General features: G+C 47.4%; 98 protein-coding genes and 13 pseudogenes (1 of these 111 running past the window's edge). 80 read left to right on the plus strand and 31 right to left on the minus strand.

What is annotated here, in order from left to right; all coding sequences use genetic code 11:
* Positions 1-148 precede the first annotated feature (148 nt).
* The 23 genes and pseudogenes from DWX76_RS04730 to DWX76_RS04840 all read right to left on the minus strand — a co-directional run bounded on the left by DWX76_RS04730 (position 149) and on the right by DWX76_RS04840 (position 19329).
* Positions 149-360: pseudogene (locus DWX76_RS04730) on the minus strand (helix-turn-helix transcriptional regulator).
* A gap of 308 nt (positions 361-668) precedes the next feature.
* Positions 669-809, minus strand: coding sequence for a DUF6442 family protein (locus DWX76_RS14245; RefSeq protein ID WP_243022452.1), 141 nt, complete (start codon positions 807-809; stop codon positions 669-671).
* 144 nt (positions 810-953) lie between these two features.
* Positions 954-1865 carry a conjugal transfer protein gene (locus tag DWX76_RS04740; protein ID WP_003062215.1) on the minus strand — a complete coding sequence of 304 codons (912 nt, stop codon included), beginning with the start codon at positions 1863-1865 and terminating at the stop codon, positions 954-956.
* A gap of 16 nt (positions 1866-1881) precedes the next feature.
* On the minus strand, positions 1882-2889 hold the full coding sequence (locus tag DWX76_RS04745) for a lysozyme family protein (RefSeq protein WP_003059774.1): 1008 nt from the start codon (positions 2887-2889) through the stop codon (positions 1882-1884).
* Positions 2886-5095, minus strand: a pseudogene (locus tag DWX76_RS04750) (YtxH domain-containing protein). The gene DWX76_RS04745 and the pseudogene DWX76_RS04750 overlap by 4 nt, the downstream one beginning before the upstream one ends.
* A complete protein-coding gene (locus DWX76_RS04755) occupies positions 5095-7545 on the minus strand; it encodes an ATP-binding protein (protein ID WP_003060327.1) in 2451 nt (816 codons plus the stop codon). Before DWX76_RS04755 ends, DWX76_RS04750 begins: the two are co-directional and overlap by 1 nt.
* Entirely contained in the window at positions 7523-7921 is a 399-nt protein-coding gene (locus DWX76_RS04760; protein WP_118570210.1) for a conjugal transfer protein, read from the minus strand. Before DWX76_RS04760 ends, DWX76_RS04755 begins: the two co-directional genes overlap by 23 nt.
* Before the next feature lie 107 nt (positions 7922-8028).
* A pseudogene (locus DWX76_RS04765) lies at positions 8029-8531 on the minus strand (antirestriction protein ArdA).
* 17 nt (positions 8532-8548) lie between these two features.
* Entirely contained in the window at positions 8549-9052 is a 504-nt protein-coding gene (locus DWX76_RS04770) for an antirestriction protein ArdA (RefSeq protein ID WP_003062492.1), read from the minus strand.
* Complete coding sequence (locus tag DWX76_RS04775) at positions 8971-9267, minus strand: hypothetical protein (RefSeq protein WP_008687105.1); 297 nt, start codon at positions 9265-9267, stop codon at positions 8971-8973. Before DWX76_RS04775 ends, DWX76_RS04770 begins: the two co-directional genes overlap by 82 nt.
* A gap of 90 nt (positions 9268-9357) precedes the next feature.
* A pseudogene (locus DWX76_RS04780) lies at positions 9358-9778 on the minus strand (nuclear transport factor 2 family protein).
* A gap of 67 nt (positions 9779-9845) precedes the next feature.
* Positions 9846-10067 (minus strand): hypothetical protein, encoded by a 222-nt coding sequence (locus tag DWX76_RS04785; RefSeq protein WP_003060793.1) that lies wholly within the window; start codon positions 10065-10067, stop codon positions 9846-9848.
* Between the two features lies 1 nt (position 10068).
* On the minus strand, positions 10069-10203 hold the full coding sequence (locus DWX76_RS04790) for a DUF3789 domain-containing protein (protein WP_003061156.1): 135 nt from the start codon (positions 10201-10203) through the stop codon (positions 10069-10071).
* A gap of 13 nt (positions 10204-10216) precedes the next feature.
* Complete coding sequence (mobT, locus tag DWX76_RS04795; RefSeq protein ID WP_003062030.1) at positions 10217-11413, minus strand: MobT family relaxase; 1197 nt, start codon at positions 11411-11413, stop codon at positions 10217-10219.
* A gap of 244 nt (positions 11414-11657) precedes the next feature.
* A complete protein-coding gene (locus DWX76_RS04800) occupies positions 11658-12074 on the minus strand; it encodes a hypothetical protein (protein WP_003417609.1) in 417 nt (138 codons plus the stop codon).
* Between the two features lie 3 nt (positions 12075-12077).
* On the minus strand, positions 12078-13460 hold the full coding sequence (locus DWX76_RS04805) for an FtsK/SpoIIIE domain-containing protein (RefSeq protein ID WP_003417607.1): 1383 nt from the start codon (positions 13458-13460) through the stop codon (positions 12078-12080).
* 100 nt (positions 13461-13560) lie between these two features.
* Positions 13561-13887, minus strand: a complete 327-nt coding sequence (locus DWX76_RS04810; RefSeq protein WP_009274548.1) for a hypothetical protein — start codon at positions 13885-13887, stop codon at positions 13561-13563.
* Between the two features lie 15 nt (positions 13888-13902).
* Positions 13903-14310, minus strand: a complete 408-nt coding sequence (locus DWX76_RS04815) for a helix-turn-helix domain-containing protein (protein ID WP_003417606.1) — start codon at positions 14308-14310, stop codon at positions 13903-13905.
* 166 nt (positions 14311-14476) lie between these two features.
* Positions 14477-14860, minus strand: a complete 384-nt coding sequence (locus DWX76_RS04820) for a YdcP family protein (protein WP_003417604.1) — start codon at positions 14858-14860, stop codon at positions 14477-14479.
* A gap of 15 nt (positions 14861-14875) precedes the next feature.
* A complete protein-coding gene (locus DWX76_RS04825; RefSeq protein WP_003417601.1) occupies positions 14876-15202 on the minus strand; it encodes a YdcP family protein in 327 nt (108 codons plus the stop codon).
* Between the two features lie 234 nt (positions 15203-15436).
* Positions 15437-18486: pseudogene (locus DWX76_RS04835) on the minus strand (SrtB-anchored collagen-binding adhesin).
* 256 nt (positions 18487-18742) lie between these two features.
* Positions 18743-18907, minus strand: a complete 165-nt coding sequence (locus tag DWX76_RS13905; protein WP_182429728.1) for a hypothetical protein — start codon at positions 18905-18907, stop codon at positions 18743-18745.
* A 158-nt stretch (positions 18908-19065) separates the two neighbouring features.
* Entirely contained in the window at positions 19066-19329 is a 264-nt protein-coding gene (locus DWX76_RS04840; protein WP_243022453.1) for an AAA family ATPase, read from the minus strand.
* Between the two features lie 206 nt (positions 19330-19535).
* On the opposite strand from DWX76_RS04840, the gene DWX76_RS04845 reads away from it, so the two are divergent.
* The 9 genes from DWX76_RS04845 to DWX76_RS13810 all read left to right on the plus strand — a co-directional run bounded on the left by DWX76_RS04845 (position 19536) and on the right by DWX76_RS13810 (position 28906).
* Positions 19536-20828, plus strand: coding sequence for an IS110 family transposase (locus tag DWX76_RS04845; protein ID WP_118570211.1), 1293 nt, complete (start codon positions 19536-19538; stop codon positions 20826-20828).
* Positions 20829-21358: 530 nt separating this feature from the next.
* Positions 21359-22237: a glycosyltransferase family 2 protein gene (locus DWX76_RS04850; protein WP_412693991.1), complete on the plus strand. Its 879-nt coding sequence runs from the start codon at positions 21359-21361 to the stop codon at positions 22235-22237.
* A gap of 314 nt (positions 22238-22551) precedes the next feature.
* Positions 22552-23058, plus strand: coding sequence for a hypothetical protein (locus DWX76_RS04860; protein ID WP_118570214.1), 507 nt, complete (start codon positions 22552-22554; stop codon positions 23056-23058).
* On the plus strand, positions 22976-24028 hold the full coding sequence (locus tag DWX76_RS04865; RefSeq protein WP_243022454.1) for a DUF6020 family protein: 1053 nt from the start codon (positions 22976-22978) through the stop codon (positions 24026-24028). The genes DWX76_RS04860 and DWX76_RS04865 overlap by 83 nt, the downstream gene beginning before the upstream one ends.
* Before the next feature lie 28 nt (positions 24029-24056).
* Positions 24057-24971 carry a nucleotidyltransferase family protein gene (locus DWX76_RS04870; protein ID WP_107001627.1) on the plus strand — a complete coding sequence of 305 codons (915 nt, stop codon included), beginning with the start codon at positions 24057-24059 and terminating at the stop codon, positions 24969-24971.
* A 37-nt stretch (positions 24972-25008) separates the two neighbouring features.
* The gene (locus tag DWX76_RS04875; protein ID WP_243022455.1) at positions 25009-26220 is read left to right on the plus strand and encodes a hypothetical protein; all 1212 of its coding nucleotides are present in this window, start codon (positions 25009-25011) and stop codon (positions 26218-26220) included.
* A 241-nt stretch (positions 26221-26461) separates the two neighbouring features.
* A complete protein-coding gene (locus DWX76_RS04880; RefSeq protein WP_118467377.1) occupies positions 26462-27367 on the plus strand; it encodes a transposase in 906 nt (301 codons plus the stop codon).
* A 391-nt stretch (positions 27368-27758) separates the two neighbouring features.
* Positions 27759-28655 (plus strand): transposase, encoded by an 897-nt coding sequence (locus tag DWX76_RS04885; RefSeq protein ID WP_118570216.1) that lies wholly within the window; start codon positions 27759-27761, stop codon positions 28653-28655.
* Between the two features lie 56 nt (positions 28656-28711).
* Positions 28712-28906, plus strand: coding sequence for a hypothetical protein (locus DWX76_RS13810; protein WP_146143927.1), 195 nt, complete (start codon positions 28712-28714; stop codon positions 28904-28906).
* Between the two features lie 109 nt (positions 28907-29015).
* Here DWX76_RS13810 and DWX76_RS04890 read toward each other — a convergent pair whose 3' ends face one another.
* Both DWX76_RS04890 and DWX76_RS04895 read right to left on the minus strand, forming a co-directional pair.
* Entirely contained in the window at positions 29016-29531 is a 516-nt protein-coding gene (locus tag DWX76_RS04890) for an MATE family efflux transporter (protein ID WP_118570217.1), read from the minus strand.
* Complete coding sequence (locus tag DWX76_RS04895) at positions 29525-30355, minus strand: MATE family efflux transporter (RefSeq protein ID WP_118570218.1); 831 nt, start codon at positions 30353-30355, stop codon at positions 29525-29527. Before DWX76_RS04895 ends, DWX76_RS04890 begins: the two co-directional genes overlap by 7 nt.
* Before the next feature lie 298 nt (positions 30356-30653).
* Here DWX76_RS04895 and DWX76_RS04900 point away from each other — a divergent pair, with 298 nt between their 5' ends.
* Entirely contained in the window at positions 30654-31379 is a 726-nt protein-coding gene (locus tag DWX76_RS04900; protein WP_243022456.1) for a DUF6198 family protein, read from the plus strand.
* 89 nt (positions 31380-31468) lie between these two features.
* A complete protein-coding gene (locus DWX76_RS04905) occupies positions 31469-32209 on the plus strand; it encodes a L,D-transpeptidase family protein (RefSeq protein WP_118570219.1) in 741 nt (246 codons plus the stop codon).
* A gap of 285 nt (positions 32210-32494) precedes the next feature.
* On the opposite strand, the gene DWX76_RS04910 is transcribed toward DWX76_RS04905, so the two are convergent.
* Entirely contained in the window at positions 32495-32779 is a 285-nt protein-coding gene (locus DWX76_RS04910; RefSeq protein ID WP_147353836.1) for a hypothetical protein, read from the minus strand.
* Entirely contained in the window at positions 32719-33294 is a 576-nt protein-coding gene (locus DWX76_RS04915; protein ID WP_147353837.1) for a hypothetical protein, read from the minus strand. Before DWX76_RS04915 ends, DWX76_RS04910 begins: the two co-directional genes overlap by 61 nt.
* Before the next feature lie 541 nt (positions 33295-33835).
* Between DWX76_RS04915 and DWX76_RS04925 the strand changes: the two genes are divergently transcribed.
* From DWX76_RS04925 to thiI, 29 genes and pseudogenes are all read left to right on the plus strand, one after another.
* Positions 33836-35464 (plus strand): response regulator, encoded by a 1629-nt coding sequence (locus DWX76_RS04925; protein ID WP_107001617.1) that lies wholly within the window; start codon positions 33836-33838, stop codon positions 35462-35464.
* Positions 35464-37263 (plus strand): sensor histidine kinase, encoded by a 1800-nt coding sequence (locus tag DWX76_RS04930; RefSeq protein WP_118570222.1) that lies wholly within the window; start codon positions 35464-35466, stop codon positions 37261-37263. Before DWX76_RS04925 ends, DWX76_RS04930 begins: the two co-directional genes overlap by 1 nt.
* Positions 37264-37332: 69 nt before the next feature.
* Entirely contained in the window at positions 37333-37827 is a 495-nt protein-coding gene (locus DWX76_RS14250; RefSeq protein ID WP_243022457.1) for a hypothetical protein, read from the plus strand.
* The gene (locus DWX76_RS14255) at positions 37824-38054 is read left to right on the plus strand and encodes a hypothetical protein (RefSeq protein ID WP_243022458.1); all 231 of its coding nucleotides are present in this window, start codon (positions 37824-37826) and stop codon (positions 38052-38054) included. The genes DWX76_RS14250 and DWX76_RS14255 overlap by 4 nt, the downstream gene beginning before the upstream one ends.
* Complete coding sequence (locus DWX76_RS14260; protein WP_243021934.1) at positions 38012-38266, plus strand: hypothetical protein; 255 nt, start codon at positions 38012-38014, stop codon at positions 38264-38266. The genes DWX76_RS14255 and DWX76_RS14260 overlap by 43 nt, the downstream gene beginning before the upstream one ends.
* A gap of 24 nt (positions 38267-38290) precedes the next feature.
* The gene (locus DWX76_RS04940) at positions 38291-39319 is read left to right on the plus strand and encodes a galactose ABC transporter substrate-binding protein (protein ID WP_118570223.1); all 1029 of its coding nucleotides are present in this window, start codon (positions 38291-38293) and stop codon (positions 39317-39319) included.
* Between the two features lie 247 nt (positions 39320-39566).
* A complete protein-coding gene (locus DWX76_RS04945; RefSeq protein ID WP_182429729.1) occupies positions 39567-40658 on the plus strand; it encodes a substrate-binding domain-containing protein in 1092 nt (363 codons plus the stop codon).
* 112 nt (positions 40659-40770) lie between these two features.
* A complete protein-coding gene (locus DWX76_RS04950; RefSeq protein ID WP_107001613.1) occupies positions 40771-42279 on the plus strand; it encodes a sugar ABC transporter ATP-binding protein in 1509 nt (502 codons plus the stop codon).
* A gap of 14 nt (positions 42280-42293) precedes the next feature.
* Positions 42294-43286 (plus strand): ABC transporter permease subunit, encoded by a 993-nt coding sequence (locus tag DWX76_RS04955; protein ID WP_118570225.1) that lies wholly within the window; start codon positions 42294-42296, stop codon positions 43284-43286.
* 372 nt (positions 43287-43658) lie between these two features.
* Complete coding sequence (locus tag DWX76_RS04960; protein WP_227589388.1) at positions 43659-43946, plus strand: hypothetical protein; 288 nt, start codon at positions 43659-43661, stop codon at positions 43944-43946.
* A gap of 52 nt (positions 43947-43998) precedes the next feature.
* Positions 43999-44271, plus strand: coding sequence for a hypothetical protein (locus tag DWX76_RS04965; RefSeq protein ID WP_107001611.1), 273 nt, complete (start codon positions 43999-44001; stop codon positions 44269-44271).
* Positions 44255-44533 (plus strand): DUF4160 domain-containing protein, encoded by a 279-nt coding sequence (locus tag DWX76_RS04970; RefSeq protein ID WP_107001610.1) that lies wholly within the window; start codon positions 44255-44257, stop codon positions 44531-44533. The genes DWX76_RS04965 and DWX76_RS04970 overlap by 17 nt, the downstream gene beginning before the upstream one ends.
* Before the next feature lie 36 nt (positions 44534-44569).
* Positions 44570-45042: pseudogene (locus tag DWX76_RS04975) on the plus strand (CYTH domain-containing protein).
* A 47-nt stretch (positions 45043-45089) separates the two neighbouring features.
* Positions 45090-45758, plus strand: coding sequence for a phosphatase PAP2 family protein (locus tag DWX76_RS04980; RefSeq protein ID WP_182429730.1), 669 nt, complete (start codon positions 45090-45092; stop codon positions 45756-45758).
* Positions 45759-45885: 127 nt separating this feature from the next.
* Positions 45886-46440, plus strand: coding sequence for a DJ-1 family glyoxalase III (locus DWX76_RS04985; RefSeq protein WP_118570227.1), 555 nt, complete (start codon positions 45886-45888; stop codon positions 46438-46440).
* A gap of 199 nt (positions 46441-46639) precedes the next feature.
* On the plus strand, positions 46640-47926 hold the full coding sequence (gene tig, locus DWX76_RS04990) for a trigger factor (RefSeq protein WP_022359227.1): 1287 nt from the start codon (positions 46640-46642) through the stop codon (positions 47924-47926).
* A gap of 249 nt (positions 47927-48175) precedes the next feature.
* Complete coding sequence (gene clpP, locus DWX76_RS04995) at positions 48176-48757, plus strand: ATP-dependent Clp endopeptidase proteolytic subunit ClpP (RefSeq protein ID WP_022359226.1); 582 nt, start codon at positions 48176-48178, stop codon at positions 48755-48757.
* 43 nt (positions 48758-48800) lie between these two features.
* Positions 48801-50099, plus strand: a complete 1299-nt coding sequence (gene clpX / locus DWX76_RS05000) for an ATP-dependent Clp protease ATP-binding subunit ClpX (protein WP_117795072.1) — start codon at positions 48801-48803, stop codon at positions 50097-50099.
* A gap of 142 nt (positions 50100-50241) precedes the next feature.
* The gene (gene lon, locus DWX76_RS05005; RefSeq protein ID WP_118522393.1) at positions 50242-52563 is read left to right on the plus strand and encodes an endopeptidase La; all 2322 of its coding nucleotides are present in this window, start codon (positions 50242-50244) and stop codon (positions 52561-52563) included.
* A gap of 21 nt (positions 52564-52584) precedes the next feature.
* Positions 52585-53190: a ribosome biogenesis GTP-binding protein YihA/YsxC gene (yihA, locus tag DWX76_RS05010; RefSeq protein WP_107001606.1), complete on the plus strand. Its 606-nt coding sequence runs from the start codon at positions 52585-52587 to the stop codon at positions 53188-53190.
* A gap of 593 nt (positions 53191-53783) precedes the next feature.
* Complete coding sequence (gene gpr / locus DWX76_RS05015) at positions 53784-54785, plus strand: GPR endopeptidase (RefSeq protein ID WP_118570228.1); 1002 nt, start codon at positions 53784-53786, stop codon at positions 54783-54785.
* An 88-nt stretch (positions 54786-54873) separates the two neighbouring features.
* On the plus strand, positions 54874-56103 hold the full coding sequence (spoIIP, locus tag DWX76_RS05020) for a stage II sporulation protein P (protein WP_118570229.1): 1230 nt from the start codon (positions 54874-54876) through the stop codon (positions 56101-56103).
* Between the two features lie 178 nt (positions 56104-56281).
* Complete coding sequence (gene lepA / locus DWX76_RS05025) at positions 56282-58096, plus strand: translation elongation factor 4 (RefSeq protein ID WP_022359720.1); 1815 nt, start codon at positions 56282-56284, stop codon at positions 58094-58096.
* The gene (gene hemW, locus DWX76_RS05030) at positions 58096-59352 is read left to right on the plus strand and encodes a radical SAM family heme chaperone HemW (protein WP_118570230.1); all 1257 of its coding nucleotides are present in this window, start codon (positions 58096-58098) and stop codon (positions 59350-59352) included. The genes lepA and hemW overlap by 1 nt, the downstream gene beginning before the upstream one ends.
* 92 nt (positions 59353-59444) lie before the next feature.
* The gene (locus tag DWX76_RS05035) at positions 59445-60206 is read left to right on the plus strand and encodes a sulfite exporter TauE/SafE family protein (protein WP_022359721.1); all 762 of its coding nucleotides are present in this window, start codon (positions 59445-59447) and stop codon (positions 60204-60206) included.
* A 273-nt stretch (positions 60207-60479) separates the two neighbouring features.
* Positions 60480-61434, plus strand: a pseudogene (prmA, locus tag DWX76_RS05040) (50S ribosomal protein L11 methyltransferase).
* Positions 61435-61436: 2 nt separating this feature from the next.
* Positions 61437-62171 carry a 16S rRNA (uracil(1498)-N(3))-methyltransferase gene (locus DWX76_RS05045; protein WP_118570231.1) on the plus strand — a complete coding sequence of 245 codons (735 nt, stop codon included), beginning with the start codon at positions 61437-61439 and terminating at the stop codon, positions 62169-62171.
* A 31-nt stretch (positions 62172-62202) separates the two neighbouring features.
* Positions 62203-63357 carry a cysteine desulfurase family protein gene (locus tag DWX76_RS05050; protein ID WP_117795084.1) on the plus strand — a complete coding sequence of 385 codons (1155 nt, stop codon included), beginning with the start codon at positions 62203-62205 and terminating at the stop codon, positions 63355-63357.
* 80 nt (positions 63358-63437) lie between these two features.
* Positions 63438-64616 carry a tRNA uracil 4-sulfurtransferase ThiI gene (thiI, locus tag DWX76_RS05055; protein WP_022359724.1) on the plus strand — a complete coding sequence of 393 codons (1179 nt, stop codon included), beginning with the start codon at positions 63438-63440 and terminating at the stop codon, positions 64614-64616.
* A gap of 212 nt (positions 64617-64828) precedes the next feature.
* Here the strand turns inward: thiI and DWX76_RS05065 are convergent, their stop codons facing one another.
* Entirely contained in the window at positions 64829-65059 is a 231-nt protein-coding gene (locus tag DWX76_RS05065; RefSeq protein WP_022359725.1) for an HPr family phosphocarrier protein, read from the minus strand.
* 91 nt (positions 65060-65150) lie between these two features.
* Here DWX76_RS05065 and mtaB point away from each other — a divergent pair, with 91 nt between their 5' ends.
* The gene (gene mtaB / locus DWX76_RS05070; protein WP_118570233.1) at positions 65151-66467 is read left to right on the plus strand and encodes a tRNA (N(6)-L-threonylcarbamoyladenosine(37)-C(2))-methylthiotransferase MtaB; all 1317 of its coding nucleotides are present in this window, start codon (positions 65151-65153) and stop codon (positions 66465-66467) included.
* A gap of 126 nt (positions 66468-66593) precedes the next feature.
* Here mtaB and DWX76_RS05075 read toward each other — a convergent pair whose 3' ends face one another.
* Complete coding sequence (locus tag DWX76_RS05075) at positions 66594-67352, minus strand: ThiF family adenylyltransferase (RefSeq protein ID WP_107001596.1); 759 nt, start codon at positions 67350-67352, stop codon at positions 66594-66596.
* An 808-nt stretch (positions 67353-68160) separates the two neighbouring features.
* Between DWX76_RS05075 and cysK the strand changes: the two are divergent.
* The 22 genes and pseudogenes from cysK (at position 68161) to DWX76_RS05185 (ending at position 92750) form a co-directional block, all read left to right on the plus strand.
* Positions 68161-69095 (plus strand): annotated as a pseudogene (gene cysK, locus DWX76_RS05080) (cysteine synthase A).
* Between the two features lie 281 nt (positions 69096-69376).
* Positions 69377-70546 (plus strand): ATP-binding protein, encoded by a 1170-nt coding sequence (locus tag DWX76_RS05085; protein WP_107001594.1) that lies wholly within the window; start codon positions 69377-69379, stop codon positions 70544-70546.
* 110 nt (positions 70547-70656) lie between these two features.
* Positions 70657-70920 (plus strand): IreB family regulatory phosphoprotein, encoded by a 264-nt coding sequence (locus DWX76_RS05090; RefSeq protein WP_022359731.1) that lies wholly within the window; start codon positions 70657-70659, stop codon positions 70918-70920.
* Between the two features lie 107 nt (positions 70921-71027).
* Complete coding sequence (ruvX, locus tag DWX76_RS05095; RefSeq protein ID WP_118293431.1) at positions 71028-71465, plus strand: Holliday junction resolvase RuvX; 438 nt, start codon at positions 71028-71030, stop codon at positions 71463-71465.
* Between the two features lie 56 nt (positions 71466-71521).
* Positions 71522-71824, plus strand: coding sequence for a DUF1292 domain-containing protein (locus DWX76_RS05100; RefSeq protein ID WP_107001592.1), 303 nt, complete (start codon positions 71522-71524; stop codon positions 71822-71824).
* A gap of 34 nt (positions 71825-71858) precedes the next feature.
* On the plus strand, positions 71859-73526 hold the full coding sequence (locus tag DWX76_RS05105) for a ribonuclease J (protein ID WP_118570234.1): 1668 nt from the start codon (positions 71859-71861) through the stop codon (positions 73524-73526).
* Between the two features lie 30 nt (positions 73527-73556).
* Complete coding sequence (locus DWX76_RS05110; RefSeq protein WP_118570235.1) at positions 73557-73970, plus strand: aminodeoxychorismate lyase; 414 nt, start codon at positions 73557-73559, stop codon at positions 73968-73970.
* Positions 73957-74597 (plus strand): annotated as a pseudogene (locus DWX76_RS05115) (O-methyltransferase). Before DWX76_RS05110 ends, DWX76_RS05115 begins: the two are co-directional and overlap by 14 nt.
* Before the next feature lie 14 nt (positions 74598-74611).
* Complete coding sequence (locus DWX76_RS05120; RefSeq protein ID WP_022359736.1) at positions 74612-75850, plus strand: peptidase U32 family protein; 1239 nt, start codon at positions 74612-74614, stop codon at positions 75848-75850.
* Positions 75851-75884: 34 nt separating this feature from the next.
* Positions 75885-76697, plus strand: coding sequence for a YdcF family protein (locus DWX76_RS05125; RefSeq protein WP_118570236.1), 813 nt, complete (start codon positions 75885-75887; stop codon positions 76695-76697).
* A gap of 77 nt (positions 76698-76774) precedes the next feature.
* Positions 76775-79691, plus strand: a pseudogene (locus tag DWX76_RS05130) (insulinase family protein).
* Between the two features lie 26 nt (positions 79692-79717).
* Positions 79718-80635 carry a GTPase Era gene (era, locus tag DWX76_RS05135; protein ID WP_022359739.1) on the plus strand — a complete coding sequence of 306 codons (918 nt, stop codon included), beginning with the start codon at positions 79718-79720 and terminating at the stop codon, positions 80633-80635.
* A gap of 20 nt (positions 80636-80655) precedes the next feature.
* On the plus strand, positions 80656-81303 hold the full coding sequence (recO, locus tag DWX76_RS05140; RefSeq protein ID WP_022359740.1) for a DNA repair protein RecO: 648 nt from the start codon (positions 80656-80658) through the stop codon (positions 81301-81303).
* 30 nt (positions 81304-81333) lie between these two features.
* Positions 81334-82359, plus strand: a complete 1026-nt coding sequence (locus DWX76_RS05145; RefSeq protein WP_107001587.1) for an acyltransferase family protein — start codon at positions 81334-81336, stop codon at positions 82357-82359.
* Between the two features lie 155 nt (positions 82360-82514).
* Positions 82515-83174 carry a hypothetical protein gene (locus DWX76_RS05150; protein WP_107001586.1) on the plus strand — a complete coding sequence of 220 codons (660 nt, stop codon included), beginning with the start codon at positions 82515-82517 and terminating at the stop codon, positions 83172-83174.
* Positions 83175-83269: 95 nt separating this feature from the next.
* Positions 83270-84658 carry a glycine--tRNA ligase gene (locus tag DWX76_RS05155; protein WP_107001585.1) on the plus strand — a complete coding sequence of 463 codons (1389 nt, stop codon included), beginning with the start codon at positions 83270-83272 and terminating at the stop codon, positions 84656-84658.
* A gap of 334 nt (positions 84659-84992) precedes the next feature.
* Positions 84993-87624 (plus strand): annotated as a pseudogene (ppdK, locus tag DWX76_RS05160) (pyruvate, phosphate dikinase).
* A gap of 359 nt (positions 87625-87983) precedes the next feature.
* Positions 87984-88667 carry a transporter substrate-binding domain-containing protein gene (locus DWX76_RS05165; protein ID WP_412693992.1) on the plus strand — a complete coding sequence of 228 codons (684 nt, stop codon included), beginning with the start codon at positions 87984-87986 and terminating at the stop codon, positions 88665-88667.
* 119 nt (positions 88668-88786) lie between these two features.
* Positions 88787-90952 carry a hybrid sensor histidine kinase/response regulator gene (locus DWX76_RS05170; RefSeq protein ID WP_333490917.1) on the plus strand — a complete coding sequence of 722 codons (2166 nt, stop codon included), beginning with the start codon at positions 88787-88789 and terminating at the stop codon, positions 90950-90952.
* A 51-nt stretch (positions 90953-91003) separates the two neighbouring features.
* The gene (locus DWX76_RS05175; RefSeq protein ID WP_333490920.1) at positions 91004-91351 is read left to right on the plus strand and encodes a response regulator; all 348 of its coding nucleotides are present in this window, start codon (positions 91004-91006) and stop codon (positions 91349-91351) included.
* A 91-nt stretch (positions 91352-91442) separates the two neighbouring features.
* A complete protein-coding gene (locus DWX76_RS05180) occupies positions 91443-92267 on the plus strand; it encodes a Cof-type HAD-IIB family hydrolase (RefSeq protein ID WP_107001580.1) in 825 nt (274 codons plus the stop codon).
* Between the two features lie 168 nt (positions 92268-92435).
* Positions 92436-92750, plus strand: a complete 315-nt coding sequence (locus DWX76_RS05185; RefSeq protein ID WP_022359748.1) for a YerC/YecD family TrpR-related protein — start codon at positions 92436-92438, stop codon at positions 92748-92750.
* A 280-nt stretch (positions 92751-93030) separates the two neighbouring features.
* On the opposite strand, the gene DWX76_RS05190 is transcribed toward DWX76_RS05185, so the two are convergent.
* A complete protein-coding gene (locus tag DWX76_RS05190) occupies positions 93031-93645 on the minus strand; it encodes a DUF1836 domain-containing protein (RefSeq protein ID WP_022359749.1) in 615 nt (204 codons plus the stop codon).
* A 245-nt stretch (positions 93646-93890) separates the two neighbouring features.
* Here DWX76_RS05190 and DWX76_RS05195 point away from each other — a divergent pair.
* The 4 genes and pseudogenes from DWX76_RS05195 (at position 93891) to DWX76_RS05210 (ending at position 98827) form a co-directional block, all read left to right on the plus strand.
* Positions 93891-96328: pseudogene (locus DWX76_RS05195) on the plus strand (UvrD-helicase domain-containing protein).
* A gap of 161 nt (positions 96329-96489) precedes the next feature.
* On the plus strand, positions 96490-96783 hold the full coding sequence (locus DWX76_RS05200) for a hypothetical protein (protein WP_022359751.1): 294 nt from the start codon (positions 96490-96492) through the stop codon (positions 96781-96783).
* A gap of 262 nt (positions 96784-97045) precedes the next feature.
* Positions 97046-98425 (plus strand): 23S rRNA (uracil(1939)-C(5))-methyltransferase RlmD, encoded by a 1380-nt coding sequence (gene rlmD, locus DWX76_RS05205; RefSeq protein ID WP_022359752.1) that lies wholly within the window; start codon positions 97046-97048, stop codon positions 98423-98425.
* A 24-nt stretch (positions 98426-98449) separates the two neighbouring features.
* The gene (locus DWX76_RS05210) at positions 98450-98827 is read left to right on the plus strand and encodes a hypothetical protein (RefSeq protein ID WP_182429731.1); all 378 of its coding nucleotides are present in this window, start codon (positions 98450-98452) and stop codon (positions 98825-98827) included.
* Here the strand turns inward: DWX76_RS05210 and DWX76_RS05215 are convergent.
* Positions 98805-99614, minus strand: coding sequence for a YihY/virulence factor BrkB family protein (locus tag DWX76_RS05215; RefSeq protein ID WP_107001577.1), 810 nt, complete (start codon positions 99612-99614; stop codon positions 98805-98807). The two genes, DWX76_RS05210 and DWX76_RS05215, sit on opposite strands and share 23 nt — an antisense overlap.
* A gap of 290 nt (positions 99615-99904) precedes the next feature.
* Here DWX76_RS05215 and DWX76_RS05220 point away from each other — a divergent pair, with 290 nt between their 5' ends.
* The 13 genes and pseudogenes from DWX76_RS05220 to DWX76_RS05270 form a co-directional block, all read left to right on the plus strand.
* Entirely contained in the window at positions 99905-100846 is a 942-nt protein-coding gene (locus DWX76_RS05220) for a metallophosphoesterase (RefSeq protein WP_118570250.1), read from the plus strand.
* A gap of 160 nt (positions 100847-101006) precedes the next feature.
* A complete protein-coding gene (locus tag DWX76_RS05225) occupies positions 101007-101825 on the plus strand; it encodes a segregation and condensation protein A (protein WP_117795115.1) in 819 nt (272 codons plus the stop codon).
* Positions 101809-102417, plus strand: coding sequence for an SMC-Scp complex subunit ScpB (scpB, locus tag DWX76_RS05230; protein WP_118467432.1), 609 nt, complete (start codon positions 101809-101811; stop codon positions 102415-102417). Before DWX76_RS05225 ends, scpB begins: the two co-directional genes overlap by 17 nt.
* 181 nt (positions 102418-102598) lie before the next feature.
* Positions 102599-103780, plus strand: coding sequence for a sodium/glutamate symporter (gene gltS, locus DWX76_RS05235; RefSeq protein WP_107001574.1), 1182 nt, complete (start codon positions 102599-102601; stop codon positions 103778-103780).
* A 301-nt stretch (positions 103781-104081) separates the two neighbouring features.
* A complete protein-coding gene (locus DWX76_RS05240; protein ID WP_117795742.1) occupies positions 104082-104513 on the plus strand; it encodes a dUTP diphosphatase in 432 nt (143 codons plus the stop codon).
* A gap of 19 nt (positions 104514-104532) precedes the next feature.
* Positions 104533-105342 (plus strand): tetratricopeptide repeat protein, encoded by an 810-nt coding sequence (locus tag DWX76_RS05245; RefSeq protein ID WP_118570237.1) that lies wholly within the window; start codon positions 104533-104535, stop codon positions 105340-105342.
* Positions 105343-105356: 14 nt separating this feature from the next.
* Positions 105357-106607 (plus strand): GTPase HflX, encoded by a 1251-nt coding sequence (hflX, locus tag DWX76_RS05250; RefSeq protein ID WP_022359760.1) that lies wholly within the window; start codon positions 105357-105359, stop codon positions 106605-106607.
* Between the two features lie 394 nt (positions 106608-107001).
* Positions 107002-108845: pseudogene (locus tag DWX76_RS14265) on the plus strand (acyl-CoA dehydratase activase).
* The gene (locus DWX76_RS14270) at positions 108818-110455 is read left to right on the plus strand and encodes an acyl-CoA dehydratase activase-related protein (RefSeq protein WP_243022460.1); all 1638 of its coding nucleotides are present in this window, start codon (positions 108818-108820) and stop codon (positions 110453-110455) included. Before DWX76_RS14265 ends, DWX76_RS14270 begins: the two are co-directional and overlap by 28 nt.
* Complete coding sequence (locus DWX76_RS14065) at positions 110377-111696, plus strand: hypothetical protein (RefSeq protein WP_243015310.1); 1320 nt, start codon at positions 110377-110379, stop codon at positions 111694-111696. Before DWX76_RS14270 ends, DWX76_RS14065 begins: the two co-directional genes overlap by 79 nt.
* A 58-nt stretch (positions 111697-111754) precedes the next feature.
* Positions 111755-113047: a phosphopyruvate hydratase gene (eno, locus tag DWX76_RS05260; RefSeq protein WP_118492110.1), complete on the plus strand. Its 1293-nt coding sequence runs from the start codon at positions 111755-111757 to the stop codon at positions 113045-113047.
* A 441-nt stretch (positions 113048-113488) separates the two neighbouring features.
* A complete protein-coding gene (locus tag DWX76_RS05265) occupies positions 113489-114595 on the plus strand; it encodes a BMP family lipoprotein (protein ID WP_022359763.1) in 1107 nt (368 codons plus the stop codon).
* Between the two features lie 139 nt (positions 114596-114734).
* A protein-coding gene (locus DWX76_RS05270; protein WP_118570238.1) for an ABC transporter ATP-binding protein crosses the window boundary here: on the plus strand, positions 114735-115343 show its 5' end (the start). The gene runs 930 nt beyond the window's last position; only the first 609 of its 1539 coding nucleotides appear in the window; the start codon lies at positions 114735-114737; the stop codon falls past the right edge of the window.

Raw genomic sequence — 115343 nt, forward strand, 5'->3', positions numbered from 1 at the left:
CAATCAATTCCTCTAATTCCATAATCGTTCTCTCCTTAATCAAAATAAAATAATTCTTCAAATTTTTTTATCTAAAGCTATACAAAGCACTAATGCCAATTTTGCTGTTTCAACAATCAATTCCTCTAATTCCATAATCGTTCTCTCCTTAATCAAAATAAAATAATTCTTCAAATTTTTTTATCTAAAGCTATACAAAGCACTAATGCCAATTTTGCTGTTGGATTAAATTGTCCAGTTTCAATAGAACTAACTGTATTCCGAGAAACCCCGACTAGTTCAGCTAATTCTGTTTGTGATAATTTTTTTTCTTTTCGTACAGTTTTTTAATCTGTTTCGCAAAATTAAATGTTCGTCCATTCTATAAACCTACCATTAAAAATTTATAAAAGTAATACCCCATAAATAGAAAAAAAATTCTATAAACCTACCATTAAAAATTTATAAAAGTAATACCCCATAAATAGAAAAAAAGAATAAAGCAATAACAAATTTGGATTTATTTTTTGAAATATGTGCTTCATAACCCATAGAGCCAAATGCCACAGACCCAATAATTGTCATTATGTCATAGTAAGGTTCTTTACAAACTGCTTTAATGAAAAGAATTAAAAATGCAGATAAATAAAACAAACATTAAGCCAAAAGATTTCCCTTGAAGTTTAATTTTAATGAAAAGAATTAAAAATGCAGATAAATAAAACAAACATTAAGCCAAAAGATTTCCCTTGAAGTTTAATATGTTTTTCGTATTCATCAAGATATAGATTCTCTTTTTTGTTTTGTGATAGTATTTTTTCTTTATCCATTATATAACGCTCCCTTCAAATAATACCAAGTACACTTGTCATTTATATTATAGCATTCGGTCATTACAAGTCAATATTTTTGCACAGTTTTCTTGTCGTTTTGTAAAAGCGTGCAAATCTGATAGGAAATGCACGCTATATCATTTATCCTACAATCTTCCAGTTACTATCCTTATGTAGCACAAGCTCATACTGCGATACCTGCGTCGCTTTTGTCTGATTATCAATGAATTTTACCGCAACCTTGACTTTCACATTGTCGCCGTCCTTTATAAAGATAGGGTTTACCAGTTCAGAATAAAGGTAGTCCCTGCCGATAGGTTCAATCACATTTCCCAATACATAGTAAGCAAGCTCTTTTTCCGTCGCTGTTGGGTACAGCTTAAAGAATGTTTCCAGAAAAGCGGTAGCGTCATTTACCGTATCAGCGTCCACGCTTGCGTCTGCTTCTGGTGTCTTAGGCTCATAGTCTGATTTTTCAACTGCTGGTGCAAGGGTAGGGTTTTGAACGATTACCATATCCCCGTCTGCGTCCACATAGACTTTTACAGTATAGGTTGCTTTCACATTGCTTGTCTGTTCTCCCTCTTTTATCTGCTGATCTACTTCGTAGGTAGCAGAAAAAGTGTCCGCTCCCGATTGCTCGATATGCCATACAATCACATCTGTAACCGTGGAGCTGGTCGGTATATCGGTTCTAATGGTGTCTACATTTAAGTCCTGCAATTCCTTTGTCAGATAACCGCTGATTGCCTGCGTCCTTGCTTCGATAGCTTCTTTGCTGTTATCCCATGTGTAATAGGACTTCGCAAAGTTTTTCACGAAATTTTCTATCCCGTTGGTGTCCTGCAAGCAAAGTTCAATGATTTCTTTTTCATGGGTGGTGTGCTGGTCGATAGCCGTAAAATTCTTATACACCCCAAAGCTCACGCTTGCGACAAGCACCACCCACAACGCAATCACGGTTTTCTTATGTGTGCCTACCTTGACAGTACGCACCTTTTTTTCTTTTGGTTCTTTGATAGTTTCTGTCTGTTTCTTATTCTTCTTAAACATATTTTTCAAGTCCTTTCTATTGTTTTACTCGTCCTGCACCGATTAAGTGCTGTTGCCAGTAACTACTACTTAGGTCTGCATATCCTATCGGGTCGCCTGCGTGGTACATCTGTGTCGGCGAAACAAGAATACCGACGTGTGTTACATACGAACCAGCGTTATAGGTGGAATGGAAAAACACCAAATCGCCTGCTTTTGCCTGCGAGAGTGGCAGATGTTGGGTTGCGTCATACTGTGCTTGTGCTGTTCTCGGTAAGGAGATACCAGCTTTTCCATAGCACCATTGCGTCAATCCCGAACAATCAAAGGAAGTATTCGGGTTACTGCCACCATACACATACTTCCAGCCTTGATATTTCAACGCTTCATTCATTACCTTTTGTGCCAGTTCTCCCGATACCTGCGGAACTGCTAAATACTGATTGACTACTTCCACATAGAACATATTTCCATAGCCATACCGCCAGCCCCCATTCTTAGCAACGGCTATCGGGTTGGTGTAGGTTACTTTCTTTCCACCCGATTTCTCACGGGCGAAGCTCTCTGCAAGATTAAAAGTGTGTTTTTTTCCTTTTCCTGCCACATATCCCACATAGCCACCGCCATAGTTATAAGACTGTATCGCTACATTCAAGTCGTCGATACCTTGATTTTTGCAGGAAGAAAGCAGGGACGCAAAATACTTACACCCCTGCTTGATTGAGCTTTCCGTATCTAAGGAATTAGGCGGTAAACCAAGACTTTCCGAACTCTGCATAACATCTTCTGCCGTACCGCCACTTTCTACTTGAATGATAGCAAGTAACACATTGACATACTCGGAGATACCGTTTTCTCTGGCGTATTTTTCTACCATAGGCTGATGTTTCAAGACTTCTGCGGATAGGTTCATACCCGTAATGCCAGAAGAAAAATTGCTGTTCTCGTCGTCGCTGTCCGCACTAATGAGGACGCCAAAGAAAAGCACCAGAGAAAAGAGGATAGGAAACAGACTGCCAATGATAGCGATATGTTTCAGTTTCATTTTTTCTTCTGTCCTTTCTTCGTTACAAGGTTACGGGTTTTCTCTATGGTCTGCTGGTTCTTCTGGACGCTCTGGGTCTGCTGACCTTTATCCTGCGGTCTTTGGTGTCATTCTGGCGTGTTTCCTGCGATACCACTTTTTCTACATTCTGCCTATGTACTGTCTGTGTAGGCTGGGGTGCTTTCTTATCAGAAGCACCAGAAGATAACGGACGCTCTTTGATAACATTTGTCTTGACTGGCTCACTTGCTTTCGGAGTTGGAGCTGTGGCTGGGCGTTTGACTTCCTGCATTTTTTCAACACTCGGCTTTGGAATGGTTGAAGCTGTGACTGGTCGCTCATGGGGACGGGTAGCTCCCGTTGTCGCTGATCCGTCAGCCTTTCGCTGTACCTGCCTTGCTTCTTGTGCCTTTTGAAGCTCCATACGTTTGTCAGCGATATTTTTCTTACGCTGTTCCTGCTTTTCCAAGCGTCCCGTCTGTCTGGACTGCTGTTCCTGCACCATGCCACGCTTGAAGTCGGACACGCTGGACTTTGCCTTTTCCTTTGCGGAATACACCGCATAAGCGGTCTGTGTCGGCATATCCTTGATATTCTCTTTGACAGCGTTTGCCTTGTCTTTCACTTTATTTTTCGTATCTAAAACAGCACCGACTTTTGAACCTGCACGCTGTCCCATGCTGGAAGTGGTATTGCCCCGATTTTCTTTAGAAGCCGTATTTTTTCTTTCGGCTCTCTTGCCAGCAACGGCACTTCCAGCCACCGCACCAGCTACACCGCCCGAAATACCGCCAGCACTTACCGCCCTTGCAATACGGTGTTCCATACGCCTAGCCCGATGTCGCATAAACAGATACGGTCTGCGGAATATGCGTCGTCCCATGCTTTGACTGTCGCCAGCATTAAGTGAGAACATACTCATTAAGTCGCCCAGCTTCATGTAGATACCAGCGAAACATACTATCTGCAAGAACGCCACCATAAAGAATGGGTAGTCTGTGGAAATGTTGTAAAACATACTGGAAATACTAAATGCCACCGTTACAATGAGCGTTATTCCTGCCCGTGTCATTATGGTATTAAATACTCTCACGATTGCCTGCTTTGCCATGCTTTCATAGCTCGGTATCATGGAAAGTAAAAAACTGATAGGTAAAAACATTGCAAAGATAATAAAAAGTATCTGGCTGAACAACATCATGCCCGTAAGCAAGAATACAAATATCGTGATACCCAAGTTAAAGAACAAGAGGAAGAACACCATACCCAAACGGTTCACGACCTGCGGTATTGTCAGATTGTTATTGTCGTTGTCCTCGATTTCTGTTTTCACGACTTCCTCTCTGGTTTTCCCGTCCTCGTCCTCTGGACTTGCCGATACGAGAGCTTCTACACGGTCTGTCCCGATTTCTTCTGCGTTGCTGTTCCCGAATTGAAGCAAGAGCCACGGCTGTTCCACTTGAATAGAAAATAGGCTGTCCCGTATCAAGTCCACGCTGTCCTTACCCTCGCTGTCGGAGTTAGGGAGCATGATTTTTGTTCCCAAATCCAAAGAAGCGGTACTGATGTCTGATGAAAATTCATTTATCTTCTTGATATAGTCGGGAGCATAAGCAATAAATGAAGCGGACAGCACGAACACCACCACAAAGTTGATAACAGCGTGAAGTGCTTTGCTGGTTTCCCGTTTTATCAGTCCCGTATAAGCAACGTACATTCCCACCACTAAGATAATGAGAAGCAGGAAACCAACATAGAAGCCCGTAGAAGAAAAGCCGTTCTCGGTAACGCCTGCAAGGGTCTGTATGCTCTTTCCGATACTGTCTGCCATATCATTGATGAAGTCCAGCTTATAGGCTTCCTGCACCACATAGCCCGTTGCATTACTCAAATACAAACTGATAGTCCAGACAAAGTTGGTAATGCAGTACAGCCCGTATTGTACCGATTTTCCGATACCGTCGAGCCAGTTCCACGGAAGCCACGACCAGCTATTATCGACGAAAAAATCAAGCTGGTAGTTGGAAAGGGGATATTTTGAATAAAGATTTTCTGCGTTTATGGTATCGTCTACAAGCCCCGTCGCATGAGCCACCGTCCCCAAAAGTGAAAGCAGGATAAGGGAGAGTGCCACCACGAACAGAGCCATTTTGAGAAAGTGGAAAATCTTCTTTTTTGTGAACACACCTTTTATCCTTTCTTTCATCACTCCACCTCATTTCTCTGTACGGGCGGTCTGGTATCAAAGGCGTGTAGCAGTTCTTCAAAGACTGGGTGTATCTGCACCACACCGACACGCCCGTATAAGTCCTGCAATAAGCATTGTCCGTTCTCCAAATCACGCAAGCGTTTCTGGTTGTTCTCATCGTCCTTGTCGATACCGAAAAACTCTAAGGTCTGCTTTATCTCGTTTATATCCGTGCTTCTAAATGCAAACTTTAAGCCGATATTGTTTTTCAGACTTTCCTTTGACACGTCATAGGCAGACTGGGTAACGAAATAAACGCCTGCCTGCATAGCTCGCCCAGCACGAACCAGCTTATTTGATAAGGTTTCTCCTTGTGCCACATTTAAGAACGCCCACGCTTCGTCTAAATCGACAATCTTAAAAATGCTTCTGTCCGAATGGATAAAATCAAGGGCAAAGGTACTAATCACAATCAGCATAGACACAGACAACAATTCAATGGTCGTGTATTCTTCAAAAGTGGTATCTTTATCTGGCAGTACAAGGTCGGCTACTTGAATGATATTGAGCTGATTATCCAGACTGATAGCATTTTCTACCGTACCGTCTGAAAACAGCAGGTGTGCAAAGTCGTAGTCCGTGAAGCTGTCGATATGGTCTGCGATATTTCTTGATATGGGCGTATCTTCACGGCGTAGCTCGTCTATCACATGGAGCAAGCCCCGACTGTCGCTCTGGGTAACGGAGCGTACTGCCTTACGAAGTACGGGGAATTTTTCGCCGTCCCTTGAAGAAATACCCGTAAGGAATGTTAAGATGTCGATTGCCAGACTTTCAGCGTCTTTTACATTCTTCATAATCACAAACGGGTCAAGAAGCCCTGCATTGTCCTTATCGCTGGTAAGATTTACGATATTGATTTCATGTGCAATCTCTGGGAGCGTTTCTTTCCAGTTACCACGCTCACTTTTAGGGTCTAACAGAAGTGCTTGACCGCCAAACAGCACCGCATAATATACCAGAAGATTGTTACAGAACGATTTCCCACCGCCAAGCGAACCGACAAAAGCAGACGCTAAAGCGTTGGTAACTGTACCTTTTACACCTTGACTGGCAAGGGACGGTTGCAGGTACACATTTCTTCCCGTATCAACAGAATAGCCCATATAGATACCCGTAGTTTCTCCTAACTGCTGTGTCGCACCAAAGCCAAGCCCAGCTAAAAAATCTGATTTTACATACTGCACATAGTCATTGATATATCGCTTGCTGGCTGGTAAAAATTCAGAATGAAGCCCCAGCATATCCCCAGCAGGACGCACCAGCTTTACATTGAGGTCGTCGTAAAAGTCCTTGACTTCATCACAACGGCGTTTCAGCTCGTCAAGATCGGGTGCAGACACCCGTATGACGTAGCTTAACTTATACATACTTTCTTTTGTCTGGTCTAAATCAGTTTCCAGCTCGTCCACGCTGTCTAAAGCGTCCACCACATTTGAGCTGGTTTCACTTCCTGCTTGATAGGCGTGATTATCAAGGTCTTTCAGTTCCTTTTTCTTGTTGCGGACGGTCGTTAATGCTTTCCGATTTTCCACGATTTCTACATTCATGCTCGTATCAACGGGGAATGTGAATTGCTGTTGCTGGAAATAGAAGATTTCAGACGACGGAAAATCAAGCTCTCCTACAATCGCATTGACGGTAAAATAGGACACATAGCTTTCCTTGTCCTCATGTTCCAATCGTAAATACCGCTGGCTTTCCTCAATCACACACCTTGTCGGACGGATAAGGTCGTAGTATTTTATCAGCGTCTCTTTGTTCAATTTTTTCTTTGGTAGCTGGTACTCATAATCTTCATAAGCGATACCGTCCCTGCCGTAAAGATGTTCCATGAGATACCCAAAATCATGGATTTCCAAGCGACGCACCTTAAAGCGACGGGAGATTTTATTTTCCAGTAACTTTTCCATTTTTATGTAACGGTTGATTTCATCATTCGGCATGGAAACAAAATCATTCATCAGCGTGTGGTTCACTTCATGGAGAAATTCTGTGAACGTCAGCCACACCGATTTTTTGATGTTCTTCAGATTGAGCTGTTCTTCCGTAACCATGAGCTTAAAGCCAAGAAAAAAGCGGTAGTCCACTTGATTGTCCCCAATCATAGATACTAACGCTTCGGTCTGTTCGTCTATCTTCTGGCAGGCAACTTCCTTTAATTTTCCAGTTACCAGCTTCTTTGACTGTTCCTGCATACTGCGGATTGAGCTTTCTGTGGCAATCTGCAACGCATGAATTTTACCCTCACGGGACTGTGCGATAAGCTGTCGGAAACTGTCATGCACGATAAATTTCTGCTCTGCGGATAGAAAAGAATAGTTGTATGGTATCAGCTCATAGTAGGCGAACACCTCATTGTCCTTGTTCCAGACAAGGTTATTGTCAATATATTTTATCGGGAACATAGTTCACACTCCTTACTGCCGTGATTGTTTCATTCAATATCTGCTTATGCAGTTTTACGGCTTTTCCTGCATAAGTGATTTTTGGTCGCAGGGCATAGGTTATCTGTGATTTCAAAAAGCTGTACGGCTTCTTTCCGTTAAAGGTTTTCTGCGACATGAACCAAGTGAGAGCAACGGGAATACCAAAGTATTTGAGAAATGCTCCCTCAATCATGGAAAGTGGGGGAATATCCCCAAACAGAATGATGATAAATTCCGTAATCACAAACCATGTAATCTGTGTAAAAGTAACGGGAAAGGGTAAGTTAAAGTCATTGATTGCATACAAGACTTTTTCCACGTTCCAGATACCCGTGTAGCTTTTAATCTTTTTCAAGTTCTTTCAGCTCCTTTCAAAATAGAAAAGGACAGCCATTTTCAGACTGTCCCTTAAAGAGAAATACGCTGTCAGTAGCAACAATGCTTGTCGCTGATCTTCCAGCGTTAATATGGTATCTCGCACATACCTCGGCTTGTTTCAATAAAGCAACCGCCCATATCCAAATCTCGCCCGTAGGCTTCATAGTCAATGTAATTCTGTAAGCTGGGTGGAATGTCCCCAAGTGCCTGCAATTCGTCTATGTAGTAGTAGGCAACATCTGTCATGGTTTCACAGTCGGGATAATAGTAAATATCGTCCTTATGTTCCACGACTTCTTCCAGCGTCCCATAGTGCTGATAAATTCGTCCAGACACTCTACAATATAGTCGGGAAGTTCCTCTATCATTTCATACATCTCATTGAGTTCTTCAATGGAAACATACTCGCCAATCGCAATGGGAAAGTTGTCGGTATCATGGATAGCGTATTCCTCATACTGTTCATTCAAGCCGATTTTTTCTTTCACATCTTCCTCGTCAATGGGGAACGTGAACCAAGCACCGACTAAATAGCCCTCATTGTATTTGCCAAGATTAGCAATATAAACCGCCATATCATCAATCATAAGCACCACCTCATTTCCTACTCTGGCAGTTCAAAGATACCGTGTTCTGTTACTAAAAATTTCCCGTGTTCCTGCAAGTGAGAAGCGTAGGCTTCAAAGTCAAAGTAGTATTCTTGACAGTCCTCGGATAAATGCTTGAACATCGGGTCGTTCATCAGCTTTTGCCTTGCAACATCTATCATGCTTTTACAGTCGGGATAAACAATAATCACGTTCCTGCAAATATAAAGTGCTTCTAAATTTTCAAACACCGTAAGTAGTGATACATATTCTTCCTGCATATCACTTGAAAGCTGGCGGTACATAAAATCTAATTCGTTGAGCTGGTACACGCTGGTGTGTTCGTGGACTTCATCAGCATAAGGCAACACCTTTTCGATAATACGATAATCCCCACTTTCTGCACCGATACCTAACTTTTCTTCAAACTCGGCAACATCTATCGGCAGGTCGAACCAGTATGATATTGTTTCTTCGCCAGTTGTTCCTCTCGTTTCCACCAGCACCCTTGTTTCCTGCATTGTTCCTCACGTCCTTTCTGTTGCTTCATCACATCTTTTAAGCTCTGGTACGACATACCAAACACATACTTTGAAAAATCTTCTAACTGTTTTATATCATAATTCGTAAGCGGTAATCGCTTCATTTCATGCCACACTTTACGCTTGTAAGAGGGCAGGTTAGAAATATAATCACAGCCGACGTTTGCCTGCATATCCTTAAAAATATCGCTCATTTCATCACTCCAATCTGATTTTAGGTAAGAAAAAAGCAGTCAATCCTAAGACTAACTGCTTTATGTATATGGATATAATTTGATTAAGTTTTAAAACCAGTTTGTTTTTTCATCTCTAAATTGAGGGTTATCGCTGTGTTGATATGGATTATAGTTATTCAGATTGCAACCATATTCTTTTAATGATTTGATTTTGTTATCTTCTGTCCATTCAATTAAGGAAATACCGTCAAATTCTTCAACGCTTCCCGTATTCATTTCATTTTTAAAATACCATTCTACGACAGTTTGATTTTTCTTTATGAAAGAACTGTTTAATATCCCAAATAATGACTTTACCACGAGTATTCCATTCATTAAACCAATGTTTTACTGTTTTAAGATTTTCATATTTAGGACACCAGCTTTCCGTATAAACAACATCTTCTGTAAAAATTTTATCTATTCCTAAGTCTTGCTGTTTCAACCACATATCAAACCATAAACGAATAATTTTTTCTCTCTCATTCAAAATAGAACACCTCGATTACTTCTTTTTTCACATTATAGCACCCATACATCAGCCCCACAATAAAATTTTATGCACCGATAATCTTATTGAACAGCTCTAACAGTACATCTTTCACACCGCCAGCATTGAATACCAAGCCGACAGCAATCAAGGCAACTACCAAGAAACCGATAAGTTTTGAAAACTCACGCTTGAACCCTAAGTAGATACCGATAACCACAATCGACATAAGCACTAAGCTCTGTGCGTTGCTTAAAAACCATTGATACAAATTTTGCCCGAAATTCATGTTATTTGTCCTCGCTTTCTTTTAATTTCTTCATTTCATAGTCAGCTCCTTTGCCAACACTTAAAATACACATCAAGGCTACGCCGATACCCGTTCCAACAGATACCAGCAGGAAGTCTTTCAATAATTCCCACATTTTTTCATCACTCCTAACTTTCTACTAAATCTTTTGCAGGGGTCGTCTGCTGTTTGATTATCATTTCATGCTTTTCTGTGAGCTTTGCCTGCTGTTCGATAGTTTTCATGTAGTCTGTTCCGTTTCCCTTATCAATCCTTTTCAGCATTTTCAAGGTCGGTGCTACCTGCCGTTGTACCCACCGCAATGTACGGTCTAAGGTGTAAGGCTCTGGCTTTGTCGTCAGCTTCAAGCTCTGTCTGTTATCGCCGATAAACCACGCCCAGCGGTCATTGAGTTTCCAGTCATTTTTTCGCTTGTCTGCTTCTTCATCAACAAACCGCACATACTGGTTGATGATAGAAAAGGCAGTCTGCTCTGCGTCATAATAGGTCAGCAAATCTCGTACTGCATAATAGGCACGTTCATTTCTAAGCCGTATCTCAAAACGGTTGATAATGTCGGCTTCTTCCAGCGGTGTCCCTAACTTGACGTACTGCTCATAGTCCTTTTCATAGATACAGAAATACACATCTGATTTTAGCGAACCAAGATAAAGGGTGCGTCCCATATATTCTCTGTCGTCCTCTCTATGCTTGATAAGCTCGCCCGACTGATAAAACTTATAACTTCTGGACTTTCCGATATATTCCCGTTTCCTGCATTTTTCCGCAAGCTCTGGAATATCCAAAATACCCGTATGGTCGTTGATAGCAAGGTCGATACGCTTCATCACGCCACCGTCTATGAGTGCGTCCATGAGAAAGTCATACCAACTTCTTTGTTGTGCCAGCAGGTAACTTTCAAACTGTCGGCAACCACGCCCCTTTAACTCTAAAAGGACACCTTTTTCTTCGTCAGCCGACGTATAGATAAAGATGTCCCCTAAAGAATAATGCTCCGTATAACTGTAATGTCCGTAATCTTCATGGAGCATATAATTGATATTCAGTTTTAATATATCTTTGATGATGTGCTGTATATCCAGCGTGGGAAAACGAATTTTCACATAATCAAACAGCATGGTAAGCGGTACTTCTGGATTGAACCTTGCCAGTTCCTTATGCAGAGTTTCCAGAAGTTCCTTTGACGGCTTCATTTTTCCACTTTCTATCTTGTTGAAATATTCCCTTGTGATACCAGAAGCCACCGCCAGCCTGCCTTGTGAGATACCGTAAGCAATCCGTTTCTCCCGTAATTCTTTTATCCGTTGTTCTTCATTCAGAACCATACCCCCAATCTGTAAAGTGTGAAGTTTTTTAAGGCGACTTCACAGCCGATTTTTGCTAGAAAACCATGCCAGAAGCCTTATGTTTCCTATGTTTTTTGTCTATTGTCTATTTGCAAACGTACCCCTCTGTTAGATACCGAGGGGTTCATCAGCAGAGCAGGGACAAGCCCTGCTCTGCAAAACGGCTTCCACGGTCGTATTTGCTCCGCCGACCGTTCCTGCCGTTGTGCAGGCAGAACTTATCCTACCTGTTCATACCAATGTAAACCATGATGAATGAAACATCAGCGGATAAACATAAATTTAATGTTTCTTCTGATATTTCACTTTTACGGATAGGGTCTGTTTCCAGAAAAGACTTATCAAGCAATTCAAAAACAAAATCAATCTGGCTGTTGCAAGCCGACTGTTTTCTATTTAAGCGTATCAAGAACAAATCGGGCATGAAGTTTTTTTCGTGAATTGCATTTTCAAGAATAGTATCAGCTTTTTTCTCAAACTGATGTTTTGGATTACATTTAAAATCGTGATAACGTTTCTGCACAAATCCCTCGCAATCGGCTAGAAAATCTCCATAATTGATACAGATACATTTTACGCTCTTAGATTTCTCGTCTTTATCTTCTGATTGTATTATTTTATTGATTTCTTTTATTTCCATGAGTTAGTTCTCCTTTCCTTGTTGTTCTGGCATAACTTGTCTTTCTTGTGCAAGCCTGCCGATAGTCTGCAAAAAATCATGTCCTTTCGGGACTAAAGGCGTGTAAAATTCACTTATCACGCTTGTTCCCACATCACAATAACCACGCCCCTTGATACGCTTCTGGAAAAACTGCTTTTTCACGTCTGAACCAAACAGCATACCGTAACCTAATTCACTGATACGCCCAAGTCCCACACGGAAATTGAAGTTATCTCTGATACCGTCTGAAAAATACTTTGCGTCTGGACGCTGGCAGGCAACGATAAGGAAATATCCTGCTTGTCGTCCCAACATAACGATTTTCTTTAACTGGCTAAGCAGGCTCACGCTTTCTTTCGTCCCAAGCATTTCAAAAAATGCTACATATTCATCAAAGATAAGAAAGCAGGGTGGAAGTCCCAGATAGGCGTAGTTTTCGCCAGTCTTATAGTTCGGGTGTCGCTTCATTTCCTCACTTCGCTGTACCATGCCCTCATAAAAGGCATTGACGCAATCTATCATTTCTTCTTTGGTGTGATACACATTTCCCATAACTGTCCCTAAGTCTGCAAGGTCAGCGTTCTTCGGGTCTAAGATATAAAGGACAGCGTTGGTATGCAGTAAGGCTTCAATGAGCGTCAGCAGGAAATAGGTTTTACCGCCACCCGTTCCACCAGCAATCAGAGCGTGAGGGAGTGCGTCATATTCCCAGACAAGATTGTTCATCAGTTTCAGACTGCCGTTTTCTGCCCGTACTTCATCAATGGTAATGCGGTTCGCTATCATATCATAAAGCAGGGTATATTCGATATAGCCGTCATGCAGGGTCTTGTCGGTCAGCTCGCAATACAAGCCACTTTCCAATTTATCCTCTAACCGTAAAAGCTGGTCTTGATATTTTCCTAATGTGATTTCACAGCGGATATGAAGCAGTCCCTTTTCCATTTGATAATAAATCTTTGGAAACCAGACGATTTTTTCCCTTGATCTGCTTTGCAGGTCAGTAAAAAAACCGCTGTCTTGTACGGTATCGGCTTCATACCACTTATTTTCCAGTATCATTCTTGCCAGCTTTTGACGGTGCAGGAGCTTCTTGAAACTGTCGTAACAGAAGCGGTAATACAGAAAAGCGACCAATACACAAGCACCAGTCGCTATCAGTATGGTTATGAAGTTGTAAGGGGAGAGCGTCAAGTCGTTTTCTAACAAGCTGAAATGCTCCCAATCGGTACACATGAGCTGTTTGATATTCAGTAGCAGAAGAACCGCCACGAACACAAACAGAAGCGTCCCTATGGAAAAGTGGTAGACAAGGTGCTTGTCGCTGGCTCTGATACGATGTCCTTTATTCCAAATCTTACGCATAAATCATTCGCTCCTTTCTGGGTATGAAAAAAGCAGTCAATCGTATAGACTAACTGCTTTGTAAATGTTGCAAGATATAATCATAAATCTGCATTTTTAGTTATATTAAGGTCGCACATATAATGCCAATTACACCAATAGCCAAAAATAACAGTCCAACACCTGCTGATTTTTTACGTTTTTCTAATTCTTTTGAGTTGCTTTCACTCATATTTACAATAGGGTATTTTCTTCTTCCGATTAGATACATAAGCAAACCACTTGAATTATTCCCACTCATTGTAAATACTCCCCAAAATTTAGGGTGCTTTAATCCTCTGGCTGTTGCGTCTATAACAGTCATATGATAAATCTGAAACACAACACAAAACGCTCCTACAAGTGCAACTGCTCCACAAATTACCGCTAAAACTATGTTCAAATCCATAACAAAATATCCTCCTTAAAATTTTTTGATTATCTGGTAAAGTAATGCTGATGAAGTGATAACCATAAGACAAAATATTCCAACTAAGAAATAACGGTTATCTGGTATAAACATATTTAATGTTATCAGCAATGCTACGACAATGATATTTACAATAATTGCCCATATCATTTTTTGGTTGCTTTTTACAACATTTGTACTTTCTTCTAAATGTTCAATCATTTTTTCATCACCCTTTAGCAATACGTCAAGACTTATAGAATATAGGTTGCTCAACTCTATTACACTGATAATGTCTGGGTAAGATTTTTCATTTTCCCAGTTTGAAATTGTCTGCCTTGATACATTGATTTTTTCTGCAACATTTTCTTGTGTCATTCCAGACTGTACTCGTGCATTTTTAAGTTTCTTACCTATTTCCATATTTCGATTGCTCCTTTCGGTGTCATTGTCATATATTAACCCTCAAATGTCTATCCAATATCTTCGACAAAGCCTTTTTTCCTTGTCAAAATTGTTTTACATAGCTTAAATACGGCTCTTTTGGCTCATTATACTGTAATTTCAGAGTAAAATCTATGACCTAGATTTATTTTTTTGACTGTCCTTGCGGTGTATGGTTCTGTGGACTGCCTGCGTTCTGGTTGCCTTTATTCTTCAACACAATATCCTCTGCCTTTACATACCAGTCCACATCTGCACCCGTATAAGTTTTTCGTGATACTGTATCGGCTACTGGATTGACAAGCTCCACGACTGCATTGTACGGAAATTCCCTTAACGGTACTTCTGGCGGTACAGACACGGGGATAATTCCACCATGCAGACTGCACTTCAAATCATAGATACGCTTTTTAAGCTGGGTACTCGGTGTCCCGTCCTCATTCTGTAAGAACACATCACGCACCGCTGTAAATTTTAATTCTCCAAATGTTTTTTCTTTGTCAATAACAAACCCGTTTGATAATCTCATAAATTCTTCACTCCTTTACTTTTCTTCAACTGCTACAATATCATCAGCAACTAATACATAATCGGTATGTCCCATATCCCCGATTGCGTAACCTCTGCCGTATAACTTCGGATTGACAAGTTTTACTTTCTGCTCATACTTGAACTTCTTTTCGCCAGCCTGCACGGGAATTTCCACCACAACATTTTCGCCTTTCTGTACGTCAGAATAAAGGTTATAGCTTCGTCTGGCTAAGACCCTACGGTTATTTTTATCTCTTTCAAAGATAGGCTCGCTTTCGCCTGCAAATTCAAGAGTTCCAAAAGACTGTGCCATATCTGGCACGACATATTTCATTTCCATATTGTTTTACCTCGTTTCTTTCTATTTTTAATAAATTGATTGTGATTTCTTATTCTGGCGGTTTGGGAAGTACCAGCAATCCCACAGATAGTAAAGGGTAAAATCAATGCTTACGCACCCTTGACTATCCGTGTTCTTGCAGGTTGTTGGCAGACAAGCCAGAATAAGCGGAAGTCTGCCGTTTGACAGCTTCGGCGGAGAGCGTGATTTTTCTTTTCTCATACCGTTACCGCCTTATGATTTCTTCATTTTACGACGTTTGCAGAAGAAGATACCTGCCAGTCCAGCACCAGAAGTTAGTAATAATGCAAGCAGTCCGTAAAGGTTCGTGTTATCGCCAGTTTTTGGACTGTCTGTTTTATGCGGTGTATCTGGTGTCTGCGGTGTTTCGGGTTTCTCTGGTTCTTCTGGGACTTTGGGGTTTTCCTTAAAGGTAATTGTCTGTCCCTCGTCCTCAATGTCCTTATGCTCGGTAACTTTCTTCGGCTCGTCTGGATTGCTGAAATCGTACAATTCTTCAAAAGTTACAAGCTGTTTGCCGTCAAGAGAAGTAGCATCAAAGGTAAAGGCAACTTCCACTTTCATAGTTTCGCTGTCAGCAGTAAAAGTATAATCACTTTCCACACGCTTTCCATTGATAAGAAGCTCGGCATTTTCTTCTTTCAACATCTGCCAGCCCACAAGTTTGTACTGTGTACCGATTTCTAAGCCCTCTAAGGTTACGGTATCAATGATTGTTACCTCTTTTCCTGCTTCAAGCTCTTTGTTTCCGTCCTTATCGGTAGCAGTCGTATGTATCTTGATGATACGCTCTGTGATAAGTACCGTCTGCCCGTCGTCCTCAATGTCTTTATGTTCCGCAACTTTTACAGGTTCTTCTGGATTGCTTAAATCATACAATTCTTCAAAGGTAACAAGGTTCTTTCCACCTAAAGCAGACGCATTGAATGTATAGGAAATTTCCGCTTTCATTTCCTCATCATCAGCGACAAAGGTATAGTCATTTTCTACACGCTTTCCATCAATGATAAGCTCGGCATTTTCTTCTTTTAACATCTGCCAGCCTTTGAGCTGATACTTTGTGCCTTTTGTAAGTCCGTCCAATTTTACAGTATCAACGATTGTTACCTCTTTTCCTGCAAGGATAGTCTTTTCGCCGTCTTTGCTGGTCGCTGTGGTATGAATAGAGATTTCTTTTTCGTATTCATCAGTCAGCGTTCCTAAATCAATCACAAGGTTATTTCTTGATACCACGATTTCAAAAGGTGGGATAAGTTCAAAGTCCTTGTTACTATCGCAACGCATTTCTTCAATGATATAGGTATCATAAGGTAATGCCCCCTTGCTGTCGTCTGGTTCAGAAGTCCCAAACCACACACCGTCCTCACTGGTCTTGCCTGCGTTTGTATTGTGCTTATGAGAAGCCCAGTCAGCAGAAGTGGAAAACTGCCCGTTATCATCAGTTACCACAACATGATTTTCGCCCGTTGTCTTGCTTGTGATCCTAAAAGGAACATCAGCAAGACGCTTGTGTGTGCCTGCACCGATTTTTACACCCTCAATATCTCCACGCTTAATTTGATTATAGATAGAATGGGCTTCGTCGGTTAAGTCCACGATTTTTCCATTTTCTGTGATTGTAAAATCAATCGGTTTTGCACCATCAGTTAAGTAACCGTCGGGAGCTTCACTCTCAACGATACGGAATTTTCCATAAGGTAAGAGGTCAGAAGAAGTAGAAGCGACACCCTCAATATCTGTACGAATTGTCTTTACCACTTCATTTTTCTTGTATAACTTGCCCTCAACCAATACTGCATTATCATTTAATGAAATGATGTCAAAAGCAGTATCTTTCAAAGTGGCACTTCCTTGTGGCTTCGTATCGCCCGTTTCTAAATCTCGTTTCTGAATTTTCACACCGCCACGGATAACCTTGTCTGATACGGAAAACTGGTTACTTCCAGATAGTACGGCAAGGTCGCCGTCCTCGGTAATCTGTGTTATATATAAGCCCTTAATCTGTTCGGACTTATCGCCAGCCTGCATATATGCACCGTCAAGCAAGTAGCCGTTTGGAGCTTTTGTTTCCTCAACGGTTAGTGTCCCAAGTGGAAGAACTGCTTTACCGTCCTGCATATAGAAACTGTCGCCAGATACTTTGTATGTGTCCGCTAATTTTGTGATGTAATGGGTTGTCCCGTCGCTGTCTGTTTCAGCGATTGTCTTTGTAACCCATGTACGAGTAGCTTCGGCAGGGAGATTGTCTTTGTTATAGAAGCCAGCATAATACTTCCATGTAAATTCCGCACCTGCTAGAGAAGCGTTCCCCTGCGGATTGTCTTTCTGTGTTTCCATATCAATCTTGAAAAGTTCAATCAAAGTGTCCGTTACCTTTGGTGTATCAGATACTTTCAAAGTTGCTGTCTTTCCAGCTTCAACCTTTAAGGAATATACAGTTTTATCTACTTTATATCCTGCTGGTGCGGATAATTCCTTGATATAGACTGTGCCAGCTTTTACCTCTACAACATCTGTATTTCCGTTTTCATCAGTCGTAAGGGTGGCAAGCTGTTTCGTACAGTCCTTATCAGAAAAGACACCATAGGTCGCACCTGCAATAGAGTAATTCCCGTTACCGTCTGTAATGCTGGTATTACTGGAAACCTTTTGCAGTTTCGCATTTCCAACATTTAATTTCGCCCAGAATTGCCCCAATTCCTGCCCCTCGCCAGATAGATATAACCGCCACATTCATAGCGTCCTTTATTTTCTTTGACAAAGGCTTTTGCACCAACGAAAACTTCGTCCTGCGTTGCCTTTGGTATTTCATCATAAGAAGCTCGCACGTTATCACATTGCCAGCCGAGATGTACGCTCAATCTCTGCCAGACTACAAGCTGTCTTAAAAGGTAAGCGTGATTTTTACTTATTCCGCTGTGGCTGTCTGTGTACTGTTTTACATATTCGATAGATAAGGCAACGTCGCTTATCTGGTCGGCACTCATACGGGTGCTTGCGTCAGCTCTGGTCTTGTAGCCGTTCTTAAAGTCTGTGTTAATGTCGATACAGTAAGCGTCCTCGCCCTCGACGGTCAAATGTCCCTCATTAAAGGTAGAACCAATTGAACCGTCATTCATTACTTTTTCAACGATACCGACACGCTCTTTTGACTCCGTCCAGTATTGCTTACTTTCTGCATGAACGGGTGTAGTCGGCAAAGCAGTAACGACAGTTGCAAGAGCTAAGAAGCCCGTACACAATCGTTTTAACATCTTTTTCATAAATCTAATGCTCCTTTCATTTTGGGTAATAAAATAGCCGTCCAATAAGAACGGCTGGAAATAGAAAAGGAACGTCATGTTAGGCGTTCCATAGTCTATAAAATATTTAATTTTTTCTTGTTTCAATACTGATGTGTTGTACCATAATATCTTTGCATATCTAGGAAAACTTGCGTATCAAGGCTCATTCGTTAGTAGTAAATAAGTAGTAAATTGATGTGTTTGTTTCCTTGAAAATGCTGATAGATACTGTGTTTTAGCGGATAATCAGATTTTTATTGTGTTTTTCAGATAAAAATGCCAGAATCTGTGGATCTCTGGTTAAAGTAAATGCTAAAAATGCCACTCCGATTCCCAGCACAATCGCCATGCCAAAAAGGATTCCCCAGACACTCCAGGTTGTTTTTGTATTAGCTGTCATACTCGATTGCCTCCTTAAAATTGATGGCTTTAGTGTAACGCAAAGATGTGTTCCTTTTGTGAAGAATACATAAAATTTCTGGTTATCTTTGTAAAAAGTATTTTATATACAAAAAGCAGCATACAGAGGCACGATTTTCTTGTTTTCATCAAATACAATTAATGTTGTTTCGCGGACAATCGTCTGACTGGATATATGAGAAAGAATCGGAACCAAGTATTCAGACTAATGTCTTCATCAAATGTCTGCTTAAGCTTTGGATTTGTATCAAAATTAAAGTAAACAGTATTTTCGTAATGGGTACGTCCAAATTCGAGAACAGAATAGGTTTTGCCTACCTGTCTGGCCCCCTGCAATATCAATGGTTTGCGATGTTTACTGTTTTTCCAGTATTCTAAAAATATTGTAATTTTTCGATACATGAAAACACCTCCCGATACTTTTCCATATCCGAAGTATAATGACCTGGTAATGCAGTTAGGATTTCGAGAAAATTATTTCAAAAAGTAAAAGGAGCTTCCTGTATAATAAAAAGCGTAGACGTTGAAAATTGAAAATACCTCAGAGTACAATAAGACTACTGACTGGCAGGTTAGTAAAAATCTTATTATACAGAGAGGTATCTACAATGAAGTCTAACACACAGAACGCAAAAATTGAAGCTATTACAGAAAAAACTTTGGTACTCGGAATTGATGTCGGAAGTGAAATGCACTATGCCAGAGCTTTTGATTACAGAGGAATCGAGTATTCGAAGAAGCCATTTAAGTTTAGCAACACAGAGGCTGGATTTGTGACATTTAAGGAATGGATCCTGGACCTCAAAGAAAGACATGAGAAGGATAAGGTGATTCCAGGTATGGAACCGACCGGGCATTACTGGTTCAATCTTGGAAAGTTTCTACAGGATAATGAAATGAAACCGGTGCTTGTAAATCCTCACCATGTGAAAAAATCAAAAGAACTCGACGACAATAATCCGACTAAAAACGACCGTAAGGATCCGAAAGTTATAGCAGGATTAGTTAGGGAGGGACGTTACATGATCCCATATCTGCCGGATGGTGTTTATGCTGATCTTAGAACAGCATCAAACATAAGATTCCAGTTACAGGCGGAACTTACAAGAATTCAAAACAGGATCAGTCGTTGGTTCAATATATATTTTCCTGAATATAAGACGGTATACGGAAAGCCGGATGCCAAGAGCGGAATGCTAATCCTTAAAGCAGCACCACTCCCTGAAGATATCCTGACGTTAGGTATCGATGGAGTGAACCAAATCTGGCGTGATGAGAAGTTAAGAGCAGTTGGAAAGGCGAGGGCGAAGACCCTGATAGAAGCTGCTGAGCACAGCGTTGGAAGCAAAGAAGGTGCGGTGTCTGCAAGAATGGAAATTCGAATGCTTCTGGAGGACTATGAATCCAGAAATACGCGTCTACAGGAAGTTATAGTTCTAATTGAAGAACTGGTAAGAAAGATTCCGATGGCTGAAAAGCTGTTAGAGATCAAAGGTGTGGGAATCAGGACAGTGTCAGGATTCCTTGCAGAAGTAGGTGATATCAGCCGCTTCAACAATCCGAAGGAATTGCAGAAACTTGCAGGATTGGCATTGGTTGAAAATAGTTCAGGAAAGCACAAGGGCGAGACAACAATAAGCAGACGAGGTCGAAAGAGACTCAGATATCTGCTCTTTGAGGTTGCAATGTCACTTGTGTCGAAGAACCAGGAGTTCAGGGAACTCCATAATTATTACATAACCAGAAGACTAAATCCATTGAAGAAAATGCAGTCACTTATGGCAATTGCAGCCAAGCTGATACGAGTCTTTTATGCCATGCTGACGAAAGGCGTAGATTATGATCCGAAAAAGATGGTCAGTGACATCAAGAGACCAGCAGTTTATCTACAGGCTGCGTAAGAAAGACAAGTAACTGTAATGGAGGCTGTCATGTGGACAGCCACTGAATCAAGCGGAATGTAACAGATAACGTCCACTGATCATAGTGCTGGAACAGGAAGCGAGTCAGTAATCAATAATACAAAGAATGAGCCAATAGTCGGCAGAAATCATCACCAAGGGGCATGACCCGTAAAGGAGCATAGCTGACACCCTGGTTATGGGCAGGCAGAACGAAGGAAGTTAGGACCTCTGGAGACAGAGATGATCCTGGTGGATATAGGAGGTTAGCTGCCATAGAGGGAAGGGTATACGCAAGGCCAGTAAAGCGAAAATCAATGACGTTTTATTTCGTATACAATTCAACCGCTATTTCAGTACCTGATACATCGAAATGCTCATAGCTGTGGCTTATTCACTGAGATATGAAAGGTTGAAAAACCTTGAATTTTCAATAAAAAACACTTGATTATATGAGGAGGAGATATAATAATGGATAAAGTAGCAGTTTTATTCCGTGCTATAACGAAGAAAAAACAATTGGAAAAGTTGTGAAAGATTGGAAAAAAGAATTACCAGATGCAATGGTTTATGTATATGATAATAATTCAACCGATAATACGGTAGAACTGGCAAAAAAAGCTGGGGCAATTGTGCGGTATGAGCATAGTCGAGGTAAAGGTAATGTTATTCGAAGAATGTTCAGAGAAATTAATGCTGAGTGTTATATCATGATAGATGGAGATGATACCTATCCAGCGGAATATGGAAAAAATATGGTGGAGCTAGTACTCCATAAAAATGTAGATATGGTTATAGGGGACAGGCTTTCATCTACATATTTTGAAGAAAATAAAAGACCATTTCATAATTTTGGAAATAGTTTAGTAAGAGGGAGTATTAATCGATTGTTCCATACCAACATTCGAGATATTATGACAGGATATCGTGCATTTAGTTATCTTTTTGTGAAAAGTTTTCCGGTTCTTTCCAAAGGATTCGAAATTGAAACAGAAATGACGATCCACGCAGTTGAGAAAAATATGAGTGTTGAAAATATGATAATTGAATATAGAGATCGCCCGGAAGGAAGTGAGTCAAAGTTAAATACATATTCTGATGGCGTAAAAGTTTTAAAGACTATTGGAAGATTGTATAAAAATTATAGACCGATGAACTTCTTTGGAATAATGTCAGTTTTACTATTTGTTTTGTCTCTGATATTGTTTGTGCCGGTGTTTTTTAAATATTTACAGACAGGATTAGTTCCTAATTTTCCAACGCTAATTGTATCAGGCTTTATTGCATTATCCGCGTTGATTTCATTCTTTTCAGGACTCATTTTATCGGAAATTGTGGAGAAAGAACGTAGAGAATATGAATTTAGATTACAAACGATTGAAATGAGCAAGGAGAGGATTGTTAAATGAATGTATTAAAAGAAAAATATAATGAAGTAAAAATTATATTTTCGATAGTAATGGGATTTATAGGTATAACCGGAATACAGATGCAATATTTGAATTATGCTCAAAATGTTCCGGGGGGGGGGGTATTCTGGCGATTGTATTTTTCGTCACCTCCAAGTTGTATTATCAAATTTCGATAAAGAGAGGTATTAGATTTTATATCCAAGTTGCTTTATCTGCTTTTTATGCAGTGATTTTGAATTTTGGAATTCAATTGGATTTGTTATCCACAATCCAATTGAATGGAATCACACTTTTAAGTCTACTTTTTTTTAATGATTGAAATATTTCCATTTATCGTTTGCATGATGGAGTATTTTGATAAAAAAAAGATTGTTGGTAAAGAAGATAAAAAAAGTTTAAGAAATTGTTTTGTTATAATTCTTTTTGCTTGGATAATGGCATATTTGGCACTGTTTCCAGGGGTTTATGCAACAGATGCACCATATTGGTATCATGAGTTTTTGAGAAAAGATATTCCTATATCATCTCAATGGTCTCCAGTATATTGTGGAATATTTTATTTGTTTGTTAATAGTGGAAAGCTTTTTTTTGATAATTATTCCATAGGATTTGCAGTGTTTACTTTACTGCAAATGAGTATTTCACTTTATGTTATCTGGAATATCTTATCATTTATAAATGATAAGACAAACAAAACGTTGGTGATTCTATCTACACTTTTTTTTTCTGTTGCCTATGCATGTAATTCTTTCCTTAACATCAGCGCAAGATTCAATTTTTACAGCGTCTTTTGCCATGGTGGTCTTATTGCTAATTGAATATTTGCTGGATGAGCAATTTTTGGACAAGAAAAATACTATAAAATTGTTTTTATGGATGTTTTTAATGTGTGTCATTAGAAATAATGGAGTATATGTTCTTGCTTTTGTGCTTCTGACTGCTTTATTGTTGAAAGCCAGAAGAAAATTGTTGATGTTATTGACAAGCGTTATAATATTGGTAGCTGTGTATCAAGGACCGGTATATGCTTTGTGTGGAGTACAGAAGGGAACGGCACTGAGAGAGATGCTGAGCTTACCCTTGCAACAAATGGCGTGGGTATATAATAATGATGATTTGACGGAAAAGCAACGCAAAGAGATGCAAAGCTTTGTCCCTGATGAGGGATGGAAAAATTATACGCCCTTTATTTCGGATCCGGTAAAATCAAATTTAAAAGTAGAAGAGGTACAGAGGGATAAGATTTCTTTTTTGAAATCATATATAAAATTTGCTGCTTTTGATTCAATAGGATATGTACAGGCATTTGGATTACAGACTCTGACTTTATGGTATCCAGACAAAAACTGGCCGGATGCCAGACCATGGCATCCATATATAGATATCCTGTGTTATGATAAGTCGGTGGCATATGATCCTGGATTTGAGATTAATAGAGAAAGTTTGTTTCCGAGTTATCAATTATTGTTAGAGAATTTGTATGGAAAGGGAATTCCAGGTAATGGTTATGGTGGAAGTTTGAAAATGATTTTTTCTAAAATACCGATTTTTTCGATATTATGTCAGGCAGGATTTTATAGTTGCCTTTTGCTTTTTCTCGGTGTGTATACTCTTTTGATTAATAGAAATAAGAAAATAATTTTGCTTTTGAGTATGATATTTGGTATATGGCTTACTGTACTTTTAAGTCCAGTAATTATGTATCGTTACTGTGCACCTTTTATATTTACAGCTCCACTATATATTTCGTCAATGTTCCTTTTGAAAGAAGAGACCAGGAGTAAATAAAAGTTAAATAGTTTACGGAGGAAAAAACATGAACACAACCCTCATCATCATGGCTGCCGGTATCGGTTCTCGTTTTGGAACCGGTATCAAGCAGCTGGCTAAGATGGCTCCGAATGGAGAGATTATTATGGATTTTTCGATTTACGATGCGAAGGAAGCTGGTTTTACAAAAGTTGTATTTGTAATTCGGAAAGCCATTGAGAAAGAATTTAAAGAAGTGATTGGAAATCGCTTATCTAAGGTTATGCCTGTGGAATATGTCTATCAAGAGTTAGAAGACTTGCCTGAAGGCTATCATGTTCCAGAAGGACGAGTAAAACCATGGGGAACCGGGCAGGCAATTCTGGCTTGTAAAGATGTTGTGAAAGAACCATTTGTGATCATCAATGCAGATGATTATTATGGGAAAGAAGCTTTTTCGAAGCTTCATGAGTTCCTGCTTTCTGGAAATACAGATGCGGATAAGATAAATCTGGCAATGGCAGGCTTTTCTTTAAAGAATACGCTGAGTGAAAACGGAGCGGTTACCAGAGGTGTCTGCGTGGCAGATGAGGCGGGATTCTTGAAAGAGGTCGTTGAAACGACGGGAATTCAGTGTGTAGATGGAAAAATCCAGTGTGATAATGCGAAGGTAAGCAAATGGATCACACCGGATACGATGGTATCCATGAATATGTGGGCCGGATATCCGGATTTTTTGCGGTACATAGATGAAGGATTTGCCAGATTCCTTGATGCATTAGGGGAAAATCCGGAGAAGAAGGAGTATCTTCTCCCAAATATTGTGGCGGAATTGCTTGAAAAGAAGTTAGCTTCCGTAAAAGTTTTGAATACGCCGGACAGATGGATTGGAATTACTTATAAAGAAGATATAGAACCGGCGCAGGAGGGATTCCGACAGATGATAGAGAGTGGATTATATCCGGAAAATTTGTGGGATTAGGATAAAGTAAGAACAAATGAAATTAGAGAGAAACAGGATGGTTGAAGTTTTATTTTACACAGCCGTCCTCACCAAACAATTCTACCTTCTCCCCAGCGGCAGCATCGGCATCGCGGATCTGTTTTTCGCCTTGTCCGGTGCCCTGGCGCTTATCATGGCGTGGAGAAGTGGTAAGAAAATCTGGTATCAGGAAGATTTTCCCTGGGTGGTATTCCTGATATTTGCAGCTGTCATTAATGGCATTTATTTTGTTCGGACAGGAAAAGGAAGTTTTCCGTTACATACGCTTTATTGGATTTATTCTGCATTCCTGATCTGGGCGTTCCGGACACTTTATTCGGATTCGTTTATGCGGGGACTTTGCTGGATATGTCGGATCAATCTGGTGTTTCAGACAATTGTTTTGATTTCCGGACGAGGACGCTATTTTCATGAGAGCTGGGGCGGTTCTCGGTTTATGGGAACGTTTAATGATCCGAACCAGTTTGCTTTTTTCATCTTTACGATGATTCTGGTGCTTTTTATGGAATACCGGCGGAAGGCAGAGTATACAGTCAAGACACGGATTGCGTGCTGGGGAATGTTTTTTTGGGGAGTTCTTCTGATTGGAAAAGCAAAATCAACCGGTATGTTTGTGGGACTGCTTGCCTTTTTTGTAATACTGGCATGGCAGTTTTTCTGGGAAAGATGCACGCACTCAAAGTATAAAAAACTCTGGTGGTTCGGCGGGGCAGCTGTTGTAGTGATGCTGGCGCTGGGCGTCTATCGGATCTGGCCAGGGGCAAATTTTGATGTTTCGCAGACGGATTATACGCTTCTTTCCAGAATCCAGCAGAAAATATGGAAGCTGGCAAATGGAAATCTCTATGATCTGCTGTATGACAGAAGTGCGGAGCGGCTGGTATTGACGCTCAGTATTTGTTTTATGGAGCGGGAGAGGGTTTTTTTGAACGTTTTTATTCCGTATGATGGATTTGAGAAGCTTCTGAGTCCGGGCGTGTTTGATGTTTTTCATGTTAATGAGATTCATTCCAGCTTTTTTGATGTCTGGTTTTCGTATGGACTGATTCCTACCACATTTCTGGTGTATTGGATTGTGAAAAATGTGATTCGGTGTGAGAAAGCGCAGAGGGCGGCGGTGCTGGCACTTCTGGCAGAGAGTTTTACGCTGATGAACTGCAGGCAGCCGTTTTTCTGGTTTGTTATTGTGATGGCGGGGATGTCTGGGAAGAAGGGAAGAAGGACATGAATTTGAAACATCAAAAGTTTGTTAAAAAAGGATGTTATTCTGCTTGCATCTCCTGTAAGGATATGCTACATTTAACATAACAAGCATATATTTTTCTTTACCACATTTCATATATTTATCTATATTCTAAAAATAATCTAAGAAAATCTTATGCTTATCCAAGTCAACAACAATTGAAGAGCAGGAGATTTTCAAAGGGTTAAAAGAAAAGTGGAAATTCTCCTGCCAGAAGGGAGAATGAATGAGAAGTAGGAATTCTGTAAAAGTGAAGCGGAATCACAAGGATACGCTGTTTCGGATGATTTTCAGCACGAGGGAGAATCTGCTGAGTCTTTATAATGCGGTGAATCATTCGCATTACACAGATGCATCGGAGCTTGAGATTGTGACGCTGAAAAATGCGGTTTATATGAACATGAAGAATGATCAGGCGTTTCTGCTTGATATGCAGCTGAACCTTTATGAACATCAGTCCACCTGGAATCCGAATATGCCGCTGCGCTTTTTGATGTATGTGGCAAAGGAGTACCAGATGCTGGTGCGGAATCAGACGCTTTATGCATCGGCGCTGGTAAAGGTGCCGACACCGCATTTTGTTGTGTTTTATAATGGGGAGACGGAGCAGGAGGCGGAGACGATTCTGAGGCTGTCGCATTCGTTTCAGCAGAAGACGGATAAACCAGAGCTGGAATTGATGGTAAGGGTGTTGAATATTAACCTTGATAAGAAACAGGAAGTGTTGGAGGCGTGCCAGCTTTTGAAAGAATATATGCTTCTGGTGAATAAGATTCGTAGATATACGGATGAGTATAAAGATATTAATCAGGCAGTCGAACAGGCAGTGACGGAGTGTATCGAGGAAAATATACTGGCTGATTTTTTAAGAAAGAATCGGGCGGAGGCGATTGAAATGTGTATTTTTGAATATGATGATAAGCGGGAGAAGGAGCTGATCCGGAAGGCGGAGTATTCGGAAGGTATGAAAGAGGGAGAAAGGATTGGACGGGAAGCTGGAAAGAAAGAAGAAGCCGAACGGATATTTAAAATTTACCAATTATTTCGCGCGAACTACACGGAAAACCAGATTAAAGAGAAGCTGGGGATGAATGTAGAAGAAGTACGGAAAATTTTGGAACGATTTAAATGATTTTTAGCTTAGACGGGAGTGTCTTTCGGAGGGAGGGCACTCCTTATTTGAATACGAAAGTTATGACAGATGCACCGTTGGATATGGAAATGCGGAAACGGTATCTGGGAATGTTCTGGGGCAGTTACTGTTCACTCATGTGTGAACAGTAATCTGGGGCATAAAATAGGAATATAAAAGAAATAAATTCTTCTTGCATCCTATATGCGGATATGCTACATTTATCTTATCAAGCATATATTTTTCTTTATCAGCAATTTAAGCGGTATCTAATATTCTAATTTTAATCTGAGAAATCTTATGCTTATCCAAGTCAACAATAATTGAAGAGCAGGAGATTTTCAAAGGGTTAAAAGAAAAGTGGAAATTCTCCTGCCAGAAGGGAGAATGAATGAGAAATATGAATTCTGTAAAAGTAAGGCGGGATCACAAGGATACGTTGTTTCGGATGATTTTCAGTACAAGGGAGAACCTGTTGAGTCTGTATAATGCGGTAAATCATTCACATTATACGGATGCAAAAGAGTTGGAGATCGTGACGCTGGAAAATGCAGTTTATATGAATATGAAAAATGACCAGGCATTTTTGCTGGATATGCAGTTGAATTTGTATGAACATCAGTCAACCTGGAATCCGAATATGCCGCTGCGTTTTCTGATTTATGTGACGAAAGAATACCAGATGCTCATTCGGAATCAAACGCTGTATGCGTCAACGCTGGTAGAATTGCCGACCCCACACTTTGTTGTATTTTACAATGGAGAAGAGGAGCGGGAAGCGGAAAGTGTTCTGAAACTGTCACATTCATTCTGCCAGAAGGCGGATGAACCAGAGCTGGAATTGATAGTGAAGGTATTGAATATTAATCTGGATAAAAAACAGAGGATTTTGGAAACTTGCTGCCTGTTGAAAGAGTATATGCTTCTGGTTGACAAGATTCGTAAATATGCGGCAGAGTATAAGGACATAAACCGGGCGGCAGAGCAGGCTGTGACGGAATGTATTGAGGAAAATATACTGGCTGATTTCCTGAGAAAGAATCGAACGGAGGCGATAGAGGTGTGTATTTTCGAATATGATGAGAAACGGGAAAAGGAATTGATTCGGAAGGCAGAGTATGCGGAAGGTAAGAAGGATGGATTAAAGGAAGGGCAGAAGCAGGGTGAAGAACGGGTGTTTGAAATTTATAGATTATATCGAGATAAATATACAGAAAACCAGATTGCAGAACAGATGAAGATAGATGTGGATGAAGTTAGGAATATTTTGGAAAAGTTTAAGGAATAGGTGCGGCGGTTGGTTATACATATGCGGATCAGCTGGATAACTGGACGGATGCGCTTATGATTGGAAATGCCTGTTATCAAAAAGAAGATGTCAGTGCCCTGAACTGCGTTGCTGCAGCCTACCGACCAGATTACCAGAATGAAGATCCAATATTCTTATATCCATATCGTGTTTACATACCGGGCACTGGCAGCAGCGGTGTGCGCGTGGAGTGGAATGTGCATGGTAAAAATGGAGTTTGTGTTTTATAGATAGTAGTGTGCTAAAATTTTAGGAGAGGGTAAAACGCGAAAAAGAGCTCTAAACGAAATAAGGATGGAAGAAATCACCCTCCAAAGTGAATTCTTCCATCCCTTTTCTTTACTCTTTTACAATCCGAAACTCCCTCCATTTTCCACTCCGGTAGCGCATCACAACTACGAAGCAGGCGATCAGCCATGCGGGCGGCATGCTCACATAGTAGCAGCGGAAGCCAACCGGGGTGAGCGCCAGCAGGAAGGAGAGCGCGAGGCGGATGCCCAGGTTGATGAAGCCGGAAGCTGCCGGGATCTTGACATCGCCTGCACCCTGCAGAAAACCGCAGGTGATGTTGGTGATCGTGCTGGTCCAGATGAAGAACATCAGGATGTCGAGATGTTCCTTTGCGCGCCGCAGGGACTCTCCGGTGATGTTGAAGATCTGGAGAAGCGGCCGGTCAAAAAGCAGAACCACGATACTGATGGAGATACTGATCAGGACACCCATCAGGATGGTCGTGCGGTAACCGCGGCGGGCACGGTCCAGCTTTTCGGCGCCGATATTCTGTCCGGCGAAGCTGGAGATGGCGACGTTAAAGCTCTGGGACGGGATGTGTGCGAGCTGTTCGACCTTCAGCATGGCAGCGTAGCCTCAATGCTGGGAGCGCCGAATGAGTTGATGAGACGCTGCAGGATGAGGAAACCAATCGAATTGACGCCCGTCTGCAGCATGATCGGAATACTCAGGCGCATCAGCAGCGCCCCCTGTCCTTTCCAGGCGTAGAGATAACGACGTTTTGGCAGCAAGTCCGGGAAAATATGCCGCAGGTACAGGAAACTGGCGATGGCAGAACCTGCCTGTGCGATCACGGTCGCGGCAGCCGCGCCGGAGACACCCATATGAAAGACGGAGATAAACACACAGTCCAGCACGATGTTCAGGGCGGCGGAGATCATCAGGAAAATGAGTGCGCCGCGCGAATCACCGTGTGCCCGCAGGATGCCATAGGTAACATTGTAGAGCAGCTGGAAAATAATTCCACCGCTGTAGATCAGAAAGTATGCCATACTGTCGAAACGCATTTCTTCCGGTGCCTGCAAAAAACCGAAAATAACTGGACGGGCTGCCAGAAAGCAGGCGGCGGTTAAAAATATACTTACGCCCACGGCAATCAGATAGGAGACGGAGATGGATTCCTGTATGTCTGTCTCTTTTTTGGCACCGAAATACTGGGCAACTGCGATGTTGACACCGGCACCGATGGAGGTGCAGATGGCGGTCAGAAGCCAGATCATGGAGCTGGTTAGTCCGACGGCTCCAAGGGCGGTTGCGCTGATGAGGTTTCCGACGATCACGCTGTCAGCGAGGTTGTACAAAACCTGCAGCAGGTTTGCCCCCATGATAGGCAGGGAAAAGAGCAGGATGGAGGACCATTCCCGCCCTTCGGTCATATCTTTTTTCATATGTATAAAACTCCTTTGATACAGCTAAAATCATGAGTTTAGTGTAGCATAGAGGATGGAAAAAGTAAAGAGAACGGAAAGCGCTTGTCAAGTGGAAAGAGGAGGATCTATAATAGAATAGATTTAATGTAACTGTTCAGCAGGTCTGCGCATTTACTGCGCTGACCGTACGAAAACATGGGCCAGCAGGCAAAAATCCCATTGCCATAGGCAATTTTTAATGGATTTTTGCGCGTGACTGTGAGGGGACTGAACAGTTACGATTTAACGAATATTAAGAAAAAGGGATGAGGAAATCTTGAATCACAACATGGAAATGACGGAGAAACCGACGGGAAGCGGGGCAGCACGGTGGAGCTTCTATCTGATGGGGCTTCTGATTCTGGCGATGGGGCTTACACTCAATACCAAAGCAGGACTCGGAGTGTCGCCGATTATTTCACTTTCGTATGCAGCGTCCGTGATCTGGAACCGGAATTTTGGTGATATGACCTTTGTCCTGTATGGTATCTTTGTCTTGATTCAGGCGGCGATTCATCTGCGGGAGAAAGGAGAAGCAGGACGCAGCTTGCTTATGAAAGATGCTCTGCAGTTTCCATTGAGTATTGCATTTACAAGATTTCTGAATGTATTTTCAGCGTGCATACCGCCGCTGGAAGAATGTGGACCGGCGGCTTCTGGACTTTTAGGACGCATGGGCGTGCTGGTGCTTGCCCTGACTTTTACAGGCGTCGGCGCAGCGATGTCCCTGTCAATGCGGCTGGTGCCAAATCCGGGTGATGGTCTGGTGCAGGTGCTGGCGGACACCTTTGGAATCGACACAGGTCTGATGAAGAACTGTGTCGATGTAACCTGTATCGTTTTGTCACTGCTCATGGGGCTTTTGTTTGCGGGAAAACCGGTGGGAATCGGCATTGGAACGGTCTGTGCTGTCGTGCTGGTGGGGCGCGTGATTGCGCTGTTTCATCATATTTTTGGAAAGGCGATGCTGCAGGCGGCTGGACTGGAAAGTGGCAGGAACTGACAGAGTGTGTGGAAAAAGGTGTGCGAAAGATAAAAGCAGCCGATTTTTGAGTGAAATTCAGATACATAAAATAATAGGAGATAAATAAGATGAAATTGAGAATGAAGCGGAAAGCAATGGTAGTATTGGCAGCAGGCATGTTGATGAGTGCGGCAGCTCCGGCGGCTGCGATGGCGGCGGAGAAAGCGACAGGACCGGCGCTTACGGCAAGCTACAACGGGGATGTAAATACACTGGAGGCGGCGAAGGATGCAACGCAGCTGATTGTGGTGATTGGCAACCGCCAGGATCCGGCGAAGAGCCGTCTGGACTGGTATAAACGCGATGCAGATGGAAAACTGGTGCAGGTGATGTCGAAAGAAGCGGTCAGCGGCATGAACGGCATCACGACGCAGAAGCAGGAGGGCGATAAGAAGACACCGGCGGGTGTGTACCGCTTTACGATGGCATTTGGCCTGAAGGCAAATCCGGGAACGATTCTGCCGTATCACCAGATCGCGGACGGCGATTATTATGTGGATGACGGAAACAGCCAGTATTATAACAAGCTGGCAAATACGAAGCAGGTACAAAAGGACTGGAATTCGGCGGAGGATCTGATGGCGCAGGCACCGCAGTATAATTATGGCCTGGTGCTGGATTATAATCCGGAGTGTACACCGGGAAAGGGATCGGCGATCTTTCTGCATTGCCCGAAGAGCTGGAATAATACGGGAACTTCCGGGTGCATCAGTATTCCGGAGGAAGATATGAAACAGGTTGTGCGCCAGGTGGATACCGGGACGAAGATTGTGGTGGTGCAGGATGAGAGCGATTTAGCAAATTACTAATTAGATAGGCTGTGAGAGTCAGATCTCATTTGGGGATTTTTATCTGGAAGCAGATAGGAACCCCCAGATGAGGTTTTTTTGTTTCATAGGACATAATTTTCTAATGAAAAAACGCCGGACAGTATCCGGCGCTCAGGTGTCTCAAAATATCTGTCTCTATGTTGGCATTATCCAAATCAGGTTTTGGACCGGAACTTGTGGTTCCCTTTCAGCCTGCATCACAAGCCCTCATTATCGAAATGAATTGTAGCATGATTTGGAAAAATAGCAGTGGTAACTCTGGTTTTATGATTTATTTGCCGCGCCCATCTGCTGGGTCAGCATCCGCAGCATTTCCGCCTGCCGTTTCTGCGCCGGGGGCATTCTGTCGGTCAGAATCGAAAAAAGAGTGTCCATTTCCGAGGCTGAGAATTGCGGGGAACCGTTGCTGCCCCGGAGACTCATGAGAAGAGGCAGAAGCTTGTCTTGCGGCATATTTCTTGCCTGATTGGCTAACTGTTCCATCTGTTTTATTTTGTCTGGATCCATGGAGCGGAGTCTCGGATCCTGTTTCCAGTTTTGAAATTCCATAGTGTGTGCCTCCTGTCTGTTTGAAGTGGATGTGCAGATGCACGGTCTGTGGGTTCTTTCTGTCTGCGGGGATAATCGGCTTGCGGGTAAAGAACAGATGCCGGAACTGCATCAGAATTGGGTGAATCATTCCGGATATCTTGCGAAGTCGGAAAGGATGCTGTCTGCGGCATATTTTGCCAGTAGGATTCATAGAGGCGGGAACCTTCGATAAAATTTAAGACCAGATCGATCGAACTTTGCTCTTCCTCTGTGCCATACGGCTTGATCGCTTTCAGCATATCAATCGGCGAATCCTTGTCGCGTTCGCCCACCGAGCAGATTCCGATCTCACCGTCGGCCGGATCAGCAAATAGCTGCATCGTCTTTTCTAGTTCGCGGAATTTCACAAACAGGGAGAAAAAACGCTGTTCCGGGATGTGAATATAGGGAAGCGCCGCCTTGACAAGCTGCATATGTGGGAGTGAGGTCAGGCGGTCTAACTCGGTCATTTTGAGAGAAACATCTTGGTTCACGAAAAAAACCTCCCAAATCTTTGTCTCAATATATGCAGATGAGAGGAAAAAAAGACGTTTTGGTTCACGGGTAGGCACTTTTGGAACCGAAAAAGAACGGGAATGTTTAAAGAAAAAAGCTCCGGGACAGGAAAAACCACATATAGTATATTATAAAAAATAAGAAAGAAAAGGATTCAGAGCTATGAACACCCGGCTGATCATTGATGGAAATGCCGTTTATGAAATAGATGAAGACTGTCTCGCCTGCCGCGGACGGCGGACTGGATGCAGACGCTGTGTGGAACCGGGTTCCCGCACCCGGGGACGAAGCACGCCTTTACAGAAATTGGAACCTGCCAGTGAAAAATCACAAACTCACAAATAAAGAAAGATGTGGTATAATGTAAAGAAAGAAATTCCCCTCATTCCAGCCTGCCCAGCCACTTCCTCATGAGGTGTCAGGGAAAGCTGGAATGGGGATACCGTAGCAGAGCTCCAGAGTCCTAAGACAAACTGGCTCACAACAACATTGCATCAGGAACTGAAAGGACGAATCCATATGAACCCATATAAAATCATGCTGGTAGATGACGAGGAGGAAGTACGGACAAGCATCATACGCAAAATCGACTGGCAGGATGCCGGATTCGAGGTGATCGGGGATGCGGAGAACGGGAAGGAAGCGCTGGAAAAGATCGAGCAGAATGAGCCGGATGTTGTGCTGACAGACATCCGGATGCCATATATGGACGGGCTGGAGATGGCGGAGAATATACGGCAGAGATATCCGTCCATCAAGATCGTGATTTTTTCTGGTTTTGATGAATTTGAGTACGCCAAAAAGGCGATCAAGCTCAATGTGATCGAATATATTTTAAAGCCGGTCAATGTCGAAGAGCTGACGGCGATTTTAAAGAAAATCAAGAAAAATCTCGATGAGGAGATCGAGCAGAAGCGGAATGTTACCCTGCTTCGGGAGAGTTATATCAAGAGCCTTCCGGCGATCCGGGAACATTTTTTGAATGACCTGATTCACGGCGGCATGGAGGAAGCGCAGATTGAGGAAAAACTGAACGAATATGCGATCGACGTTGCGGGTGCGGTCAAATGGGTGATTGCGGCGATCCATCTGGAACCGGATGAGAAGGTGGACAAGGCAGTTTCGCTGCATCAGCAGCGGGAGCTGATTCCGATTTCCGTCCGCAATCTGATTGAGGAAAAACTGGAAGGGCAGTACCGTTTTATTGTGTTCCACTCTTCCTTTGAGACGATCCTTCTGGTGGCGATCGACAAAGACAATACGCAGACCGGACTGATTGCCCTGCTGGGCGATATCTGCAAGGAGACGAAGAAAATTCTGGAGGTATCGGTTACGATCGGCGTGGGTGAGAGCTGCAGTTCGCTGACGGATTTAAGCCGCCCGTGCCACACGGCACTCAATGCGCTCGGTTACCGTGCGATCACAGGTTCCGGCGGTGTGATCTGCATCGGCGATATGGAGCCGTCCGGGCATGAAAAACTCCGGTTCGACAGCCGGATGGAGTCGGAGCTTATAGCGGCAGTCAAGTTTGGACCGAAGGAAAAGATCCGTTCCGTGATAGACGGGATTGTGAGCCGGATGGAGGATGCGCGGGTGCATTACCGCCAGTATCAGGCGTATGTGCTTGCGATCATCAATGTGCTGACACAGCTCTCCCAGCAGTATGATCTGCGGATCAGCGAGATGTTTGGCGTGGAAAATGATTATTTCGAGATTCTGGGGCGCGTCCAGAAGATGGAGAATGTCCGCCCGTACCTGACCGAGGTGGCGCTCAAGATGAATGCCGGAATGGAAGAAGAGCGGAGCAATACGACAAAAAACGTGATCCGCGAGGCGAAGCAGTACATTCAGGACAATTTTCAAGATCCGGATCTGTCGGTGGAGAAGATCTGCCGCCATCTGCATATGAGCCCGGCGTATTTTTCAACGATGTTTAAGAAGGAGACGGGACAGGCGTACATCGCCTATCTGACCGATGTCCGGCTGGGGCGCGCGGTCGAGCTTCTGATGGCAACTGACGACAAGACGTATATCATCGCGGAAAAGGTCGGCTACCCGGAGCAGAACTATTTCAGTTACGTATTTAAGAAAAAATTCGGTGTTTCCCCGACGCGGTACCGCACGGCACACCGGAGTGGGGAGGCATAATGGGTAAAAAAAGGACGATCTGGAAGAAAAAGCTCTTTGACGACGCCAGCATCCGGTCGATGATCTTTATCTATTTTACGATCACGGCGCTGGCGGCGAGCGTGCTGATCTCCCTGTCGCTGTACCAGAGAATGTCACGGCAGGTCACGGAAGTAGTACAGGAGGAGAGCCAGAACCTGATCGCGCAGGTGGGGCGCTCTGTGGAGTCGTATCTCCGCACGATCATGAAGCTGTCCGACTCGCTTTATTATGGCACGATCAAGAATGCCGATCTGTCGAGCCAGTCGCTTGGAAGTGAATTTACGCTTCTCTACGATAATAATAAGGATAATGTGGAGAATATTGCCCTGTTTTCGGAGGATGGGGCGCTTCTGGAGGCAGTCCCGGCGGTGCGTCTGAAAAATGAGGTGGATGTGACGCAGGAAGAATGGTTCCGGAGCGCCTTAAACCGGACGGAAAACCAGCATTTTTCCCTGCCGCACGTACAGTATGTGTTTGACAATGCGGAAAATCAATACCGATGGGTCATTTCGCTATCGCGGGCGGTCGAACTGACACACGGAACCTCGACCTCGCAGGGCGTCCTTCTGGTCGATATCCGCTATTCGAGCCTGGAACAGCTCTTTGGCGGCATCACGACGGGGCGCGGCGGTTATTTCTATATGATCAGCGGAAATGGCGAGATTCTTTACCACCCGCAGATGCAGCTTCTGGATTCCGGCTGGGTGCAGGAGAACAATGGACGGGCAGTCGGCTATTCGGACGGAAATCATGAGGAGATATTTGCCGGAAAAAAGCGGATGGCGACGGTCAAGACGATCGGCTACACAGGCTGGAAGGTGGTCGGGGTGACGCCGGAAAATGCCGTGTCGCTCAACACGATCAAAACCCGGCTTTTTATCGTATTTGTCATTGCCCTCATTTTGTGCATTCTGGCTCTGATTAACTCTTATATTTCATCGAGGATCACGAATCCGATCCGCGAGCTGGAAAAATCGGTCGGCGTCCTGGAGGCGGGCAATTTAAGCGCACCGGTGTACATCGGCGGTTCGTATGAGATCCGCCATCTGGGAAAATCGATCAGTGATATGGCGGGTCAGATCCGCCTCCTGATGCAGGATATTGTGCGTGAGCATGAGGCGAAACGCAAGCAGGAGTTTGATACGCTGCAGTCGCAGATCAATCCGCATTTCCTCTATAATACGCTCGATATCATTGTCTGGATGATTGAAAATGAGCAGAAAACGGAGGCGGTCAAGGTGGTGACGGCGCTGGCGCGGTTCTTCCGTATCAGTTTAAGCCGCGGCAAGAGCTTAATTACTGTGAAGGATGAGCTGGAACACGTCCGGAATTACCTGATGATCCAACAGATGCGGTTTAAAAATAAGTTTACCTATACGATCGAGTCAGATGATGAGGTTTTGGAACTTGCAAGTTTAAAACTGATGCTGCAGCCGCTGGTGGAGAATGCGATCTACCATGGCATGGAATATATGGACGGCGACGGCGAGATCTTCGTGCGCGCCTGGCAGGAGGAAAAAGAGCTGTATCTGGAGGTGCGGGACAATGGGCTTGGCATGACGGAGGAACAGGTCGAGAGCCTCTTTACCGATACGGCGCACGTGGCATCCAAGCGCGGATCCGGCATCGGGGTACGCAATGTCAACGAGCGGATCAAGCTGTATTTCGGCGCGGAATATGGTCTTTCGATCGAGTCGGAGCCGGATGAGGGAACCGCGGTGAAGATTCATCTTCCGGCAGTGCCTTACGAGAAAGTGCTGGAAGAGAAGAAAGTGTAAAAGTGGGGGCGACAGATCAATGCGATATGGAGTGAGAAAAAAAAAGGAGCTGGTGCTCTGGGGAATCCTGTGTGTGGGACTTATTTTGCTGTATCTCCTTTCCTCCACGGATTGGATCATCAAGGAAAAAGAGGTGGAGGTCTACCCGGTGTCCTGATTATCAGCGATACTTCGGATGATGATTACGTCAACTTCCGCAAGGGCGTGGATCAGGCGGCGGTTGAGTATAATGTAGATGTCAGCTTTATTACCCTGTATGAAAAGGATAATCTGGCACAGCAGATGGAGCTGGTGCGCCGGGAAGCGGCAGACGGTGCCGGGGCAGTGATACTGGAGCCGGTTGATGAGCTGGAATGCCGCCAATATCTGGAAGAAAATACATATGGAACGCCGATTATCCTGCTGGGTGAATTATCACCGGATGAGGAGGTCAAGGGGGCGGTTCATATGGACTGGACGGCAGCCGGGAGAAAGCTTGGCGAGGCGATTACGGCGGAACAGAGCCCGATCTTCCTGTCTGGATCTTTGCAGATAACCCATATATCGGCAAGGCGGGGGAGATGAAGCAGGGGCTGACGGAGGTGCTGGAAAAACAGGGCTTTTCCTATACCATTGTGCGCGCGGCACCGATGATACTTACCGTTCCGTCATTGAAAAAACAGTTTATCCGGGCAGCGGCACGGCGGTGGTGGCGGCACTGGATTTCGCCAGCACAGCGGAGGCGGCGGAGATTGTCGGCGGAAGCAGCGTGTACGGAAAATACATTTCCGGGCTATACGGCGTCGGGATGATGCCGTCCCTGCTGGATCAGCTTGACAAGGGGACAATCCGGGGGCTGGTGGTGACAAACCAGTTTGACGCGGGCTATTTTGCGGTCAAAAAAGCAGTGCAGGCGATTGAAAAAGAGCAGGAGAGAAGCCAGCTTTCATTGGAATCCTACTATATAGAGAAAGATGAGCTGCGCTCGAAGAAATATGAGAAGATGCTGTACCCGATTGATTAAAAATCCGGGAGGGAGTATAGAAAGATGAAAAAAAACGGAAAAAGCATTCAGATGGCGCTGGCACTTCTGGCAGTGGGCACACTTCTTTTAAATGGATGCAGCGCGGCAAAACCGGCAGAAAAAAAGAGCATCCGTATCGGTGTAACGCTGTACCGGGGCGAGGATGCCTTTATCAACAATATCCGTTCCAGCCTGGAGGAAAAGGCGAAGGAATATGAGCAGCAGACGGGCATTAAGGTCAATCTGGAAATCATGGATCCGAAGGGAAACCAAAATACGCAGAACAGCCAGGTAGATCGTTTCCTTTCCCTGGAATACGATGCGATCTGCGTCAATATGGTGGATCGCTCAGCAGCATCGTATGTCATCAACAAGGCGATGGATGCCGGGACGCCGGTCGTATTTTTCAACCGCGAACCGGTCGAGGAGGACATGAAACGGTGGGAGCACCTCTATTATGTAGGGGAGGACGCGCGGGAATCGGCGGTTCTGCAGGGAGAGCTTCTGGTGGATGCGTATCAGGAAAATCCGGGCAGTCTTGATTTAAATGGGGATGGAACCGTGGGATATGTGATGTTGGAGGGCGAGCGCAGCCATCAGGATTCGCTGATCCGGACAGAGTGGTCGGTGCAGACGATGCGCGACGGAGATATTCCGCTGGAAAAACTGACCGGTGGTTCGGCAAACTGGGATCGGAGCCAGGCGGCGGCGCTGATGGAACAGTGGATCCGCCAGTTCGGGGATGCGATCGAGGTGGTGATCGGCAACAACGATGAGATGGCGCTCGGAGCTGCCGAGGCGCTTGAACGCGCCGGTGACACAAGGGGCGTCAAGGTGGTCGGCATCGACGGAACCCCGCAGGGAATAGAGGGGCTTAAGAGCGGAAAACTGTATGGAACAGTCCAGTGTGACAGCGACGAGTATGCAGAAGTGATTTTTGAGATAGCTGCCGCTGAGGCACTTGGTCAAAATGTACAGGAAAAGGTCGAATTAGAGGAAGGAACCTATTATCAATGCAGTCAGAAAGCGTTGACTGTTGCTGATTTACCATAAAATCCCACAGTTTCACACCGGAAAAACAAGAATATGTGAATAAAATCACAAAGGATCTAAAAAAATTTTATATAAGAACCAAGAAAATTATATGGAAAAGTGTACAAACGATCCGTATAATAATGGTGTCGATAAGAAAAAATGACGAATCGGCGAAACTGTATAATGTGTGTATGCGGAAAATTTAACTGTTCGGTGGATCCGGACAGCGCAAACGGATACGCAAGTTTAAGGGAGGACAAACATTATGAAACTGAAAAAAGTAGCAGCACTTGGTTTGGCAACTGCAATGGCATTTTCCGTAACTGCTTGCTCCAGCAAACCGGCAGAGACAACTGCAGCGGCAGAAGAGACAACAGCAGCAGCTGACGCAGCAGAGACTGTTAAAGAAGCAATCGAAGGAAAAGATCCGGCAGAAGTTAAAGTTGGTATTTCTATTTACCAGTTCGCTGATAACTTCATGACACTGTATAGAAACGAACTTCAGAAATATTTAGTAGATGAGCTTGGCTTAAAGGCAGAGAACATCTCCATCATGGATGGTAAGAATGACCAGTCCGAGCAGATGAACCAGATCCGTAACTTCGTTACTCAGGGATTTGATGTTATGATCATCAACCTGGTTCAGGCTTCTTCTGAGCCGGATGTAACCAACATCTGCAACGAAGCAGGTATCCCGGTTGTTTACATCAACCGTGAGCCGGATGCTGAGAGAGAGCAGGCTTGGGTTGACGACGGCATCAAAGCTACTTATGTAGGTGCTGATGCTAGACAGTCCGGTACATATCAGGGTGAAGAGATCGCTGAGCTTGAGAACAAGGGTGATGCAGACGGCGACGGCGTTGTTCGTTACATCATGGTTCAGGGAGATCCGGAGAACGTAGATGCTCAGTACAGAACTGAGAAATCCGTTGAGGCTTTAAAGGCAGCTGGCGTAGAGGTTGAAGAGCTGACCAAGCAGCGTGGTGATTGGGATCAGACAAAGGGTCAGGAGATCACTGCTAACGCTCTGTCCCAGTACGGCGACAAGATCGATGTTGTATTCTGCAACAACGATGCTATGGCTCTTGGTGCTCTGCAGGCTATCGAGGCAGCTGGAAGAACTGTAAACAAAGATATCTACCTGGTAGGTGTTGATGCTCTGGTTGAGGTTGTTGAGAACGTTATGAACGACAAGATGACCGGTACCGTATTCAACGATTACTTCGGACAGGCTCATACAGCAGCTGACAAAGCTCTGGATTTCGTAAACGGCAAAGAAGTTGACAACGTATACATGGTAGACTATGTAAAGGTTACAACTGAGAACGCTGGCGATATTCTGGAAATGATTAAATAATTGTAGCTGTTCAGAAAAGGACGGTTATGAACATATCACTCCCCTGCAGGGGAGTGAATAAAGTGTCGGGTGTGCAGATGGCACACCCGATTTTATGAAAGGAGAGAATGGGATGGCAGAGTACAGATTGGAGATGCGCGGGGTATCGAAAAGCTTCCCTGGCGTAAAAGCTCTGGACAAGATAAACCTCAAAGTACGTCCCGGCACCGTCCATGCACTGATGGGAGAAAACGGCGCTGGTAAATCCACCTTGATGAAATGTCTCTTTGGTATTTATCATATGGATGAAGGTGAGGTATATCTGGATGGAGAAAAAGTGGAGATCCACAATCCGGATGAAGCCCTTCACAGAGGACTGGCCATGGTACATCAGGAGCTGCAGCCGATACCTGAGAGAACGGTAGCAGAGAATATGTACACCGGTCGTTATCCAACCAAGAAATTTGGTCCGATTCAGGTCATCGACCATAAAAAGATGTTTGAAGAGACAGCAAAATGGCTGGACGATGTTAAGATGCCGTATAACCCGAAGGCAAAACTGGGAACCATGTCCATCGCCCAGATGCAGTCTGTCGAGATTGCCAAGGCTGTATCCTTAAATGCCAGAGTTGTAATTCTGGACGAGCCGACTTCCTCCTTGACGGATAATGAGGTAGAGGCGCTTTTCCGCATTGTCCGTGACCTGAAATCACGAGGCGTATCCCTCATCTATATTTCCCATAAGATGGCGGAGATTCGTGAGATTTGTGATGATATTACCATCATGCGAGACGGCACCTATGTTGGTTCCTGGCATATGGACGAGATTTCGGATGATGAGATCGTCAAACAGATGGTTGGTCGTGAGCTGACCAATATCTATCCTCCGAAGAATGATACAAAAGCCGGAGAGGTACTGCTGGATGTCAGAGGATATTCCAGTATCCATGATCGTTCTTTCCAGGATTGCTCCTTCACCCTTAGAAGAGGCGAGATTCTTGGATTCGGCGGCCTGGTAGGTGCTCAGAGAACGGAACTGATGGAAGGTATCTTCGGTATGCGTCATATTAAATCCGGAGAAGTTTATATTAAGGGTAAGAAAATGAACATTAAGCGTCCGCAGGATGCAATCCGGGGCGGTATCGGTATGATTACCGAGGACCGACGCGGAACTGGTATTCTGGGATGTCTGTCCATTGCAGATAATGTATCAATTTCCTCCCTGGATCAGTATTTACACTATGGTATCAAACTGAATAAGAAGAAGATTGAGCAGCTTGTCAAGGATAACGTGGCAAAGCTTTCAATCAAGACACCGAGCAGTAAGACACTGATTCAGTCACTTTCAGGCGGTAACCAACAGAAGGTTCTGATTTCCCGCTGGCTGGCCAACAACCCGGATATCCTCATCATGGATGAGCCGACCCGTGGTATCGACGTTGGTGCCAAGTACGAGATCTACCAGATCATGATTGACCTGGCAAAGCAGGGCAAAGGTATCATCATGATTTCATCTGAGATGCCGGAGCTGATTGGTATGTCGAACCGTATCCTTGTCATGTGTAATGGTCACATTACCGGTGAGGTACAGGGTGAGGAAGCAACTCAGGAGCGTATCATGAGCTACGCGACTAAGTTCTAAAGGAGGAAGAGAGAATGGATAAGAAACAACTGAATGTAAAAGATATATTGATCAATAACGGTATCGTTATTCTGATCCTGTTGATGGTTCTCTTTGTTGGTGTAACAAAACAGAACTTCTTCAGCAGCAGCAACTTTAGCAACATTTCCATCAACGTAGCATGCCGTTTCATCATCGCAGTCGGCGTATCCGGCTGTCTGATTACGAAAGGTACCGACCTTTCTGCAGGCCGTCTGGTTGGACTTTCTGCCTGCCTGGCAGGTACTCTGCTCCAGAAGAGTGATTACAGCGGACATTTTGAACTTACCAAAGGATTTGGCGAGCAGAACGTATGGCTGATTCTCCTTATCTGTATCGCTATCTGCTGTGTATTTGGTCTTATCAATGGTATCGTAGTTGCTTACCTGAATGTACCGGCTTTCATCGGTACCCTGGGTATGCAGATGATCGTATACGGTATCAACCTGGTTTACACAAAATCCGTTCCGTTAGGCGGTTATCGTCAGGAGTATACCATCATTGCAAATGGTAACTTCTTCGGTATTCCGTACCTGTTCATCATTGCATTTGTCATCGGCGCGATCATGTGGTTCGTATTTAACTACACCCGCCATGGTAAATATATGTATGCAATCGGCGGCAACGAGGCAGCAGCAGAGGTTGCTGGTGTAAATGTTAAGAAAACCAAGATCATCATCTATGTAACAGCTACTGCACTGTATGCTATCGCAGGTTTCCTTCTGGGAGCTAAATCTGGTGGTGCCGGTGTAAATACCGGTAACGGTTACGAGCTGGAGGCTATTGCAGCTTGTACCATCGGTGGTGTATCTGTAAACGGTGGTATCGGACGTATCTCCGGTGTTATCATCGGTGTACTTGTATTCGAGTTCTTAAAGACCTGCTTACAGTTCCTCGGCATCGACCCGAACTATCAGTATATTGCACAGGGTATCGTTATCGTTGTTGCGATTGCGCTGGATATCCGTAAGTATATTGCGAAGAAGTAATAAGATTAACTGTGTTCTGACGAGAATGTATGTACCATATGAAAAGTCGTCTGAAACCGTACATAAATATAAGTTCGAAAAGAAATCAGAAACTCCCTCTCCATGGATGCATGGCGGGGGAGTTTTTTATAATAGGATAATCCGTTGGAATCTTCTATTATATAAACTGCCGGGCAGGATTTTTCTTGTATAAATCTGAAAAGTTGTAATCGGCAGGGGATGGTGGATGAGATGGCGTGCCAGCTCTTGCTTTGACAGTGACGGAAAAATATTTTTGGATTGCCTGAACTTATTTTTATGGATATAATAAGAGAAGAGGCTGTTTCAGAGTGAGCAGCAGAGAAAACAAGCCATATTCTGAAAGGAACAAGGATGAGCGAAAACGAAATGCTGGAAAAGAATGAGACGATAAAAGAAACAGTGAGCGAAAAACTGGAGACGGCGAAAGAAGCGGCAGAGGAGACGGCAGATAAAACTCTGGAGGAACTGGAAGCGGAAAATGAAAAGCTCCGCCGGGAGCTGGAACTCATGAAAGAAAAGACCATCAAAGAGCGCATCTATGACCATGTGCATGTCTCTGTGCGGACGATGGATATTTTTATCGGCGTGATGGTGGTACTGTTTGTGGTGGTTGTGGTGATGGGGATGCTGAATAAGTAGAAAGCAGCCGTGGTTAAAACTGTTTTGAGGATAAATGAGAGGAGGAAGAAAGATGATGTACCCATTTATGACCTTAAATGATGATACGGAAATTACCCATTCTGAAATGCGGGCAGATGGCAGGGTTAAAGTTTATATAGAAACACCCGATGAAAAAGATGGATTTCACAATGCGATATGCTATTTGCCAGATTACAAGTGGGAGAATATAAATGGTTATTCAGATATGGAAATGAGTTATTTCAAGAAACTGATTCGGGAAAATGCACACTTGATTATGGAGTTTTCACAAGAGGGAGGAATTCTGAGTGCCGCAAATTTTTAGGATTGGACCATATATTGTATATTTTTGGTCGAATGAAAATGAGCCGCTGGAACCGGTGCATGTCCATATTGCAGAGGGAAGAGCAACTTCAAATGCGACAAAAGTGTGGATAACCAGTACGGGCAAGGCATTGCTCAGCCACAATTCTTCCAAAATATCAGCCCAAATTTTGAACAGTATGATTCGGGTGATAGAGGCCAACAGTGAAGAAATTATAGAAAAATGGCTTTCTCATTTTGGAGAAATACGGTACTTTTGTTAAGACTTTTTAAGAAATATAAAAAGGACAACTAATTTTATGGAAATCGAACGCAAATATTTAATTAGTCACATTCCATTTGATATAGCCGGATACCCCTTCCACCAGATCGAGCAGGCATATCTAAGCACTGCCCCGGTTGTGCGTGTCCGTCAGGAGGATGACACCTATTATCTGACCTACAAATCCAAAGGACTGATGGCGCGGGAGGAATACAATCTGCCGCTGACGAAGGAATCCTATGAGCATCTCCGCTCGAAGGCTGACGGCAGGATCTGACGAAAAAGCGTTATCTGATTCCGATGGAAGGAACGGAGTACACGATTGAGCTGGACATTTTTTCAGGCGAATATGAGGGATTGAAGCTGGCGGAGGTTGAATTTCCAAGTGAGGAAGCCGCACTTGCCTTTGTGCCGCCGGAATGGTTCGGGCGCGAGGTGACGTTTACGGGCGAGTACCAGAACAGCCGTCTGGCGCTGGCGGAAAACCTGGTATTAAAAACGAAAGAATAAAAACGAAAGAACAATACAAAGGTATATTATTAATGATAAAACAAGTAATGAATTGGATCAAAACGCACCGCTACTGTTTGGCAGGACTCTATATGCTGGTGTTTCTGTCAGGATTTTTTCTGCTGGAGCTGCACGAACCATCGGATGTTCATATTATACACTGTGCGGTCGATGACCTGATACCGTTTAATGAATGGTTCGTACTGCCGTATTTTCTGTGGTACGCGTGGGTGCCGGTGTTTATGCTTTATTTTATGATTCGGGACCGGGAGGCGTATCTGCGGCTTTGCTTTGTGATGTTTGCAGGAGCAACCTTTTGCTTATTTGTCTACCTGCTGGCACCAAACGGTTTAAATCTGCGGCAGGAGATCACATCACAGAATTTCTGCGCGCAGATTGTGCGGTTTCTGCGGAGGGTGGATCCGCCGAACAATGTCTGCCCGTCGATCCATGTATCGAGCACTGTGGCGGTACATCTGACGATCTGCCACGCGGCAAGTGTGCGGAACAAGAAACCGATCCGTACACTTTCGTGGATTGTCACGATTCTGATTTGTCTTTCAACCATGTTCATCAAACAGCATTCGCTGGTCGATGTGCTCTGTGGCTGGATTTTGAGCCTGATTCTTGACGAGGCGGTGAATGTGTGGGTGCTAGTAAAGGCATTTTCAAAAGGAAAAGCTGGAAAAACAACGAATGCGGTTCACGAAGAATAAAAAAGTGAACGAATTGAACAGTTGCAATGATTTTCTGATATCTAAAAAGAAAAAATGATTGCTTTGTGGAAAATAAAAAAATTAATATAAAAAGTGTTATAAAAACAAAGAACAGGAGGAAATAATCATGGCTGTGGTATACGCATTTTTAGCAGATGGACTGGAAGAAGTGGAATGTCTGGCGACGGCGGACGTGCTGATCCGCGCGGGTGTGAAGGTAAAACTGGTTTCGATTACGGGTAAAAAAGAGGTGAAGGGCGCACATGGATTTGGTATCCATGCAGATGCTCTGCTGCATGAGGTTGACCCGATGAAAGCGGATCTTCTGTTCCTTCCGGGCGGTATGCCGGGAACGAAAAATCTGATGGCGTGCAAACCGCTCTGCGATGCACTGGTGCAGGCAGATGCTGCTGGAAAGCGCCTGGCAGCGATCTGTGCGGCTCCGAGCATTCTGGGGCAGCTGGGGCTTTTGAAGGACAAGAAGGCAACCTGCTATCCGGGCTTTGAGGATGCCCTGACCGGTGCGAAGCTGACGGGTGCGGGCGTTGTGACGGACGGCAATATCACAACGGCGCGTGGACTTGGATATGCGCTGGATCTGGGAATTGAGCTGGCATCGCTCTTAGTCGATCGCCCGGTAGCATTACAGGTCAAAGATTCAATTCAGTATGACCAGGTGTAGTTTCAACTTAGAAACATACAGAAAATGCATCAAAAATGGCATAAAACCCACCTAAAACCACTCATAAACCCGCAAAAAGTGAACGCAAAATTATATTTTCCGCTAGTATTTAGCACGCAGATATGCTATAATGCTATCTTGAAGTGTAACGCCCGGTAGAATGGCGGTTCACATATAGAAGCAAGGAGGACCCCTTAAAATGAGTTTACAGGTAGAAAAATTAGAGAAGAACATGGCAAAGCTGACCATCGAAGTTCCGGCTGAAGAGTTTGATGCAGCAATCAAAAATGCGTACAACAAGAACAAAAACAAATTCAGCATCCCGGGATTCCGTAAAGGTAAAGCACCGTTAGCTATGCTGGAGAAGATGTATGGCGCTGGCATTTTCTATGAGGATGCAGCAAACGAAGTGATCGACGCATCTTATCCGAAGGCAGCAGAGGAGAGCAAGGAAGAGATCGTTTCCACTCCGGAGATCAAAGTAACTCAGATCGAAAAAGGTAAGGCATTCATCTACGAGGCAACCGTAGCTCTGAAACCGGAAGTAACTCTGGGCGAGTACAAAGGCGTAGAAGTTAAGAAGGCAGAAGCTGTTGTGACAGACGAGGATGTAGAGAACGAGCTGACTGCAGCACGTAAGAAAAACGGCAGACTGATCGATGTAGAAGACGGCGCAATCGAGGACGGCGACAACACTATCATCGACTTCACTGGCTACATTGATGACAAGACATTTGACGGCGGCGCTGGTACAGATTATCCGCTGGTAATCGGTTCCCATTCCTTCATCGAGGGCTTTGAGGATCAGTTAATCGGCAAGAAAAAAGGCGAGACCTGTGACGTAAACGTTACTTTCCCGGCTGAGTACCATGCAGATGAGCTGGCTGGCAAACCGGCTAAGTTCGTTGTAACCATCAAAGAAGTTAAGAGAAACGAGCTTCCGGAGCTGAACGATGAGTTCGCAAGCGAAGTATCTGATTTCGATACTCTGGATGAGTACAAAGCAGACATCCGCAAGAAACTGCAGGAGAAGAAAGAGCAGGATGCTAAAGTAGAGAACGAGAACAACGTAATCGAAAAAGTAGTTGAGAACGCTCAGATGGAACTGCCGCAGCCGATGGTTGACACTCAGGCAAGAGAGATGGTAGAGAACTACGCTCGCCGTCTGCAGAGCCAGGGCTTAAACATCAACGATTACATGAAATATACCGGCATGACACCGGAGAAGCTGATGGAGCAGATGCGTCCGGAAGCAGAGAAGAGAATCAAGACCAGACTGGTTCTTGAGAAAGTAGTTGAAGTTGAGAACGTAGAAGTTTCCGATGAGAAGCTTGACGAGCAGATCAACGAGATCGCAGCATCCTACAAACTGGAAGGCGCTAAGCTGAAAGAAATGATGGGTGAGCGCGAGAAAGAGCAGATCCGTGAGGACCTGAAAGTTCAGGCAGCGATCGATTTACTGGTAGAGCAGGCAAAGCTTGCTTAATCAAACCGATAAAAGCGAATACTGAAATACGGCAGAATTCTATGGTGTCCTAAGGCATCATAGAATTTTGTATTACTGTTCACAGGCAGGCACTTTTGGAACCGAAAGTGCCGTGCGATAACATAGTGGCAGCAGATTTTGCTGATTTGTAATGCGAAGCATCAACAAAATCCTGTTACAGTTTGCACGCGTGTGAACTGTAACAATTTTTGCCATAAACATTCATTCTCAATTATAGGAGGAAGAATCATGAGTTTAGTACCTTATGTCCTTGAATCCACCAGCCGCGGCGAGCGGACGTATGACATTTACTCCCGTTTGCTTAAAGATCGTATCATTTTCCTGGGAGAGGAAGTAAATGATGTGACAGCCAGCCTGGTTGTAGCACAGCTTCTGTTTCTGGAGGCAGAGGATCCGAATAAGGATATCAGCTTATATATCAACAGCCCGGGCGGTTCTGTTACCGCAGGTATGGCGATCTATGACACGATGAATTATATCAAATGTGATGTATCTACCATCTGTCTGGGTATGGCAGCCAGCATGGGCGCATTCCTGCTTTCCGGCGGTACCAAAGGAAAGAGATATGCACTTCCGAACGCAGAAGTGATGATTCACCAGCCATCCGGCGGCGCGAGAGGACAGGCAACCGAGATCCAGATCGTAGCGGAGAATATTCTTCGTACCAAGAAGAAATTAAATGAGATTCTGGCAGCCAATACAGGCCAGCCGTATGACGTGATCGTGCGTGATACAGAGCGTGATAATTACATGACAGCAGAGCAGGCGAAAGAGTATGGTCTGATTGATTGTGTCATTACCAACCACTAATTAGATTTCTGGATGGAATAATAGAAAGGAACAAGGTGGAAGTATGCCAGGCAGAACAGACGACAAAATACGCTGCTCATTTTGCGGCAAGACACAGGATCAGGTTAGAAAACTGATCGCTGGCACAGATAATGTATATATCTGCGATGACTGTATCGAACTCTGCTCGGAGATTCTGGAAGAGGAATTTGCCGATCAGGAAAAAGGACCGGATTTCAGCGGAATCAACCTGCTGAAGCCGAAGGAAATCAAAGAATTTCTCGATGAGTATGTCATCGGACAGGACGACGCCAAGAAGGTGCTCTCCGTAGCAGTTTATAACCATTACAAGAGAGTTATGTCCAAGTCCACGCAGGATGTAGAGCTTCAGAAGAGCAACATCCTGATGCTCGGACCGACCGGTTCCGGTAAGACATACCTGGCGCAGACGCTGGCGAAGATCTTAAATGTACCGTTTGCCATCGCGGATGCGACCACTCTGACCGAGGCTGGATATGTCGGCGAGGATGTAGAGAACATTCTCTTGAAGATCATCCAGGCGGCTGATTACGACGTCAGCAAGGCAGAGTACGGCATCATTTATATTGATGAGATTGATAAAATTACGAAGAAGTCTGAAAATGTATCTATCACCCGCGATGTATCGGGCGAGGGTGTACAGCAGGCGCTTTTAAAGATTCTGGAAGGAACCATTGCCAGTGTTCCGCCGCAGGGCGGCAGAAAGCATCCGCAGCAGGAACTGATTCAGATCGATACGACCAACATCCTGTTCATCTGCGGCGGTGCATTTGACGGTCTGGAGAAGATCATCGACAGCCGTTTAGGTGCCGGTTCCATCGGATTTAACTCCGATATTGTGGATCGCAAGCATCAGGATATCGATGAGCTTCTGAAACAGGTAATGCCGCAGGATCTGACGAAGTTTGGTCTGATTCCGGAGTTTATCGGTCGTGTGCCAATCACGGTATCGCTCCAGACGCTCAATGAGGAGGCGCTGGTCCGCATTTTAAGAGAGCCGAAGAATGCGCTGATCAAGCAGTATCAGGCGCTTCTCGATCTGGACGGCGTGAAGCTGGAGTTCACGGATGATGCGCTGATGGCGATCGCCCACATGGCAGTCGAGAGAAAGACGGGAGCCAGAGGACTTCGTTCTATCATGGAGTCCCTGATGATGGATACCATGTATGAGATTCCGTCCGATTCCACGATCGGCATCTGCACGATTACCAAAGACGTAGTCGAGGGAAAGAGTGCGCCGGAGCTGGTATATCGCGACAATACGGTGCCCCGCAAGTCTTTTACAGGACGTTCTAAGAAAGACAGAACCGGCGAGATTGCGTAAATGTAAAGGAAAATAAATGCAGCAGCTTGAGAATGGCGGCTGTTAATGGGGTCTGTGAGATGGCGAACTGCCATAGGCAGACCCCTGTTTTTCTTTTCACAGGAAATAACGATACGTTTGATGTAAGAAAGATAAAGGTGTTATGGAAGATAAGAAACTGACAATGCCGATGATCGCGCTGCGCGGACTGACCGTGCTGCCGCAGATGACGGTAAATTTCGATATCATCCGGGATAAATCCATCGCGGCGGTGGAGCAGGCTATGGTGGGCGATCAGCGAGTATTTCTGGCGACGCAGAAGCAGCCGGATGAGGTGATCCCGGATATTGATGGGATTTTTCAGGTAGGAACGATTGGCTACGTGAAACAGCTTGTCAAGATGCCGGGCGGCATGGTGCGCGTCACGGTGGAAGGGCAGGAGAGAGCCAAGCTTCTGGAGATGGAGAAGGGCGAGTCATGCTGCACTGCGATCGTGGAGATTCTGGATCCGGTCGAGGACGATCTGGACACGATTCAGAAAGAGGCGATGCTCCGGATTCTGAAAGAAAAGCTGGAAGAATACGGAAAATTAAATGTGGCAGCGGGACGTGAAGTATTAAGTCCGTTGATTGCACAGCCAGATCTGACCGAATTAATGAACCAGATATCAGCCCAGTTCCCGTGGAACTATGAAGCGCGCCAGTCGGTGCTGGAATGCCGGACGCTGACGGAGATGTATGAGACAGAGCTGCAGCTTCTGCTGACGGAATTAGAGGTTTACCGCGTGAAACGCGAGTTTCAGACGAAGGTAAGGGCGGCGCTGGATAAAAATCAGCGTGATTATATTCTGCGGGAACAGCTGCGTGTGATCCGGGAGGAGCTGGGAGAGGAAAATCCGGTCTCTGATGCGGATGAGATGAAGGAACAGTTGAAGAAGATCAAAGCCAGCGTGGAAGTAAAGGAGCGGATCCGCAAGGAGATCAACCGTTTCCAGAATATGCCGGCTGGCAGCCAGGATGCGAATGTGATCCGGACATATCTGGAAACGGTGCTGGAACTGCCGTGGAACAAAATGACGAAGGATAACGCGAGCCTGAAGCATGCGGAAGAGATTCTGGAAGCCGACCATTATGGTCTGGAAAAGGTCAAAGAGCGCGTGCTGGAATACCTGGCAGTCCGCATCCTGACGAAGAAGGGCACCAGCCCGATCCTTTGTCTGGTGGGACCGCCTGGAACCGGTAAAACTTCGATCGCTCGTTCGATTGCGAAGGCGATGGGACGCAAATATGTCCGCATCAGCCTGGGCGGCGTGCGCGACGAGGCGGAGATCCGCGGTCACAGAAAGACCTACGTCGGCGCGATGCCGGGACGCATCGTGGAAGGGCTCAAGCAGGCAGGGGTTGCCAATCCGCTGATGCTGCTGGATGAGATCGACAAAGTCAGCAGTGATTATAAGGGAGATACATCCTCGGCGCTCTTAGAGGTGCTGGACAGCGAGCAGAATGTGAAATTCCGCGACCATTATGTGGAGATCCCGATTGACCTGTCGGAGGTATTATTTATCGCGACGGCGAATACAACGCAGACGATCCCTGGACCGCTGCTGGACCGTATGGAGCTGATTGAAGTCAATAGTTACACGGAAAATGAAAAATATCACATTGCAAAAGACTATCTGATTCCGAAACAGCTGGAGAAGAATGGTCTTTCGAAGGAACAGTTAAATATCACGGGTCCGGCGCTGGAGAAAATGATTCACAGCTACACCAGGGAAGCTGGAGTCAGGAATCTGGAGCGCCGGGTTGGCGATATCTGCCGCAAGGCAGCCAGAGAGGTGCTGGAGAAGAAGAAACCGTCGATCCGAGTGACAGAGCGGAATCTGGATCATTATCTGGGACGCGAGAAAGTCTTCTTCGATGCAGCCGGAAATGAGGCACAGGTCGGTATCGTGCGCGGTCTGGCGTGGACGAGCGTCGGCGGCGATACACTGCAGATCGAGGTCAATGTCATGCCGGGCAAAGGCGTGCTGCAGATGACGGGTCAGATGGGCGATGTCATGAAGGAGTCGGCGCAGATTGCACTGACCTATGTGCGTTCGGTTGCATCTGATTACGGCGTGAAGGAGAACTATTTCGAGAAACACGATATTCACCTGCATATCCCGGAGGGCGCGGTGCCGAAGGATGGTCCGTCGGCCGGAATCACGATGGCAACGGCGATGCTGTCGGCGGTGACAGGACGGAAGGTACTGCCGCGTGTGGCGATGACCGGCGAGGTAACGCTGCGCGGTCATGTGCTGATGATCGGCGGTCTGAAAGAAAAACTGCTCGCAGCCCGCATGGCGCAGGTGGAAAAGGTACTGGTACCGGCGAAAAATCAGCCGGATGTCGAGGAACTTTCGAAGGAAATCACGAAAGGAATGGAGATCGTATACATCAAGGAGATGAACGAAGTCATCCGAGAGGCATTTGTACCGGAGAAATAGCGGTTTAGTAGGAGAAAAAATATGATTATAAAAGATGTAAATCTGGAAACCGTCTGCGGTATCACCAGTAAGCTGCCGGCAAATACACAGCCTGAATTCGCGTTTGCAGGCAAATCAAACGTCGGCAAATCGTCCCTGATCAATGCGCTGATGAACCGCCGATCCTATGCGAGAACATCCTCGCAGCCGGGCAAGACCCAGACGATCAATTTTTACCATATCAACGACGCGTTTTACTACGTCGATCTGCCAGGGTACGGCTACGCGCGCGCGAGCGTTGAGGTCAAGGCAAAGTGGGGCAAGATGATTGAGAATTATCTGCACAAATCGCAGATGCTTCGCTGCGTCTTCCTGCTGATTGATATCCGTCATGAGCCGTCTTCAAACGACAAACTCATGTACGACTGGATCGTTTCCCAGGGCTTCCAGCCGATCCTGATTGCGACCAAGGCTGACAAGATCAAGCGCAGCCAGCTCCAGAAACAGTTAAAGATTCTCAGAACAGGTCTGGGAGTCGGCACCGAAGTGATGATGATTCCGTTCTCCGCCGAGACAAAACAGGGCAGAGAAGAGATCTGGAACTATCTGGAGACGGAGATCTGGAAGGTGGAACATCCGGGGGAATAGATGCCGGTGGGTAATTGTTCACAGGTAGGAATTTTCTGAACTGAAAATTCCGTACGATACAGTTCCGGCAGCAGATTTTGCCGATTTGGAATGCGTAGCATCGGCAAAATCCCGTTGCTGAGCACACATGTGTGAACAGTAACGCCGGTGGAGAGTGCGGACGGCGAGAAATAGAATAGAGTTTTAGAAAAATTCGAAAAATAAACGTATAAACTGCGGTATCTGACCGGATATCAGGCGGCGCCTATCCTTGCGGGCGATGTCAAATATCTGGGCTGGGTGGCGCAGTTTTTTACGTTAGGATTTTTTGAGAGAATAAAACATATATTTCTGGAAAATATAAGAATTGAGGTAACTGTTCAGTAGGTCTGCGCATTTACTGCGCTGACCGTACGAAAACATGGGCCAGCAGGCAAAAATCCCATTGCCGTAGGCAATTTTTAATGGATTTTTGCGCGTGACTGTGAAGATACTGAACAGTTACGAATTGAGAAAAATAATAAGGCTATCTTGAAGTAAAAAGTGACAGGATGGAATTTAAGCCTTATAGTGGTGCGGGTTGTGATTGAGTAGTGAGATAGAAGGGAGCAGCCATGTTTGAAAATCGGACGGATCTGGCGTTGGAGGAGAGAGAAAGTTTTGAGGGGGATGGGGGCGAAATCGGCGGTGTGGCGCTGCGGGAATGGCGCTGTCATGGCAGTTCGATCCGGATGACGGAAGTCTCGATTTTGAACGAAAAAGGTGCGGAATCAATGGGAAAGCCGATGGGAACCTACCTGACGATGGAAGATCCGGGGCTGTCGGAGACAGAGGACGCATACTGTGAGGCGGCTGCCGGGGAGTTAGGACGGCAGCTGGCGTCCCTGATCCGGAAAAACTGTGCTTCAACCATGGCCGGACTTTCGATTCTGGTAGCGGGACTGGGAAACCGGCAGGTGACGCCGGATTCGCTGGGACCGCGCGTGGTGGATGGGCTTTCGATGAACCGCCATCTGCGGACGGAGCCAGGCAGAAGAAATGGCACATACCTCTATACGGCTGAGAAAGCGGGGCGGATGGTGCATCCGGTTCTCAGCGGTATCCATCCGGGGGTGATGGCACAGACAGGGATGGAGACGGCAGAAATTGTCCGCGGCGTCGTGCGGGAGAGCCGCCCGGATCTGGTGATCGCGGTCGACGCGCTGGCGGCGCGAAACGTCCACCGTCTGGCAAGCACCATTCAGCTGACGGATACAGGAATTCATCCGGGTTCCGGCGTCGGCAACCACCGCCGGGGAATGACGCGGGAAAATCTCGGTGTGCCGGTAATCGCGATCGGCGTTCCGACGGTTGTGGGCGCGGCGGCGATCGTTCACGGGACGGTCAATGCGTTAGTGCGGATACTAACCGCCTCAAAAGAGGGCAGCCGGTACGGTGAATACATCCGGGAACTGGATTCGGACAGCCAGTATGAGCTGATCCGGGAACTTCTGGAACCTGAATTTGGAGCGATGTTTGTGACCCCGCAGGACATGGACGAGCGTATCTGCAAGCTGAGCGCAGCAATCGCCGAGGGGATCCGGCGGGCAGTGGAACGGCTGGAGGAAGAAAGATAACATTGAAAAAAATGCCAGATTGAAAAACAGAACTAAACAGGAAACTACACTTTGCTAACCGCATAGGATAGAACAGGAAAGAAGGGAGATGAATGCGGTGCGGTGGTGGCAGAGGGCAGCCGGGCTCCTGATGGTTCTGTTTTTGCTGACAGTCGGCTGGAAGATGCGTGCATTCATCTGGACAGCTGTGCAGAATGCGGTGGTAAGGTCCTGGTATCCGGTCTGGGGGACTAATTTGCGGGATATACCAGATTCGGAGGAGGGGAAAAGGCATAGTAGACTTGCCGGGTGGAAGAAACAGACGCAGGGAGAAGCCGATCCGTCCTATTATAAATATCTGGAAGAACAGGAAGTCCGGCAGGAGTATATGGATTTCCTGGCACAGTTTTCCGGGAGTAGGCTGGTGGATGGAACTTTACTTGGAAAATGGAACGGGCTTGTTCATGAAAGTGGGAGACAGGGCGGCGGAGAGACGGACGAAGAGAGGCTGTATAGTGTTGGAAAGAATGGAGAAAAGACAGAGAGGGCAAATCCTGCCGCACTGGTGGACAGCCCGCGTCTGCGGAAAAAGCTGGAAGATTATGATTATCTGATCCAGCATTTTTTTACAATCCACCCGACGGCGTCGATTGACCGGAGCCTGATGAACGCAGAGACATTTTTGTCGATGGATCTGACAATCAGGAAGGACGAGGCGGACGGACCACAGATCTTGATTTATCATACCCATTCGCAGGAAAATTATAGAGATTATGCGGGAAGCGACGGAAAGGGCGCGGTAGTGTCTCTGGGGGAAGAGCTGGCAAAACGGCTGCGGGCGAAAGGATATCAGGTCTGGCACGATACAACTGCCTATGATATGAAGTCGGGGCATCTCGACCGGAGCCGTGCCTATACATATGCCTGCGAGGGTGTCACGAACCTTTTGCAGAAATACCCGTCGATTCAGGTGATTTTAGATGTGCACCGGGACGGTGTCAGCGAGCAGACGCATCTAGTCACGCAGATAGAAGGGAAACCAACGGCACAGATCATGTTTTTCAACGGTACCAGCGAGACGCCGGACGGACCGATCGAGTATCTGGCAAATCCCTGCCGGAAGGAAAATCTGGCGTTCAGTTTTCAGATGAAGTGGAATGCCGATCAGATATATCCTGGGTTTACGCGGACGATTTATTTAAAGGGGCTTCGTTACAATCTACATCTACGCCCGCGCTCGGCGTTGATTGAGGTCGGGGCACAGACGAATACATATGAAGAGGCGGTCAATGCGATGGATCCGCTGGCGCAGCTTCTGGATCAGGTGCTGACAGGCTAATGGCAAGGCTTTTAGTCAAGGCTTTTTCTATTTCAGGACTTGCGGCGTACCTGAAAAAATGGTATATTCATTTAGATCAGGTGTTATTTATTATAAAAGATGATTTTAAATAAAAAATAAGATATCGCAGCAAACATTTTGCTGCCAAACAAAGTGATACAGAGAGAGGAATGAACGGATGGCAATTATAGATCAGAGCAAAATCAGAAATTTCTGCATCATTGCACATATCGATCACGGCAAATCAACGTTGGCAGATCGTATTATTGAGATGACGGGACTTTTAACGAGCCGTGAGATGCAGGCGCAGGTGCTTGATAACATGGATCTGGAGCGGGAGAGAGGTATTACCATCAAGTCGCAGGCAGTCCGCACGGTATATAAGGCGAAAGACGGTCAGGAGTACATTTTTAATCTAATCGACACGCCTGGACATGTGGACTTTAACTACGAGGTTTCCCGAAGCCTGGCGGCGTGCGACGGCGCGATTCTGGTTGTGGATGCGGCACAGGGAATCGAGGCGCAGACGCTGGCGAATGTATATCTGGCGCTGGATCATGATCTGGAGGTCATTCCGGTGTTAAATAAGATCGATCTGCCGAGTGCGGATCCGGAGCGCGTGGCAGCGGAGATCGAGGATGTGATCGGTCTGGAGGCGTCAGATGCACCGCGCATTTCTGCGAAGACCGGCTTAAATGTCGAGGCAGTTCTGGAGGAGATCGTGCAGAAGATCCCGGCACCGGCGGGCGATCCGGAGGCATCGCTGCAGGCGCTTATTTTCGACTCTCTGTATGATTCTTACAAGGGCGTTATCGTATTCTGCCGTGTGAAGAACGGTACGATCAAAAAAGGCACACGCATGAAAATGATGGCGACCGGAGCGGCTGCCGAGGTTGTGGAGGTCGGATATTTTGGCGCAGGTCAGTTTATTCCGTGCGAAGAGCTTTCAGCCGGTATGGTTGGCTATGTGACTGCCAGTATTAAAAATGTGCAGGATACCCGCGTGGGCGATACGATCACCGATCTGGACAACCCATGTGCAGAGCCGCTTCCGGGTTACAAGAAGGTAACGCCGATGGTATACTGCGGTCTTTATCCGGCGGATGGTGCGAAATATCCGGATCTGCGGGACGCACTGGAAAAATTGCAGCTCAACGATGCAGCGCTCTATTTTGAGCCAGAGACATCGGTAGCGCTGGGCTTTGGTTTCCGGTGTGGTTTCCTGGGGCTTCTCCATCTGGATATTATCCAGGAACGCTTGGAACGCGAGTACAATCTGGATCTTGTGACAACGGCGCCGGGCGTTGTATACCGGGTGCACAAGACGAACGGCGATATGATTGAGCTGACGAACCCGTCAAACCTGCCGGATCCGTCCGAGATTGCCTATATGGAAGAGCCGATCGTGTCGGCGGAGATCATGGTTACGACCGAGTTTGTCGGTGCGATCATGACGCTGTGCCAGGAGCGCCGCGGCGTTTACCTGGGAATGGAGTATATTGAGGCGAGCCGTGCGCTGCTGAAATATGAACTTCCGTTAAATGAGATTATTTATGATTTCTTCGATGCATTGAAATCGCGCTCCCGCGGTTACGCGTCGTTTGATTATGAGTTAAAGGGCTACGAGGAATCCAAGCTGGTAAAACTGGATATTCTCGTCAACCGCGAGGAAGTGGACGCGCTCTCTTTCATCGTATTCGAAGGTTCGGCATATGAGCGCGGCAGAAAAATGTGCGAGAAGCTCAAGGATGAGATTCCGCGTCATTTATTTGAAATTCCAATCCAGGCGGCGGTCGGTGGAAAGATCATTGCCCGCGAGACGGTCAAGGCAATGCGGAAGGACGTTCTGGCAAAATGCTACGGCGGCGATATTTCCCGAAAGAGAAAACTTCTGGAGAAGCAGAAGGAAGGAAAGAAACGTATGCGTCAGATCGGAAACGTAGAGATTCCGCAGAAGGCATTTATGAGCGTCCTGAAGCTGGACGAGGAATAATGGAATTATATATACACATCCCGTTCTGCGTCCGCAAATGCCGTTACTGTGATTTTCTTTCGTTTGCGTCCGATGCGTGCGTGCGGGAAAAATATGTGGATCAGCTGATCCGGGAGATTGAAAGCATTCTGGAAGAGGATGCAGGGCAGTGCCCTGAAAATGCGGCGCCGCGGCTAAACCTGACAGGGCGGACGGTGGAGACGATCTTTATCGGCGGCGGAACGCCGTCCCTGCTTCCACCATCGGCGATTGAGCGGATTCTGGCAGCCGTCCGGCAGGTCTTTCGGGTAGAGCCGGATGCGGAGATCACGATGGAGGCGAATCCGGGGACATTGACGCCGGATTCGGCAGCCGGTTACCGGAATGCAGGGGTCAGCCGCCTGAGTCTGGGGCTGCAGTCGGCTTCGGAGGAGGAATTGCGGCTTTTAGGGCGGATTCATACGCGGGAGCAGTTTTTACAGAGTTTTCGTGCTGCGCGGGACGCTGGATTTGACAATATCAATGTCGATCTGATGTCGGCGCTTCCGGGACAGTCGGAGGAGAGCTGGCAGGAGACTCTGCGGTTCGTCTGCGACCTTGAACCGGAACATATTTCCGCATACAGCCTGATTGTGGAAGAAGGCACGCCGTTATATGACGAGTACGGGGAGATGTGCGCGGATCTGGAGAAATACGGCGATTACGCCTCTATGCCAAAGCGTTTACAGACGAAGTATGAAGGCTGCAAATGTCTGCCGGATGAGGAGACAGACCGGAATATGTACCACCACACGAAAACAACGCTGGCGAAGCTGGGCTATGAGCGGTATGAGATTTCCAATTATGCCAGACCGGGCTATGCCTGCCGCCACAACATCGGTTACTGGACCGGTGTGGAGTATCTGGGACTTGGTCTGGGGGCATCCTCGCTGGTGGGCGGGAAACGCTTTCAGGTGACAGCGGATTTGAACCGTTATCTGGTGTTTACGAAAGAAGAACTGGCAGCGGGCGCGCAGTATGAGGAAATACATGAACTGAGTCGTCAGGAGCGGATGGAAGAATTTATGTTTCTGGGGCTGCGGCTGACCGGCGGCGTCCGGACGGCAGAGTTTGAACGCCGGTTTGGCGTGGCGATGGAAGCGGTGTACGGCGAGGTGATCGAGCGGCTTTTGAAAGAAGGATTGTTGGAAGCATCGGTCCAGACAGATAGCCATATCCGCCTGACTGAATATGGCTTGGATGTCAGTACCTATGCACTGGCGGAGTTTTTGCAATAAGAATAGAAATGTATGCCCGGAGTGCTTTTTGATTTCTGTTTTGCGACGGCAGGAGGAATTTGGGCGTGCATGAAAATTTTGGAGGATGTAGCATGGATTGCACGATACTGCAGTTTATAATCGTCTGCCCGATGGTATTTCTGGCAGGCTTTGTGGATGCGATCGCAGGGGGAGGCGGATTGATTTCACTTCCGGCGTACCTGATCGCCGGGGTTCCGACCCATATGGCGCTCGGAACCAACAAAATGAGTTCCATGATGGGAACGGCAATCGCGACCGGGCGGTTTGCCAAAAACGGTTACATACAGTTTAAGAAGGTGGTCTGGTTTATCGTGGCGGCGCTGATCGGTTCTTCGATCGGTTCGAACCTGACTCTGTTAGTCAGCGATAAGATTTTACAGTATATGATGATCGTGATTCTTCCGATTGTTGCATTTTATGTTATGCGGAATAAGAAAATGGGCGATGATTCGCTGGCGGGCACCCTGCCGGAGCGGAAATCATTTCTGATTGCGCTGGCATCCGCGCTGATCATCGGTATTTATGATGGTTTTTACGGACCGGGAACCGGAACTTTCCTGCTGCTGGTGCTCACAGGAGCGGCGCGCTATACGATGAAAGAGGCGGCGGGTACGACAAAGGCGATCAATCTTTCGTCTAATGTGGCGGCGTTTGTCACATTTGTGATTCACGGCAAGATCATTTACACGCTGGGGCTGGCTGCGGCGATCTGCAGTATTTTAGGAAATTATATCGGTTCCGGCCTGGTAATGGGAAATGGACAGAAGATCGTGCGCCCGCTGATTCTAGTGGTGCTGGCGATCCTGTTTGTGAAGATTTTATCGGGAAATTAGAAAAGAAAATTAAAACGATTAGGCGGATTCATTCGTTTGACAGTTACTGTTCACGCATACGTGCCCAGTAACGGAATTTGCCGTGGCTTCGCATTTAAATACGGCAAATTCCTGCTGCCACCACGTTTTCTTACGGCACTTTCGGTTCCAAAAGTGCCTACCTGTGAACAGTAACGTTTGACACATTTACAGTGAAAATGATGAAAAAATAGCTGCGTGATGAAACGTGAATATTTGGCTGATAAGTCGTTTCAATAAAGAGAGGTAACGAACATGAAATGGAAGAAATTTACGCTGACGACCACCACAGAGGCGGTGGATCTCATCAGCTACACATTGGATGAGCTCGGCATCGAGGGTATTGAGATTGAGGATAATATCCCACTGACCGAGAAAGAGACGAAGGGAATGTTCATCGACATTCTGCCGGAGCTTCCGCCGGATGAGGGCGTGGCGAAGGTAAGTTTATCTCGATGAGGATGATGATATCCCGGCGATGATGGCGAAAGTCAAAGAGGCGCTGGAAGAATTGAAGCCGTTTACCGATCTGGGCGCCTGCACGTTTGCAGAATCCGAGACGGAGGATAAGGACTGGATCAACAACTGGAAACAGTATTTCAAACCGTTTACGGTCGATCACATCCTCATCAAGCCGACCTGGGAGACAGTGCCGGAGGAGCACAAGGACAAGCTGCTGATTCAGATCGATCCGGGTACGGCGTTTGGTACGGGCATGCATGAGACAACGCAGCTGTGCATCCGCCAGCTCGAGAAATACGTGACACCGGATTCAGAGGTGCTTGATGTCGGAACCGGAAGCGGTATCTTAGGCATCACGGCGTTAAAACTGGGCGCAAAACACGTATTTGGAACGGATTTGGATGAAAATGCGATCACAGCCGTTGGCGAGAATCTGGAAGCAAACGGAATCGCACCGGAGCAGTTCAAGGTCGTACAGGGCAACATCATCGACGATAAAGCAGTGCAGGACGAGGTAAAATACGAGTATTACGACATTGCGGTTGCCAACATCCTGGCAGACGTTATCATCATGTTGCAGAAAGAGATCCCGGTTCATATTAAGAAAAATGGTATCTTCATCACATCGGGTATCATTGATATGAAGGAAGAGGCAGTCAAGGCGGCATTTGAGGCGAACGATGCCTTTGAGATTGTAGAGATTACCCATCAGGGCGAGTGGGTTTCTGTGACAGCGAGGAAGAAATAATCATGTACCATTTTTTTGTGGAACCGCACCAGATCGGGGCGGAAGAAATCAGGATTGAGGGCGCGGATGTCAACCATATCCGCAATGTTCTGCGGATGAAGCCGGGCGAGGAGATCCTGATCAGCAGCCGTGAGGGCGGCGACTATTTCTGCCGCGTGGAAGAACTGGAACCAGAGTATGTTTCGGCAAAGATTCTGGAAGAATGGGAAAACAAAGAGCTTCCGGCGCGGATTCACCTGTTCCAGGGGCTTCCGAAGGGCGATAAGATGGAACTGATCATCCAGAAGGCGGTGGAGCTGGGGGCATACCGGGTGGTTCCGGTCAGCATGAAGCGCTCGGTTGTCAAGCTGGATGCGAAAAAAGCGGACGCGAAGAGAAAACGCTGGAATGCGGTTTCTGAGAGCGCCGCGAAGCAGTCCAAGCGCAGCCTTATCCCGGAGGTGGCGTCGCTTATGACCTACAAAGAGGCGGTCAAAGAGGCAGCCGGGTACGATATGGTTCTTCTGCCATATGAGTCGGCGGACGGCATCCGGAAAACGAGGGAACTGCTGGCGTCGGTCAAGCCGGGTACGGATATCGCCGTTTTCATCGGTCCGGAGGGCGGTTTTGAGGACGAAGAAGTCGAGCTTGCCAGGGAAAACGGGGCGGAGATCGTAACGCTTGGAAAGAGAATTTTGCGGACGGAGACGGCAGGCTTGTGTATGCTGTCGGCACTGATGCTGCAGTTGGAAGTGTAATTGGAAAATTACAAAGGAGATAGAGATAAAAATGGAAGCCTATTTTGATAATTCAGCGACCACCAAGGTGCTGGACTGCGTAAAGGATGCGGTCGTTGATGCAATGTGCGTCAACTACGGAAACGCGGCGGCGAAGCACAGAAAAGGTGTGGAAGCAGAAAATTTGATTCGCGAGGCAAAGAAGGCGATCGCGGATACACTGAAAGTGCAGGAGAAGGAGATTCTCTTTACTTCCGGCGGAACAGAGTCGAACAATACGGCGCTGATCGGCACGGCGCTGGCAAATCGCAGAGCCGGAAAACACCTTATCACGACCGGTGTGGAACATCCGTCGATCTACAATACGATGTCATTTCTGGAGGAGATGGGCTTTGAGGTGACCTATCTTCCGGTCGATCATCTGGGGCATATTTCTCTGGAGGATCTGGAAAAAGCTATCCGCGAGGACACGATCCTGGTGTCTGTGATGTACGTCAATAACGAGGTCGGAGCAGTAGAGCCGATCGAAGCGATCAGCCAGTGCATCAAGAAGAAAAATCCGAAGACATTGTTCCATGTCGATGCGATCCAGGCATATGGAAAATATAAGATCCGTCCGAAAAAACAGGGAATTGACCTGCTTTCCGTCAGCGGACACAAGATCCATGCGCCGAAGGGCGTCGGATTCCTCTATATCCGCGACGGTGTCAAGATCCGCCCGATTCTGTTTGGCGGCGGCCAGCAGAAGGGCATGCGTTCCGGTACGGAAAATGTGCCGGGGTGTGTCGGACTCGGCGTGGCAGCACGCGAGGCGTACAAAGATTTTGATGCACGAATCGAAAAGCTGTATACACTCCGGGAGCACCTGATTGCGGGATTGAAACCGCTCGGCGGCGTCACCATCAACGGCAGTGAGGACCGCACCAACGCGCCGCAGATCGTCAGCGCCAGCTTTGAGGGCGTCCGCAGCGAGGTACTTCTCCATGCGCTGGAGGACAAAGGGGTTTATGTATCGTCCGGTTCCGCCTGCTCGTCCAATCATCCGGGCATCAGCGGTACTTTAAAGGGAATCGGCGTGAAAAAAGAACTTCTCGATTCGACGATCCGGTTCAGTCTGGGTGATCTGAATACCGAGGAAGAAGTAGACTATGCGATCGGCGTTCTGGGAGAACTGCTTCCGGTACTGCGCCGTTACCAGATGAAATAAAATGGCTGTTTAAAGAATGGCTGTTCAGTTTTTTTGCGGGAAAGCAGAAGAATGACAGCCTGTTGTAGAAAGGGAATTCCATGTTTCATACATTTTTGATTAAATATGCGGAGATTGGCCTGAAAGGTAAAAACCGCTATGTATTCGAGGACGCGCTAGTGTCCCACATCCATCACTCGTTAAAACGTCTTGATGGAAAATTTACCGTAACCAAGGAGGCAGGGCGTATCTATGCGACCGCAGCGGAAGAATTTGATTACGATGAGGTCATCGACGCACTGAAAAAGGTATTCGGTATTGCGGCGATCTGTCCGATGGTCCAGTTAGAGGACAACGGCTATGACGACCTGAAAGCGAAGATTGTTGAGTATGTGGACAAAGCATACCCAGATAAACACTTTACGTTCAAGGTAAACACCCGCCGTGCCAACAAACAGTATCCGCATACCTCCGAGGAAGTCAACCGCGATCTCGGTGAGGTCATCCTGGACGCATTCCCGGAGACAAAGGTAGACGTACACAATCCGGATGTTCTTTTAAATGTGGAACTGCGTGCAAAACGTATCAACGTATACTCTCTGGTGATTCCGGGACCGGGCGGTATGCCGGTCGGAACCAATGGACGCGCGATGCTGCTTTTATCCGGCGGTATCGACAGCCCGGTGGCAGGATACATGATCGCAAAACGCGGCGTTACCATCGAGGCAACTTATTTCCATGCGCCGCCATACACCAGCGACCGTGCAAAACAGAAAGTAGTCGATCTGGCAAAACAGGTAGCAAAATACGCAGGTCCGATCAAATTAAACATAGTCAATTTCACAGATATCCAGCTCTACATCTACGAGCAGTGCCCGCATGAGGAGCTGACGATTATCATGCGCCGTTACATGATGAAGATCGCGGAAGAGCTGGCGAAGAAAGACGACTGTCTCGGACTCATCACCGGCGAGAGCATCGGTCAGGTAGCATCCCAGACGGTTCATTCCCTGGCGGTTACCAATGCAGTCTGCACACTTCCGGTCTTCCGCCCGCTGATCGGTTTCGACAAACAGGATATCGTCGATATTTCCCTGAAAATTGGTACCTACGAGACATCGATCGAGCCGTATGAAGATTGCTGCACCATCTTCGTAGCCAAACACCCGGTTACCAAGCCGGTCCTGCACCTGATTGAAAAATCCGAGCGCAATCTGGAAGAGAAGATAGATGCGCTGGTAAAAGAGGCGATCGATACGGTTGAGGTTATCCGGTGCTAGTCATATATAAAAAAGAATGTGCCTTGGCACATTCGGGCGTCTCGCGCGGTCGCTTGCGACAGTTTTTTGCTTCGCGCGAGTGCGCATCCTCGCGGAGTTTTTTTTCATAGGACGCAGTTCTCTATGAAAAAAAAAGAACCGCTGCAAAGCGAGTTGCTTAACAGCGGTTTTTTTCGTTTCAAACAGAACCATCTCGATCGTTCTAATGGTTGCTATACAATGTACGGAGCCAGTGTCGTTAAGATCTCATCGATCTGGTTCTCAGAATGGATGTTTAAATCGATCGGTTTGGACAGATCCAGACTGAAGATACCCATGATGGATTTAGCGTCAATCACATAACGTCCGGAAACAAGGTCAAAATCTACGTCGAACTTTGCTAAGTCGTTGACGAAGGATTTAACTTTATCGATCGAGTTTAAAGAAATACGAACTGTTTTCATGAAAAAAACCTCCTCTATCTACAATAATACTTTTATACTACAAAGTAATCTGACAAAAGTCAAGAGAGGATTCAATTTAAAGGAGATAAAAATGAGAAAAGCGGCATTCCACAATCTGGGCTGCAAGGTGAACTCGTATGAGACGGAAGCCATGCAGCAGCTCTTAGAGGATGCAGGATATGAGATTGTGCCGTTCCGGGAAGGAGCGGATGTTTATATTATCAACACGTGTTCCGTGACGAATGTTGCCGACCGGAAATCGCGCCAGATGCTGCACCGGGCAAAGAAAATGAACCCGTCGGCGGCTGTTGTGGCGGTCGGCTGTTATGTGCAGGCAGCAGGCGCGGAGCTGAAAAAAGATGAGGCGGTCGATCTGATCGTCGGCAATAACCAGAAAAAAGATCTGGTACAGATTCTGGATGATTATTTTACAGATCACGAAAACAGCGGTGAGATTCTGGATATCGGACATTCACAGGAATACGAAGAACTCCATATCCGCCGGATTGCTGACCATACGCGTGCCTTTATCAAGGTACAGGACGGCTGCAACCAGTTTTGCAGCTATTGTATTATACCATATACGAGAGGACGCGTCCGCAGCCGCCGCCCGGAGGACATCGAGCACGAGGTGCGCGGGATTGCGGAAGCCGGATACAAGGAAATTGTCTTGACAGGTATTCATTTAAGCTCCTATGGTGTCGATTTCAAGGATGAGCAGCAAGAAAATCTGCTGACTTTAATCAAACGTCTCGACCAGATTCCGGGCATTGAGCGCCTGCGCCTTGGTTCTCTTGAACCACGTATCGTAACCCGCAAATTTGCCAAAGAGCTGGCGAGGCTGCGGACCATCTGCCCGCACTTCCATCTGTCACTCCAGAGTGGCTGTGACGCGACTTTAAAGCGCATGAACCGCCGCTACAACGCTGCTGAATATCAGGCGTGCTGTGAAATTCTGCGGGAAGAATTTGACAATCCGGCGATCACGACCGATGTCATCGTAGGATTCCCGGGCGAGACCGAAGAAGAATTTGCCGAAACAGAACGCTTCTTAAAAGCGATCCATTTCTATGAAATGCATATATTCAAATACTCCCGCCGCGCAGGCACCCGCGCCGCCGATATGCCGGATCAGGTACCAGAAGGAACCAAATCCGTCCGCAGCGATATCCTGCTGGCACTGGAAAAACAGCAGTCCTTAGAATACCGCGGGCGCTTCCTCGGAACCGAAGAAGAAATCCTTCTCGAAGAACCAATCGAGATTGACGGAACCAAATACATGATGGGACACACCCGCCAGTATGTCAAAGGTGCCGTGCCATACGAAGAAGGATTGAAAAATAAGACGGTGAAGGGAATCTTCACGAAGGCACTGAATGAAGAGGTGCTTTTACTGGAAAATGAATAAAAGACAGGAAACGAAAAAACCAATGATACCCCCAAGATGGGATTCATTGGTTTTTTACATACATATAAAATTAAAAAAAATGACATAAATAGAATATATCGGCTTAACAAATTAATCAGTAAGCAATCAATGAACCCCAACGAGATCCTTAATAACTTCCCCAGCAATAATCAGTCCCACTACGGACGGCACAAAAGAGATACTCCCCGGAATCTGCCGTCTGGCGGTACAGCTGCGTGCGGTTCCCGGCGGGCAGACACAGTGGGAACGGCAGGAGATTGCCATATCATCGCCCGGAGTCAACGGTTTCTCTTTCGAATAAACCACTTTCAGTTTCTTGATTCCGCGTTTTTTTAGCTCACGCCGCATGACCTTCGCGAGGGGGCAGACGGAAGTCTTATAAATGTCAGTTACCTCAAAGGCAGCCGGATCCAGCTTGTTTCCGGCACCCATCGAGCTGATGATCGGCGTGTGGCTTGCCTCTGCCTGTTCTACCAGCATCAGTTTTCCCGTTACGGTGTCGATTGCGTCGATCACGTAGTCATACTGGGAAAAATCAAATTCCTTCGCGGTATCCGGCATGTAGAATGTCTTGTAGGTGTGGACAACCGCATGCGGGTTGATGGATTTGATGCGTTCCTCAGCGACATCGACCTTGTACTTTCCGATGGTGGAGGTGGTTGCGATGATCTGACGGTTGATGTTGGTTAAGCAGACCTTGTCATCGTCGATGAGATCAAGCGTGCCGACGCCGCTGCGCGCGAGGGCCTCCACCGCATAGCCGCCGACTCCGCCGATGCCGAAGATGGCAACGCGTGCTTTTGATAAACGCTCCATGGCATCCCTGCCGAGGAGAAGTTCCGTTCGTGAAAATGAATTTAACATATGATACTCCCTTATAATATATTCTGTCAGTAGCTTCACAGTCACAACTGTGCTATACTAGATAATAGCAGGCTCTGTTTCTGAACGTTTTTTACCCATCAGTTCGGTATTTTATTGTAAAGGTGCGGTCTGCGTTTGTCAAGAAAGATATGAAGAAACGCCACAAAGTGTGCAAATAATCGTTACTGTTCACGGGTAGGCACTTTTGGAACCGAAAGTGCCGTAAGAAAACGTGGTGGAAGCAGGAATTTGCCGTATTTAAATGCGAAGCCACGGCAAATTCCGTTACTGGGCACGCGTGCGTGAACAGTAACAACGGGCAAAAAAGGGTTGACAGATATTGCATAAAGTGATAACATACCTACTAAGTCGATAGGAAAAAAGAAAAGGAGTGAAGATCATGAAAGCAGTCAATGGTTTTTGGATGAATACGATGTGTTGCAGCAATGTTTGTACCTGTATGGATCGATGTTGTTGTCGCATTTGTGTACGCGAAAACCAGAAAGCTGGACTTCGGTAAGCGGGGGTTCCGGGGAAAACGGGTTTCGTGAATCTTTTTATTCATAAGGGTTAAGGATATAGAAAGAGCGCATCCGCGTACACAGAAAAACAAGCAGGACAGGCGGCAGAAAAGCTGGATTGGACGGGCGGGAAATGTGTATAGAGGATGGGCTCTTTTCGTATTTTAAACTTCTTTTGGAGCGAGTTTTTCAAATTGGAAATGAGTTCTGGAAAAAAGAAGAATCTACAGAAATCTATAAAAAATTAAAAAATATAAAAATCATCACAGATATAGGAGGAAATCATCATGGCAAACATTTATAAGGGAACACTGGGACTGGTAGGAAACACACCGTTAGTTGAGGTTGTGAATGTTGAGAAGGCGCTGGGACTGGAAGCAACGGTTCTGGTAAAACTGGAGTATTTAAACCCGGCTGGAAGCGTGAAGGATCGTATTGCAAAAGGCATGATTGAGGATGCAGAGAAGAGAGGTGTCCTGAAAGAGGGTTCTGTCATCATCGAGCCGACTTCCGGCAATACCGGTATCGGTCTGGCGTCTATCGCAGCAGCGAAGGGATATCGCATCATCCTGACGATGCCAGAGACGATGAGCGTGGAGCGCCGCAACATTCTGAAAGCGTACGGTGCAGAGATTGTCCTGACTGAGGGCGCAAAGGGCATGAAGGGCGCGATCGAGAAGGCAGAAGAACTGGCAAAAGAGACACCGGGCAGCTTCTTAGCTGGTCAGTTTGTCAATCCGGTCAATCCGGCGGTTCACAGAGCAACCACTGGTCCGGAGATCTGGAATGATACCGACGGAAAGGTTGATATCCTGATCGCAGGTGTTGGTACCGGCGGAACTCTGACAGGTACCGGCGAATACTTAAAATCCCAGAACCCGAATGTGAAAGTTGTAGCGCTGGAGCCAGCTTCATCCCCGGTATTAAAGACAGGCAAGGGCGGCGCACACAAGATTCAGGGTATCGGCGCGGATTTGTACCGGATGTACTGAACACTAAGATTTATGATGAGATTTTCGAGGCGGAGAATGAGGATGCATTTGCGGCAGCAAAACTTCTGGCACACAAAGAGGGCATCTTAGTCGGTATTTCCTCCGGCGCAGCTCTGCATGGTGCGATTGAGCTGGCAAAACGCCCGGAAAATAAGGGGAAAACCATCGTAGCGATTCTTCCGGACAGCGGTGACCGCTATTATTCCACACCACTCTTTACAGAGGACTAAGAGACTAATTATAAGAGACTAATTATAGAAATAGGACTTCCCAGAATGCAGGGAGAGTGTTATAATTAACAGAAAATGAGTTACTGGTTACGTGCGCGTGAACGGTAACAAAACAGCAGAAAAACACAGGACCCGTTTGTTTGGCAGAGCACTGTCAGCGCGGATCCTGTGCTTTTGTTTCATTTCATGAGAATTGTGGTTACTGTACACGGGTAGGCACATTTTTTACATTCTTTTTCTTAAAGAGGATTTTGCAGATAACGGATACAGGAGAATATACAATGAAAACGATTACGATTGAGGAGCTGGAAGCGTTAAAGGATGCGGAGAAGACGATCGTGGACATCCGCCCGCAGGACCAGTATATGCGCGGAACTTTTCCGGGGGCGGTAAGCCTCCCGGCGTCCCGGCTGGAAGAGCAATATGAGGAAGAAACAGCCAGGTTAGACAAAATGCATCCAGTGTATGTGATGTGCCATACCGGTGAGAAGAGCCAGGAGTGGGTGCGTCGTCTGACCGGAGATGGATTTGACGCGGTCAATGTGGAGGGTGGTTACCGTGCGTGGCTGCGCCTCTCCCTGTCCCGCTTCGTAGGCGGAGAATCCGAGGCGGATCGAGAGGAAAAACGGGCGAGAATTGAGCAGAGTATTATAAAAAAATTCCGCAAGCCGATCTGGCGGGCGTTTACGCGGGCGCTCAACACCTACGACCTGATTCAGGAGGGCGACAAGATCGCAGTTTGTATTTCCGGCGGCAAGGATTCCATGCTGATGGCGAAACTTTTCCAGGAATTGAAAAAACATGGAAAATTCCAGTTTGAAACCGTTTTTCTAGTGATGAATCCGGGCTACAATGCGGATAACTGGAAGATCATCCAGGACAATGCGAAACTTCTTGGCATTCCGCTGACGGTATTTGAGAGCGATATTTTCGATACAGTGGCGACGATCGAACAGAATCCGTGCTACCTTTGTGCCAGAATGCGACGCGGTCACCTCTATGCACAGGCGAAAGCGCTGGGCTGCAATAAAATTGCGCTTGGGCATCATTTTGATGATGTGATCGAGACGATCCTCATGGGAATGCTGTACAGCGGCAAGATTGAGACGATGATGCCGAAGCTGCACAGCCAGAATTTCGAGGGCATGGAGCTGATCCGTCCGATGTATCTTATCAAGGAAGATGCGGTCAAGGCGTGGCGCGATTACAACGGACTGCAGTTTATACAGTGCGCGTGCCGTTTTACTGAAAATTGCGTGAGCTGCGGAGGCGGACGCGGTTCCAAGCGCGATGAGATGAAGGAATTGATCGCCCATTTTCGCAAGGAGAGCGACGTGATCGAGAAAAATATCTTTAAGAGTGTCCACAATATCAACTTAAAGACTGTGATCGGTTACCACAAGGACGATTGGACGTACAATTTCCTGGATGATTATAATGATAAAAAATAACTTGCCGAATGGGGTAAAGTAGAGTAAAATAAAAAAGAGTAGTTTACCTGCACGCATGGATCCGCAGAGTGACAGAGCGCGGCGGGTATTTAAAAGGACGTGAAGACAAAATGGGTGATATCAGCAATACACAGTTTTTTAGAGCAGTACAGGAAGAGAAGAAGCTGGAGGCAAGCCAGGTTCTGGAACAGGTATATACAGCGCTGACGGAGAAGGGTTACAACCCGATCAATCAGATTGTAGGATATATTATGTCTGGAGATCCGACCTATATTACCAGCCACAAGAGTGCCAGAAGCCTGATTATGAAGGTAGAACGTGACGAAATTCTGGAAGAGCTTGTGAAGGTATATATTGAGACGAAGCTTCAGTAAAGAGTGGATGCAGCACGGCAATTAAAAAGCGGAAGAGTAAACAGCTGGCGACAACAGTCCAATATCTGACGGGCTGCCAGCTTGTTTTGTTATGGAGAAAATAGAATATGAGAATTATGGGGCTTGATTTTGGATCGAAGACCACGGGAGTGGCAGTCAGCGATCCGTTAGGCATTACAGCACAGGGGATTGAGACGATCACACGGAAGGATGAGAACAAACTTCGCCAGACCTGCGCCCGGATTGAAGAGCTGATCCGGGAATACGAGGTTGGGACGATTGTTTTGGGGTATCCTAAAAATATGAATAATACGCTGGGAGAGCGCGTTGAAAAGACGCTGGCATTTAAAGAGATGCTGGAACGGCGGACGAACCTTCCGGTCGTTATGTGGGACGAGCGTCTGACGACGAATGCGGCGGAGCAGATCCTGATCGAGAGTGGAGTGCGCCGGGAAAACCGGAAGAGCGTGATTGATAAGATTGCGGCAGTATTGATTTTGCAGGGATATTTGGATTTACAGGCACAAGGAAAAGCGGAAGAATAAATTATCAGTGATAAAAATCAATGATTGAAAATAAAGAATAGAAGGAGAATCATAGAATGGGAAACCTGGATTCAATGTTAGATGAACTGAATAATATGGAAAACAGCATCACGCTGAGGGATGAGAACGGCGAGGAAGTGAAGCTGTATGTCTTGGAAGAGACAAAATTAAATGGCGAGTCCTATCTGCTGGCAAGTGATACGAAGGACGGCGATGGAGAGTGCTATCTGTTGAGAGATACATCAAAGCCGGAGGATGCAGAAGCAGCTTACGAATTTGTGGACGATGACGGAGAACTGGAGTATATGTCCAAGGTGTTTGCGGAGCTGATGAGCGATCTGGGCGTTGATATCGAATAAAAATCTAAAAATCAAATTTTTGGAGGTGCATTGATTGAAAAAGGAAACAAATCATAATAAGGTAAAGATCATACCGCTCGGTGGTCTGGAACAGATCGGTATGAATATGACTGCCTTCGAATATGAAGACAGCATTATTGTAGTAGACTGCGGTATGGCATTCCCGAGCGACGATATGCTGGGAATCGATCTGGTTATTCCGGATGTATCCTATTTAAAGAACAACATTGACAAAGTCAAGGGCTTTGTGATCACGCACGGACATGAGGACCATATCGGCGCGCTGCCGTATGTACTCCGCGATGTTCCGGCACCGGTATACGGCACCAAACTGACGATCGGACTGATTGAGAATAAATTAAAAGAGCATAATATGATGAAGACCGTCCGCCGCAAGGTCGTAAAGCACGGACAGTCCATCAATCTCGGATGTTTTCGGATTGAGTTTATCAAGACGAACCACAGTATCGCAGATGCATCGGCGCTTGCGATCTTCTCCCCGGCTGGTATTATCGTCCACACCGGCGACTTCAAGATCGATTACACACCGGTATTCGGTGAACCGGCGGATCTGCAGCGTTTTGCCGAGCTTGGAAAGAAAGGCGTGCTGGCGCTGATGTGTGACAGTACCAACGCGATCCGTCCGGGATTTACGATGTCGGAGCGCACCGTCGGCAAGACCTTTGATTCGATTTTTGCAGAGCACAAGAACAACCGGATCATCGTTGCGACGTTTGCTTCCAACGTAGACCGTGTCCAGCAGATCATCAATACGGCATACCACTATGGACGTAAGGTAGTGGTCGAGGGCCGAAGCATGGTCAATGTCATCGGCACGGCGAGCGAACTTGGATACATTAATATTCCGGAAAATACACTGATCGACATTGAACATCTGAAAAATTATAAGAAAGAGGATACCGTCCTTATCACGACCGGCAGCCAGGGCGAGTCTCTGGCGGCACTGTCCCGTATGGCGGCAGACCTGCACAAGAAGGTTTCGATCATGCCGGGCGACGTGGTTATTTTAAGTTCCACCCCGATTCCGGGCAATGAGAAAGCCGTTGCAAGAGTTATCAACGAGCTGTCGATGAAGGGCGCAGAGGTTATCAACCAGGATACCCACGTATCCGGACATGCCTGCCAGGAGGAGATCAAGCTGATGTACTCCTTAGTTCGTCCGAAATTCTCGATTCCGGTACACGGTGAGTACCGCCACCTGATGGCGCAGCGCAACCTGGCAATCTCAATGGGCATTCCGAAGGAAAATGTCATCCTGATGCGTTCAGGCGATGTGATCGAGATCGGGGACGAGGGCTACTGCGTTGCCGACCATGTACAGGCGGGCGGCATCCTGGTCGATGGTCTGGGCATTGGTGATGTCGGAAATATCGTTCTGCGCGACCGCCAGAACCTGGCACAGAACGGTATCATTATCGTGGTACTGACGCTGGAAAAATACAGCAACCAGCTCTTAGCCGGACCGGATATTGTGTCCCGAGGTTTCGTCTATGTGCGTGAGTCCGAGGATCTGATGGAAGAGGCACAGAGAATCGTGGATGAAGCCGTACAAAGCTGTCTTGAGAAGCACGTGAGCGACTGGGGCAAGATCAAGAACATTATCCGCGACAGCCTGAGTGATTTCCTATGGAAGAAGATGAAGAGAAATCCGATGATTCTTCCGATCATCATGGAAGTGTAGAAGACTGCAAAAGCAGCACGGAGGTGGCATATGAGCCGGACATCTGGGGAACCCCATATCGCAGTATCGATTCTGGACAGTGTGTTCCGGATCGTCTTTCTGGTACTGACACTGTTTCTGCTCTATAAGGGCGCAACGAAGGGCTACTGGCTGGGGCATGAGATATTTAACCCGACCGCAGTTGAGGCAGAGCCGGGAAGAATGAGAACGGTTACCATCGAGGAAAGCGAAAGCACCTCCGAGGCAGGCGAAGCGCTGGAACGCGTCGGTTTGATTCAAAGCCGCGTGGTCTTTGTGCTGCAGGCAAAGATTTATGAATACAAGATATATCCGGGAACCTATCAGTTCAGCACCGCCCAGACTTCTCTGGAGATGCTGAAGGAGATGGATGAGGCGGCAGCTTCTGCCGCCAGCCCGGAGGAGGATAAAAGTGATAGTAAATGACAGAATTACCGCCTATATCCAGTCGTTGGACGCGGGCAACGGACCGCTACTCGACTCGATAGAGGAAGAAGCGCTGGCTGACTGCGTGCCGATCATCCGCAGGGAGACCTCCGCATTTCTGAAAACACTGATTGCTCTCAAGCGCCCGCAGTCGATTCTGGAGGTAGGAACGGCTGTGGGCTATTCGGCTTTACTGATGAGCCGTGTGATGCCGGAAAACTGCCGGATCACGACGATTGAGAAGTACGAAAAAAGAATACCGATTGCCAAGCGCAATTTTGAAAGGGCAGGAAAAGAGCCGTGCATTACTTTACTGGAAGGCGATGCGGAAGAGATACTGGGGACGCTTTCCGGCCTTATGATTTTATATTTATGGATGCGGCTAAGGGGCAGTATATGCACTGGCTGCCTCAGATTTTGCGTCTGCTGCCGTCCGGCGGCGTTCTTCTGTCGGACAATGTCTTACAGGACGGCGATATCGTGGAATCCCGCTATGCGGTCGAGCGCCGCAACCGGACGATCCACACGCGGATGCGCGATTATTTATATGAACTGACACACATGAAAGAATTTGAGACGTCTGTCATTCCGATCGGGGATGGCGTGGCGTTAAGTGTAAAGCGATAAAAGAAAGGAAAAACATGAGAAAACTGGAACTTCTAATCCCGGCGGGCAGCCTGGACGTCCTCAAGACGGCGGTCCTTTACGGAGCCGATGCGGTCTATCTGGGCGGTGAGGCGTTTGGTCTGCGGGCAAAGGCGAAGAATTTTACGAACGAAGAGATCAAAGAGGGCATTGCGTTTGCCCATGAGCGCGGCGTCAAAGTATATATTACAGCAAATATTTTTGCACATAATGATGATTTAGCCGGTGTGGAAGAATATTTCACAGAACTAAAAGAAATCAAGCCGGATGCGCTGATTATTTCCGATCCGGGTGTCTTTGAGATTGCCAGACGCATTCTCCCGGAGATGGAGATCCATATCAGCACACAGGCAAATAATACAAACTACGGGACGTTCCTTTTCTGGTATAAACAGGGCGCGAAGCGTGTGGTAACGGCGCGGGAGCTGTCCTTGAAGGAGATTCGCGAGATCCGCGAACATATTCCGGAGGATATGGAGATCGAGAGCTTCATCCACGGAGCGATGTGCATTTCCTATTCAGGACGATGTCTTCTCAGCAATTTCCTGACGGGGCGCGACGCGAACCAGGGCGCCTGTACTCATCCGTGCCGCTGGAAATATGCGGTGGCGGAGGAGACAAGACCGGGCGAGTGGATGCCGGTCTATGAAAATGAGCGCGGCAGCTATATTTTCAACTCCCGCGACCTGTGCATGATTGAGCACATTCCGGAGATGGTCGAAGCAGGAATCGACAGCTTCAAGATTGAGGGACGCATGAAGACAGCACTCTATGTGGCAACCGTGGCGAGAACCTACCGAATCGCAATCGACGATTATCTGGAAAGCCCGGAAAAATACCAGTCCAAGATGGAGTGGTATAAGAGTGAGATCCGCAAATGTACCCACCGGGAATACATTACTGGATTTTATTTCCATAAACCGGGTACCGAGTCGCAGGTATACGGAAGCAATACTTATGTAAAACCGTACACCTATCTGGGAACGGTCGGCGCTGTGCGCGGGGATGGCCTGGTTCATCTGGAGCAGAAGAATAAATTCAGCGTGGGAGAGACGATCGAGATCATGAAGCCGGACGGACGTAACCTGCGTGTGGAAGTGAAAGGCATCTTTACCGAGGATGGAACCGCGCAGGAGAGCGCACCGCACCCGAAGCAGCAGCTCTGGGTAGACTTAGGCGGTATGGCGGAGCCGCAGGATATCCTGCGGCGTGAGGACGAAGCGCTGGATTTATAAAGGTGCGGCTGGATGGACATCAGGAGGATGACAGATGGTTTGGTTTTTAGGAGGAACGGCGGTCCTGTGCCTGTTATATTATATCATAATTGTTATTTATTCGGGTGTTTCGACTTCGTTTGCCTTGATCTGGCCCTGCTTGGCGATCTTTTTGGGACTTCTGGCGGCTGGATGGTGGTTTGGCAGCCAGCATGAGGGCAGAATCCCCGTGTGGGTCGGCGTTTCCGTCGGGACAGTATGTGCGGCGGGATTTCTGATTCTGGTGATCACGGAGGTTTTGATCGGCTGGAGCGCCATTACGGCGACGGGACAGCCGGCGGACTATGTGATCGTGCTGGGAGCGCGTGTGCGCGGCACCAAGCTCAGCAATTCCCTAAAGCAGCGTCTGGATCGGGCGATCGAGTATTCGGAGGAATATCCGAACACGGTTCTGGTGCTTTCCGGCGGAAAAGGTCCGGGCGAGGAGATCAGCGAGGCGCGGGCGATGTACGAATATTTACAGTACAACGGGATTCCGGAGGATAAGCTGCTGATTGAAGACCAGTCCTCCGACACGGTGCAGAACATCGAGTTCAGCCGGACGGTGATCGACCGGCAGGAATACAACAAGGCGCAGGCGGCGCGGGCACATCTGATGGAGTTTTACCGTGAGCGCCCGGACGGCGATACCATCCGGATCGGAATTCTGACAAGCAATTACCATGTGTTCCGGGCGGAGGCGATCGCGCGCAGACAGGAGATCGAGCCGGTCGGCGTGGCAGCTGCGTGCGACCCGGTGCTGGCGGTGCACCTGTGGCTGCGGGAGGCATTTGCCGTACTAAAAGACAAATTTATGGGAAGACTGTAAAAAAAGAAGAAAAAAAGATGCGATTCAACAGATGTCTGTATGCGCTGTGGAATCGTTTCAGAGAAAGGAAAGACAGCATGACAGTAAAAGATTTGAAGAGCTATCAGATCCTGAATGAAAAACACGTAAAAGAGCTGAATTCCGAGGGGATTCTTCTGGAACATAAGAAGACGGGAGCGAGAGTGTTCCTGCTCTCGAATGATGATGAGAACAAGGTATTCTGCATCGGATTCCGTACCCCGCCATCTGACAGCACGGGTGTGCCGCATATCATGGAGCACAGCGTTTTGTGCGGTTCGGCGAAATTTCCGGTCAAGGATCCGTTTGTAGAGCTGGTGAAGGGCTCCTTAAATACCTTCTTAAACGCGATGACCTACCCGGATAAGACGGTATACCCGGTTGCAAGCTGCAACGACAAAGATTTCCAGAACCTGATGGACGTCTATATGGACGCAGTTCTGCATCCGAATATCTATAAAGAAGAGAAGATTTTCCGCCAGGAGGGCTGGCATTACGAGATGGAGTCGGCGGACAGCCCGATCACGGTAAACGGTGTCGTTTACAATGAGATGAAGGGTGCATTTTCCTCTCCGGAGGGCGTGCTTGACCGCTACACGCAGAACACGCTTTACCCGGATACCTGCTATACGCATGAGTCCGGCGGTGCTCCGGAGGTTATCCCGGAGCTGACCTATGAGAATTTCCTGAATTTCCACCGCAAATTCTACCATCCGTCCAACAGCTTTATCTATCTGTACGGAAATATGGATATGGCAGAGAAGCTGGACTGGCTGGATCGTGAGTATTTAAGCCACTATGACCGTCAGCCGGTGGATTCTGAAATTCACTACCAGAAGCCGTTTGACGCGCCGAAGGACCGTGAGATCTTCTATCCGATCACTGAGGATGAGCCGGAGGATCACGCAACCTACCTGTCGGTTAATACGGTGGTGGGCGACGATCTCGACCCGATTCTCTACATGGCATTTCAGATCCTGGAGTATGTGCTTTTGGATGCGCCGGGCGCCGTTTTAAAGAAAGAACTCATCAGCGCCGGGATTGGCCAGGATATCCTGGGAAGCTATGAAAATGGTATTTTACAGCCATATTTTTCTGTCATTGCGAAAAATGCGGATAGCAGCCAGAAAGAGGCATTTTTAAAGACTGTCAAAGGAACGCTTAAGAAGCTGGCAGATGATGGCATCAACCAGAAGAGCCTGCTGGCGGGCATCAACTACTATGAATTCCGCAGCCGCGAGGCAGATTTCGGCAACGCGCCAAAAGGATTGATGTACGGCTTGCAGTGCTTAGATAGCTGGCTGTACGGCGGCGATCCGCTGATGCACCTAGAATATGAGGAGACATTTGCATTCCTCAAAAAAGCAGCAAAGGAAGGATATTTTGAAGAACTGATCCGCAAATATCTCTTAGATAACCCGTTTGAGGCGGTGATCACGGTCAGCCCGAAGCGGGGACTGACGGCGATCGAGGATGAGAAGCTGCGTGAAAAGCTGGAAGCATATAAGAAGAGCCTGGGCGCGGAGGAGATTCAGGCGATCGTGGATGGCACGAAAGAGCTGAAAGAGTATCAGGACACCCCGTCCCCGAAGGAAGATTTAGAGAAGATTCCGCTGTTGAAACGCTCAGATATCCGCAAAGAGGCGGAGAAATTTATCCTGACCGAGCGCGAGATTGGCGGAACCAAGGTGCTGGCACATGAGCTCTTTACCTCAGGCATCGGTTATCTGCGCGTGATGTTCCGTACCGACCGTGTACCATCCAGGGATCTGCCGTATGTGGGACTTTTGAAAGCAGTGCTTGGATTTGTCGATACGACGAAACACACATACAGCGATTTGTCGGATGAGATCAACTTAAATACCGGCGGTATCACGCTCAGCGTCAGCTCCTATGCGGACAGCCGGAAACAGGGCGCGTTTACCGGTATTTTTACCGCGAGTGCTCGGGTGCTGTGCGAGAAGCTGGACTTCGGATTTTCAGCGATCGCGGAGATTCTGCTTGATTCAATCCTTGATGATGAGAAACGTCTCGGCGAGATTGTGGCGGAGACGAAGTCGAAGAGCCAGATGCGTTTAAATCAGGCGGCACATTCAGCGGCAGTGATGAGAGCCAGCTCCTATTTTTCGGCAGATCGGCATTTGACGACTGCACGGGCGGAATCGGCTTCTACCAGTTCCTTGAAGAGACGGCAAAGCACTTTGAGGAGAAAAAGGGCGAGGTGATCGCGAAATTAAAAGAGACGGCGGCACGCCTGTTTACGAAAGAAAATATGCTGATAAGCTACACGGCAGCAGCCGACGATCAGGCAGGGCTTGAAGCAGCACTTCCGCTCTTAAAAGAACGTCTTCCACAGGGCGATGGAACCGTTTATCCGTTTGAGTGGAAAAAAGAGAATTTAAACGAGGGCTTCATGACCTCCTCCCAGGTCAATTATCTGGCGCGCTGCGGCAATTTCGTGGAGAAAGGGCTGGCATACAAGGGCACGCTGCGGACGCTGAAAGTCATTCTCGGATATGATTATCTGTGGATCAATGTCCGTGTCAAGGGCGGCGCTTACGGCGTCATGAATGGAGCCGGACGGTTTGGCGACAGCTATTTCGTTTCCTACCGCGATCCGAACCTGCGCGAGACGAATGAGGTTTACGAGGGCATCGTGCCGTATCTGGAGCAGTTTGAGGCAGACGAGCGTGATATGACGAAATTCGTGATTGGAACCATCAGCGACCTTGATGCGCCGCTTCTGCCGCCATACAAAGGCATTCGCGCCGACGCGGCCTGGTTTACCGGCGTGACGGATGCGATGATCCAGAAAGAGAGAGACGAGATCCTGGCAGTTACCCCGGAGGATATCCGGCGCTGGCGCCGATTATCAGGGCAGTGCTCAGTGAGCAGAGCATCTGTGCGATTGGAAATGCAGAGAAAGTCAAGGCAAATCAGGATCTGTTTAAGACGGTGAAGAATCTGTTTAACTAAATTAAATGCAAGTGAAAGGAAACAAGATGGCAAATACAGATACAAAAGAGTTTAAATCTGGCTTTGTGACCCTGATCGGGCGTCCGAATGTCGGCAAATCCACGCTGATGAACCACCTGATCGGACAGAAGATCGCGATCACATCTGAGAAGCCGCAGACGACCCGGAACCGTATCCAGACGGTTTACACAGACGAGCGCGGACAGATCATTTTTCTGGACACACCGGGTATCCACAAGGCGAAAAACAAGCTGGGCGAGTACATGGTCAATGTCGCAGAGAATACGTTAAAAGAGGTTGACGTGATTCTCTGGCTGGTAGAGCCGACCACCTTCATCGGAGCAGGCGAGCGCCACATTGCAGAGCAGCTTTCGAAGATCAAGACGCCGGTCATTCTGGTTATTAATAAAATTGATACGGTCAAATCGAAGGAAGAGATTCTGACCTTTATCGCGGCATATAAGGATATTTTGAATTTTGCGGAGATTATCCCGGTTTCGGCTCTCAAAGAGATGAATATCGAGGATGTCAAGAGCAGTATTTTTAAATATCTCCCGGCAGGTCCGCAGTTTTACGATGAGGATACCGTCACCGACCAGCCGATGCGCCAGATCGCAGCGGAGCTGATCCGCGAGAAAGCGCTTCGGATGCTGGACGACGAGATCCCGCACGGCATTGCAGTTGTCATCGACCAGATGAAAGAGCGCCCAAACGGCATCATCGACGTGGATGCAACGATCGTGTGCGAGCGCGATTCCCACAAGGGCATCATCATCGGAAAAGGCGGATCGATGTTAAAACGTATCGGAACCGCTGCCCGGATGGAAATTGAAAATCTGATGGACACGAAGGTCAACCTGAAACTCTGGGTTAAAGTGCGCCGGGAGTGGAGAGACAGCGATATGTATATGAAGAATTACGGATATAACCCGAAAGAAATTTAAGTGAGGGAAGGAAGGGCTGCATGCGAGATTTGATACAGACAACCGGAATGGTGCTTTATGCAGCCCCGGTCGGTGAATTTGATAAACGTCTGATTCTCCTGACGGGAGACCGCGGAAAAATCACGGCATTTGCCCGCGGGGCGAAGCGCACTGGAAGTTTGCTGCGTGCGGCAAGCCGGCCTTTCGCATTTGGAACCTTCACACTTTCTGAGACGCGGGATGCCTACAATCTTTATGGCGCGGAGATCGAAAACTATTTCGAAGGACTTGAACAGGACGTTGAGTGCGCCTGCTACGCCTCCTATTTTGCTGAATTCGCCGAATACTTCGGAAGAGAAGGTCTGGAGGCAAGAGAAATGCTGCGATTACTCTACCAGTCCTTCCGCGCCCTCCTAAAACCCGCACTCCCCAACAAACTTGTACAGCGTATCTTCGAGTTAAAAATCATGGTCATCAACGGCGAATACACCGAAGATCCACCCCTGCGCGCCGGAGACTCCGCACGCTACGCCTGGCAGTACGTCATCTACGCGCCGATCGAGAAGTTGTATACATTTCTTCTGAAAGAAGATGCATTTGCACAATTTGCGGCGAATGTGGAGCGGAATAAGAGGGCGTATGTAGATAAAAGTTTTCACTCATTGGAGATATTGCAGACGATTACATAACATACAACTATCCAGGGAGGAGCTGTTTATATGCCAGAAGCCAAATTCCACCAGAAAATCGCCTGGTTCAATTTCATCTGCTGCCTCATGGTCATCTGGACGCATTCCGGCAACGCGGATCTGTTTTTCCCGGAACTGGGGCAGGACGCACCGTGGTGGCATTTCCAGTACCCGGTCATGCAGGAAATTCTGCGGGTGGACATCCCATGCTTTATCATGCTGTCTGCCTACCTGTTCTACCGGAACTTCACGATGAAGCGGCTGGGAGAAAAATTAAATAAACGTCTGCATTCGCTTCTGGTTCCGTACCTGCTCTGGAATACTATCTACTACGTGGCGTATGTGGCGGCGAGCCGGATTCCGGGACTGCAGACGATCGCCAACCGGACGGATCTGGTGATCACGACGTCCGGGGCATGGCAGGCGATCACCAAGTATACCTTCAATCCGGTGTTCTGGTTCATGTATCAGATCATTTTGCTGGTGCTGCTGGCACCGGTGCTGTATCTGTTTCTGAAAAATATCTGGACCGGCGCGGCATTTCTGCTGGTGCTGCTTGTGGCACTTTTCAAGGGGGTGGCGCTGCCGGAGCTGAATCTGGACGCCCTGATTTATTATTCCTTTGCCGCCTATGCGGCGCTGCACGGGAGAAAATGGGCGGAGGCGGTATGGTCGTGGAAGCGGGCGGCACTGGGGGTGTGCCTGCTGGCAGTGGGAATCGTGCTCAGCAGGAGCTATTATACCCACTATTTTGTGCCGGGAATCGTTCTCTACCAGCTTCTGGCAGTCATCGGTATCTGGATGATGGTAAACGAGCGCTGGCTGGGAGAAGTCAGACCGTTTATGACCTGCACCTTTTTTATCTATGCGACGCACTTTGTGGTGGTCCGTTTCCTCAATAAGGCGGCGGCGCTGCTATTTCCGGGCAGCCAGCTGGTTTCGATGTTTATGTATGTGTGCATGCCGCTACTTGCAGTGACACTCTGTTATCAGGCGGCGCGCGTGTTGCGGAGGTACCGTCCGGACATCTGGAAGACCCTGAATGGGGGACGTTGACAAAAAGCAGGATTTACGGTTGAAAGGCAGGTATCTCTGGAAACGGAAGTGCGAGTATGCGTTTTTTCAGGTCCAAGTCTTGAAAATACATAGAAAAGCAGGTATACTATAAAAACTTGGTTGTAGGAGCATTTTTGCGCTTGGGAGGAAGAGCAATGAAAAAAAGAGGATTTCTTCTGGCAGCGTGTACCGTGGGTGTGATGCTGTCCGGCTGTGGCTCACGGGAAACCGCCTTTTCCCCTTCGGAGAGCTGCGTATATGTGGCAAAAGACGGAGCGCTGTCGAGTGCTCTGGTGGAGCAGACCGGCGGTATTTCGGTCGATGAGAATGAATTAAAGCAGTATTTAGAGACGGCAGTGATTCATTTTAATGAAGAAAAAGGCGCCGGGGCGCTGGCACAGAACCAGAAAAATGCCGAGAGATTGCCGGCAGCATTGAAAAGTGTGAAGGCGGGAAAAGACACGGTGACTGCGATCTTTGATTATGCTTCCTTTGAAGATCTGAAAGCATTCGGAGAGACGAATGACAACGAGGACACCAGCAACTCCCTGACGGCGCTGGAGGCAAAGCCGCTTTCGGAGGCGATTGCCGATGGATGGTTTTCCGAGGGTGAGCTGGTAAAGGCAGATGGAAGCGAAGCCGGAACGGATACGGTTCAAAATGAAAAGAGCGGCATGGCAGTCCGGAGCGAGGGCGGTGCGACGCTGATGGTCGGCGGAAAAGTGCTTTACCGCAGTTCGAATACCGAGTTAAAAGACGATTCAACCGTCAGTCTGCCGGAAACAGGCACGGCTTATGTGATTTTTAAAAGATAAAAAACAGAATGATTGTTAAATTCGTCCATCTGCCAGATATCGAAAGAAGAGGCGGGGACGGGTACAATGATAAATGAATCAGGAGGACAAGACAAATGGAAAAGACGATGGACAAAATCGTGGCGCTCGCAAAATCAAGAGGATTTGTATATCCGGGTTCTGAGATTTACGGCGGCCTTGCCAATACATGGGACTACGGCAATCTGGGCGTAGAACTGAAAAACAATGTAAAACGTGCATGGTGGCAGAAATTTATTCAGGAAAGCCCGTACAACGTAGGTGTAGACTGTGCGATTCTCATGAACTCCCAGACATGGGTGGCATCTGGACATCTGGGCGGCTTCTCTGACCCGCTGATGGACTGCAAGAGCTGTAAAGAGCGTTTCCGTGCAGATAAGCTCATCGAGGACTATATGGCAGAGCACAACATCGAGATCGAGGGTTCCGTAGACGGCTGGTCCCAGGAGCAGATGAAACAGTACATTGATGACAATAACATCTGCTGTCCGAGCTGCGGCAAGCATGATTTCACCGACATTCGTCAGTTTAACCTGATGTTCAAGACTTTCCAGGGAGTTACCGAGGATGCAAAAAACACCGTATATCTGCGTCCGGAGACTGCACAGGGTATCTTTGTAAACTTCAAGAACGTACAGAGAACCTCCCGCAAGAAGATCCCGTTTGGTATCGGTCAGATCGGTAAATCTTTCCGTAACGAGATCACACCGGGTAACTTTACTTTCCGTACCAGAGAGTTCGAGCAGATGGAGCTGGAGTTCTTCTGTGAACCGGGAACCGACCTTGAGTGGTTTGCATACTGGAAACAGCACTGCATCGACTGGCTGCAGACACTTGGCATCAAGCCGGATGAGATGCGCGCGCGCGACCATTCTCCGGAAGAGTTGTGCTTCTACAGCAAGGCGACGACCGATCTGGAATTTCTGTTCCCGTTCGGATGGGGCGAGCTGTGGGGTATCGCAGACCGTACCGATTACGATCTGACCCAGCATCAGAACACCTCCGGTCAGGATATGACCTACTTCGATGATGAGAAGAAGGAGAAATATATCCCGTATGTGATTGAGCCGTCACTGGGTGCTGACCGTGTAACCCTGGCATTCCTGTGTGCTGCATACGATGAGGAAGAGATCGGAGAGGGCGATGTAAGAACCGTTCTTCACTTCCATCCGGCTATCGCACCGGTTAAGATCGGTGTGCTTCCGCTGTCCAAGAAGCTTAACGAGGGAGCAGAGAAGATCTACGCAGAGCTTTCCAAGTACTACAACTGCGAGTTCGACGACAGAGGAAACATTGGTAAGCGTTACCGCCGTCAGGATGAGATCGGTACTCCGTTCTGCATCACTTACGACTTCGAGTCGGAGACCGACCAGGCTGTTACCGTCCGTGACCGTGATACCATGGAACAGGTACGTGTGCCGATCGCCGAGTTAAAGAACTACTTTGAGGATAAGTTCCGTTTCTAATCTTTAAATAAACAAAAAAGCAGAAACCATATTCCAGAAAATAGGAGATGGTTTCTGCTTTTTGTGTTAGAGAGGGCTTGTGACATTTTTGGCATTTTGCAAAGAACGAAATTTATTTTGGGCCAGATTAGGCACTGTTCTGGATAGTCATCTCATTTAATATTCACGAAAATTACAAAAAAATATATATTGATCGAAAAAAAGTTGGAAAGAATTCAAAAAAACTCTTTACTAGACCGCAGTTTATGTTATAATATTCACGATGGCTTTTATCTTTCACATAAATACAAATATGTGAATGTAAAACATAAACGAGTATAGGAGGAAAATACTTATGGCAAAATGGGTTTATATGTTTAGCGAGGGCGACATGACCATGCGTAACCTGCTGGGAGGAAAGGGAGCGAACCTGGCGGAGATGACAAGCATCGGTCTGCCGGTTCCACAGGGATTTACAATCACAACTGAGGCTTGTACCCAGTATTACGAAGATGGTCGCAAGATTAACGACGAGATCATGGCACAGACCATGGAAGGCGTTAAGAAGATGGAAGAGCTCAATGGAAAGAAATTTGGCGATCTGAAGAACCCACTGTTAGTATCGGTTCGTTCCGGTGCGAGAGCATCCATGCCAGGTATGATGGATACCATCTTAAACCTTGGTTTAAATGACGAGGTAGTTGCAGCGATGATCGCAGGCAACCCGGACCCGAAATTTGAGCGATTTGTATATGACTCCTACAGACGTTTCATCCAGATGTTCTCAGATGTCGTTATGGAGGTTGGTAAGAAATACTTCGAGCAGCTCATCGACAAGATGAAAGCAGAAAAAGGCGTTCACTACGACATAGAGCTGACCGCAGCTGACTTAAAGACTCTGGCAGAGCAGTTTAAGGCTGAGTATAAGAAACAGTTAGGTGAGGACTTCCCGTCTGATCCGGTTGTTCAGTTAAAATTAGCGATCGAAGCTGTATTCCGTTCCTGGGACAACCCGCGTGCGAACGTATACAGAAGAGATAATGATATTCCGTATTCCTGGGGTACTGCAGTAAACGTAATGCCGATGGTATTCGGTAACTTAAACGATGAGTCTGGTACAGGTGTTGCATTTACCCGTGACCCGGCAACCGGCGAGAAGAAGCTGATGGGCGAGTTCTTAAAGAACGCACAGGGCGAGGACGTTGTTGCTGGTGTTCGTACTCCGATGCCGATCGCACAGATGGAGCAGGAGTTCCCGGAGGCATATGCAGATTTCATCAAGGTTTGTGATGTGCTTGAGAACCACTACCATGATATGCAGGATATGGAGTTCACCGTAGAGAACAAGAAACTCTACATGTTACAGTGCCGTAACGGTAAGAGAACTGCTCAGGCTGCGCTGCAGATCGCTTGCGACCTGGTAGATGAAGGTCATAAGACAGAGGAAGAAGCAGTCGCTATGATCGACCCGCGTAACCTCGATACACTGCTGCATCCGCAGTTTGACGCTGCTGCATTAAAGGCAGCTACTCCGCTTGGAAAAGGCTTAGGTGCTTCTCCGGGTGCTGCTTGCGGTAAAGTTGTATTCACCGCAGAAGATGCTGAGAAATGGGCTGAGAAGGGCGAGAAAGTTATCTTAGTTCGTCTTGAGACTTCTCCGGAAGATATACCGGTATGAAGGTTGCTCAGGGTATCTTAACCGTTCGTGGTGGTATGACCTCTCACGCAGCTGTAGTTGCTCGTGGTATGGGTACCTGCTGTGTATCCGGATGCGGCGACATCGCTATGGATGAAGAGAATAAGAAATTCACTTTAGCTGGTAAAGTATTCAACGAGGGAGACTTCATCTCCATCGATGGTACAACCGGTAATATTTACGAAGGTGAGATCAAGACCGTAGATGCTACTATCGCTGGTACATTCGGTCGCGTTATGGCATGGGCTGACAAGTTCAGAAGACTGAAAGTTCGTACAAACGCAGATACACCGGCAGATGCTAAGAAGGCTAGAGAGCTTGGCGCTGAGGGTATCGGTCTTTGCCGTACCGAGCATATGTTCTTCGAGGAAGACAGAATCGCTGCTTTCCGTGAGATGATCTGTGCTGACACTGTAGAAGAGAGAGAAGCAGCTCTGGATAAGATCCTTCCGTATCAGCAGGGCGACTTCGAAGGTCTGTTCGAGGCTCTGGAGGGCAACCCGGTAACTATCCGTTTCCTGGATCCGCCGCTGCATGAGTTCGTTCCGACTGAGGAAGAGGACATCAAGAAACTGGCTGACGCTCAGGGCAAATCTGTAGAGTTCATCAAGAACCTGATTGCTTCCCTGCATGAGTTCAACCCGATGATGGGTCACCGTGGACTTCGTCTGGCAGTTACCTATCCGGAGATCGCTGTTATGCAGACCAAGGCAGTTATCCGTGCAGCTATCAACGTACAGAAGCTCACGCTGACTGGTCCGTAAAACCGGAGATCATGATTCCGCTCGCTTGCGATGCGAAAGAGTTAAAATATGTAAAAGATATCGTTGTGAAGACCGCTGACGAGGAGATCGCAGCAGCAGGCGTTGATCTGAAGTACGAAGTAGGTACCATGATCGAGATCCCGCGTGCAGCTCTGACCGCTGACGACATCGCAAAAGAGGCTGAATTCTTCTGCTTCGGTACAAACGACTTAACTCAGATGACCTACGGCTTCTCCCGTGATGATGCAGGCAAGTTCCTGAATGCTTACTATGACAAGAAGATCTTCGAGAGCGATCCATTCGCAAAACTGGATCAGACGGGCGTAGGTAAGCTCATGGAGATGGCTATCAAGTTAGGTAAAGCAGAGCGCCCGACCCTTCATGTAGGTATCTGCGGCGAGCACGGCGGCGACCCGTCTTCCGTAGAGTTCTGCCACAAGATTGGTCTTGACTATGTATCCTGCTCACCGTTCCGTGTGCCGATCGCTCGTCTGGCTGCTGCTCAGGCTGCAATCGCTGAGAAATAATTTTAAGGAAATATCCTTGAATAGATGAGTAAATGAGGACTCCCTTACGAAAGTAAGGGGGTTCTTTTATATAAATAACCGGCGGCTGTTTATGAAAAAAAACATGGATGATGGCAATTTTTATGGACATGGTATATTTTGAATGCTATAATCGAAAGTGTAAGAATATAAGGTAAGAGTTAAATGGGTATTATGAATAGAGTTCCTGTGAGTTTTTTACATGGAGCTTTTTTTTGATCATATAGGAAATTAAGTCTTATGTGCGGGGGGGGGCACCGAAGCGCAGGCCACTGAATCGTAATAAATAGCCGGAAATCAGATGTGAAAAAATAGAAAAGAATAACAGGGATGGAAGGAAAATGAAAGGAAAAAGAGTGATCGCAGGTATTCTGCTTGTTGGAATTTTAGCAGTCGCCCTGGCAGGGTGCAAAAATACAGATGAGAATAAAAAAGAAACGGGAAAACCCGTCATCACACTCGGAAGCGACAACTATCCACCATACAATTATCTGAATGAAGATGGTGTGCCGACGGGAATTGATGTAGAACTGGCTACAGAAGCTTTCAGAAGAATGGGTTATCAGGTGAGGGTTGTCCAGATTAACTGGGAGAAGAAGAAAGAGCTGGTGGAGAGTGGAGAGATAGATTGCATCATGGGCTGTTTTTCCATGGAAGGGCGCCTGGATGATTACCGCTGGGCCGGACCGTACATAGCAAGCCGTCAGGTGGTTGCTGTAAATGAGAGCAGTGACATCTATAAACTGAGTGACCTGGAGGGAAAGAATCTGGCTGTCCAGTCCACAACCAAACCGGAGGGCATCTTTCTGAACCGGACGGATGAGAGAATCCCAAAACTGGGAAATCTGATCAGCCTGGGACACCGGGAACTGATCTATACATTTCTGGGGAAAGGATACGTAGATGCAGTTGCCGCACATGAGGAATCGATTGTCCAGTATATGAAGGATTATGACACAAGCTTTCGTATCCTGGAAGAACCGCTGATGATCACCGGAATAGGGGTTGCTTTGCAAAGAGGATGAGCGGGGAATCTGTGAACGGATGGATCAGATTCTGGAGGAAATGCGTCAGGATGGCACATCCCTGAAAATCATTGAAAAATATCTGGATGATCCGGAGAAGTATCTGGAGGTGGATAATCTTGGATATTAAGGGAAGAACGAAGGAAAACCAGATTAAAATAATTGGTATTTTGCTTGGAATCGGTGTGGCTGTAGTCTCTCTGTTTTATTTCTTCCACGCGGAAAAAGCGGAAGCAGAAGAAAGAATGGTAGAGATCGTAAACTATGTGAAAGTGCAGTGCTCCACCTACACCCATTATAATGAATCTTCGGAATCCAAAAGTCTCCTCCGTGCCATTGAAAGTGCCAGACAGATGAGTACCAATATTAACATGGAAACAGAAAACGGCGGTCAGTTAAGCCGGGAGTTTCTGAAGGATAATCTGCAGACACTCTGGGTGGATGGTATCCTTGTACTTGATGCAGAAGGAAAGACGGTCTGTGAGTACAGCATGAACGAGTCACTGACGGATGAGATTACGAAGTATCTGCAAAAAGAAATTATCATGGATTTTGCAGGATATGAAGAAAGATCTTATTCAGAACGGTTTGCCAAAGAAGACGGGTCCCGGATCGACATTGCAGCCTGTGCCAGAAAAGACGCGCCGGGTGTTGTGGCAATTTATTATTACACATCTCCTGAATTTACCAGAAACTATACTTTGACGATACAGAGACTTTTAAATGGATATGGCGTCCAAAAAGATGGAACAATTATTGTTGCAGACGAGGGGGTCGTTGTTGCCAGTAACGATGAGAGCCTGCTGGGGCAGAATACGGCCGACAATGAGGTTGTTCAGGCAATGAAAAAGCACACAGACAGTCAGCATATTTTTCATTTAAAGAATGAAGGAACCGGATGCTACGGAATCATGCTGAAGCAGAGGGATTATTATATTTATGCATATCTTCCGGATGCGGAAGTGTTTCATAACCTTCCATTAAGTGTGACTGGTGTCATTTTTCTATATGCTTTGATAGTTGGTATATTTTGGTTCTGTATCTCCAGAACCAATCTGGAACATGAGAAACAAGAACGGGAAAAGGATGAAAAATATAAAGCAGAACTTCTGATAGCTGCAAAAAAGGCGGAAGCCGCTAATCGGGCAAAAACAGAGTTTCTTCAGCGGATGAGCCATGATATCCGGACTCCGATTAATGGAATCTGCGGTTTGATCAATATGGCAGATCATTGTGCAGATGATATGGAGAAACAGACAGAATACAGAACAAAGGTGAAAGAGGCATCCAATTTGTTGCTGGAACTGGTAAACGATGTCCTGGATATGAGTAAGCTGGAGTCGGGCGAAGTGATTTTGGAAGAAATTCCGTTTGATCTGAGCCGTATTTCCAGGGAAGTACTTGTTGTGATCGAGCAGATGGCGGCAGAACAGAATATCCGGATCGTGTGGGAGAAGAAAGAAATCACACATCGGAAGTTTATTGGAAGTCCAGGATATGTGAAACGTGTGATGATGAATATACTGTCGAATGCGGTGAAATATAACAGAAAAAACGGACATATCTATATTAGCTGCCGGGAGATTCCATCCGGACAGCCAGAGATGACGACAATAGAATTTGTCTGCCGGGATACCGGAATCGGAATGACAGATGAGTTTCAGAAACATATTTTTGAACCGTTTGCCCAGGAACATGCAGGAAGCCGTACAAAATTTGCCGGAACAGGCCTGGGAATGCCGATTGCAAAGAAGTTGATTGAGACAATGGGTGGAACCATTACCTTTGAAAGTGAAAACGGTGCAGGGACTACCTTTGTGATCCGGATTCCATTTAAAATCGATCTGAATTCGGATAAACGGGAAGAAAAGAAAGATGTATCAGATGGAAAATCTATAAAGGGACTGCATATTCTTCTGGCAGAAGATAATGAGCTGAACATGGAAATTGCTGAATTTGTGCTTCAGAATGAAGGTGCTGTCGTGACTAAGGCATGGAATGGGCAGGAAGCCGTTGAACGATTCAAAAAAAGTGAACCCGGTGAATTTGATGCGATTCTTATGGATATCATGATGCCGGTTATGAATGGTTATGAAGCAGCAAAGACGATTCGTTCCATGGATAGAAAGGATGCTAAAGCGATACCGATCATTGCAATGACAGCAAATGCGTTCACAGAGGACAGAATAAGAGCAAAAGAAGCAGGAATGGATCAACATATTGCAAAACCGATTGATATAAAAACCATACTTGCTGTTTTTGACCAGGTGTTTAGAACTTCATAAAAACTGCATATATATAGAAAATTAAAATACGGATAAAAGAAAAAAATACTGATTGTAGATGACGCGGAATTTAACAGAGATAGGTTGAAAGAAATTCTGGGAGAAACATATGATTATCTGGAAGCAGAAAATGGAAGTCAGGTCATTCAGATGCTGGGAGAAAATGTTGGAATTGATCGGATGCTTTTAGACATCAATATGTCACAGATGAATGGCTTTGATGTTTTGAAATGGATGAACCAAAGTCAGTGTATTACGGAAACTCCTGTAATCATGATTTCTTCGGAAGAACCGGTTGATACGATGCGTAAAGCATATGACATGGGAATCACGGATTATATCATCCGACCGTTTGATCCTGTGATTGTAAAGAAAAGAGTTCAGAATACCTTGCATTAAGTAATGTGGCATGTTGCTAATTGACAAATTCACCTTTTCCAAGTATCGTATATACGTGTAATAGTATGTATGATTTGAATGTGGAGTAAATATGACCGAAAAACATAGTTATGAGATTATCGTCCTGGATCTGGACGGAACCTTAACAAACAGAGATAAGGTGATTACGCCAAAGACGAAGCAGCGTCTGATGGAGCTTCAGGAGCGCGGAAAGAAGATTGTACTGGCGTCCGGGCGTCCGACGCCAGGGGTGCTGCCGCTTGCGAGAGAGCTGGAGCTGGCAAAATATGGCAGTTATATTCTGTCGTTTAATGGAGGCAGGATCACGAACTGCAAAACCGGCGAGATCATATTCAGCCGTTCCCTGCCGCAGGAGGCGAATCAGAAGATTATACGCCTGGCCGAGGAGGAACAGGTGGGGCTTTTGAGTTACGATGAGGCGGGGGCAAAGCTTCTGACGAACCAGAGTGACAGTCCCTATGCAAAGTTGGAAGCGCGGATCAACGGCATGGAGTTAGTACAGGTGGACGACATGGAAGCTGCGATCACGTATCCGGTACCGAAATACCTGATGATGGAGGATGGAGACTACCTGGCGATGGTCGAGCCGCGCGTCAAGGCGGCAATGGGGAAGAATTTCAGCGTTTACCGTTCGGAGCCGTTTTTCCTGGAGGTGCTTCCGAGGGGCATCGATAAAGCACAGTCGTTAGAGCGCCTTCTTTCTCACATCGGGCTTTCGCGTGAGCAGATGATTGCCTGTGGGGACGGCTACAACGACCTCACAATGATTCAGTATGCCGGATTAGGCGTAGCGATGGAGAATGCGGTGCTTCCGGTGCGGAAAGCTGCAGACTTTATTACCTATTCCAACAACGACGACGGTGTGGCTCATGTGGTGGAGAAGTTTATGCTGTAGAAGATTTGGCAGATTCGCATAAATGTATATTGCGTGAACAGATGAAAAATAAAATATTCATAAAAATAGGCAAGATACTAGACTTTAAAACTTTAATATGTTAATATAAGAAAAACGGAAAAATGAATATACTTTCGGAGTACATATTAAAAAGGAGTGCCTTGCATTATGAATAAAAAACTGAAAACCGAAGCTGTGGATCATTTGTTCCAGGCGATTCTGACACTGAAAAATACCGACGAATGCTATAGCTTTTTCGAGGATGTATGCACAGTTAATGAACTTTTATCATTTTCCCAGAGATATGAAGTAGCGAAGATGCTGCGCGAGAAGAAGACATATCTGGAGATCGCGGACAAGACCGGCGCATCGACAGCGACGATCAGCCGTGTCAACCGTTCTTTAAATTACGGAAGCGACGGATATGATATGGTATTTGCGCGTGTGAAAGAGCAGGAAGAGGCGGAGAAAACGGAAGCGTAAAGCGAAGTAGGAATATACGCACGATAGATAAAGCGCGTACTTTCATAGGTATGGCAAACCAACCTGCCAAAGATGGACAAATTTGGCTTGGGGTGGAAATGTCCCAGGAGCTGGCAGCTGGTTGAATGAAAGATAAAAAGAAATGAAAGAAAAAAGACATTGAAAGAATTTCCACAAGGGGAAGTGATTCCAGTGTCTTTTTTATCGTGTATGATGCAATGGGTTGAAATTTTTGTTGTTTAGCCTGTTTTTGAGTGTGGCGGTACAGCGGAAGTGCTGCCTATTTCTTCTTCTTCGGATTCACCGGCGTCTCCTGCCGGAGCTGTTCCGCCAGGATTTCAATCATCTGTTTTTTCAGATAGACATCAAACGCCAGCTCACTGATAAAGGCGAACAGCTGTAAATACTCGCGGTCTTCACAGTCATAGTCCTTGAATGTCTGGCTGGCGGCGTCAAATTTTGCCATGACGTCTTCCTGCAAGCGCTTGCGCTGCCCTTTTTCCAGCGAAAAGATTTCGTTGTAAAGCTCTTCTAATTCCGGGCTGGAACCATGGGAAAAGTGGTGCTCGCTGATGGGCGAGAAGAGCTGCTCAATATCCCGAAAGGATATCACATTTTTAAAATAATAAATCAGAATCAGCATCAGCAGATGATTCTTGGAGTAGCGTTTTTTGACGGGCGGCGGCAGCAGGTTATTTTTGGCATAGTTATTGATCATGGTTTTGGTCAGGATCTTATCCTCGCCCAGCCATTTGGAAGTGTTCAGGTGGCTGTCCATGAAGGTCGTGACCTGATCCATATATAAATCAATACCGGGAATCTCCGACGGATGCACCCGGGTCAGACTATCAACATAAGCCAGCAGATCCTGCAGGCGTTCTTCGTTTGATTTCATGTATGTACCTCGCTGCGTTGAAATTCGAAAGCTGCGAAACAGGGAGGCGATTTTGGCGCTTCCGCTGTCATGAACTCTCTATGTGATATTATATAGTTTTGAAAACCAGATAGCAAGGAGAAATTTAAAATCAATGAAAATTCCGTGACATCCAAGAGAAAATAGATTATACTAGAGCGTATTCGAACATACTTTTTGTCATTAAAAATAGATTATATAAGAGGATAGAAGGGAACGAAACATATATGAGCAAATACGACACACTTAACCCGATGCAGCGGGAGGCGGTTTTTCACACGGAGGGACCTCTCCTGGTTCTGGCAGGCGCCGGTTCAGGAAAGACGCGCGTCCTGACACACCGGATTGCGTATTTAATCGAGGAAAAACGGGTGGCGCCGTGGAATATCATGGCGATCACATTTACCAATAAAGCGGCGGCGGAGATGCGCGAGCGTGTGGATAAGATTGTGGGGGAAGGCGCGGAGGCGATCTGGGTCAGCACGTTCCATTCGAGCTGCGTTCGGATTCTGCGCCGGTTTATCGACCGTCTGGGATATGACACGAATTTTACTATCTATGACGGCGACGACCAGAAAACGCTGATGAAGCAGGTGCTCAAGAAAATGCAGGCGGATCCGAAGCAGTTTAAGGAGCGGGCGGTGCTGTCACGGATTTCTGCGGCGAAAAATGACCGGATCACGGCGGATGAGTTTGAGCAGCAGGCGGGAGCGGACTTCCGGGAGAAAAAGATTGCTCAGATTTACCGGGAATACCAGAAAGAACTCAAGAAGAATAATGCCCTGGATTTCGACGATCTGCTGGTGAAAACGGTAGAGCTTTTCGAGGCAAACGCGGATGTGCTGGAATATTATCAGGATAAATTCCGGTATATCATGGTGGACGAGTACCAGGACACGAACCTTGTACAGTTTAAGCTGGTCGATCTGCTGGCAAAGAAGTACAGAAATATCTGTGTGGTCGGTGATGATGACCAGTCGATCTACAAATTCCGCGGGGCAAATATCGAAAATATTTTAAGTTTTGAGAAAGCATTTCCGGGCGCACGCGTTATCAAGCTGGAGCAGAACTACCGTTCCACCCAGAGCATCCTGAACGCGGCAAATGAGGTGATCCGCCACAACCGCGGCAGAAAGGACAAGACGCTGTGGACGGCGAATGACGAGGGACCGAAGGTGCGCTTCCGTCAGTATGACACGGCATACGAGGAGGCAGACGCCATTATCCGTGATATTGAGCGTGAGAAAGAAGAGAAAAATGCGGAATATTCGGATTTTGCCGTGCTGTACCGTACCAATGCACAGTCGCGTCTTCTGGAGGAAAAATGTATTTATTACAGCATTCCGTACCGGCTGGTCGGTGGCGTCAATTTCTATCAGCGCAAGGAAATCAAGGATATTCTCTGCTATTTAAAGACGATTGCGAATGGGCGCGATGATCTGGCGGTTCAGCGTGTTATCAATGTGCCGAAGCGCGGCATCGGTGCGACCTCGATCGGAAAAGTGACGATCTATGCGTCTGCCAATGGCATGAGCTTTTATGATGCACTGCTGCGCGTGCGCGGCGTGCCGACGATCGGCAAGGCGGCGGATAAGATCGAGAAGTTTACGGAGCAGATCGAAAACTTCCGGTCGCGGCTTTCGGCCCTTTCGATCCCGGAACTTATCGAGGCGATTCTGGAAGAGACGGGATATAAGAAGGATCTGGAGGCGGAAGGCGAGATCGAGGGAGAAACACGTCTGCAGAACGTGGAAGAGCTGGTTAATAAGGCGACCGGCTATATGAGCACGGCGGAGGAACCGACGCTGGACGGATTTTTGGAGGAGGTTGCGCTGGTAGCGGATGTAGATAGCCTGGACGAATCCGAAAACAGGATTGTCCTGATGACTTTGCACGGCGCAAAAGGTCTGGAATTTCCGTATGTCTATTTAAGCGGCATGGAGGACGGGCTGTTTCCGAGTAGCATGTCCATCTTTTCGGATGATAAGGACGCCATCGAAGAAGAACGGCGTCTCTGCTATGTCGGAATCACCCGTGCGGAGAAAGAACTGACGCTGACGGCGGCGAGACAGCGCATGGTCAATGGAGAAACGCGGTTTGCGAAGGTCAGCCGCTTCATCGAGGAGATTCCGCCGCAGCTTCTGGACGAGGAAGATCAGCCGACCGTCTTTGAACGGGCTACTGGTATGAGCCGGGGCGGACGCGGATTTGAAGATTCGGGGACTTCTGGCTGGACAACGGGCAGCTTTGGTGTATCTGGCGCGGGAGACGGCGATCGGGTGCGGATTGGCGGAATGTCTGGAAAACACCCTCTTTCAGAGAACGATGCCGCCTGGGAGCGCGGCGCAGCCCGGATGAGCGGCTGGGGCGGTGTGAATGGTTCCGGAAGTGCTGGTTCTAGCCGCACGCTGGATCCATATAAGAGCGCTTATAGTTCCAGCAGTCGTCCAGCCAGCCCGGCACCGTCATTTGGCAAGGCATTTACGGTCCAGAGGCCGACCATCTTTCCTACGGCGAGGGCGACCGAGTCCGCCACCTCAAATTTGGCGAGGGAACGGTGCAGAAGATCGCGGACGGCGGCAAGGATTTTGAGGTGACGGTTAATTTTGACCGCGTGGGCGTGAAAAAAATGTTTGCTTCATTTGCAAAACTGGTGAAATGTTAGACCGTGTTTGCCGTATTGTTACGGTACACGTATGCGAAAACAGTAATGCCGTATTAAAACATTTTCGCCAGATCCAATAAAAAATATAGTAAAATCGGCTGAGAGATGGTATAATAAAATCAAGAATTGCGGATCAAAACGCGGGAAAGGATGTGGAGTGTATGAATAAATTTGATATGATGAGCAAAGATGCGCTCTCCAGAGTAGAAGAGATCATGAATGCAACCAAACTGAATGAATTCCTTCACAGAAAAGAAGAAGAGGAGAAACAGAAAAACTGTATTCTCTGGATTTTAGCCATTATCGGTATTGTAGCAGCAGTTGCAGCGATTGCATACGGCGTATATCGTTTCTTTACTCCAGATTATCTGGAAGATTTCGAGGACGACTTCGATGATGATTTCGACGACGATTTCTTCGAGGATGAGAGCGACGAGAAAGAAAAGAAAGACTGATTGTGATAATTTAGTCAATGAATCAGAATAAATACTGCGCGGAACCGGAGAATCGGTTTCACGCAGTATTTTTTATGCCATAGGAAAGTTTGTAGATAAGTTTGTATTTTTTTATATCTTGGAAAAAGAAAAAAATTCCTGTATACTATAAAGATATGAATTAGAACCGCAGATGGAAATTAGCTGTGAGTTGAAGAATCATTTGCAGTTGGTGATTATAGTGCGGTAAAAGCCACTGAGAGAAGGAGCTATATAGTTATCAATGAAAAAAGGTGAGATTTACGAAGGAACTGTAGAACGGATTGAGTTTCCAAATAAGGGCGTAGTTGTGATAGATGGAGAGAAAGCGATCGTCAAAAATGCGCTTCCGGGACAGAAGATCCGGTTCCGTATCAATAAAAAGCGCGGCGGTCGATGCGAGGGTATGCTTTTGGAGGTTGTCGAGCACTCAAAGTTAGAGACGGCAGAGGATGTATGCCCGCATTTCGGTATCTGCGGCGGATGTCTTTATCAGCCGATTCCGTATGAGGAACAGCTTGCGATCAAGGAAAAACAGGTTCGTTCCCTTCTGGATGCGGTATGTCCGGAATATGAGTTTGAGGGCATCTTAGGCAGCCCGCTGGTGCAGGGCTACCGGAATAAGATGGAGTTTTCCTTCGGTGATGAGGTCAAGGATGGTCCTATGTCGCTGGGAATGCACAAGCGCGGCAGTTTTTATGATGTGGTTACAACCGGCGAATGCCATATCGTGCATCCGGATTTTTGCAAGATTCTTGTCTGTACAAAAGAATATTTTGAGGAAAAGAAAGTTGGATTTTATAAAAAAATGCAGCATACCGGCTATCTGCGCCATCTTCTGGTGCGCCGTGCGATCAAGACAGGGGAGATTCTGGTCGATCTGATCACGACGACACAGACGGACACCTTTGAGGGAACCGAGGAAGCACTTTTACGGGGATGGACGGAGCGCCTGCAGGCACTTCCTATGGAGGGAAGCTTTGCGGGCATTCTGCATACTAAAAATGATACATTGGCGGATGCCGTAAAAGATGAGGGGACGGACATTCTGTTCGGACGCGAGCATTTTTACGAAGAGCTTTTAGGGCTGCGGTTCCAGATCTCGCCGTTTTCTTTTTTCCAGACGAACTCATTGGGCGCGGAGGTGCTGTACGAGAAAACGCGTGAGTATGTGGGTGAGACGAAGGGAAAAGTCGTATTTGACCTTTACAGCGGCACCGGCACGATCGCGCAGATCCTCGCACCGGTGGCGGAGAAAGTAGTCGGCGTGGAGATTGTCGGGGAAGCAGTCGAGGCAGCCCGTGAGAATGCGGCGCGCAACGGACTTGGCAACTGCGAATTTCTGGCGGGGGATGTCCTCAAGGTGGTGGACGAGCTGGAAGAAAAGCCGGATCTGATCGTTCTGGATCCGCCGCGCGACGGAATCCATCCGAAGGCGATCGGAAAGATTTTGAATTTTGGCGTCAGCCACATGGTTTATGTGTCCTGCAAACCAACCAGCCTTGCGAGGGATCTGGAACCGATCCAGGCGGCAGGATATCAGGTGGATAAGGTGTGCTGCGTGGATATGTTCCCGCATACTGCCAATTGTGAGACGGTGGTTTCATTGACGCGGAAGAAATAAGATCCCAAAATGGATGTGGGAAAAATGGATGAAACAAAAGAGAATGAAATAAAACCAGATACAGCAGATTGCCAGGTACAGGAGACAGCTGTGCAGCGCCGGAAGAGGGAGACTTTACTGCGCGAACAGACGCCGGATGCCCTGTGGGAAGCGATTCTTGCATTTGAAGGGGCAATATTTTACACGGCGAAAGGGCTGGAATATTCGTACACGATCCGGGGAAACGAGATGTTTGTCAGCCGGAAAGAAAAGTCGGTTACGCGTGCAAGCATCCTGGTGGCGTATAAAAAAAGCGCAGGAGCTTGGCTGCGTGACCGGACCAAAGCAGCTGGGAGTGTTTGGGGCAAGCTATCTGTATCCGGTGTTCCTGAGCTGGGGATTATCTGCGCCAGTGCTGGTTGATTTCCGCACCGAAAAACAGGATGCAGATGCAGGCGTACAGCCACAGCATCAGGATCACGACGGCGGTCAAGCTGCCGTACATATAAGAATAATTACTGAAATGGTTGAAGTAGATGGAAAATCCGTAGGAACATCCGATCCATCCGACGGTGGAAATCAGCGCACCGGGAAGCTGGAGACGGATATCCTGCCGTTCATAGGGCAGCCAGGTGTACAGCGCGACGAAAAAGAGCGTCAGCAGCGCCAGCGCAAGAAACGTCCGGAGACTAATCAGGCAGGAAACGAATCTGTCCAGCATCGGAAAGTAACGGAATAGCAGGCGCTGCAGGGAGGAACCGAACACCATCAGAACTAGGGAGAAAATGCACATCAGGAGAAAAACAATGGTATAGCCAGAGTTGATGATACGTCCTAAAAGGTAATTTCTGCGCTTGCGGCAGCCGATGATCCGGTTTAAGCCGCGCTCGATCCCAAGCATGCCGCGGGCAGCCGACCAGATGGTTGCCACGGTGGTAACCGAGAGCAAGGCGGCCGGGGATACAGTCTGGATGTCCTGGATTACCGATTCAATCAGCGGGTGGATGCTGGAGGGAAGAAGCTGTGTCATCACGTGCATCAGATCCTCCGGGCTGACGGCGGGGATGAGCTGGATCAGCGTCAGCAGAATCATGATAAAAGGTGCGGCAGAGAGAACGATAAAAAAAGAAGCCTGGGCGGCGTACACCGTGACTTCGTCTTTGATGAAATCGTTGTAAATCCGTTTACAGTTCAGGAGAAAAGAAAGCATGAAAAACCTCGCTTGATTTATGTTATTAAGAAAATATCCGTAACTGGCTCATTTCCCTTTGAAAAATGGCTGACGATAGGTGAATGCCATTTCAGTGTTGTTAAAAGTATATTATCATGAGGTCGAAAAAATAGCAACGGATTTGCCTGTCTTGACGAAAACACCGGTTTCCCGTATGATAACAGGATAGAAATGATTCGGGTCTGCAGGGCATAAGGATGGCAGTGATGCGGACAGCAGCAAAAATCAGCCGGCAGCCAATTGGAAAATGGGACATGGGAGGAAACAAAATGATCGCAATCACAGCATGTGCGGCGGCACTGGCAACCGTGACAGTGGGGCTTTTGCTCCGCTCGGAATATGAAAAAAAACATTTTGTGACCGACCAGTATGAGATAGAGAGTCCGAAGCTGCCGGATGGCGCTGCGTTCCGCTGCGTATTTTTGTCGGATCTGCATGATAATGTGTATGGAACGGACAATGAGCCGCTGGTGGCAGCGATCCGCGCATTCAAGCCAGATGCGGTGCTGATCGGCGGCGATATGATGGTCTGTAAGGGAAAAGGAGATTTAACCGTCACAGTATCGCTTCTGGAAAAATTGACCTCCTTTGTGCCGGTTTACTATGCGAACGGAAATCATGAGGAGCGGATGAACCGGGAGCGGGATGTGTACGGAGATTTGTATGATCGGTTCCAGATAGAATTAAAACGTCTGGGGGTTCATTATTTGTCGGATCGGAGCGAGGAGATCAATCCGTGGATCCGGGTGACTGGGTGCAATTTGCGGGAGATATATTATAAGCATCATTTCACGGTGCCGGAACTGCCGATGGAAGAGCTTTCGGAGCGGGTTGGAACTGCGGCAGAGAAGACGTGTTTTCAACAGATGAAAGAATCGTTTTTTCCTGACTTGGCGGAAAAGGAGCGAGAAGCCGGACATGAAATGTATGAGATATTATTATTTCATTCTCCCCTCTTTTTTGAGACCTGCCGGAAATGGGGCGCGGATCTGACGCTTTGCGGACATTTCCACGGCGGAACCATCCGGATCCCGGGGCTGGGAGGCGTGATGACGCCGCAGTACCAGTTTTTCCTGCCATGGTGCGCCGGACGGTTTGATGCGGACGGAAAGACGATGATTGTCAGCCGGGGTCTTGGGACGCATTCGATCAATGTGCGGCTGAATGACCGGCCAGAGCTGGTTTGTGTGACGTTGCGGGGAAAACAATAGAGAGATTCTGGTTATTGTACACGGGTAGGCACTTTTGGAACCGAAAGTGCCGTAAGAAAACGTGGTGGCAGCAGGAATAACTCTTCGGCACAGGTGGATGTATACGGAATTTGGTATATGATTGTAGAAAAAGCTGGCTAAAAGAAGGAGTTCGGAAAGAATGGAAATTTCCTATAAATTAGATAATTTTGAAGGACCGTTGGACCTGCTGCTTCATCTGATTGAAAAAAATAAAGTAAGTATTTACGATATTCCGATCGTCTTGATTACGGAGCAGTATCTGGAATATGTTAATCAGATGGATCATGAGGATCTGGATGTGGTCAGCGATTTTCTGGTGATGGCGGCGACGCTTCTGGACATCAAATCGCGGATGCTCCTTCCGAAGGTGGAAAAAGAAGAGGAAGAAGACGAGGAAGATCCGCGCGCCGAGCTGGTGCGCCGGCTGTTGGAATATAAGATGTATAAATATATGGCGCAGGAGCTGGAAGAGCGGGAGCAGGAGGCAGAGCTTCTCTTTTTTAAGGAACCGACGATTCCCCGGGAGGTGGCGAAATATGAAGAACCGCTGGATCTGGACAAGCTTCTGGATGGTCTGACGCTGGCAAAGCTGCAGAAAGTGTTTGACGCGGTCATGAAGCGGAATGCCAATAAGCTTGACCCGGTGCGAAGCCGGTTCAGTACGATCCGCAGGGAACCGATCAGCCTGGAGCAGAAGGTAAGGTCGGTGCTTTCTTATGCGCGGGAACACCGTCATTTTAAATTCAGCGATGTGCTGGAGAGGGAATCCGATCGCCTGGAGATAGTCGTGGCGTTTCTGGCAGTGCTGGAGCTGATGAAGATGGGACGGATTCATCTGGTGCAGGAAAAATTGTTTGATGAGATGCAGCTCGATACGGTGGATGTGGATGAAACGGAAGACGAGGCAGAGCTGGAACTTTCGACGGAGGAAGGAGAAGAGTATGCCAGAATTAGATGAAAAACGCGAGGAAGCCATCGTGGAATCGGTTCTCTTTACAATGGGAAAATCGGTTGAGCTGCGCCAGCTTGCGGCGGCGCTCGGGACGGATACAGAGCGCGCGGAAGCGGCGGTCAGACGATTACAGAGCCGTTATGAGGCAGAAAAGCGGGGCATGCAGATCACGCAGCTGGAGGACAGCTGGCAGATGGCGACCCGCGCGGAATATTATGAGAATCTGATCCGGGTGGCAGCAACGCCGAAGAAGCAGATTTTAACGGATGTTGTGCTTGAGACACTCTCGATCATTGCTTATAAACAGCCGATCACGAAGCTTGAGATTGAAAAGATCCGCGGGGTTAAATCGGATCACGCGGTCAATAAACTGATTGAGTACAATCTCGTTTACGAGGTAGGGCGTTTGGATGTGCCGGGACGTCCGGCATTGTTTGCGACGACGGAGGAATTTTTGCGCCGGTTTGGAGTCGGATCGACGAAAGAACTGCCGGAACCGGCACCGGGACGAATCGACGAGTTCCGCATGGAGGCGGAGGAAGAGCTGAAGTTTGAGGGGAAACTGCCGGAAGAGGCAGAGAAGGAAATGAAATATTAACGTTTTCTTAACAATATTCATTCAATTCTGACATTAACAGATTCTTAACATCATATTTCTGTATTTTCTTGTAACTTTTTGTAGCCAACGTGGAAAATGAGGTCAACACAAACAAACAAGCAGCTCTTTCAAATCGCTACATAAATGAAAGAAGCCAGCAAAACAAAAGGGGGAATTGTTTATGTTGACACTTGAGCTTGATATGTATCAGGCGTGTGCTCTTGGCGCACTGGTCTACTGTCTGGGAAGATTGCTTGTACAGAAGCTGCCCTTCCTGAGCAAGTATTGTATACCGGCTCCGGTTGCGGGCGGTGTCGTATTTGCATTCGCTCATCTGGCGTTGTATGCAACAGGAGTTCTGGAGCTTTCCTTTGATACAACCTTACAGAGCGTATTTATGACGATCTTCTTCTGCAGCGTCGGTTTTACCGCCTGCTTCCGTCTGTTAAAGAAGGGCGGCGTTCAGGTATTTATGTTTCTGGCGCTGGCAGTTGGTATCTGTATCGTGCAGGATGCAGTCGGCAGCGGTCTGGCAGCAGCGTTTGGTCTGAATCCGCTTCTCGGCTTATGTATGGGTTCTATGCCGTTAGTTGGAGGTCACGGAACGAGTGGTTCCTTCGGACCGCTTCTGGAGCAGGAATACGCAGTTGTAGGCGCAACTACAGTTGCCTTGGCATCCGCTACATATGGTCTGGTATCCGGCAGTATGATGGGTGGTCCTATCGCCCGTGCCCGTGTTGAGAAACACCATCTGAAATCAACCGCAGCCGAGGAAGGCAATGCAGTTGACGAAGTAGCATCGCCGATCGACGGTCAGAAATTCACCACCGCGGCTGTATTCCTTGCAGTTGCAATCGGTGTTGGTACCTTCATTTTCGCGTTCTTTAAGAGCATTGGTCTTACATTCCCGACTTACATCGGTGCGATGCTGGCAGCAGCCGCTATCCGTAATATCTGGGATGTACAGCACAAAGATCTTCCGATGGAAGAAGTTGACGCACTGGGCGGTCTGTCCCTGAACCTGTTCTTAGCGATGGCAATGATGAGCCTGAAGCTGTGGCAGTTAGCAGCTCTGGCACTTCCGATGATTGTTATCCTGTTAGTTCAGACGGTTGTTATGTTCCTGTATGCAAACTTCCTTGTATTCAACATCATGGGCCGTGATTACGAGGCAGCTGCTATGACCACCGCATTCTGTGGTTTCGGTATGGGCGCAACCCCGAACGCAATGGCAAACATGAGAGCACTGGTAGAGCGCTATGGTCCGGCTCCGCGTGCATTCTTCATCGTACCGTTAGTAGGAAGCTTATTCGTAGACTTCTTTAACTCCATGGTACTGACTACTTTTATGAACCTCTTATAATTTGACGGCTGGTTCAGCAAAGTATCCATTTAAAATATTCTGATATTGAAGTAGCTCCAACCTATTTCCTTCCCGGCGGTTCTGGATTTCCAGGCCGTCGGGATTTTTTGCGCGCAACGAGCGAAAGTCCGTGCCTGCACGAATTAATACTTTCGGAAAACGCGCGCGTGTGGTATTATAGAGAAACTGGAAAGTTGAAAAATATTTTTCGGGGAGGTGCTTTGTGAAAAACAAACCTGCAAGGCAGCCATTACCGGATAAAATGTGACATAAGAAAGGATTTCATACAGATATGAACAGCATGAACATAAAGATCAAATATTTCACAGACGCCATTGACCGCCTCGCCTACATTGACGGCAAATCTGACTGGATCGACCTGCGTGCGGCGCGTGAGGTGGTGCTGAAAAAGGGTGATTTTGCCCTGATTCCGCTTGGCGTGGCGATGGAGCTGCCGAAGGGCTATGAGGCGCATGTAGTTCCGCGCAGCAGTACCTTTAAAAATTTCGGCATCATCCAGACCAATCATATGGGTGTGATCGATGAGAGCTACTGCGGGGACAACGATCAGTGGCATTTTCCGGCATATGCGCTGCGTGATACAGTGATCCATGTCAATGACCGCATCTGCCAGTTCCGCATCATGGAGCATCAGCCGAAGATCGTATTTGAGGAGACGGAGAAGCTTGACAATAAAGATCGCGGCGGGATCGGAAGTACGGGAAAGAATTAATAAAAAGGTTTGGTAAAAAATGAAGCAGATAAAGAGGTTAAAACGAGAAAAAGTAAGTCTTTTTCTGGCGGCAGCGGTGCTTTCACTGGGCATCCTTTCCGGCTGCGGCGGTGAATCGAAGGAAGCGAAAGAGGCGCGTATGACCGGAATTGAGCAGTTAAATGCAGGTAATTATCAGGATGCGATTGATTCGTTTGGAAAAGCGCTGGATGAGAGCGATGGGATCGTCAATTCTTTTGAGCTGGATGTTTTAAAATACCGCGGCGAGGCAGAATACAAACTGGCGGATTATAAGGCGGCAGCGCAGACCTATGGAATTCTGGCGGAGGTAGACGGCGGAAAAGCGGAATACCTCTATTATAAAGCGGCATCGGAGGCAGCAGACGGACAGGCGGAGGATGCCGAAAAGGATTTTGCGGCAGCGGAGGAAAAGGCGAAGAACAGCAAAAAGAGCAGCGCCACGGCTCCGGGTGTGAGTCTGGCGTTTACGGCGCTTGCGTCGGCGGCGCGGGATGCCGGGGATAGTGAGCTCGCAGCCCAGTACTGCAATCAGGCGATCGAGCGCGGCGTGTCAAGGTCGGAGATTTATAATCAGCTTGCGATCAGTGAAATGGAGGCTGGCGATTATGAGAGCGCGATCTCCCATTATGAGGAGGCGCTTTCGCTGGCGGACAGTGAGACGGCGCTGGTAATCCGGCAGAATATTGCGGTTCTCTATGAGAAAGAGGGCGATTTTGCGAAGGCGCTGGAACAGTTTAAGGAGTGCCAGGCAGCCGGTGTGGACACACCGGAGGTGCAGAAGGAAATCCGTTTTCTGGAAAGCCGGTAAATATTGGAGGTAATATGGCAGAATTGTTCGATATGAAAGAACTGGAGGAGCGCGTCATTCTGGTGGCGGTCAGCACCTCTGATGAAGATGATACGGAGGCGTCCCTGGATGAGCTGGAGGAACTGGCGGATACCGCCGGGGCGACGGCGATCGGGCGTCTGGTGCAGAACCGGGAGAAGATTCATCCGGGCACCTATCTGGGCAGTGGAAAGATCGGGGAACTGCGGGAGATGGTCTGGGAAATGGGCGCAACCGGCGTGATCTGCGACGATGAACTGTCCCCGGCACAGCTTCGCAATCTGGAATCGGCGCTGGATACGAAGGTAATGGACCGGACGATGGTCATTCTCGATATTTTCGCGGCGCATGCGACGACGAGCGAGGGAAAAATCCAGGTTGAGCTGGCACAGCTGCGTTACCGCGCAGCGCGCCTGGTCGGACTGCGCAGTTCCCTGTCCCGTCTGGGCGGCGGTATCGGTACGAGAGGACCGGGTGAAAAGAAACTGGAGATGGACCGCCGTCTGATTCATGAACGGATCGGGCAGCTAAAGTCGGAACTGGAAGATGTCAAACGCCACCGCGAGGTGACGAGAAAACAGCGCGACCGGAAATATACGCTGTCGGCGGCGATCGTCGGCTACACGAATGCCGGTAAGTCAACGCTTTTAAACACCCTGACGGGTGCAGGAATCCTGGCACAGGATAAACTGTTTGCGACGCTGGATCCGACGACGCGTGGATTAAAGCTGGCGAGCGGACAGGAGATCCTGCTGACAGATACGGTCGGATTCATCCGCAAACTGCCGCACCATCTGATCGAGGCGTTCAAGAGTACGCTGGAGGAGGCACGTTATAGTGATATTGTCCTCCATGTGGTCGATGCGTCGAACCTGCAGATGGACACGCAGATGTATGTCGTATATGATACGTTGCGTCAGCTGGAGATCGGCGATAAGACGGTGGTAACAGTCTTTAACAAGATGGATCAGGTGGAGCAGCCGGAGACGCTGAAAGATCTGCATTCTGATTATCAGGTGCAGATTTCCGCGAAGACGGGCGCGGGGCTGGATGAGCTGAAGGATATTCTGGAAATGATTCTGCGAAACCGCAAGATTTATCTGGAAAAGGTATTTTCCTACCAGGAGGCTGGACGCATCCAGACGATCCGTAAATACGGTCAGCTTTTAAAAGAAGAGTACCGGGAAGATGGCATTTACGTGGAGGCATATGTGCCGACGGAGCTCTACGCAGGGCTGATGCGCTAACAGGCAGATGATAGGTTACTGTGTTACGGTTCACGCATACGTGCCCAGTAACGGAATTTGCCGTGGCTTCGCATTTCAATACGGCAAATTCCTGCTGCCACCACGTTTTCTTACGGCACCTTTGAAATTCCCGGGAATTGACTTTTTATTTTAAATTTGTTAGAATGTAGCATATTTATGGCTGTACAGAATGCTGGAAGGCAGATGCGTACAGATCCATACGGTAAAGAGGTGTGCGGGGAAAAACCGTATGCCTCTTCTTCATGTTTTGGCGGATGCTAAGAAGTTGTTAAGATGAAGAGAAAAGAGATGACAGGGCGCAGGCTGCTTGTGTCGGATGGAATGACCGCACAAGTTTGCAGACATCTGGGATAAAGGAGTTAGAAGATACAGAATGGAACAGAAGGGACAAAACGGACAGGAACAGATTCTCGTCGGAATTGACGTTGGCTCAACGACGACGAAGGTGGCAGTGATGGAGGTGGCAACGGGGAAAGTCCTGTTTTCGGACTATACACGCCATCACTCGGATCAGCTTCAGAGTGTGTCGAGAGCTGTAAAATTGGTGAAAGAGACGCTTGCGGGGCGGTCATTTCTGACGGCGATGACCGGTTCGGGCGCAAAGCACCTCTCGGAAGAGCTGGAGATCCCTTATGTACAGGAGGTAGTGGCGAACTCGATCGCCTTGAAAGCCATGTACGGGGAAATCGGAACGGCGATCGAGCTGGGTGGACAGGATGCGAAGATTATCTTTTTCCAGAGGGATAAACGGACGGGCGAGCTGCAGGTCGCAGATATGCGAATGAACGGAAGTTGTGCTGGCGGTACAGGTGCGTTTGTGGATGAGATTGCTTCTCTTCTTAAGACGCCGGTTGAGGAATTTGACGCGCTGGCGGCACAGGGAACAACCGTATATGATATATCCGGACGGTGCGGCGTGTACGCCAAGACCGACATCCAGCCTCTTTTAAATCAGGGGGTTAAAAAATCAGATTTGGCGCTTTCCTCCTTCCATGCGATTGCCAAACAGACGATCGGCGGTCTGGCACAGGGACTTTCGATCGAGAAGCCGGTCGTCTTTGAGGGCGGTCCGCTGACCTTTAACCGGACGCTGGTGCGCGTGTTTGCTGAACGTCTGGACCTTCGGCCGGAGGAAATTTTAAGTCCGGACCGGTCGGAACTTCTGATTGCCTGCGGTGCGGCGCGTGCGGCAGTGAAGCTTTTTTCGAAGGAAGAGGCGCTTGCCACGGCAGACGGACTGTTAGATCGGATCGAGAAGGTGCGTGCGGCGCGCGAGGAAGCAAAGAAACAAAGTGAAGCCGGAAATGGCGATGAGATGGCGGAGGGCACGTTCCGTTCCCGTCCATTTTTTGCCGACCAGGCGGCGCAGACGGAATTTCAGGAGAGACACAGACGCCCGGAACGAAAAACAGTATATCCGCAGTCAGGTAGTACGCTGCGGGCATATCTGGGTATTGATTCGGGCAGTACGACGACAAAATTTGTCCTGTTAGATGAGAATGAGGAACTTCTGGATTCCTTTTATGCGCCGAATCAAGGCGATCCGCTGACGGTGGCAAAGAAAGCACTGATTGCGATGCGGGAAAAGTATGCGTCCCACGGCGTGCGGCTGGAGATTTTGGCAGCCGGGACGACCGGTTATGGAGAAATGCTGTTTTCACGCGCATTTTCGGCCGAGACACACGCGGTTGAGACGGTGGCACATGCGCGTGCGGCGGCAAAATACACGCCGGATGCGACGTTTCTTCTGGACATCGGCGGTCAGGATATGAAGGCAATCTGGCTGGACAATGGCGTTATCACAAATATTGTCGTGAATGAAGCTGCTCATCTGGCTGTGGGTCGTTTTTGGAAAATTTTGCATCCTCCCTGCATATTCCGGCGCGGGAGATTGCTGAAAAGGCATTTTCTTCGCAGCATCCGGCTGCGCTCGGAAGCCGCTGTACCGTCTTTATGACGAGCAGTATCGTGACGGAGCAGAGAAATGGAAAGCTGCCGGAGGACATCATGGCGGGGCTGTGCCGTTCGATCATTGAAAATGTATTTACAAAGGTTATCCGTGTGTCGAACCTGGATTCTCTGGGAAAGAGGATTGTCGTACAGGGCGGAACGTTTGAAAATGATGCGGTTCTCTGTGCGCTGGAACAGTATGTTGGCCGCCCGGTAATCCGGGCGCGTATCCGGGCATTATGGGGGCGATCGGTGCGGCGCTTTTAGCGAAGGAAGAGGCAAAGAGCCGGAAACAGCCGCATTTTATTGGTTTGGCTCAAATGGAGTCCCTGACCTGGCAGCAGGAGGCGAATGTGCCGTGCCCGTTCTGTATGAACCATTGTCAGCGTGCGGTGGTGCGGTTTTCGAATGGAACCTCATGGATCACGAACAACCGTTGTGAGCGGGGCGAGATTCTTGGCGATCCGAAGGATGTGAAGGTGCGCGAGCGACTGAAAATAGCGTCCGAAAACCGGAATAAAGTGCCAAATCTCTATAAATTGCGGGAAGAACTCCTGTTTGCAGATTATCTGGATCAAGCGGAAGAAGGGGATGCATCGTCTGCAAAAAGTCATTCAGAGCGGGCAGCCGCTAAGACTGGTCTTGTGCCGAATGCTGTGTCTGATACTGTGCGGCGAAATATAACCATCGGTCTGCCGCGCGTCCTTGCTTTCTGGGATACGATGCCGTTCTGGACGACGTTCTGGCGTTCGCTGGGCTTTGAGATTCAGATTTCATCCCCGAGCACGCACAAGATGTTTGAGGAAGGCTTAAGCGCGGTAACTTCAGATACCGTCTGCTTTCCGGCAAAACTGGTGCACGGGCATATCCGCGATCTGGTAAAGAAGAAAGTGGATCGTATTTTTATGCCGTCGATTGCGGCGATCGGATCGGAAAATACGGAATCAACGAGCGAGTCCATGTGTGCAGTCGTGAAGGGATATCCGCTTGTGATCCGCAACTCGGATTCTCCGGAGAAACAGTGGGGCATTCCGTTTGATGCACCGTTATTTTACTGGTACAGGGAGGAAGATAAAGAACGTCAGCTTATTACATATATGGAACAGACATTTTCCATCCAGCCGTCGGAAACGAAAAAGGCGGTTCTTGCAGGAAATGATGCGATGCGGCAGTTTGGGAGCCGCCTGAAAGAGGCGGGAGTGAAGGTTCTGGAAGAGGTGGAAAAAGAGGGGCGCTATGCGGTGGTGCTGGCGTCAAGACCGTATCAGAATGATGCGCTTGTCAACCACAGCCTGCCGGAGCTTTTGACCGAGTTCGGCGTTCCGGTTCTGACGGCAGATTCTGTTCCGGGCATTGAAAATGTGGATTTAAGCCACAGCCGTCTGGATGTCGTAAACAATTACCACGCGCGGATGCTGGCATCTGCGGTTCTGGCGGCACAGAGCCAGAATCTGGAATATGTCCAGTTTGTAAGCTTTGGATGCGGGCATGACGCATATTTGTCGGATGAGATCCAGCGTATGATGCGGGAAATCTCCGGAAAATCACCGCTGATCCTGAAACTTGACGAGAGCGAGGTACAGGGACCGCTGCGGATCAGGGTGCGTTCCTCCTGGAGACGATCAACATGCGGCGGAAGAAGCGGGAGATGGCGGAGAGGCTGCAAAACCAGCCTGGAACAAGCCGACAGGAGAATGCGGGCGGCGGAAATGAATGCGGGACGGTTGCGCTGGGACCAGACATTCAAAAATCCTGGCAGGTTCACGAACTTTCGGATCCATATCCGGTTAAATTTGAGGTGGAAGACCGCAAGAAGCGCACGGTTCTGGTCCCGAACACCTCCCACGCGTTCTGCCGGATTATGTCGGCGGCGTTGAAGACACAGGGAATCCGGGCAGTTCCGCTGGCGGTCGGCAGGGAAGAGGCGATCCGCCTCGGAAAGCAGTATGTCCACAACGATATCTGTTTCCCGGCGCAGATTGTCATCGGCGAGGCGCTGGCAGCACTTCGGAGTGGTCAGTATGTGCCATCTGAGACGGCGATCGGTATGGGAAAATACATCGGTGACTGCCGCCTGACCCATTACAGTGCGCTGCTTCGCAAGGCGCTTGACGACGCCGGCTACCCGGAGGTGGCGATTCTGACGAACGATGACGTCGATTATCATGATCTGCATCCGGGCTTCCGGATGAACCTTGTGTCGGCGATCCGTCTGGCGGGAGCGCTTCCGATGATCGATATTCTGGAAGAGCTGCTTCGCAAGATCCGCCCGTATGAGAAAGTTTCTGGAAGCAGTGATCAGGCATTTGGCGAGGCGATGGATTTCGTCGTGGATGGTCTGGAGCAGCATGGGCTTTCAGGCGCTCTGCGAGGCTTTAAAAAGGCGATCCAGCGGATGAATGCGATCGAATATGACCGGAGCCAGCCGCGCCCGCGCGTCCTGATCATCGGCGAGTATCTCCTCAATTTCCATCCGGGCGCGAATCATGAGATTGAGCGCTACCTGGAGAAAAATGGATTTGAGATTATCGAGGCGCGGATGACGGATGTTATCCGGAAAACGTATTTCTGCCAGGATGAGCAGATTCGGACGTATCATCTGAAAAAGCCGTTTGTCAAGAAAAACTGGTACCATGTGGCGAACAGGGTATTTGACGCTGCGCACGCGGCAGCGGATCGGATAGCGAAACAGCATCCGCTCTATACGCCTGTCTGCCGCCTGCCGGAACTGGTAAAGGAAAGTGACCCGATCATCCCGCACACCTTTGATGCGGGCGAGGGCGTGCTGATTCCGGGTGAGATCCTGCACCATGCGGCGCACGGCTGCCGGGCATTTGTGATTTTACAGCCATTTGGCTGTCTGCCAAACCATGTGGTAGGACGCGGCATCGTAAAAAAAATGCGGGAAATGTATCCGGACGCCCAGATCCTGCCGCTTGACTACGATCCGGATGTGAGCTTTGCCAATCTGGAAAACCGCCTGCAGATGCTGATTATGAATGTGAAAGAAAGAAGCGTGGACACGGTTGCCCTGCCGGACGTGGGGCAGAGAAGCCCCGTGGAGACTATGAATAGAAAACAGAAAAACGCCGATAATAAAAAGCAGAAAGTTTCCTGATTTCGGGTTAGACAAAAATAGAAATCACATAAGCCCACGCGGCGGAAAGGGACAGGCTATGAAACATCTGGAAATTGAAAAGGTGATTGGACGGGAGATTGTTGATTCGAGAGGAAATCCAACAGTGGAGGCGGAAGTTTATCTATCAGACGGAAGCATAGGACGCGGCGCGGCACCGAGCGGTGCATCGACAGGTGAATTTGAGGCTCTGGAGCTGCGCGACGGCGACAAGTCGCGTTTTGGCGGAAAGGGCGTACAAAAAGCAGTCCAGAATGTGAATACCGTGATTGCAGAAGTATTAAAGGGCATGGATCCGGCGAACATTTATGCGGTTGATAAAGCGATGATCGAGGCGGACGGAACCAAGGATAAATCCAAGCTGGGCGCGAATGCGATCCTGGCGGCTTCGATCGCGAGCGCACGGGCGGCAGCCAATGCGTATGGTCTTCCGCTGTACCGTTTTCTCGGCGGCGTATCTGGAAACCGTCTTCCGGTCCCGATGATGAACATTTTAAACGGCGGCGCGCATGCGGCAAATACTGTCGATGTACAGGAATTTATGATTATGCCGGTTGGCGCGGAGAGCTTTTGCGAGGGACTCCGCTGGTGTACCGAGGTGTTCCATGCGCTGGCAGCATTGCTTAAAGAGCGCGGACTGGCAACCTCCGTCGGCGATGAGGGCGGTTTTGCACCGGATCTGGGAAGTGACGAAGAAGCAATCCAGTGCATCTTAGAGGCAGTGGAGAGAGCCGGATATAAGCCGGGCGAGGATTTTGTCCTGGCGATGGATGCGGCATCCAGCGAGTGGAAGAGCGGCAGGAAGGGCGAATATCTGCTTCCGAAGAATGGCAAACACTTCACCTCCGAGGAGCTGATCGCACACTGGAAACAGCTCTGCGGGAAATACCCGATCGCCTCGATCGAGGATGGTCTGGACGAGGAGGATTGGGAAGGCTGGCAGAAGATGACCGCAGAACTCGGCGGACAGGTGCAGCTGGTCGGCGACGATCTGTTTGTAACAAATACCGAACGCCTGGAAAAAGGTATCCGTCTCGGCTGCGGCAATTCGATCCTGATTAAGCTGAACCAGATTGGATCCGTCTCCGAGACACTGGAGGCAATCAAGATGGCACATAAGGCAGGTTACACGGCGATTGTATCCCACCGTTCCGGCGAGACCGAGGATACGACGATCGCAGATCTGGCGGTCGCATTGAATACCTGCCAGATCAAGACGGGCGCACCGAGCCGGAGTGAGCGCGTGGCAAAATACAACCAGCTTCTGCGGATTGAGGAAGAGCTGGGAACCGGCGCACAGTATCCGGGGAAGGCGGCATTTAATAAAAATTAAGTTGTCTTTTTTGCGAGATATCGTGCAGACAAGCAATCTGTTACATTGCATGAAATGTGTGAATTGTTCCGAAAACGAATGCATTTCCTCAGAAACAGACAAAAATCATCTGGGGAAATGCCGGATGGCGTCGAAACAAAGGAAAATAGAATACAACTTTGAAAAGGAATGCGTTTTACCGTACAACCAGGACGGAGAGAAACGTATTCCTTTTTGTTTTGCATAAGACCGAAAAAAGGAATATTGCTAAAAGTTTGACAATATTTTAAAAAATAATCGTTTTTATACGAAATTTATTGACAAAACAGTGGGAATGATTGTAAAATAACTGTAAAGCAAATATGAAAAAGGGATTTATTTTTTTTGAACGAATGGAAAAACGTTTTACCAAAGGAATGGTCCGGCGGATAACGTATTTCACATAAAAAGGAGGATGAAAGAATGAGAAAGAGAACATTAAGCATTGTACTTGCAGCAGCAATGTGTGCCAGCTTAACAGCCTGCGGCGGTGGCGGAAGTACTGCTGAGACAACGGCAGCTGACAGCAGCAATACCGAGACGAAGGCAGCCGACGCTTCAGAGAAATCTGACAAACCGCTCCGTGTATGTGTTGTTTACACTGGAAACTTAGGTGATAAGAGCTACAATGACTCCTGCAACATGGGTGCACAGAAAGCAGTTGAGGATTTCGGCATTGAGCTTAAGAGTCTTGAGGGTACCACTGCTGAGGAGTGGAAAGCAAACCTGCTTCAGGCTTGTGATGATGGCTACGATTTAATTATCGGTGCTTCTTCCAACATCGCAGATTACATCACTGAGAATGCTTCCAGTTATCCGGATACCAAGTTCGCAGTTATCGATACAACCGTAGATCTGCCGAACGTTGAGTCTATCAGCTTTGCTCAGAATGAGGGTTCTTTCCTGGCAGGTGCAGCAGCAGCTATGTTTACCACCAAGACTGATATCCCGAATGTCAATGAAGATCATATCATCGGCTGGGTAGGCGGTATGGATATTCCGGTACTTCATGACTTCTATACAGGCTATGAGCAGGGTGCGAAGTACATCGATCCGGATATCAAGATTCTTCAGGCTTTTGCAGGAAGCTGGACGGATCCGTTAAAGGGCAAAGAGCTGACTTTAGCACAGTATGAGCAGGGCGCTGATATTGTCATGAACGTAGCATCCGGTACCGGTGTTGGTATTCTGGAAGGTGCAAAAGAAGCTGACAAATACGCAATCGGCGTTGACTTAAACCAGGATTCCGATCAGCCTGGACATATTCTTACTTCTATGGTTAAGAGAGTTGATAATGCCTGCTACCTGGTTATCCAGTCTGCAGTAGATGGAACCTTTGAGGGCGGCACAACCAAATATCTGGCACTGAAGGACGGCGGCGTCAGCCTGACTGATTTCTCTGTTATCAAAGAATCTCTGGGCGACAAATTCCCGCAGGATATCGTTGATAAGTGTGATGAGCTTGCCGAGAAGATCAAATCCGGCGAGATCGTAGTAGAAAACTATGAAGGATTTGGCCCAGAGGCATAATTGATAAAAACAAGGCCGGGAGCGAGTGAAACCTGGCGGCGAAGGGGGATCTGGATTCTTTCAGGTTCCCCTTCATTTTCAACAAAAATGTTTTTCTTGGAAAGAGCCGTCAGGCATTTCCGGACGAGAGGGTGATCGAATGAACGAATACGTAGTGGAGATGAAAGGAATTGTCAAAAATTTCGGACAGGTTCAGGCGGTAAAGCATGGCGAATTTACTCTGAAAAAAGGCGAGATCCATTCACTGATTGGTGAAAATGGAGCTGGTAAATCCACCATGATGAAGCTTCTGTACGGCATGTATCCCATTGACGAGGGCGAGATTATCGTCAAGGGGGAACCGATGGGAACCATCACACCGAAGATTGCAATTGAGCACGGTGTCGGCATGGTCCATCAGGAATTTATGCTGGTAAATGAGCTGACGGTTCTGGAGAATATTATTCTGGGATTTGAACCGAAAAAGGGATTGACAATTGACTTTGACAAGGCAAGAAAAGAAGTTAAAAAATATATTGAACAGTATCATATGGACGTGCAGCTGGATAAGAAGGTAAGCCAGATACCCGTTGGTGAGGCGCAGCGTGTCGAGATTATCAAGACATTGATGCGAGGTGCTGATATCATCATTCTGGATGAGCCTACAGCGGTTCTGACTCCTCAGGAGGCAGAACGTCTGTTTGAAATCCTGAACAATCTGAAACAGGATGGAAAATCCCTTGTCTTTATTTCTCATAAGTTGAATGAA

The sequence above is a fragment of the Clostridium sp. AF21-20LB genome (genome assembly GCF_003478795.1).
GTDB lineage: Bacteria > Bacillota > Clostridia > Lachnospirales > Lachnospiraceae > Otoolea > Otoolea fessa.

Bases quoted from the DNA above. Each gene is read 5' to 3' on its own strand.
- DWX76_RS14245 (WP_243022452.1), bottom strand. From the start codon at position 809: ATGGATAAAGAAAAAATACTATCACAAAACAAAAAAGAGAATCTATAT.
- DWX76_RS04740 (WP_003062215.1), bottom strand. From the start codon at position 1,865: ATGTTTAAGAAGAATAAGAAACAGACAGAAACTATCAAAGAACCAAAA.
- DWX76_RS04745 (WP_003059774.1), bottom strand. From the start codon at position 2,889: ATGAAACTGAAACATATCGCTATCATTGGCAGTCTGTTTCCTATCCTC.
- DWX76_RS04755 (WP_003060327.1), bottom strand. From the start codon at position 7,545: ATGTTCCCGATAAAATATATTGACAATAACCTTGTCTGGAACAAGGAC.
- DWX76_RS04770 (WP_003062492.1), bottom strand. From the start codon at position 9,052: ATGCAGGAAACAAGGGTGCTGGTGGAAACGAGAGGAACAACTGGCGAA.
- DWX76_RS04775 (WP_008687105.1), bottom strand. From the start codon at position 9,267: ATGAGCGATATTTTTAAGGATATGCAGGCAAACGTCGGCTGTGATTAT.
- DWX76_RS04785 (WP_003060793.1), bottom strand. From the start codon at position 10,067: ATGAATTTCGGGCAAAATTTGTATCAATGGTTTTTAAGCAACGCACAG.
- DWX76_RS04790 (WP_003061156.1), bottom strand. From the start codon at position 10,203: ATGTGGGAATTATTGAAAGACTTCCTGCTGGTATCTGTTGGAACGGGT.
- mobT (WP_003062030.1), bottom strand. From the start codon at position 11,413: ATGGTTCTGAATGAAGAACAACGGATAAAAGAATTACGGGAGAAACGG.
- DWX76_RS04800 (WP_003417609.1), bottom strand. From the start codon at position 12,074: ATGGAAATAAAAGAAATCAATAAAATAATACAATCAGAAGATAAAGAC.
- DWX76_RS04805 (WP_003417607.1), bottom strand. From the start codon at position 13,460: ATGCGTAAGATTTGGAATAAAGGACATCGTATCAGAGCCAGCGACAAG.
- DWX76_RS04810 (WP_009274548.1), bottom strand. From the start codon at position 13,887: ATGGATTTGAACATAGTTTTAGCGGTAATTTGTGGAGCAGTTGCACTT.
- DWX76_RS04815 (WP_003417606.1), bottom strand. From the start codon at position 14,310: ATGGAAATAGGTAAGAAACTTAAAAATGCACGAGTACAGTCTGGAATG.
- DWX76_RS04820 (WP_003417604.1), bottom strand. From the start codon at position 14,860: ATGAGATTATCAAACGGGTTTGTTATTGACAAAGAAAAAACATTTGGA.
- DWX76_RS04825 (WP_003417601.1), bottom strand. From the start codon at position 15,202: ATGGAAATGAAATATGTCGTGCCAGATATGGCACAGTCTTTTGGAACT.
- DWX76_RS13905 (WP_182429728.1), bottom strand. From the start codon at position 18,907: ATGACAGCTAATACAAAAACAACCTGGAGTGTCTGGGGAATCCTTTTT.
- DWX76_RS04840 (WP_243022453.1), bottom strand. From the start codon at position 19,329: ATGTATCGAAAAATTACAATATTTTTAGAATACTGGAAAAACAGTAAA.
- DWX76_RS04845 (WP_118570211.1), top strand. From the start codon at position 19,536: ATGAAGTCTAACACACAGAACGCAAAAATTGAAGCTATTACAGAAAAA.
- DWX76_RS04860 (WP_118570214.1), top strand. From the start codon at position 22,552: ATGATTGAAATATTTCCATTTATCGTTTGCATGATGGAGTATTTTGAT.
- DWX76_RS04865 (WP_243022454.1), top strand. From the start codon at position 22,976: ATGCATGTAATTCTTTCCTTAACATCAGCGCAAGATTCAATTTTTACA.
- DWX76_RS04870 (WP_107001627.1), top strand. From the start codon at position 24,057: ATGAACACAACCCTCATCATCATGGCTGCCGGTATCGGTTCTCGTTTT.
- DWX76_RS04875 (WP_243022455.1), top strand. From the start codon at position 25,009: ATGGTTGAAGTTTTATTTTACACAGCCGTCCTCACCAAACAATTCTAC.
- DWX76_RS04880 (WP_118467377.1), top strand. From the start codon at position 26,462: ATGAGAAGTAGGAATTCTGTAAAAGTGAAGCGGAATCACAAGGATACG.
- DWX76_RS04885 (WP_118570216.1), top strand. From the start codon at position 27,759: ATGAGAAATATGAATTCTGTAAAAGTAAGGCGGGATCACAAGGATACG.
- DWX76_RS13810 (WP_146143927.1), top strand. From the start codon at position 28,712: ATGATTGGAAATGCCTGTTATCAAAAAGAAGATGTCAGTGCCCTGAAC.
- DWX76_RS04890 (WP_118570217.1), bottom strand. From the start codon at position 29,531: ATGCTGAAGGTCGAACAGCTCGCACACATCCCGTCCCAGAGCTTTAAC.
- DWX76_RS04895 (WP_118570218.1), bottom strand. From the start codon at position 30,355: ATGAAAAAAGATATGACCGAAGGGCGGGAATGGTCCTCCATCCTGCTC.
- DWX76_RS04905 (WP_118570219.1), top strand. From the start codon at position 31,469: ATGAAATTGAGAATGAAGCGGAAAGCAATGGTAGTATTGGCAGCAGGC.
- DWX76_RS04910 (WP_147353836.1), bottom strand. From the start codon at position 32,779: ATGGAATTTCAAAACTGGAAACAGGATCCGAGACTCCGCTCCATGGAT.
- DWX76_RS04925 (WP_107001617.1), top strand. From the start codon at position 33,836: ATGAACCCATATAAAATCATGCTGGTAGATGACGAGGAGGAAGTACGG.
- DWX76_RS04930 (WP_118570222.1), top strand. From the start codon at position 35,464: ATGGGTAAAAAAAGGACGATCTGGAAGAAAAAGCTCTTTGACGACGCC.
- DWX76_RS14255 (WP_243022458.1), top strand. From the start codon at position 37,824: ATGAAGCAGGGGCTGACGGAGGTGCTGGAAAAACAGGGCTTTTCCTAT.
- DWX76_RS04940 (WP_118570223.1), top strand. From the start codon at position 38,291: ATGAAAAAAAACGGAAAAAGCATTCAGATGGCGCTGGCACTTCTGGCA.
- DWX76_RS04945 (WP_182429729.1), top strand. From the start codon at position 39,567: ATGAAACTGAAAAAAGTAGCAGCACTTGGTTTGGCAACTGCAATGGCA.
- DWX76_RS04950 (WP_107001613.1), top strand. From the start codon at position 40,771: ATGGCAGAGTACAGATTGGAGATGCGCGGGGTATCGAAAAGCTTCCCT.
- DWX76_RS04955 (WP_118570225.1), top strand. From the start codon at position 42,294: ATGGATAAGAAACAACTGAATGTAAAAGATATATTGATCAATAACGGT.
- DWX76_RS04960 (WP_227589388.1), top strand. From the start codon at position 43,659: ATGAGCGAAAACGAAATGCTGGAAAAGAATGAGACGATAAAAGAAACA.
- DWX76_RS04965 (WP_107001611.1), top strand. From the start codon at position 43,999: ATGATGTACCCATTTATGACCTTAAATGATGATACGGAAATTACCCAT.
- DWX76_RS04980 (WP_182429730.1), top strand. From the start codon at position 45,090: ATGAATTGGATCAAAACGCACCGCTACTGTTTGGCAGGACTCTATATG.
- DWX76_RS04985 (WP_118570227.1), top strand. From the start codon at position 45,886: ATGGCTGTGGTATACGCATTTTTAGCAGATGGACTGGAAGAAGTGGAA.
- tig (WP_022359227.1), top strand. From the start codon at position 46,640: ATGAGTTTACAGGTAGAAAAATTAGAGAAGAACATGGCAAAGCTGACC.
- clpP (WP_022359226.1), top strand. From the start codon at position 48,176: ATGAGTTTAGTACCTTATGTCCTTGAATCCACCAGCCGCGGCGAGCGG.
- clpX (WP_117795072.1), top strand. From the start codon at position 48,801: ATGCCAGGCAGAACAGACGACAAAATACGCTGCTCATTTTGCGGCAAG.
- lon (WP_118522393.1), top strand. From the start codon at position 50,242: ATGGAAGATAAGAAACTGACAATGCCGATGATCGCGCTGCGCGGACTG.
- yihA (WP_107001606.1), top strand. From the start codon at position 52,585: ATGATTATAAAAGATGTAAATCTGGAAACCGTCTGCGGTATCACCAGT.
- gpr (WP_118570228.1), top strand. From the start codon at position 53,784: ATGTTTGAAAATCGGACGGATCTGGCGTTGGAGGAGAGAGAAAGTTTT.
- spoIIP (WP_118570229.1), top strand. From the start codon at position 54,874: ATGAATGCGGTGCGGTGGTGGCAGAGGGCAGCCGGGCTCCTGATGGTT.
- lepA (WP_022359720.1), top strand. From the start codon at position 56,282: ATGGCAATTATAGATCAGAGCAAAATCAGAAATTTCTGCATCATTGCA.
- hemW (WP_118570230.1), top strand. From the start codon at position 58,096: ATGGAATTATATATACACATCCCGTTCTGCGTCCGCAAATGCCGTTAC.
- DWX76_RS05035 (WP_022359721.1), top strand. From the start codon at position 59,445: ATGGATTGCACGATACTGCAGTTTATAATCGTCTGCCCGATGGTATTT.
- DWX76_RS05045 (WP_118570231.1), top strand. From the start codon at position 61,437: ATGTACCATTTTTTTGTGGAACCGCACCAGATCGGGGCGGAAGAAATC.
- DWX76_RS05050 (WP_117795084.1), top strand. From the start codon at position 62,203: ATGGAAGCCTATTTTGATAATTCAGCGACCACCAAGGTGCTGGACTGC.
- thiI (WP_022359724.1), top strand. From the start codon at position 63,438: ATGTTTCATACATTTTTGATTAAATATGCGGAGATTGGCCTGAAAGGT.
- DWX76_RS05065 (WP_022359725.1), bottom strand. From the start codon at position 65,059: ATGAAAACAGTTCGTATTTCTTTAAACTCGATCGATAAAGTTAAATCC.
- mtaB (WP_118570233.1), top strand. From the start codon at position 65,151: ATGAGAAAAGCGGCATTCCACAATCTGGGCTGCAAGGTGAACTCGTAT.
- DWX76_RS05075 (WP_107001596.1), bottom strand. From the start codon at position 67,352: ATGTTAAATTCATTTTCACGAACGGAACTTCTCCTCGGCAGGGATGCC.
- DWX76_RS05085 (WP_107001594.1), top strand. From the start codon at position 69,377: ATGAAAACGATTACGATTGAGGAGCTGGAAGCGTTAAAGGATGCGGAG.
- DWX76_RS05090 (WP_022359731.1), top strand. From the start codon at position 70,657: ATGGGTGATATCAGCAATACACAGTTTTTTAGAGCAGTACAGGAAGAG.
- ruvX (WP_118293431.1), top strand. From the start codon at position 71,028: ATGAGAATTATGGGGCTTGATTTTGGATCGAAGACCACGGGAGTGGCA.
- DWX76_RS05100 (WP_107001592.1), top strand. From the start codon at position 71,522: ATGGGAAACCTGGATTCAATGTTAGATGAACTGAATAATATGGAAAAC.
- DWX76_RS05110 (WP_118570235.1), top strand. From the start codon at position 73,557: ATGAGCCGGACATCTGGGGAACCCCATATCGCAGTATCGATTCTGGAC.
- DWX76_RS05120 (WP_022359736.1), top strand. From the start codon at position 74,612: ATGAGAAAACTGGAACTTCTAATCCCGGCGGGCAGCCTGGACGTCCTC.
- DWX76_RS05125 (WP_118570236.1), top strand. From the start codon at position 75,885: ATGGTTTGGTTTTTAGGAGGAACGGCGGTCCTGTGCCTGTTATATTAT.
- era (WP_022359739.1), top strand. From the start codon at position 79,718: ATGGCAAATACAGATACAAAAGAGTTTAAATCTGGCTTTGTGACCCTG.
- recO (WP_022359740.1), top strand. From the start codon at position 80,656: ATGCGAGATTTGATACAGACAACCGGAATGGTGCTTTATGCAGCCCCG.
- DWX76_RS05145 (WP_107001587.1), top strand. From the start codon at position 81,334: ATGCCAGAAGCCAAATTCCACCAGAAAATCGCCTGGTTCAATTTCATC.
- DWX76_RS05150 (WP_107001586.1), top strand. From the start codon at position 82,515: ATGAAAAAAAGAGGATTTCTTCTGGCAGCGTGTACCGTGGGTGTGATG.
- DWX76_RS05155 (WP_107001585.1), top strand. From the start codon at position 83,270: ATGGAAAAGACGATGGACAAAATCGTGGCGCTCGCAAAATCAAGAGGA.
- DWX76_RS05165 (WP_412693992.1), top strand. From the start codon at position 87,984: ATGAAAGGAAAAAGAGTGATCGCAGGTATTCTGCTTGTTGGAATTTTA.
- DWX76_RS05180 (WP_107001580.1), top strand. From the start codon at position 91,443: ATGACCGAAAAACATAGTTATGAGATTATCGTCCTGGATCTGGACGGA.
- DWX76_RS05185 (WP_022359748.1), top strand. From the start codon at position 92,436: ATGAATAAAAAACTGAAAACCGAAGCTGTGGATCATTTGTTCCAGGCG.
- DWX76_RS05190 (WP_022359749.1), bottom strand. From the start codon at position 93,645: ATGAAATCAAACGAAGAACGCCTGCAGGATCTGCTGGCTTATGTTGAT.
- DWX76_RS05200 (WP_022359751.1), top strand. From the start codon at position 96,490: ATGAATAAATTTGATATGATGAGCAAAGATGCGCTCTCCAGAGTAGAA.
- rlmD (WP_022359752.1), top strand. From the start codon at position 97,046: ATGAAAAAAGGTGAGATTTACGAAGGAACTGTAGAACGGATTGAGTTT.
- DWX76_RS05210 (WP_182429731.1), top strand. From the start codon at position 98,450: ATGGATGAAACAAAAGAGAATGAAATAAAACCAGATACAGCAGATTGC.
- DWX76_RS05215 (WP_107001577.1), bottom strand. From the start codon at position 99,614: ATGCTTTCTTTTCTCCTGAACTGTAAACGGATTTACAACGATTTCATC.
- DWX76_RS05220 (WP_118570250.1), top strand. From the start codon at position 99,905: ATGATCGCAATCACAGCATGTGCGGCGGCACTGGCAACCGTGACAGTG.
- DWX76_RS05225 (WP_117795115.1), top strand. From the start codon at position 101,007: ATGGAAATTTCCTATAAATTAGATAATTTTGAAGGACCGTTGGACCTG.
- scpB (WP_118467432.1), top strand. From the start codon at position 101,809: ATGCCAGAATTAGATGAAAAACGCGAGGAAGCCATCGTGGAATCGGTT.
- gltS (WP_107001574.1), top strand. From the start codon at position 102,599: ATGTTGACACTTGAGCTTGATATGTATCAGGCGTGTGCTCTTGGCGCA.
- DWX76_RS05240 (WP_117795742.1), top strand. From the start codon at position 104,082: ATGAACATAAAGATCAAATATTTCACAGACGCCATTGACCGCCTCGCC.
- DWX76_RS05245 (WP_118570237.1), top strand. From the start codon at position 104,533: ATGAAGCAGATAAAGAGGTTAAAACGAGAAAAAGTAAGTCTTTTTCTG.
- hflX (WP_022359760.1), top strand. From the start codon at position 105,357: ATGGCAGAATTGTTCGATATGAAAGAACTGGAGGAGCGCGTCATTCTG.
- DWX76_RS14270 (WP_243022460.1), top strand. From the start codon at position 108,818: ATGGGGGCGATCGGTGCGGCGCTTTTAGCGAAGGAAGAGGCAAAGAGC.
- eno (WP_118492110.1), top strand. From the start codon at position 111,755: ATGAAACATCTGGAAATTGAAAAGGTGATTGGACGGGAGATTGTTGAT.
- DWX76_RS05265 (WP_022359763.1), top strand. From the start codon at position 113,489: ATGAGAAAGAGAACATTAAGCATTGTACTTGCAGCAGCAATGTGTGCC.